The following is a 115343-nucleotide window of genomic DNA, read 5'->3' on the forward strand; positions in this document are numbered from 1 at the left end:
GCCCCAGATCAGGCCGGTGAGCGCATAGCTGGCCAGCGAGGTGTGCAGCGTGGTGTAGTGGCGCCCGGCCGTGAGCTGGCCCCAGCTGCCGCCCAGGCCCACGAAGACCTGGCGCCCAAAGGCGAGGCCGCCCTGGCCGCTGGCACCCGTGTCGCCGTTGAAGCCGGCCTCCACCACGTAGAGCGCGCGCTGGCCGCCGCCCAGGTCCTCCGTGCCGCGCAGGCCCCAGCGCGACCCGGCGATCACGCCGCTTTCCAGCCGCTGCAGGCCGCCATTGCCCGTGCGCGCCGACTCCACCGCCATGTCCACGACGCCGTACAGCGTCACGCTGCTGCTGGGGATCGCGGGCGGGGCCGATGTCTTCGTCTGTGTTTGCGCCTGTGTCTGTGTCTGCGCATGCACCTGGCTTGCCAGGGCCAGGGCTGCGGCGCCCACGGCCCAGCCTCCTCGTTGCAAGGTCTTCATGATGTTTCCTCTATGGGGTATGGAAAAAATGGGGCGCTGGCCGTTGCTTGCTGCCTGGTGCTGTCCCGGGCCGCCTCGGCTGGCGTTGTCCGCTCAGTCGAGCCGGATGTTCTTCTTGGCGATCAGCGCGCCGTAGGTGCGGTTGTCCTGCGCCATGCGTGCGGACAGGGCGGCGGGGCCGACATCGTCCACGCGCCAGCCCTGGGCCAGCAGCTTGTCGCGCACTTCGGGCGAATGCAGGATGCGCTCCAGCGCCTGCGACAGCCGGGCGCGGTGGGCTGCGGGCATGGAGGCCGGCGCCATCACGGCATTCCACACCTCGATGTCCACCGCGCCCGCGCCGATCTCGCGCATGGACGGCACGCCGGGCGCCAGCGGGCTGCGTTCGCTGGAGGTCACGGCCAGCGCCGCCAGCTTGCCCGACTGCACCAGCGGCATCACGGTGGAGGCCGGCAGCAGCGCCATCTGTACCTGGTCGCCCAGCAGGGCGTTCACTACGGCCGGGCCGCCGTTGTAGGGCACATGGGCCAGGTGCAGGCCCATGGATTCCTTGATCAGCTCGGCCCCCAGGTGCGTGCCCGGGCCTTTGCCGACCGAGCCGAAGTTGAACTGGCCGTTCTCGGAACGCAGGGACTGCAGGTAGGCCGCCGTATCGGTGGCGGCGGCGCGCGGCGCCACCCAGACCAGCGGCGCCGATCCGATCATGGCGATGGGCGCAAAGTCCCCCCCCGGGTCGTAGGGCAGCCGGGCGTAGAGGTATTTGGAACTGGTCAGCGGGCCATTGCCGATCACGCCCAGCGTATGGCCGTCGCCGGCCTTGGCCACGGCATCGGCGCCGATGTTGCCGCTGGCGCCGCCCTTGTTCTCCACCACCACGGGCTGGCCCAGGGCGCGGCCCAGCGGCTCGGCCAGCAGGCGCGCCTGCACGTCGGGCGAGGAGCCGCTGGCATAGCCCACGATCAAGCGCAGCGGGCGCGTGGGCCACGCATCCTTGTCGCCTGCGGCACGGGCGGGGAAGACCGGCGAGAGCGCGGCAGCGCACCACAGCAGGGCGGCGCGGCGCGTTGACGACTGCAGCAGCGGCTGCCTGCTTGTCTGGGGCTTGTTCATGTTCTTGTCTCCTGGAATGTTCATCTGCAATCTGGTTTCAGCGCGAAAAATACCGGTTCATGGGCCCCAGGCGCGGCGGCAATCGGGAGTGCGGGCGCTGTGACACATCCGCAGGCAGGTCGCCGCGCACCACCTGGCTTTGCAGCACAAAGGATTCGGCCTGCACGCCCGGCAGGCCCCAGGGCGCAAGCCGCTCCAGCAGCCACTGCGCACCCTGGCGCGCGCCCTCGGCCGTGCAATGCTCGGCCAGCAGCACCACCGTGGTCTGGCCGGCCACGGCCTGGGCAATGCGTTCGCCGCCCACCGGGTAGGCCAGGTCCAGCGCGGGCGGCACGGCGCCCGCGCTGGCGCGCACCAGCAGGGCGCTGTCCTCGGCCTCGGCCAGCGCCTGCGTGGCTGCGGCGGACCAGCCGGGCAGGTCGGCGGTGGTGGCGCGTACCGCCACCAGGTGCGCGGCGGTGGAGGCGCCTGCCGTGGCCAACAGCGCGCAGGGCCGGCGCACAAATGCGCTCAGCCGGGGCCGCATGCGGGCGGACCAGGGCGTGGGATGGGCGATCACATCGGCATACTGCGCCGTCTGCAGCGCATCCAGCCCCTGCAATCCATAGACCGTGAAGTAGCTGCTGCCTGCGGCAGATGGCGCACCGCCTGCATCCGAGCTGCCTGCATCCAAGCCGCGTACATAGCGGCGCCCCCACAGAAATCCCGGCAGGCCCACGCGCTCGGGCACATGTTCCATGGCGTGCCAGGCCTCGTATTCCTCGCGCGCATCGCTGCGGTCAAGTCCGTTCCACAGTGCAAGAAAGGCGTTGCTGCCACTCATGCCTGGTGCTCCGGCTGCACCAGCACCTTGCTGGCATGGCGCGCGCGCGCCAGCGCAAAGCCTTCCTCGGCACGCGACAGCGGCACGCGGTGCGTGATCATCTGGCGCAGCAGGGGCTGGTGCTCCTGCATGAAGCGCACCACCTCGGGCCAGGCGCTCTCGGGCGCGCGGTAGGAGCCGCGCAGCTCCTGGTGGTTGCGCACCAGCGCCGTCAGGTCGATGGGCACGGGCGCCGCATGGATGCCCGTGATCACCAGCACGCCATGCACCTTGAGCGCGCGCAGCGCCGGCGCAATCACGGCGGCCGCGCCCGTGGCCTCGATCACGGCATCGAACCGGCCCCGGGCCAGATAGGGGGCAAGGGCCGCATCCATATCGCTGCCCTCGAAGTCCAGCACATCGTCAAAGCCCATGGCGCGCAATACCGCCAGGCGCGGCGCATCGCCATGCCCGGCCACCACCACCTGGGCGGCGCCTGCGGCCCGCGCAAACAGCGCAATGCCCTGGCCGATGTTGCCCGGCCCCAGCACCAGCACGCGGTGGCCGGGGCGCACGCCGGCCGTGCGCACGGCCTCATGGCTCACGGTCAGCGGTTCGGCCAGCGCGGCCACATCGCCCTGCACACCGGCCGGGACCGGCACGCAGTTGCGCAGCGGCACGGCGGCCCAGGGTGCAAAGCCGCCATTGCGCAGCACGCCAATGCCGCGCCGCGTGGTACAGCCATCGAAGTTGCCGCTGGTGCAGGCCGCGCAGCGGCCGCAGGTGACCGAGGGCCGCACGGCCACCATCTGGCCCACGGTCAGGCCCGGGGCCAGGTTCCCGGCACCTTCGCCCAGCGCGGCAATCTCGCCGCTGAACTCGTGGCCGATCGTCACGGGCAGGGCTGGGGTTAGGAAGTGGTAGCTGCGGGTCCATTCGGCAATGTGCAGATCGGTGCCGCACACACCGGCCGAATGCACGCGCAGCAGCACTTCGCCAGGGCCGGGCGCGGGCATGTCCGCTTGGGTCAGTGTCAGGCCGTGGCTCGGCTCGGTCTTGCGCAGTGCTTGCATGGCGTGGGGGCCGCTGGCCCGTTGGAAATTGGCGATGGCGGCAGTGTCTCCATACGTCAGAGGTATGTCCAAGACTGAATTAGTATCTGAAGCATACGAAGCAAGTATGTTTTCAAAGGGTGAACACCTATGGAATTGCGCCACCTGCGCTATTTCGTCGCCGTGGCCGAGCAGGGCAACGTCAGCCGCGCCGCTCGCAAGCTTTTCATTGCCCAGCCGCCGCTGTCGGCCCAGCTCAAACAGTTGGAGGAAGAGGTGGGCGCAGCCCTGTTCACACGGCTGCCGCGCGGCGTGCGGCTCACGCCTGCGGGAGAGTCCCTGCTGGAGGACGCGCGCGCCATTCTTGCGCGCGCCCAGCAGGCCCCGCTGCGCGCCCGCGAACGCCAGCAAAGCCGCCAGGGCGTGGTTCGCCTGGGCCTGGTTCCGTCGGCAATGCACTCGGTGCTGCCCGGCCTGCTGCGCCGCATTGCCGACGCCGGCTGGAACCTGCGCGTGGAAGCCCGCGAGATGATCACCTCGCAGCAACTGCGCGCCCTGCGCGCCGGAGAGCTGGACCTGGGCTTCGGGCGCCCCGGCAAGGGCGAGCCACTGGCCGAGGAAGTGGCCGGCATGGACGATCCCTACTGCCTGGCCATGGCGCCGTCCCATCCGCTGGCGGCTGGCGAAGGCGCGCTACCGCTGCAGTCGGCAGCGCATGAGCCCTTCGTGGGCTTTGCACGCTACGAAGACGCCGACTACTTCGACCGCACCGTGGCCCTGTGCCTGGACGCGGGCTTCACCCCCTCCATACGCCACGAGGCCGGCCAGTTCGTCAACGTGCTCGCCCTGGTGGCCTGCGGCCTGGGCGTGGCCATCGTCCCCTCGTCCTTTGCCTCGCTGTACCGGGGCAAGCTGGTATTCAGGCCGCTGCAGGAATCGCGCTACCAGAGCCGGCTGGCGGTGCTGGCCGTGGCCGGGTCGGCTGACGGCGAAAGCGATGCAGGACGCGTGGCGCAGGCTGCTGCGCTGGAGTTGAAGCAGTTCGGGCGGAGATTGGCGCGGCTGCGATAGCAGGGTGCAGATGTCTTGATGGGCATGCTGTGCGCAGTCTGATGCTTTCACTGAGGAGACAGGGCGGGGCGGTAAAAAGCGGCACGGTGGCTCTGTTCGACCTTGCTGCAATAAAGATAGCTGTCGGGCCAGTTCGGCAAACCCCAGCGAGTCCATTGCACTGGATAAACAATCAATGAGCCACCGGATTTTTGATGAATGTGGTCACTTCGCCTGAGCTGCTCAAGCCAATGGCCTGAAGATTGTTCTGGTGGAATTGCATAACTCGATGGTATGCTTGCATACAAAGCGTTACGAAAGACGCGCTTTGTGCTTCCAATACAAGATTTTCGTAAACCCATGGATTGAGCCCTTGAGGCGATTTCCATGGGTTTGCGCGTTTCAGACTTATGTACATCGCCACAGGCATGCCAGGGATGGGGGCTTGCCGATCTTGGCGGATGGCCTGATGTAAGCGTCCTTTTGACGTGTATGCGCCTCCAGTGAGAGGGATGGCGCTGCATGCGCGTAAATGGGTCCGGTCATGTGCATGGGCTGTTGGGATTTATCGAAGGGTTTCGAGGGATGGATTCTTGAGCCAAGGGCTCAAGTGGTGCGCTGCTGTGCAAGAAGCTTTGACAGCGCACATCAAAGAAATTTAACGACTGTCAGGTTTTTTGATTAGCAAGCTAGCCAAAAACAAGGGCGCCGGGGAGGAGAGGATGGGAAATATCAAGAGAGGCATTCCAGCCATTTTTTCGCTGGCAATGCCTGGGCCATCGTGGGCCCGTGGAGATGTGTGGCCAGGCATGGCTGCAGTAGTCAGGGGTATTGCAGTCACGGCTGCGCAGATGCTGATCGCGCTCGCAGTATTTGCCCTGCCGCTGATCTCCACGGCCCAGACTGGGCAGCAAGATGGGTCTGCCGCCGCCCGGGATCGTTGGCGCTGGGCGACAGCAGATCAGGCCGAGTTGCAGGTGGTTGCGCTGGATGCGCGGCGCCAGCAGGTCGTGGTCAAGGCAGCTGGAGCGGAACTGGCCATACTCCGGCAAGGCGCCCAGGTTCCCCGTCTGTCTGTGTCGCTGGAGTCCGTATCCGGCAACACTGCCGTGTTCCGTCCCATGAACGTGCCCGGGCGTGAGTCTGTCGAGCGTATCGAGATCACTTCGACCGATGGCCGCCAGATGACCCGGAAAATCCAATCGGCGGCCCCTGCGCGGTCCATGACAAGTGGATGGATGGTTGTGTCGCCATGATGCGGGCGGCAGTGGAGAGCCTCCTGGCTGCAAGTGCCCCCTGCGGGCAAATGAACCAACGGGTGATGCAGTGGCTGCGCAATGCAGCGGCACTGCTCCTTCTGGTACTGCTGGCAGGCTTTTTACAGACCGCCGCCGCGTCGTCGCAGCATCAGCAGGCTTCTGCCACTGTCCGGAAATCTTCGACCGATGAGCCGGGCATTGCGCGCTTCCTGCGCGATGACAAGGGTGTCAGCATCATCGAATTTTCCGGCAAATACGGTATTGACCTGCCTGCACCCGCCGAAACGGTGGGAAAGGAATTCTTTCGCACGCATGCCGATGTCTATGACTTCCTTGTGGTGTTTTCGAGCTTCGAATACCCCACTGCCTCAGCCGACGGAGAGAACGCGTTGGCTTTTCACCGGGGCGTGCGCAACGACACCGCTGGCATAGGCATCAAGCAATTTGACAACTCACAGGCGTATGGCAGCAAGGGCGTGTTGCAAAGCTATATCGACATGGCAGCGACCTCCCGCTGGACAAGCGCAACGTCCAGTGCCGACTATGAATCCATGTTGTCCACATTCGCGCACGAGATGCAGCACCGATGGGCAAGCCATGTCAAATTCCGGGACTGGAATGGGCAGATCAGCTCTGCCTTGGTAGGGAAGGATGGCTCCCACTGGAGCTATCTGCTGGACAGCCAGGGCTCGGTGCTTTATGGCGCGAGCTGGCGTGACAACGGCGAGGGCTCCTTCACAGCGATTGACACCCAGAGCAGGTACAGCCCGCTGGACTTGTACCTGGCTGGATTGATCGGCAAGGACAAGGTTCCTCCCTTCTTCCTCATCGAAGCGCCCGACGTCGATGGCAACGCCCTGCCTGCCCCGTTGGGAACCACCATTCGGGGCACCAAGCGAATCGTCACGATAGACGACGTCATTGCCGCTGAAGGCCCGCGCATCCCTTCTGCCGACGTATCTCAGAAGACGTTCCGATTCGGCTTCATCTATCTGGTACGGCCTGGGGAAACCATCGATCCCGCAGACCTGGATGTGGTGGCTCAGGCTCGCCGGCAGGTCGGCCTGCGTTACAACGCTCTGACCCATGGCCTGGGCGTGGCCAATGTCTTTGCCGAGCCGCCGCAGACCACCTCTCCGGGTGTCCCCGGCACCACCTTGCCTCCCGATGTGCCGGGCCCCGCCAACCCCGGCAACAATGCAGCCGGACTTTCCTGGCTGAAAGCGCAGCAACGGTCCGACGGCTCCTTCATGGATGCAGCTGGACTTGCGCCGCGTGACACGCTGCTGGCCCGTTCGTTTTTGCGTGCCTCAGACCCCGTCTACAGGGGGCTGGGGCCGGCCGGCGCCTGGATAGCGGCCCGGCCACCGGGCAACACCGATTTTCTGGCCCGCAGGCTGATCGAGAGCACGGCCGGCGAGCGCCGGGCCGAAGATATCTCGGCCCTGCTGGGCACCCGCAACCAAGACGGCGGGTGGGGCCTGGGCGAACGCCTGCGCAGCAATCCGCTGGACACTGCACTGGCGGTCCAGGCCCTGCGCTTGGTCAACGCCGATGAGAGCGTGCTCAGGCCTGCCGTGCAATTGCTGGTGTCTTGGCAGAACCCGGACGGCGGATGGGGCAACGCGGCCGCCAGTCCCAGCCGTGTCCATGTTTCGGCCCAGGTGCTCAAGGCCCTGGCGGGCTTGGCCAGTGCCCAGGCGCCGATCGCCAGCGTGCGGCCTTTTCTCAAGAGCCGGCAAAACACCGACGGCGGCTTTGGCGACGGTGCCAGCTCCATTCACGACACGGCCCATGCGTCCATGGCCATGGCCGCTGCAGGCTTCGGCTCCGAGATCAATCTGTCTGCAGCGCAGCGCTTCGTTGCCGAGAGCCAGCGGATGGACGGGAGCTGGCAGGGCAGCGTCTACAACACCGTGCTGGCGCTGCAAATGCTGCGCAGCGCCGCCAGTGCCAACCTCGCGATCGGCAATCTGCAGGCCTCTTCGCTCCCGATTTTCGATGGGCAGCGGGTGACCCTGTCTGCCAGGGTCGTCAACGCAGGTTCCCTCCAGTCAGAGGCCAGCACGGTCCGCTTCTTTGATGGGGACCCCGCCGCAGGAGGTATCGCCATCGGCGCTCCCATTCCCATCGCGGCCCTGGTAGGTGGAGACGGCACCACTGTTCAAGCCACCTGGAACACGACGTCGCGCGCCGGCCCGCGCACGGTCTTCGCAGTCGTGGATTTCGAACAGGCGACCGCCGACCTGAGCCGGCAGGACAACGTCACCTCGCTGTCGCTGGTGGTGGAGAGCGCCAATCCGCTGGCGGACCTGCTGCTGGGCGATGGCGATGTGCTGGCAACGCCCTCGACGGTGAAGAACCTGCCGGCGACCCTCCAGATCGACGCACTCGTCAGCAATGCCGGCTTGGCCGCCGTGAAACAGGCCAAGGCCGTGCTGTGGAGCGGCACCGGAGCCGACCGCGTGCGCCTTGCAGAGACCGCCTTCGACCTGGCCGCGCGCGCCACGACGGCGTTGCAGTTCAAACCCACGCTGTCCGAGCCGGGGGTAACGGTCTATACCGTGGAGCTGGACCCTGATGGCCTTGTCAAGGAAGCCACGCGCGCCAACAACAGCAGTTCCGTGACGGTCAGGACGGCCGGCGGAGTTTCCCTGGCGGTGAGCAAGGCCGATATCTCCTTGAACCCCAACGCGCCACGGCCCGGTGCGGACGTGGTGTTCACCGCGCGCCTGCGCAACTCCGGCACGCAGGACTCGTCGTCCTTCAATGTGCGCTACGGCATCCAATCGGGCGCGGGCACCACGGTGTTGCTGACCAATGTGGTGCAGATCGCAGCGGGCAGCACCGTGGAGCAGCAGATTCCCTGGCGCGCGGGACCGGGCGGCGACTACAGCTTCATCGTCGAGATGGATCCGGAGAAGGCGAGCGGTGACGGCGACACTTCGGACAACGCTGCGGCGCTGGCCTTCAAGGTGGCTGCGAAGGCAGGCCTGAACCTGGCGGTCAGCTACAGGGATCTGGCGTTCTCACCCAGCCCTGCGCTCGAAGGCTCGGTCATGACGCTGAGTGCGCTCGTGCGCAATGTGGGCGATGTGGACGCCACCGGCCTTGATGTGGAGTTCTTCGACGGCGACCCGGCTGCCGGAGGTATCTCCCTCGGCGCCACGCGCGTGGCTTCCCTGGTTGCAGGCTCCAGCACCACGGCGACCGTGAACTGGGAAGTTCCCAATGCCAGCGAACGCCTGATTTTTGCCGTGGTCGATCCGAAGCGCTCGCAGCCCGAGGAGATCACGCTCGAAGACAACGTGGCCTTCGCGTCGCTGAAGGTGTTGACGCTGCCGGACTTTGCAGTTTCGCAGGGCGCGTTGAGCCTGGCGCCGCCATTGCCCAAGCCGGGCGAGGCCGCCACCCTTGCCGTCACGGTCGCCAATCTGGGCGACCAGGGCGCCCGAAATCTGGTAGTGAGTGCCTTCAACGGAAGCCCTGTCGCAGGTATCCGGCTGGCACCCGATGTGACCGTGCCCACATTGGCTGGAAAGGCTGGCGCCACGGTGCATTTCTCCTTCGACGCCCCGGCCGATGCGGGCCTGGCCTCGATCACGGTGGTCGTGAACTCCGACGCGGCCATCAAGGAACGTGTGAAGGACAACAATACGGCGACCATTTCTCTGGCCACCCAGGTTGGCGACTATGCAGTGTCGGAGGCGTTCATCTCGCCCAATGGGGATGGCGTCAAGGACAGCACGGTGTTCAGCTACCGCCTGCCAGAGGCTATGCCCGTGACCATCCAGGTATCGGACGAACAGTCCCGGTTGTTACGCACTGGCCGACCGGCCGGCACTGCAGCCTCGGGTGCATGGTCCTGGGATGGGCTCGACGATGAGGGCCGGCTGGTACCGGATGGTCGATACGAATTGGTGGTGCGCAATGCAGACGGCCTGGTCCTGGGAGGCGCCACGGTCGAAATCGACACCAACCGAAGTTCCCTGCTTTCGGCCATGGGGACACCGTTGGGCATCAACGCCGGCCTGACCTGCTCCCTGCCCAGAAATGTTCCCGTGGAGTCGATACGCGAAGGCGCGGGTTTCTATCTGAATGTGCCCACCGCGCAGGATGTCGCCATCGACCTGCCTGCCGGCATTTACCGCCAGGACGACTGGGGCCGGGGAATGCACCTGGTGCTTGGTGGCCTGTCCCGGCCGGGCGATGTTTCCAGCGTTCCTTCCGGGTGGCGCTCCTTTGTCGCGGACGAGCAGGGTACGCGCCTTGTGGCATACAACTCGGACTTGGATCATTTGGTTGCGTCCGGCGGGGAGGGGGAGGGGCGCAAACTCATTTCCACCCAGGCTCTGCGCTCCCTGATCGGTCTGTCCCATGACAGCAGCGAGGTGTTCGTCCATTTGGGCGACGGCAACCTGGGCGCAATCCACATCGGCACGGGAGCCGTGCGTGCACTGGGGGCGGAATCTGTTTACGACGTACGACTTTCGCCCGACAGGACACGATTGCTTGCCGAGGCCAGCGCTATCGGCACGCTGTTGGTCAACCTGGTGAACGGCCATGTGAGGGCATTGCCGAATGACCACCGATACTATTGGTCGCCCGATGGGCGCCTGGTGGTGGGCCAGACGCCGACCGAACTGCTGGTGCTGAATGCCGACGGCAACGAATTGCGTCAGGTCAGCCTGGAAAACGTGGTTGGGCAGGAGGCATGGTCCGAGGATTCTGCAGAGCTCTACCTTCCCGTCGCGCCGGACTGCACTGTCTCGGAAGATGGCGCTTCCAGGCGCTGTGCCATCACGATCCGCCGCATTGAAATCGTGTCCGGCCGCGTGACCGATATCCCGCCGTTCGTCGAAACCTTTGACACGGCCAATGGCCGCCCGGGCTCGCTGATCGTGCATTTGGTGGCTGTACCGGGTCGCCATGAAGTGCTTGCCAGCGTGAGCATGGGGGGTGAAATCGGCGTGTCTCGAAGTGTTGTACCAGTCACCGCCAGTGGGGCCGTCGTGCGTGCGCAAAGCGGCCAGGACGCTCCCCGTTACCGCCTGATCGATCTGCGAAGCCCCCATGCGGTTTCCTCCCTGGCTTTCGGCGAAGCGCCGCCCTTCGTCCAGCCTGGATATGAGGGACTCGACCGCAGTGGCGTGAGCCGATTCATCGAATATGGCCGCGGGATACAGTACGAAGCTTGGGACAACCCGGGGCAGTTGTCCTCGTGTGTTCCCTTTGGTGATCGCCAGCCGCGGGACACCTATGTTTTCCGTACCCTTGCCAACCTGCAGACCGACCTCGTTTTGTCGCGGCGCGCCGATGGTGTGTCTGTCAAGGTGCACGGGGGCGTGGCGGACAGGAACTTCGCTCGCTATTGGCTTGACTATGCCAGCGATGATGCGCCTGAGACTTGGCATCCCATCGCCCCGCCCAGCTCCACGCCCCTGTGGGACAAGGATCTCGCCATGTGGGTTTCGCCAGGCGTGGGCCGCTATACCGTGCGGCTGATGGCGGAGGACCGTGCCGGCAACCGCCGACAGAAGCTGCGCCGTGTTGCCATTGCCCAGGCAGGTCCGCCGATTACCAATGTGGTGCGCGAGCCGTCCCATTTCTCGCCCAATGGCGATGGCACCAAGGACGTGATGAGTCTCAGCTACCGGGTCCTGGAGCCCGTGAACCTGGAGTTCAGTGTCTTCAATCGACAGGGTGGCCTGGTTCGGACGTTTTCACGCAACCATCCGGCCGGTAATGTGGATGCCTCCATTGTCTGGGATGGCCGCGACGACAACGGGCAGATTGTGGTGGATGGCGAATACAGAATCCACGTGGTGGGCTTTGATTTTTTTGTCCATCTGGACAACTCGGCACCTGTCATCAATGAATTGAAGAACGAGACACCGTTCTCTGACTGTCTTGGAAGCCGCTGTCGGAGGACGCAATTGAGTTGGGACGTATCTGACGCCTATTTCGACTCGGTGCAGTTGGAGGTGAGTGATAGCATCAATCCCGGACGCTGGAGTCCCTATGTATTGGGCGGCGATAAGCACAAGAAGCAACGCTATGTGCACCTTCTGGCGCTGGCGGAATATGTAGGAAAGCGTTATCGGCTGACCGTCGCCGATCTGGCTGGCAATCGTACGGTTGCGCAGTTTGCGCCTGCCCAGCAGGAATTGCGGTTGATTCTGGCCGGACAGATCCTTGAGCGGGACTTGCAGGAGGGGGAGGTGCCTGCGCCCCCGAATATCCACGGACCAATGTTTGGCGAGCGGGAGTTGACGTTGCGCCCTGCTGCGGGCATTGCACTGATTTTTGCGGAAACACTTGATGATCCGGTGGTGTCCGTGTCTTTGCAGTTCAATGAGGTACAGCTCGCGCAAAAGGGAGAGTGGCTTGAGCAGCCCCATCTGCAGGTGTATCCCATAAAGGATGGTCAGAATGTGCTGGTGGAGACGCGGGGCCCGGAAAACCAAGTCAATCCGATACTGATGCAAGAACGCTCGTCCCTCGAGTCTGACGGGCCCATTCCTCAGAATTATGGTCTTGTAGGTTTCTACAACTCCAGCATCGCTGTGGACAACGGGATGAGCATGCGTCTGAAACTCACCGGAAAAAGCGGGACGCAGTACATCACGAATGAGATCGTTACGAAATCCGGCAACAAGCTTTCAATCAAGGCCACCGGTCTGGATGAGAACATGCTGGGTGGGATTGTCGATCTGACAACAAGCCGGGCGGCCAAAAGGCTGGAGGTCTTTGTCTCCAGCCCGACTGACGCCTATCACGCCATCGAGCGGCGCATCCTGCTGCAGGAACTCAACTCCATTGTTCCGCCCGATACCATCTTTGGATTCCAGCAAAGCGGCCGTTACCTGTCCTGTACTGTTTATAGGGTGCGGGCGCTTGTCACCTTTGACAATGGCAGCACGATGCAGAAGGAAGACCGCATCCAGAATTGTGGTGGTGTCGACTTCCAGATCAGACCGAATTTCGCCTCCTCCTGCGAGGCTGATGCCTCGCACCAGCTGCATGGTGTGGTAAGACCAGTTCCGGCGGGAATTGTCATGACCCCGCTGCTGTCACTGGAGGTCTTTGCCGAAGTTCCCAATGGCGGGCGGCGACTGGTTTTCAATGTGGTCAATCCACGGTACCAGGACTATGAATTCACCTTTGACCACGGCGGCCTGCCGGAGGGGCCGGCGGTCTTTACGGGAATCACGACGGACCGCGATGGTGTGAAACGGTCTGGTTCGTTCAGAGCCCCCGTGGACCACTCCCCCGCTGCATTGCGCATTACCTATCCGCAGGAAAACCAGCGTGTCTGCGCGGTTCCTGAATTGCACCCAGCCGGCCAGGACAGGGAAGACAAGATAGTCAACGCCCTGCGGCCCCAAGTGGAAATCGATGATGCCGCCGGTTTTGACTACCTGCAGGAGTTCCGCCTGGGTGATGATGAAAATGCACCCTGGCAGCCTGTTGACGGAGCATTGCCCAGCATTTATGGGCCGGACCCCCGTGATTGGAAAGGGGAGGGGGCAAAAATGCCGTATGTCTCGCAGGAATTTGCCACTTCATCCAAGAAATCGCGTCCATACATGAGCGGCAAGCGCCTTGCCGGCGCACTGGGGCCGATCGTGAATATTTCCGGTCAGGTGACAAGCCGAGTGACGGTCTTTGACTGGTCTGGCGCACAGTCTTGCCGGCAGGTCAGGTTCTATCTGGACGGAACGCTGGAGGCCGGTCCGGCATCCGTGGACAAGCGGCTGTTTGCGCCAGGCACGGCCAGCACTCTCGATTCGATGATCCTGACCATCCAGCCTCTGGAGCCCATGGCTGTGACTGTCGTGGTGCGCCGTGTGGTGCAGGGCAAGCTGGTGCCCATGGGGAGCGGCGGGCTGGTACGGCACCTGACCAACAGGCTGTCGGTGTCCGCCGGTGCCCGTGACATTGTCTGGGATGGGCGCAACGATGCGGGCCAGTACGTGGAAGATGGCTACTACACCTTCGACGTCACTTACGAGGATGGCTGTGGCAACCTGAAAGCACCGAATCCCGACAACGAATTGAATCCGGTGCGCCGCAGCCTGCAGGTCGAGGTGGACAGGACAGCGCCCGCGCTGCTGCTGGACAAGCCATTGGCCGGGGAGGTCACGCAGTCGTTCCTGGACATTGTCGGCAGTGCCACTGACAAGAACCTGCAGCAGTGGATTCTGGACTACAGCCAGGGCGACGTGTGGACCGCGCTGGCCTCGCAGACCTCGGGAGTCGATCTGCGCAAGCTCGCAGCGCTGGATGCCAGTTCGCTGGAGGGCGTGGTCACGCTGCGCCTGCGGGCTTTCGACCGGGCGGAACTGAGCTCTGAACTCACCCGAGACCTGAGGCTCAAGGCCCCCGTGGCACTGATCCGCAAGTTCTCAGTGACACCCAGCACTTTCTCCCCCAATGGAGATGGCCGGCTGGACAGCGTGCGCGTGACCTATGACGTGCTGCAGCCGGCGTTTGTCGATCTGACAATCCGGCGAGGTGCTTTGGTCGTGCGCCGTCTGGTGTCCCAGTCCCTGGCATCTCCCGGCGAAACCGTGGTGATCTGGGATGGTCTCAATGACGCGCTCGCACCCGCTCCCGACGCGGAGTACACGGTGGAGATCCGGGCCACTTCCCGCGCCGACCAGACCAACGTCCAGAAGGAGGAAAGTGCGGTGCTGCTGGACGCCACGCCACCGCTGTTCACGCTGGATTCGGTACTGGGCGAATTCATGCCTGGAAATGCTGGACTTGTGGGCTCCGTGTCCGACAGGATGCTGCGTGACTATCAGATCTTCGTCGAGGGCCCGCTGCCATCGACCAAGCGGGCATTGATGGCCGAGGGGTCCGAGGTCCTGGTCAAGTCTGCGCTGGGCAGCCTTCAGCAACTGGGCCTGGATGACGCCCGCTATCGCCTCAAGGTCATCGCCAGCGACGAGGCAGAGAATGCCTCCAGCTACCAGTCTGCAGAATTCGAGCTGGACTCGAAGCTCCCCGAGGTCTCGTTTTCCAGTCCGGCACCGGGCACCTTTGTCAGCCGGGTGCGGCCGGCAGATGTGGCCGGCCTGGTGGCCGACCACAATCTGGCGAGTGCGCAACTGATGATCAATGGACACGCCGTTCAAGCCGTGCCCGTCGTGTCCTCGCCGGCAGCCCTGTCCCTGGCCTTCGATGGTGCTGCCCTGCAGGACGGCCGCTACAGCATGCAGCTGGTAGGCACCGACAAGGCCGGCAATGTGGGCCAGGCCACCGTCAGTATCAATGTCGACCAAACGCCGCCTGTGGCGCAGATCACCGCGCCCGTGGCCCATGCCGCCATCGGCACGATGGTGCCGGTGGTGGGTACGGCCAGCGATGAGCATATGGACTCGTGGACGCTGGAGCTGGGCAGCGGTGTTGGCGAGACGCTGGACGCTCTTACAGTCATAGGCCGCGGGACGGCCAATGTGGTCAATGGGGAACTCGCCAGATTGGTGGGCCTGCCGCCCGACGGACCGGCCACTTTGCGTCTGACGGTGCTGGACAAGGCCGGCAATGCCTCCAGGTTCGATGTGCCGCTGCAGATTGATGCCATGCCGCCCCGGCCGCCGATATTGTCGGGGCGGCGCGAGCAGCGCAGCGATGTCCGTCTGGGCTGGCTGCCGAACAACGATGTGGCGCGCATCGTGGGCTACCGCATCTATCGCAACGGCCAGAAGCTCAATGAGCAACCCTGGACGGGCACCGAGTATCTGGATGCCGGCCTGATCGACGGAGACCATGCCTACACCGTGACCGCGCTTTCCCGCAGCGGCGTGGAAAGCGCGCACTCCAATGTGGTCCAGGTCCGCATCAAGGCTTCGGGCCCCTGGGCGCATATCAGCAAGCCTGCGACCGAATCGGCAGTGGGTGGTCTGCTGTCCATCGAGGGCAGCGCCTATGCGCTGACCAACTTCCTGGCATACCAGGTCTCAGTCGGAGAGGGGGCATCGCCCAAGGAATGGAAAGTACTGCGCACCTCCGCACTGCCGGTGCAAGGCGATGTGCTGGCCAACTGGCCCACTGCCGGCTTGCCGGAGGGCGCCGTCTACACCATCCGGCTCGAGGCCCAGGACACCGAAGGCGGCCTGTCAAGCGCCCAGGTGCGGGTGCTCGTGGACAACCTGCCGCCGGCCAAGCCCTTGGGGCTGCGCGCGCAGCTGTCCGGCACGCAGGATGTAAGCCTGACCTGGACGGCCAGCACGGAGCCCGATCTTGCAGGCTACCTGCTGTACCGCAACGGGCAGCTGGTGAATCAGTCCGACCCTGGCGACAACGCCATCCGTCCCTATCTGATCAATGCAACGAGCTATCTGGACAAGGCCTTGCCCGATGGCACCTTCGTCTACACCGTGGTGGCCGCCGACAAGGCGGACAACCTGAGCAGCCGCTCCGATCCGGCCAGCGTGACGGTGGACAACCGGCCGCCCAAGGCAGTCATCGTTCAGCCTTCCAATGGCGCAAACGTCGATGGTGTGACCTATGTGCGCGCAGAAAGCCCGGATTCGGACATCGCCTCCGTGCGGTTCGAGTACAAGGCCGACGCCGATGCCAGCTGGACATTGATTGGCACCTCCAGCACAAAGGCCCCCTACAGCCTGAATTGGGACACCAAGGCGCTGAAGCCTGGCCGCTACCAGTTGCGTGCCGTGGCCACGGACCTTGGCGGCCGCACCGATCCCGCGCCTGCAGCCATCAGCGTGGTCCGCAAGAATCTGCAAAGACCCATGCCGGCCACCGACCTCATCGCGCAAGTGGATGGTGGCGAGGTGTCCTTGCACTGGACAGCCAGCCCGAGCAGCAGCGTGCGGGGCTACCATGTCCAGCGCATCGATGCGGCAGGTGACGTCACCCGTGTGACGACCGCTCCCGTCGTAGCCACGCAGCTGGTGGACGCAGGCCGACCCGATGGCCGCCATGGCTACCAGGTGTTGACCGTGGATCAGGACGACAACGAGTCCGATCCCTCGTCCGAAGCGAAGGCCTGGGTCTATACCACCGCGCTCAAGCAGCCATACACCCCCCTGGCATTGGCGGCGACCCCTCTGCGGGGCCAGGGACCTGATGCCGTGCGCGCCGTCGCGGTGACAAGCATGCCGGAGACCGGCACACCCGCGACGCTGTCTCTTTCCCCGGATGCCGGGGGCGCATTCCAGGCGGATGCCGTGTCATTGGCCATGGGCGCCAACATCATCACGGCGCGCCAGACCGACGAAGCCGGCAATCGCAGCCGGGCTGGCCAGGTGCGTGTGGCGCGAGGAGAACTGCCGGCAGCCCCCGGACAGTTGCAGGCCGTGGCGTCCGGCGGCGTGCTGCGCGCCACCTGGTCCGCCAGCAGCAGCGCTGACGTGACGGGCTATGTGGTTCGTGTGGACGGCAAGCCCGATCCCAGGCCGTTTGATTTCGTTGCCGCTGTGGCCAGTACCGAGGAAGGCAGCTACGCCCGGGCCGGCCGGGCCATCGATGGCAATGACGACACGGCCTGGCTGCCCGACGAGCAAGACCCGGCACCCTGGATTGAGCTTTCGGCGGCACGCAAGGAGCTTGTGCACGAGCTGTCCATTGTGTGGAGTACCTACATGGCGCCTCCGGCCAGCTATGCCGTCGAGGCCTGGGATGGATTTGTCTGGGTGCCGCTCAAGCAGGACAACACCAATCAAGAGAAAAGTCTGCAGCTCGTGCTGGATCCGCCCTATCTCACGGAGCGCATTCGCATATCTCTGGGTGCGGCTGCCGATGGCGTTGCGGCGCGGCGGGTCGGCGAGGTGCGAGGCAGGTCGCTGGCCGTGCTGGGCGGCACCGAGGCCGATGTCGCGGTGCCAGGCGGTCGCCACACGGTTTCCGTGCAGGCATTGAGCCAGCTGGGCCTGCTGGGGATGGCGGCCAACGCCAGCCCTGCAGGTATCGGCGACGTCACGCCACCGCCTCCCGTGCAAGCCCGTGTCGAAGTGGACGGGGCCATGGCCACGGTGGGCTGGACCGAAAGCGCCGCGGATGACCTGGCCTCCTATGAGGTGCTGCGCGACGGCGTGGTGATTGCCACTGTGGCCGCCACCAAGCCAAGGTTGCATGTGGATGGCCCTCTGGCCAATGGCTCCTATGCCTATGCCGTGCGTCCGGTGGATGTCGTCGGCAATGTGGGCGATCTGTCCAATGAGGCCGTGGCGCAGATTGCTTCCGTGCGTCCAGGCGCACCCCTGCAACTAGCGCTGGTGGCGCCTGCTGCCGGTGCTGAACTGCGGCTGTCCTGGCAGGCGCCAGCGCCTGCGGGCGGCACGGCATCCTATGTGCTGTACCGCGCCGCTGTAGCGGGAGGACCCTACAGCGAGATCGCCAGGACGGATGCCCGGACCCTGGCCTATTCCGACCATGAGGTGGTCAACGGAGTGCGGTACTACTACGTGGTCCGATCGCGGGATGCGGCTGGCAACGAGGGGGATTCTTCCAACGAAGTGGATGGCGTGGCGCTTGATCGCATGGGGCCTTCTGCTTCCCTGATCTTTCATCCCACCGACAGCGCCCATCCTCTTGTGGTGTCGCAGTCGAGCACGGCCGTGCGTGTCTTCAGCGAGCCTGGGGCAAGGGTGCAACTGAGCCGCGATAGTGTCGTCCTGGCATCGGCCAGTGCCCTCGCAGGCCTGCGCAAGACACGGGTGTTCGATCGCCCGCAGTCCATGGCGCTGGCTTCCAGTGCGGACCTTGTGGCAAAGACATCCTTCGACGGACTGAGCATCCTCCATGTACAGCCATTGCTTGATGGCAGTGCAACACCAGCCACCCTGTACAAGTTGCCGGGCGTTGGCATGGGAGGCATCCCCGTGTGGTCACCTGATGCCTCCCAGTTGCTTGTACAGGGCGCTGGCGGCACGGTCCATCTTGTGCAAGTGGCTGATGGCAGTGTTTCGGACCCAGGGCTGGATGGCTCTGTCCGCATGCTGGACTGGCATCCTGATGGCAAGCGCTGGCTTGGTATGACGAACGGTGGTGGAGAACTGGTGGAGGTGCCGATGGGCGCTGGAGCCAGCCGTACCGTGGCGCGTGCATCCCGATGGTTCAGCAACTTCGCGATTGCTCCCGACGGGCTGCATGTGGCGGCCGTCGATGGCGGGCAACTCGTCCTGCTGTCACTGCCGGACGGGCATGTCCTTGCGCAGTCCCAGCCGGGAGCAGACGACTACGAGCCGCTGCAATGGTCGTCGGATGGGCAGTCTGTCTATTTCCTTGCCAGGCAAGGCGATGCGCAGGCCTACCAGGTGCATCTCCAGCAGGTGGGCCAGGCGGCGCCTGTCGTGGTGACGGCCCATGAAGAGGGTGTGGACCACTTCTCCTTGTCTCCCACCGATGTGCTTGCCTTTGTGCGTGGCACTCAGCTTCATATCGTGGACGCCGCCGGTGCGGCACCGCGGTCCATCGACATGGGCATCTATCCCGAAAGCATGGCGTGGGCCCGCTCGGGGCTGCTGTTCGTCACGGACTCGGATGGCGTCACATCCCTGGCATTGCCTGGAACGGCACTGTTCCCGCCCATCGCACTGCGAGCCGGCAGGAATCTGCTGGTCGCGCAGGCCACGGACCTTGAGGGAAATGCCGGAGCGCAGTCCGCTGCCATCAGCGTGACCTATGACGCCCAGGCAGCCGCCTTGCCCGATTTTTCCGTGCAGGTCGCCGATGTCACGGTGCTGCCCCAGATCCCCAGGGCGGGCGAGGCAAGCCGTGTCACTGTGGTGGTGAACAACGTGGGCATCGCCGACGCGCCTGGTGCCCGTGTGCGCATGCTGGCCACCTCGCCTGGCGGAGCGCGCGTCGAGCTGCTGAGCACCCGCACCACGGCCATGGCGGCGGGCGGCAGCCAGATACTGCGAACCGATGCCGTTTTCGACACGGCAGGCAATTGGTCGCTGAGCATCGCAGTTGACGCTGATGACGAGGTGCAGGAAGTCTCCGAGGACAACAACGTGCTGGTGCTGCCAGTGCGCGTCGTGGGTGCGGCTGCCGCACGTACCGTAGCGGTGGGTGTCTTCAGTCCTGCCTATTCCGTGGGGGCTGTGCTGAACGGCAGCGTCACACTCTTCAACGGCGGTGCGGACATCTCGGGACAACTTCAGCTGGGCATCGAAGACGCCCAGGGGCATGCCGTTGCCACGCTGCCGGCGCAAGCCCAGTCCCTGCTGCCTTACGGACAAGGCCGGAGCGTGGACTTCAACTGGAGCGTTCCAGCCATCTTCGACGGCCCGTACAAGGTGCGCGCATCCTGGATGGATGGCCCGGTCGTGCTGGCCCAGGCAACAGCGCCTTTCCTGGTCAAGCCCCATGTTCGGATCGAGGCCAAAGTCCGCAGTGACAGCGTCACCTATACGCCCGGCACCGTGGCGCGCATCATGGCGCAGGTCGATCCTGCGGGTTCCTCCCCGACCCTTGGCAAGGCGCAGTCCTTCGTCCGCGTGCTCGACCCTGCTGGCAAGGCCGTGTTGGAGACCTCGGACGAAGTCGGTCTTGTCGCGGTCACCCAGATGGCCAGTACGCTGGATACGGCCGGCCTTGCCCAAGGCGCCTACACGGCCGATCTGTGGGTCGTGTTCGAGGGGCGGGAAGTCGCGCGCAGCAACACCACATTCGACATCGTGGCGGTCACCCATCCGGTGGCCTCGCTGACTGGCAACATCGTGCTGGACCGTGACAGGCTGCCGTACACGGGCAGCATTGCCGGCACGGCCATCCTGACCAACAGCGGGCAGACCGATCTGGGCGACCTGCAGTACGAGGTGGTTGTGCTGGAGCCCCGCTCGAACACGGTGCTTGCGCGCTCGTCGCACGGCGTTGCCTCCTTGGCGCGTGGTGCCGAAACGCGCTCGGCTTTCAGCTTTTCCGCGCAGGGCATGCCTATCGGCGCGCTGTGGATCCAGTTGCGCACCTCGTTGGCACCTGCGCCTGGAGCGGGGCGGATGTCCCTTGCCAGCGCATCGGAGCCGCATTTGCTCAGGCAGCGTGAAGTGGCGGTGTTCGAGCTCGATCCACCGACGGTCCTGATCAGGCAGCCTGTGCAGGGCGCCCATCTGCGCGCGGCGCAATCGGTGCAGGTTGCGGCAACGGATCTGCTGTCCGGTGTGCGCACGGTCGAGTTCCAGGTCGATGGTGGCGGCTGGCAGGCAACGACACTGTCGGACCCGGTCAGCTCTAGCTATGTGGGGGTATTGCCATCCCTGGCAGACGGAGCACACCAGCTCGCAGCGCGTGCCACCGACCATTCCGGCAACGTATCGCAGCCCGTGCAGCGCAGCTTTGTTCTGGACAGCCAGCCTCCGGTGATCGCCATCTCAGGTGTCGCCGAAAACGTGTACGCGAACCCCGTGACGCCCACCATCGTGGTGACAGATCCGAATCTGTCCGTGGCGCAGATCCGACTCGATGGTTCGACCTTTGCATCGGGCACGCGCATCAGCGACACGGGCTCCCATGTGCTCCAGGTGGATGCCATCGACCTGGCGGGCAACACCGCCAGCCGGACGGTGCGCTTCAGCATCCAGTCCACTGCCGGTGACACCACGGCACCTGTGATCGACATCAGGACACCGCTGGCCGGCGCCTACCTGCGCCGCGCCACTACCGGCCTAACCGTAGCCATCGTGGACGCGGAATCCGCTGTGGCAGAGGCGCAGTTCAGCATCGATGGCGAAGCCTTCGCGCCCCTGGCCGTCGATACCAGCCAGAACGATGCCAACCTGTATGCGGCCTCGCTGGACGTGCTGGCCGATGGCGTGCACAGCGTCGTCGTCCGTGCCCGGGATACGCAGGGCAACGAGGCCACCACCGATGCGCGCAGCTTCACCGTGGACAACACGCCTCCCGTGATCACCATCTCCGGTGTCGCCGCAGGGCAGTACGCTGCAGCGGTGACGCCTGTGATCGGCATCACCGATCTGGCACTGCTGGGCAGCTCCATCACCCTCAATGGTTCTGCGTACGCCAGCGGCACGCCTGTGGCCGCCAATGGCGACTACACCCTGAGTGTCGAGGCCGTGGACAAGGCGGGCAACGGCGCCACGGCCTCGCTGCAGTTCTCCATCCGCCTGCCCGTGGCCGACACCACGCCGCCTGCCGTCTTCATCGAAAAGCCGGCCGAGGGTGCGCACGTGCGCCGTGCAGGGTTACTGAGCGTTGCGGCCACGGACAGCGGCTCCGGCGTGTCTTCGGTGGAGTACAGGTTGGACGGACAGCAACAATGGAGCAGCCTGGCCCTGTCGCCCACCACCGGCAAGCACACGCTGGACGTGGGCGGACAGCCCGATGGCGCACACGCCGCATCGGTGCGTGCCACCGACAACGCCGGCAACGTTTCGGACGTGCAGGTGCGCCGCTTCACCGTGGACAACACGGCGCCCCAGGTGGTTGTCACGGGCGTGGCTGAGGATGGCCGGTATATCGGCTCCGCCAGCGCCGCTATCGCGATCAGCGACACCCACCTGGCCAACAGCTCCATCATGCTCAATGGGCAGCCCTACGTATCCGGCAGCCCCGTCGGCACGCCCGGCACCTATGTCCTGACCGCCGCAGCGCGCGATATCGCGGGGAATGAAACCGTCGTGACGGTCAGGTTCCAGGTGACAGCAGGCAGTGGGGTCACGCCTGCTGTCACCATCACGGCGCCAGCGGCCAATGCCGTGGTCCGATCCGGCGTGCCTGTGCTGGCCACGGTCGTGCCTGCCGCGAATATCAGCCGCCTGGAGATGGCCGTTGCTGCCGGTGCTTCCTACACCGCCATGGCATCGCGTGGCGGTGGCGCCCATGAAACGGTTCTTGCCCAACTGGCCGATGGCCCTGTCCTGCTGCGCGTGCGGGCTGTCGACAGCCAGGGCGTCAGCCATCCCGACGTGGTCCGCACGGTGACGGTGGACAACACGCCGCCTGCCATCGAGCAACTCAGCGTGGCCGATGGCGGCCGCTATCCCGCCGGCCAGACCATCTCGTTCAAGGTCGTGGACGCGCACCTGGAAAGCGTTGCCAGCACCCTGGACGGGCAGCCGTTCAGCCAGGGCCAGCGCGTGGGCCGTCCGGGCTCCCATGTGCTGCAGATCACCGCCCGCGACCGTGCAGGCAACCAGGCACAGCGCACCGTCGTTTTCACGGTCCTCGGCACCGCAGTGCAGGAGCCTGTTGCGGTGCCTGCTTGGCCCTCCGACCGGGCCATGCTGGTCCTGATGTGCCTGGCCATGACATTCGTTGCCCATCGCGCTCTCGGAAAAATACGAAAAAAATGATGTCTTCAGCTTCCTTCTGCACCCGTGTCAAGACCTCGGCCTGGCTGCGCCACCTGTGTGTCGTCATGGCTCTGGCCACTTTGTTCCCGGAGAGCGCGCCGGCCCGGGCTGCGGAGCCATCGACCCCTGCGCCCGTGACGCAGGAGGACGTGATCAACGCCATCTCGGCAGGCCGCGATGCCTGGGCCCTGCTGCGCAGCGTGGACAACCGGTCTGGTGGCGGCATTGCCGCGCGCAACACCACGGGAAAGCAACTGGCCCAGGCCTTGGGGGGCATGGCCGATGCCGTGGCCACCGGGGATGTCGCCCGCATCCGGCAGGCCCATGAGCGCGTTCGTGCGAGTGCCATGCTGGCTCAGGAAGACAGCCTGGACCTCAAGGGCCGGCTTGCCGATCCGTCGCTGCCCGCAGCCTTTGAAGCGCGCCGTGCTTCCGTGCAGGCGCAGATCGACCAACTGCTGCAGAAACTGGCCGCCGCCATGCTAGGGCTGGATGGCGACAAGCAGCAAAAAGCACAGGCCATGGGGGCGCTGCGCGAGGCGCTTCAGGCGACCAGCCACGCTCAAGTCAATGCTCCGGTACTTCGCGCTGCGATGCTGCCCGTGCGGCCGCTGGGCCTGGCTGTGCGCGCGCCGGTGAGTGCCCCGGCCATCCTGCCCAGCTACGAGGCAGGGCAGGAGATTGCCGCCGTGCCGGAGGACGTGGCCGATGCACCGGAAGCACCGCTGAGCGAGGAAATACTCGCCAAGGCCAAGGAACTCGGCTACGACTATGTCCGCATCTACGAGTACGTGCGCAACGGCATTCGCAGCGAGTGGTACAGCGGCAGCACCAAGGGTGCCCTGGGTACCTTGCGCACGGGCGCGGGCAATGCAGTGGACCAGGCCTCGCTGCTGATCGCCATGCTGCGTGCCGCAGGTGCGCCCGCCCGCTATGTGCAGGGCGTGGCCGAGATCGGCGTGGACGGCATTGCCAGCGCCGCCGGCCTGGGCGATCCCGGCCAGGTGCCTGAAATGCTGGCCAAGGCCGGCATTGCCTACTCGCCCGTTGTGCAGGGTGGGCGCGTTGCGATGGTTCGCATCGAACATACCTGGGTGGCCGTGCAGGTCCCCTACACCAACTATCGCGGCATCGTGCTCGATGCCTCCGGCAAGACCTGGTTGCCGCTGGATGTGTTCCACAAGGCCCTGCAGCCCAAATCCGCCAGCGTGGGCCTGGCAGGTCTGGGCCTGGATCTCCAGGAGCTTGCCAGCCAGTACCGCTCCAAGGTGCAGGCGGTGGACTTCGGCACCTTCATGCGCGAGCGCGTCGATGCGGCACTGCAACTGAAATCCTCCAGCTACGAGGCCGCCGTGGCGCCTGCGCCCATCAGGCTCCAGACGCTGGGCTTGCTGCCCAACACCTTGGCCTTCACGGTGGTGGCCACCACGGCGGAATCCTCTGCGTTGCCAAGCGCGGTTCGTTCCACGGCCCGCCTGCGCCTGTTCAATGACGCTGCGGGAGCCGGGGAGGCCGGCCTGGATATCAGCCTGCCCGTACACGACCTGTTCAACCAGCGTGCCACCATCAACTACATCCCGGCAGAGCTGGCTGACCATCGCGCCATTTTGTTGGCAGGCGGCCTGGACCTGGCGCCGGTCTACCTCTATCAGCTGCGCCCGGAACTGCGTCTGGACGGCTACCAGCACAAGGTGGGCCTGACCCCCCTGGCGGGCGGCAGCCAGGTCAAGTTCCGCCTGGATATCCAGACACCGGCGAACACGCAGACCGTGGAGCAGAACTTCCTCGTCGGTGCCTATCACGCCATCGGCGTGGGGCAGTCCGGAGTGGCCCGCAGATCCGCACCTTCGGCGCGCGATGGCGAATATGACGCTGCCCGCCTGCTGGATGGCATCATCCAGCGCTACGAATCGCAATGGAGCGTCTTCGAGGCGGGCGGCGCTGCGCTGAGCGGCGCCGCCGTCGTGCACCCGGCGCCGTCGGTGACCATTGTCAGCAATGCCCTGAACGCCTACAGCATCAATGGCGTGCCGTACACGCTGGAGTGGAAGGGCGTCACCATGGACGCCGCAGCACACCCCACCGAGGTCATCGCCGCCGATGCGGCCGGTGCGCGCAGGCTGCAGGCCGCCATAGGACTGGCTGGTTCTTCGCTGGAGCACAGCGTGTTCCAGTCGCAGTTCGGCGCCGAGTCCGTGTCCGCGGACAAGCTCATCGCCCTGGCACGGGCCCAGAACGCCACCGTGCTCACGCTCACATCGCCCAATGCGCCTGAACTGGCCACGCTGCCGTTGGCGCAGGCCACCCAAGCTGAACTGCGCTCCTGGCTGCAGTCGGGCTACAGCGTGGAGATTCCCGCGCAGAGCATCGCCCATGCCGCATGGCGCGGCATGGGCTGGATCGTCAGCGACCCTGCCACGGGAGCCAGCGGCTACTTCCTCTCGGGCGGCATTGCCGGCGGGGCCACGGCGCAGAGCCCCTGGACGCTCCAGTTCCTGGCCGATGCCCTGGCAGGCGCCCATACCGATGCGGCCAACAACGACCCGTCTTCGGGTGCCAGCGTCGAGATGCTCAATGCCGGAACGGACCTTGAAGGCACGGTCGGTCAGTCGCTGGCGGGGCAGTCGATGAGCGTGCGCGTACGTGACCGCGACGGGCGGCCAGTGAAGGGGGCCAGCGTCAGCTTCATGGCTGTTCGCGGCGGCGGAAGTGTCAGCCCGGCGACCGGCACGACGAACGCATTGGGCGTTGCCAGCACCACGGTCACGCTTGGCCAGTCCACCCTCACGTCGTCGGTCTATGTTCTGGTCAAGCCTGGAGACAAGCATGTCACGCAGGCCGGCCTGAACATCTTCGATGCCTCCGTAGCCTCTGCGGCGGGAACTCTCAAGCCCCCGCAGCCTTTGCGGGTGCTGGCGCTTCCGGGCGTTGCGGCCACCCTCACCACCAAGCGGCTTGGTCAAGGCAGTCCAGTGCCTGGACTGGCCAGTTTGCAAAGCAGCTTTTCCGTCGAGGTCCTGGACAAATTCGCCAATCCTGTGGCCAACGTCCGCGTCACGGGCACGGGCCTCGCACCCTCCGCAAATTGCGACCCTGCTGTCAGACCTGTACCCGCCACGGCGGATGGTCCCCATGACACCAACACCGACGGAGTGGCGTTCCTGGAAATCACTCCAGGACCGACCAATGCCACCCGGTCACCGGTACAGATATCCGCAGGCGGCCTGTTCACCACGGTCGAGGTCCAGGTGGAAACGAGCTGTTCGGCATGGCCCAGATTGCTCAGTCTGGCAAAGGCCTACTGGGACAAGGATGGCCGGCCCAGTGCCGCGACGGGTGCGGGCAAGCGCTTTGCAAGGCCCTTCGGACTGACGCTTTTTCAGGAGCGCGCCAGCACGGGTACGGACTCCAGCGGCCGTTGTGTCTTCACCGGAACACGCACATTCGAGCCCACCGTGGGCGCAACGGCCTCACTGCAAGTGTCCGCCGGTGGTCGGGCGGTGAATTTTTCACAGGTGGGCGCTGCCGAGTGGCAAAGCCATGTCATCACGGGTGCCAGTCCCGCCAGCAACGATTTGCTCTGGAATCTGGGGGGAACTTACACCCTTGATGTGATGGGGACGGGCTGCAACCCCGTGCCGAGGAGCGAGCCATTGACCATGGCCTCGGCAGGCGGGGCCGTATTTGGCGTACGGGCCGCCATCAGCGTGATTACGTCTGCCAATACCGATCAAGGTGTGGACCCCGGGCGCCTTTATCTGTCGGATGCGGGCCTGAACGTCTACCCCATACAGGTCGGCTTCCAGGTGGAGCCTGACGACTATGTTGCCCCAGCGGTTCAGGTGCGCGTGTTCGAGGACGGGCAGCTTGTGGCTGTTCGCCCTTCCGAGAGCCGGCAGAAACAAGGCAATGCACAGATCGAGCGCGGCAACCGCTTCGACATCGCCAAAACCTACCAGGCCGACGCCTACATCGATGACGACATCATCTCCGAGAAGATGGAGCTGCCCTTCAGGCAGCGCATCGTCACCAGCTACGACCGCGTGCTGCGCCTGATGCGCGACGTGGATATTGCCAATGACCGCTTCTGCGCCCAGGGCAGTGCGCTCAACTTCATCCTGAGCCAGAACGCCAGGATCACGCTGGAGGCCACCCGCCTCAGCGATGACGACAATCCGGTGTCTACGGGCAGCCCCGTGCGCCTGATCGATGGCCAGGCATTTGCCATGGGTGCCAACAGCATCACGCTGGCGCCCGATGCCCTGCTGCCGGCCAGGAACGGCTACGCCTTCACCCTCACGGCCGTCAGCGACAAGGATGGATCGGTCGAGCCCAACCAGGGCCTGGTCATCTCCAAACTGATGCTCAACGATGCCTTGCCGGTGGGCAACATCCTCATTCAGGGCGTCAATGTCAAATCCGGCCGCATCAACCTGTCCGGCATGGGAATGGGCGTGGCCGCACGCGGGCCGCAGCTGGCGCTGCGCCCGTCCTACTCTTCCGGGGGATCGGGCAGCGTCGGCGTGCTGGGCGTGAACTGGGGGCACAACTTCGATGCCTCACTGTCCACCACGGCCTGCGGCGACATCCTGGTCAATGCCGGAGACGGCGGCTTCATCCGCTTCCTGCCCCAGGGCAACGGCACGCTCACACCGGCCAAGGGCTACCACGGCACTCTGATCGCCAACAACGGCGACCGCAGCTACGACTTCTATTCCAAGGATGGCACGCGCTATCACTTCGGCTTCATCGGCGGCAAGCGCCAGTGGGCCCTGCAGTCCATCACCGACACCAACGGCAACGCGCTGACCCTCACCTATGACATCGGCGTGGATGCGCCCTTGTTGCAGGTGCAGAACGCCTATGGGCAGTCCCTGCAATTCTTCTACCAGACCCGGGCCTTCGTGGGCTCGGGCGCAGCGGTGAACGTGCTGCAGAAAGTGCAGGGCCCCGAGGACATGGGGCTGGCGTTCGAGTACGACGCCGCAGGCAACCTTGTCAAGATCACCCGCACCGACGCGCCGGAGGCCACCGAGAGCTATAGCTACAGCGACCACACCGGCCCGCTGGGCATGTCCAACCTGCTGCTCAGCCACACCAACGCGCTGGGCCAGGTCACGCAGTTCAAATACCACTCCGGTCCGGTCCTGCGCCAATTCGGCAATGGCCAGATCCCTTCGTTCGAATCCACCGTCATCGGCGTCACCGCCGCCGATGGAGGGCACACCGCCTTCGCCTACAACGCCAAGCCGGAGGAACCGGCCACCGATGTCACCGACGCCCGTGGCAAGCTGACGCGCTACGCCTTCAACAAATACGGCAACCCGCTCAGCATTGCCGGCCCAGCGGGTACCACGTCCATGACCTGGGCCGTGAACGACGTGCTCATGCTGAGCAAGACCGATGCCAACGGCGTCGTCACCAGCTACACCTATGACGCCAACGGCAACCAGACCAGCGAGCAGGTGAGCGGTGGCGGCGGCACCCAGGCCGTCTCCACATCGCAGACCTGGCTGGCTCAGACCGCGCCGCCCTTCATCAAGAACAAGCGCCTGAGTTTCACGGACCGCCGTGGACTGACCTCCACAGCCAGCTTCGATGCGCGCGGCAACCTGACCGGCGAGCAAATGCCCGATGGCAGCCGCATCAGCCACAGCGTAGCCGCCAACGGGGACCGCCAAAGCACCACCGATGTGCGCGGCAATGTCACCCACATGCGCTACGACGCACGCGGCATGCGCAGCGCCGTCGTCGATGCACTGGGCGGCACCACCGCCGTGCGCCATGACAACCGGGGCCGGCAGATCGCCGTGGTCGATGCCGAAGGCCGCGCCAGCGAAATGCAATACAACACCCTGGACCAGCTGACCCGGATCACGCTGGCCGCAGGCACGGCCGACGCAGGCCAGCGCACCCAGACCTGGGATGCGCTGGGCAACAAGCTCAGCGAAACCGATGAAGAAGGTCGCACCACCAGCTACCAGTACGACGCCATGGGCCGCGTGCTGCGCAAGAGCCTGCCCTCGGGCGCCATCGTCATCACCTATGACCTGCTGGGCAACAAAACCAGCGAGACCAATCTGCGTGGCGACAAGACCACCTACGCCTACGACGACGCCAACCGCCTGGTCCTGCGCACCGAACCCGCCACCCCGCCCAAGACCACCGGCTACGCCTATGACGGCGTGGGCAACATCACCACGGAAACCGACGCGCTCGGCCGGCAGACCACGCATACCTACAACCATCTCAACCAGCGCACGGCAACCAAATTTGCCGACGGCACCACCAGCACTGCCGTCCATGACGGCAACGGCAACAAGACCAGCGAGACCGATGCGCTGGGCCGCGTCACCACCTATGTCCATGACGCGCTGAACCGGCTGCTCAGCCAGACCATCGCGGGCCGCAGCAAGCGCAGCATGGTCTATGACGCAAGCGGCAACCTCCTCAGCCGCACTGATGCCAACGGCAACACCAGTGCCTTCGCCTACGACGCCCTCAACCGTGTGGTGGCGGAGACCGATGCCCTGGGCCGTGTCACCCACACCGACTACGACAAGCTCGGCAACAAGCTGCAGGTCACCAACCCGCTGCGCCAGACACAGAAATGGCAGTACAACGCGCGCAACTGGATCGTGGCGCAGCAGGACGGCGAAGGCCACCAGACCCGGTACGGCCACGACAAGGTCGGCAACCGCGTGACGGAAACCTGGCCCAACGGCAACATCGTCAACTTCGAGTACGACGCGCTCAACCGGCTCATCCGCAGCGAGGACTCCATCGGCCTGCTCGGTACCACGGCCTATGACGCCGACGGCCACATCACCAGCCAGAGCGATGCGCGCGGCAACGCCACCAGCTTCACCTGGGACGCCATCGGCCGGCAGCTCAGCCGCAGCCAGCCCACGGCAGCGGGCAATGCCGTCACCTCCACCGTTTATGACGCAGCCGGCAACATCGTCAGCGTGACTGCGCCCGGCGGCAACGTCATCACTACGAAATACGACAGCCGAAACCGCCCCATCGAAGTCCGCGACAACCTGGGCATCGCCAGCGCCACCACCTATGACGCGGTCGGCAACCCCCTGACCCAGACCGACGGACGGGGCAGGGTGCTGACCCACCAGTACAACGACTTCAACCTGCGCACGGCCACCAGCGACGGGCTGGGCCAGGTCGGCTCGGTCGAATATGACCTGCACGGCAACAAGACCAGCGAAACCGACGCCAACGGCCACGCCACCAGCTACCAGTACGACGCGCTCCACCGCGTCATCGCCACCACCCGCGCCGGCATCCAGCTGCAAAAGACCGAATACGACGAAGCCGGTCGCATCCAGTTTGAAACCGATGCGCGTGGCAACAAGGTCGGCTACGAATACGACAAGCGCGGCCTGCTCGTCAAAACCAACCGCAGCCTGGGCGCCATCGACCTGTTGCAGCGCGGCAGCATGGGCGACGTCACCCTGGCCACCGACTCCGAAGGCCGTACCACAACCACCGGCTACGACAAGCGCCGCCGCGCCATCAGCGTGGCAGACGGCCTGGGCAACACCACCCACAGCACGTTCGACCTGGCAGGCAACCTCACCGAGGCCAAGGCACCCAACGGTGCCACCGTCAGCTACGCCTACGACCCGGCCAACCGCCTGGCCACCATCACCCAGGCCCTGGACAGCGGCCAGGCGCAGGCCACCATCACCTACGACACCAGCGGCAACCTGCTTGAACAACGCGATCTCAACGGCCAAAGCACACGCCATGCCTACGACGCGCGCAACCGCCGCATCCGCACCACACTGCCCGCTACCCAGGCCGGCGAAGCCGTGCAAACCAACGGCTACGACAACGCAGACGGCCTGACCGAACACACCGACGCCAACGGCAACCGCTTCGTCCACACCCTGGACATCCGCGGGCGGCGCACGCAGACCGTCACCACCGTCAGCCAGGGCAACGGCCCGGGCAGCGTGCTGCAGACCACCTTCGGCTATGACGCCAACGGCAACCTGACCAGCACCGCCCAGACCGACAGCCAGGGCACGCGTACCGAAACCACCACCTACGACGCCTTCAACCGGCCCGTCAAGGCCACTGACGCCTGGGGCAACAGCCTCACGCACAGCTACGACCCCCAGGGCAACCGCATCGGCACCACGGCCGCCACGGCAGCCGCCCCGGGCGGCAGCGTCACCACCATCGAGTACGACGCCCTCAACCGCCGCACCAGCCAGAGCGGGGCAGGCGGCACCACCCGCATCAGCTACGACAGAACCAGCCGCGTCACCCAACTGCTGCACCCCGATGGCAGCAGCACCGGCACCCGCTACGACAAGGCCGGCCGCGTGGCTGGCGAAACCAGCAGCACCCAGGCCACGGCAGGCGCAGGCAACACCCTGCTGGACGTTGCCTACACCTACGACGTCAACGGCAACCGCATCGGCAGCAGCAGAACGGAATCCCTGTCTGCCGCCAACCGCAGCGCGGCCCTCAGCGCCCATCTGCCCGGTGGCAGCAACAGCGCCAGCCACAACCGCACCCGCGTGGAAAGCTGGACCTACGACGCCCAGGACCGCCTGACCAGCCACACCACGCCCGAGCGCCGCACCACTTGGCAGCTGGATGCGGGAGGCCGGCGCATCCAGCAGAACGTGGTCGCCACCGTCGGTGCCACGGGTCCGCCTGTCGGCAGCCCCAACGGCCTGGAAACTGGTGCCTCGGCACCCGAAGGCACGCTGGACTACCACTACAACGGCCGTGACCAGCTCGTGCAGATCAGCGGCGCGGCCAGCGCCAGCTACACCTACGACGCCAACGGCAACCGCCTCACGCAGGCGCAGACCAAGGGTGCCGCCACCTCCACCACCAGCTACCACTGGAACGCCCAGGACCAGCTCGTCCGCGTGGACCAGGACCAAGGCAGCGGCGCACAGACCCTGGCCCAGTACCGCTACAACGCAGGCAACCTGCGCGCAGAAAAATTCCTCAGCAACGCGGGCCTGAACAAAGCCACGCAAGGCAGCGCGGCTACCTACAGCCCGCTGGCCTACGAACGCATCCAGTGGGATGGCCTGCACGCCCGCCGCAGCTTCGAGATTCGCGGGACAGACAACACCCAGACCCTGCACAGCGACACCGACGCAGCCGTGCTGGCTGGCAACACTGCCCCCTGGCTGTTCAACCGCACGCAATACGCCAACGGCCTGGGCAGCACCAGCAGCACCACGCAACTGCATGCCGACAGCAACGGCAACCTGGTGGCCACTGTCGCCAGCGAAGGCGGCACGGCCAAGGCAGACAGCCTGCTGCTGTATAGCGCCTACGGCAGCGTGGACAGCGAAGCCAGCGGCAACGCGGGTACTGGAATCCGCAGCAACGGCCACAGCTTCGGCAGCTACTACGCAGACCCGGAGACGGGCCTGCTGTACGCCAGGGCACGCTACTACGACCCGGCCAGCGGCCAGTTCATCAGCCGTGACCCGGTGGAGGGAGAGGCGAGGCTGCCGATTACCTGGGGTGCTTACCAGTACGGCAGGTACAACCCGTATCGGTATGTGGATCCGAATGGGGAGCAGTCGACCTCCACCATGATCGACAACGCTGCAGAAGGATGTGGCCGCTTCACCTGCGCCCTCTACGCCCTGGGCAAAGGCCTATACGTGGCCTCCACGCTGGGCTTTGCCAGCGTGCACGACCCCATGCGAGATGCCTACGACGAAGGCAAGATCAGCCAAGGCCAGTATTGGGGTGCAGGCGTGGGCGGCGGCCTGGCCGTAGCGGGACTGAACGTGGCTACTGGAGCTGCTGGAGGTGCCTTGGTGGGCGCAGCCAGCAGCACCGCAGGACGTGTAGCAGTGGCTGCCGTTGTAGGAGCCAGCAGCGGCGCGGCAGGCGATGCCGCCACGCAGGCGGCGCACATGGGTGGTGGCATCCAGAGCGGCTATGACCTGCAGCAAACGGCCACGTCAGCGGGCGTGGGTGGTGCGTTGGGGGCCGGATCGGTACCTCTGGCAAATGCCATCAAAAGCAGCCTGGATCGGAGGACCGTAGCAAGAGCACTGGCAAAGGAGCTCCAAACCACGGAGCCTGTGCTGGCGGCGAAGACGCCGACCATAGAAGCGGCAAGAGTCCGGCCAGAGGTGAGCGACACAACGCCGACACTGGTAGCCGAAGGGCCCAGGCTTCGGGCGGCTGGGGAATGGAAGTCGGTGAGCAAGACTGCTCAGGCTGTGAGGAATGATGCTCGGACACACAGCTCAGCAAGCGAAGTGCCCTCAAACACAGAGGTTCCAACAGTCAGCCTTTTTGGCTTTCGAGGTGCAGGCTCTGCTAGAGATTTGATGGCTCTAGATGCGCCTCATCCTTATGTTGTAACCGGGCATGTTGGTTATTCATTTGATGGAGGAAAAACCATTTATGGATTTGGGCCAAAAATGCCTGATGGCATCTCTGCTTTTGAAGCGGTGCAGTCGCTAAGAAATGGTGCAAGTTATCCCGGAGTTATCACGGATGACACGGCTATTTTCCGATCAATTGCTAACAGCAGCGCTGCTAGCCGAGGTGGTGTTCCTCAGGCGGTAATAGAACATAGGATTTCTATGTCTCATGAGCAATTTGATATGATAAAATTAGCGCATAATGCAATCGGAATAAATAGTCCGATGAATAATACTATGTATGGTTTCCCCGGGAAAAATTCATGCACATTCAATTGTGCGACATTTCCAATGAGTATTGGTATACCTATACCAGAGGCGACGGGTAATATGAGAAACTACATGCCATTATTGGAGAAATTGGGTATGCCATGGAAGCCAGAATGAGAAAACAGGATTTTTTGGTAAGTAAGGTAAAAAAGCATGATGTCATAGTGGCTCGTGTTATCAGTTCCCCAGAGCCTCAAGTATTGAAGGCGATAGTGGTGGAGATATTATCGACGCAGAAAGGAATTGATTTATCTGCTTTAGGAAGGGAAATTGATTTTGTCTGCTCTCCTGGGACGTGGGGGGATGCCCAATTGTCTATTGGGGATGAGGCTATTATATTCATCTCTCTGATTTCAAATAGGCTATATGAGGATGCTTGGCGTGGCCACATGTTAATTGAGGATATTGAAGGGGAAAAATATGCTATATATCCACATCGAGAACTCTGGCTTAACGAGGAGATTCCCTCTTTAATTAGAGAAAACTCAAAACAGGATCCAAAGCGACCTTTTGCAACAGCCATACATTTCGTTGCTATGGAAAAATATTTGAAGGAATTAATTGAAATTCATGGCTAGGATGCACTGATATTCAGTGAACGAGATGCGGCGATACCGCAGTCACTGCCTGTGCCCCGGGTGGCAGCACCACCACCGTCCAGTACGACGCCCTCAATCGCCGCACCAGCCAGAGCGGGGCAGTCGAAACCAGCAGCACCGAGATCAGCGGCGCAGCCAGCGCCAGCTACACCTACGACGCCAACGGCAACCGTCTCACGCAGGCGCAGACCAAGGGTGCCGCCACCTCCACCACCAGCTACCACTGGAACGCCCAGGACCAGCTCGTCCGCGTGGACCAGGACCAAGGCAGCGGCGCACAGACCCTGGCCCAGTACCGCTACAACGCAGGCAACCTGCGCGCAGAAAAATTCCTCAGCAACGCGGGCCTGAACAAAGCCACGCAAGGCAGCGCGGCTACCTACAGCCCGCTGGCCTACGAACGCATCCAGTGGGATGGCCTGCACGCCCGCCGCAGCTTCGAGATTCGCGGGACAGACAACACCCAGACCCTGCACAGCGACACCGACGCAGCCGTGCTGGCTGGCAACCCGGCTCCCTGGCTGTTCAACCGCACGCAATACGCCAACGGCCTTCAAGTGGCGTGTATTAGGAGGGCTTCTCAGCTGCCAATTACCTGCTTTCAGGGATATGCGCTGCGCAGGCCGTCGTCTAGAGTAAGAAATTGTCAGCAGCGCAGTCATTTGTGGCCTGCCTGAAGGCAGTGGCGGGGACCGCTCCCCGCCTGTTCGGATCTTCGGATCTTTTCTTCCAGGCCAGACCCATGCTGCAACTTATCCAATTCCTTGCCCGTGGCACGGGGCTCGCACAGGCGTTGGGCGCCTTGGCCGTGGCCTGTGCCGTGCCGGCAGCCCAGGCGCAGAGCATCACGGTGGCACCGCTGGCAGCCGTGGCGCCGGCGGCGATTCCTGTGGACCACCCTGGCGCTCTTGCGCTGCTGGCGTTGGCCTTGGGGGCCTGCCTTGTGCGGGGTGTGCAAAAAGGGCGGATCTCCCTGGTCGGCCTGCGTGCCTGGGCCATGGGCGGTGCTGTTGTCGTGACCGCAGCCACGGCGGTCTGGGGCGAGCGGGTGCAGGCCCAGATTCAGGAATTGCAGGAAGCCTTCAACCAGGCTGCAGGCGAGACGCTCACCGTTCCCGTGCAGGCGACAGCGCTGGGTGCCGATGGCGCACCGCAGGGATTCCTGCCCGTGGTCTATCGCAACCAGACGTCGGTGCGGCTGAAAATCACCGGCATCACGGACCCTGTGTGGAACACCTGCTTTCCGCTGGGCGTGCCGGGCGCGATTCCATCGACGGCCCCACGTCCCGGCAGCGCCTGCGCAGTCGGCGCCGCGCTGGAGGCGGGCGGCTCCTGCTGGGTGGATGTGGCGCAGCTGTGCGCCAACGCGGCGGCCACCGCGCACGGCAGCCATGCCAGCGTGCTTGCGCCCGACAGCGTGCAGGTGGACACGGCCGGGCAGCGCACGGGCAATGTGCTGTCCAATGATTCCGATGCCGATGGGGCGCTCGTGGTCGCCAGCTTCACCTATGAAGGCCAGACCGTGGCGGCCGGCAGCTCCCGGAACGTGGCGGGGCGCGGGATCTTCGCGCTGCAGGCAGACGGCAGCTTCACTTTCCAGGCGGATGCGAACTACAGCGGCGGCCATCCGCTGGCCATCGGCTACACCGTGCAGACCGGCGCGTCCAGCACGCTGAGTGTTTTCGTGAACCGGGTGCCCGTAGCCGGCAACGATACGGCCACCACCGATGCCGATACATCCGTCACCATCGCCGTGCGCGGGAACGACAGCGATGCGGATGGGGACAGCCTGACCGTTTCCGGCATCACCCAGGGCACCCACGGTTCCGTGGTCGTGGATGCCGTCACGGGCAATCCGGTCTACACGCCGAACGCCAACTTCACCGGCAGCGACAGCTTCACCTACACCATTGGCGACGGCAGGGGCGGTTCTGCCACGGCCAGTGTGTCGGTGACGGTTGCTGCTGCGCCCTCCGGCAATCAACCGCCAGTGTCTGTCTCCGATGCGATAGTGGTGGCCGAGGGCGCTGTGGCCACGGTCCTTGCCAGCGGTGCAATCAGCGTGCTGGCCAACGACACGGACCCTGACGGCAATCCGCTCGTCGCGGTGCTGGTGACGGGTCCGGCGAACGGGTCCTTGACGCTGAACGGCAATGGCACCTTCACCTATATCCACAACGGCAGCGAGACGACTTCCGATAGCTTCACCTACCGTGCCAGCGACGGGCAGGCCATGGGGAACATCGTCACCGTTTCCATCACGGTCACTCCCGTGAACGATGCACCGGTTGCCGTGGCAGATCAATTGATGGTTGCCACGGACATCCCGCTGAGCATCAGCTTTGCCACGCTGCTGGCCAATGACACGGATGCCGACGGCGACAGCCTGACCATCACCTTGGCTCATTCGCCGATCAATGGCAGCCTTGCATTGCAGGCGGGCGGGGTGCTGTTCACGCCCGCTGCAGGCTACGAAGGACCGGCCAGCTTTCTCTACGACGTCAGCGATGGGCGCGGCGGCACCAGTATCGGCACGGTCAATCTGTCGGTTGGAACGGCCAGCGCTCCTTCGGTCGTTGTCCTGAAGTCCCTGCTGGCCATCGCACACGGCACAGGCGGGACCAGCGTCAGGTTTCCGATAACCACGAAGCTGGTGGATACGGATGGCTCGGAAACCCTGTCGATCAGGATCAGTGGACTGCCCACCAATCTGTCCTTCAATGCGGGTACGAACCTGGGTGGTGGTGTCTGGCAATTCACCGAGGCCGACCTGCCCAATCTCATCCTGAATCTGCCTGGCAGCTACACCACGAACGCCACGTATCTCACGGTCCAGGTCACGGCGACGGAGGTCAGCGGCGGCTTCACGGCATCGACATCCACCGTGGTCACGCTCAAGGCCTCATATACGACCGTGGATATCACCACGACCGAGAGCGGCAACCATACGGGCAGCTCGGCCAACGAATACATCACCGGTGGCAACGGCGCCAACACCATCAACGCCGGCAGCGGAAACAACATCGTTTTCGGGGGCGCTGGCGACGACAACCTGTCGGCGGGCTCGGGCTCCGATGTGCTGATCGGCGGCAGCGGCAACGACACCCTCAACGCGGGATCGGGCACGGACCGGCTGATCGGAGGCTCCGGCGACGACCTGTTGATTGGCGGCGATGCGGGCGAGAACTTTGCGGATGTCTTTGTCTGGTTGCTGGGAGATCAGGGGGCAGCGGGAACGCCGGCCTTGGACCGAATCCAGAACTTCTCCACGGCGGCAGCGGGAACCAACGGCGCAGGCGGTGATGTACTGGACCTGCGCGACCTGCTGCAGGGTGAATCCGCAGGCCCCCCCAGTAATGCCGCAGGCAACCTGGCCAACTATCTGCACTTCGAGATCACGGGAGGCGATACCTGGGTCCATGTCAGCCACACGGGCGGCTTCGGTGCAGACTCCCATGCGGTGGGTGCAGGCTATTCGGCATCGGCCGAGACCCAGCAGATCATCCTGGAAGGCGTGAATCTGCAGACGCTGTATTTCGGTGCCGCCACGGATCAGCAGATCATCACGCAGCTGCTGAACAGCAATAAATTGATCGTGGATTGAGGCTGCCGTTCGGGCCTCGCCGTGCGAGAAATGCTCCCGCAGCTCAACGCCGCTCTTGCGCAGGCGCAGACTGCTCCTGGCCCGCCTTGGTCGCGCGGGGCGGCGCCACCGGCATGGGAAACCCGACAAGCGCGAGCGCCACTGCGAAAGGCAGCAGGCAGTAGAAGAGCACGCGCTTGAGCTTCATTCGCCGGAATTGAGGGTGCTTGCGCAGCCTTCAAGTGGACTGTTCCCCGTCTACATGAAATTCCTCGTATGCAATGAAGCCAGCCGCTCGGCATGCCCACGCTCGAACCCCAGCCGCAGCAGCTTGGAAAACCGGCCGTCGGCCATGTCGCGCATGAGCTGCTGCACGCGGGCGGCGCCGCGGGCCAGGGCTTCGGGGGTGAGGGTGCCGGCGGCGATGAGGATCAGGGCGTCGAAGACTTCCTCGTTCAGACCCGAGGTGCCGGCCAGGTTGTCGAAGCGCTGCTCCACGGCCTGGGCCAGCTGATGCTGGAAGCCGGGCTCGTGCTGCAGGCGGTACAGCAGGTGGGACATGCCCAGGGCCACATGGCGTGCCTCGTCGCGTGCGGCCAGGCGGCAGATCTGGCGTGTGAGGGGGTCGGGCGCCTCGGTCTGCAGGAACTGCAGCAGGTGCACGAAGGTGCCTTCGCCCAGCACCGACAGCAAAAAGCCCGCTACGGAAAAATCCGTCTCGTCCAGCAGGCTCTTGAGCGAGGCCTGGCCGCCCGCCGTGGACAGGGCGGGCTCGCGGCCGTGGCGGCGGATGCGGCGCGTGAAGACATCGATGTGCCGCGCCTCGTCGGCCACCTGGATGGCCAGCGCCGCCTGCAGCTCGCGGTAGTGCGGGTGCAGCTGGCCCAGGAAGCGCGCGGGCACCAGCAGGGCCGCGTTCTCGTTCTCCACCATGTAGGTCATGAGCTGCACGATGGCGTCCTCCACGGGCGCGGGCAGCTCGGGCGCATCGCACCAGTCGATGTCGGTGTCGGCATTCCACTGCGCGGCCACGGCCTGGGCGTAGAGGTCGGCGGCGCTGTCGGTCCAGACCTGCAGCTTGTCGCTGAGCCGGAAATGGAAGGCCGGCGCCCCGGCTTCCACCTGCGCGCCACGCGCGGCCAGGCCCCAGAAAGGCTGGGCCTGCGCGGCCACGGCATCGCCGCCCGAGCGCGCATCGCTGCGGCCCGTCTGCGCCGCGCCACGCCAGCGCCCGGCCTGGGCGCCGCCGCGCGCCACGATGGCCATGGCCTGTGCAACACCCGCGCCGTCCTCCCAGCGCAGGCCGTGGCCCTGGTCGCTGCACCAGCCCGACAGCTGGGCCTGCCAGCCCGGCGCGCTGCCGGTCACGCGCAGCTGCCCGCCCACGGGCAGGGCGGCCAGCGCGTGCTTGACCAGAAGATGGGCACCGGCATCGAAGCCCAGACCCTGCAGGTCGATGACAGGCAGGGTGGAGGCGGGCAGGGTGGAGGCGGGCAGGGTGGAGGCGTGCAGGGCGCCGCTGTCGGAATCAGGCATGGCCATGGCGCGTATCAGTAACGGTAGTCCTGCACGGTGATGCGGCCTTCGGCGTCGTAGAAGGCCTCGTCCGTCACCGCGCGCTCCAGCAGGCCGTAGCCCGTGCCGCGGCCTGGGTGCCAGACCTTCAGGCCTTCCAGCTCCAGCAGCGGGCGCACGGCCGCGTCGTCCCAGGACATGGCCAGCAGGATGTCGCGGAAGGCGCCGGCGCGTTCGGCATCGATGTGCGGGCCGGCCGTCATGTTGCAGTGGTCGAAGGCGCCCGAGGTGGCCAGCACACGGGTGCCACCGGCCGGCAGCGTGCCTTCGCGCGCAAAGGCCTGGTAGTTCTTGCCCACCATCCATGAAGCCTGTATCTCGCCGGCCACCATGGCGGCGGCGGCCAGGCGCTCGCCGCCGATGTGGTCGCCGTGCTTGCCGCCCAGCACGTCAAAGCGGCGTGCCGTGTAGTCGCGCCCGGCCACCAGCCCTTCCTGGCGCAGATGGTCCAGCGGGATCAGCGTGGCCTGGGGCGAATCCACGGCACCGAAGCCCACGGTCTTGCCGCGCAGGTCCTGCACGCTCTGGATGGGGCTGTCGGCGGGCACGACCAGCAGCGAATGCAGGTCCAGGTCGGTGTCGCGCATGGCGATGGATTCCACGCGCAGGCCGCGCGCGCGGGCCATGCGGTCGGCGCGCACAAAGGCCAGCGGCGAGTTCCAGGCCAGGTGCACATCGCCTGCGATCAGCGCCTCGGTCAGCGACTCGTAGTTGGAATAGAGCACGTAGTCGAAGTAGTAGCCGCGCTCGATGAAATACGCCTTGAAGCCTTCCCAGATGGTGATCACCTTGGGGGCGTAGGCCACGGCGCCGAGCTTGATCACGGGGGCGGTTGTCGTCATTCGGAAGTCCTTTGCTGGATGGGGAAGGGGATTGAGGCTATCGACAGGATCTGCGGCGCAGGTTCAGGCAGCGGCTTCGCACATGGCCTTGCCCAGCATGTCGTAGATCACGTCGGTGGTGGGCGCCATGACCGATGCGGCACGCGCATCGCGGAACAGGCGCTCTATGCCCAGCTCCTTGCGGAAGGCGGCGCCGCCGCACACGCGCATGGCAATGTCGGTCACCTCCAGCGCGGCTTCGGCGGCGGCGGCCTTGGTCTGCAGCAGGCGCGTGCGCGTGTCGGGGCGGGCGGCCTGCACGGCGGCCACGGTGTCGTCGCGCAGCAGGCGCGCCTGCTCCAGGCGCAGCTGGGCGCGGGCCAGGTAGGCACGGATGGTGGGCAGGTCGGCCAGCGAGCTGCCGCTTTCCGCAAAGCGCGTGCCCGCCACATGGGCCACGGCGCGGCGCAGTGCGCCCTGCATCAGGCCGATGGAGGTGGTGGCGATCAGCGTGGGGAAAAACGGCATCAGGTGGCGGCCCTTCACGGCCTCGCCCTCGCCATCGGCGCCCAGCATGCGGGCGCGCGGCACGCCCACATCGCGCGCCTCGATGGGCGACGACGCATTGCCGCGCAGCCCCATGCCGTTGAAGCGCCCGGGAATGGACAGCCCCGGCAGGCGGCTGTCCACCAGCCACAGCGTATTGCCCTCGCCCTGCGTAGCGCGCGAGATCCAGACATAGGAATCGGCCTCGCCGGCCGAGGTGATCATGCTCTTGAGCGCATTCAGGTGGATGACATCTTCAGCGGCGGTGGCCGTGCCCGTGGGTGCCCAGATATGGCTGCGCGAGCCGGCCTCGGACACGGCCAGCGTGGTGATGTGGCGGCCGGCGGCAATGTCGCGGCGCACCGCGTCATCGGCAAAGGGCTCGATCAGCGCAACGCCGCAGTAGTGCATGGTCAGCACCATGGCCGTGCAGGGGCAGTCCTGGGCAATGCGCTCGATCACCTGCACCGCCTCGGCCAGGCCCTTGCCCCGGCCGCCCACCTCGCTGGCGCTGATCAGGCCCAGCAGGCCGGCTGCGGCCAGCGCATCCAGCGCAGCGCGCGGGTAGCGTGCCTGCTCGTCAATCTGCGCGGCCTGGGGCGCGATGATCTCGCGCATGAGGGGTTCGAGTTGCTGCAAAACTTCCATCTGGGTTCACCGTAGGCATGCCCATGGCCGCCTGCCGAGAGGCACTTGCTGGAAGTCTGGGGAAATGCTGGAGCGCCGCGATGGCCGCTGGGCGCGCCTGCCGCATGCAGACCTGCAATGGCGGATGGGCTGGGGGAAAGAATGCGAAAGATTATGCGCCGGGTGCGCGGCGGCCGGGCGCAATTGCCGGTGGCGCTTGATTTCGGTCAATTGGTGGCTGGGTACTGCCTTCGGCGGTTTCGGCCAACAGGCGGCCGGCAGCCAGACGAGGATGCCTGCAGGAAGATCGTGGCCTATATTGCAGCGCCCATTGCCAGCGCCTCTTGCGGCCCTATCGGCTTGGCAAAAAAGTAGCCCTGGGCCAAATCAACGCCCAGGCTCGCCAGAGTGTTGAATTCCTCGGCTGTCTCCACACCCTCGGCAACCACCACGCTTCCTATCTCGTGCGCGAAGCTCGTGAGGCCCTTGGCCAGCGCACGGCGGCTGCGGTCGGTATCGACATCGTGCGTGATGCTCATGTCCAGCTTGATCATGTCTGGTTGCAGATGCAGGATGTGCCGCATGCTGGAGTAGCCGGCCCCCGCATCGTCGACTGCCAAAGTCGCGCCCCGGCGCCGCAGCGGCGCCAGTGCATCGGCCAAAGCCCTGTAGTCATCCACGGCGGCATGCTCCGTGATTTCCAGCGTCACGCGCGAGAGATCCCGGTCCGAACCCAGAAGCCTGGGCAACTGCCCCGACTGGATCAGCTGCGGCGAGCAGTTGACGGCGAGCAGCCAGTCGGTGGGCAGGCTGCCAAGTGCGCCAAGCGCTGTATCGATCGCATGGCGCTCCAGCTCCAGCCCCAGCCCCACCTCGTGCGCTGCCTTGAACCACTGGTCGGGCGGGCGACGTGGCTCCAGGTCAAAGCGTGACAGACATTCGAAACCATGCAGCTTGCCGGTCGCGATGGTGTATACGGGCTGAAATACGGGGCGCAGCGCATTGCCTTGCATTGCAAGCCGAATTTCGTGGGTCACTTTGTCTCTTGCATGCCGGACGGCAGAAGTCGCACTGAAATGAAGTCCCAATAAATCGGAGAATGCCCGCAGCAGTGACATATCGTGCGCATTCAGCGCAGGATTGGGCTGGTGGCTGAAGCAGCACAAGGTGCCGAACAATTGGTTGTCATCCAGGCGGATGGGAACGCTCAGGTGCGAGCCGATAGGAATCGTGTGCGTTTCCGGTATCTCCTGGGCCGCGGCCAACAGGGAGGTGTCGGGAATCAACTCCGGCAACTCGCCATTGACCACTTTCTGGCAATAGCCCTCGCTCAATGGAATCTTCTGATGCTGAAAAATCACTCCGGCAGTGCTCTCGTCCACATGCTCCAGCACCCGATCCTCTTCCCGGAATCGGGCCACAAAGGCGACATCCATGCCGAGATGCCGACGAACGACAGACAGAACACGGTCGACTCCATCCAGTTCAATGGCAAAAGCGAAAATTCTGCTCAAAGGTGCGAATGTGGATTTACGAAGGGTCATTTCGTTGATCTGCTCTATCAGATGTGTACGCACATTGAATTCACACGCTGCCTGCGGGCTGGCTATCCTCGGCTCCGAGTGCGATGACCAAGCGGTGCGATATGAGTTGATAAAAGGAATGAATTATCATTAACCCGCTCCATTGACCGATACGCGGCAAATCGTGGTTGCCGCGCGATAGAAAATCCCAATCGAACCCCCAGTTGCAACCTCAGTGGCAACCCCGTTTGCAACCCAAAGCAGTAGTGAGAAAAACAGACTTAAGTATGCGCGGTTGAAGTGCGCAGGTCGAGTCCGTCTGTTCGGATTGACAATAGTTATGAAAATCCAACACGGGCAGCTGAAAGGGCCCGGCACTCCCTGGAAAGCCCTTCAAGCCCTATGTCCTGGCTGTGGCTGTCTCAGGTGCTCCATCGGTCATTGCTTGCCAGTGTGATGAATGCGGGCCAGGTACTGGCGGGGAGTCAGTCCCAGAGTCTTGCGGAAAGCGGCGCCCATGTGCGACTGATGGCTGAAGCCGCAATCGTGGGCGATACCCGCCAGGGAATGGGTGTCTGCCCGCATCATGGAGCGGGCCGCCTGTACGCGGGTTTCCACAAGAAAGGCATGCGGCGTCATGCCCAGCAGCTGGGAAAACTCGCGCAGAAACTGCAGCGGCGTGCGCTGGATCATCCGGGCCAGCTGGGCAATGCTCAACGGCTGCGCAAACTCGGCCGCCATGCGCTCCAGGACAGGGCGGTACACCGGGCGCAAGGCCTCGACGCGGGCGGTGGGCGCATGGCATTGCCCGGCCATGAAGCACAGCGCAGCCTGCTCAATGGCCAGCGTGTCCGGTTCGGTGCTCAGCAGCAGCTGGCGCAGTTGGTGGGCCATCTGCAAGGCGCTGCGCTGCCCGGGCGTCACAACGCGCCGTGCCTGGGTTGCAGACGCGCCGTCGCTGAGCCATTGTTCCCAATGCGCCTGGGTGCAGCGAACCACCAGGTACTCGCCGCCCGTGGCCGATTCGGAAAACACGTCGACGCCCGGCGGCGTGCATGCCACCGTCCCGGGCCAGGTATCGAAGTCGACGCGGCGATCGCTGGCAATGGCATGCACGCCTTGCTGGCGCTCCAGCGCGATGCCCAGCGAATGCAGGCGGGTCGGGTCATGGCTGCTGTAGGGCGTGCGGCCCAGCAACTGCACCTCGAATCCCGGTGGTTCGTGATCTGTCATCGCTGTATTGCCTTGTATGGCCCTTGCCTTGCCTTGCCTTGCCTTGCCTTGCGTTCCTGAACTGAAATTTCCTGATAGACGCGAAATCGGCCGCTGCCCACACTGCGGGCATGAACTCAAACCACACGGAAATTCACCGCGTCATCGGTCTCATCGGTGGCATGAGCTGGGAGTCCAGCGCCGAGTACTACCGGCTCATCAATCAGGGTGTGCGTGACAGGCTGGGCCCGCTGCGCTCCGCAAAACTGCTCATGTACAGCGTGGATTTTGGCCCCATCGAGCAGGCCCAGCATGAAGGCCGATGGGACGACGCCGCCGCCTTGCTGGAGGATGCCGCGCGGCGGCTGCAGCAGGGCGGGGCGGACGGCGTGCTGCTGTGCACCAACACCATGCACAAGCTGGCAGACCGCATTGCGGCGGCGGTGCGCATCCCTTTTCTTCACATTGCCGACCCGGTAGCCGACGCAGCCCGCACACGCGGCTACCGGAAGCTGGGGCTGCTGGGCACACGCTTCACCATGGAGCAGCCCTTCATGCGCGAGCGGCTGCAGCAGCAGGGTCTGGAGGTGCTGGTGCCGCAGGAGGCAGACCGCGCCGAGGTGCACCGCATCATCTACGAGGAACTGTGCACGGGCCGGATTCTTGAAGAGTCGCGGCGCACCTATCAGCGCATCATGGCGCAGCTGGCCGGGCAGGGTGCGCAGGCCATGGTGCTGGGCTGCACGGAAATCAGCCTGCTGGTGCAGCAGGAGCATTGCCCTGTGCCCGTGCTGGATACCACCGCCCTGCATGCGCAGGCGGCGGTGGACTTCGCTCTGGAGCCTTGAACGGCCAGCGAGCCATGCCCAGGTCTGCTTTCAAAGGCGTGCACCCCCCGGGTTGCCGGGGCGCCTTGAGCCGTTGTGGCAACGCATCGGCGCAACGCCTCACGCCTCACGCCTCACGCCTCACGCCTCACGCCTCACGCCTCGATGCGCGCTGAACCGCTAAACCACGGCGGCGCTGAACGACTCGGGCAGGCGCGCAAGCAGATGCGACAGCCGTTGAAGGCCCGCCTGCAGGCGTCCACGGTCCTTGATGCTGCCCAGGGAGATGCGGATGGCATTCACGGATTCGCCGCCGGTGGCGAAGGCCTGTGCCGGCGTGACGGCGATGCCCTCGCTGTCGGCGGCACGCGCAAGCTGCCAGGGGCTCCAGTAACTCGGCAGCTCCAGCCATACATGCAGGCCGTCTCCCGCGCCGCTGTACCGGCCGGCCAGCACATCCCTGGCCATCCGGTGGCGCAGGCGCGCCTCCTTGCGCACACCTTCCATCAATTTTCCGGCCGAACCGTCGAGGATCCACTGCGTGGCCAGGGCGGCCGTCAGCGGCGTGGCCATCAGCGCAAACGATCTCAGCGCGACCAGGAAACGCTGGCGCTCGTGCGGGTCAGGCAGGAGCACAAAAGCCACCCGCAAACCGGGCGTCAGGCATTTCGAGAGGGTGGAGATGTAGTACACCTGCTCCGGGGCCAACCTGGCGATCGGCGGCGGCGGGGCATCGGCCAGCAGCCAGTAGGGATCGTCCTCGACGATGCGCACATGGCAGCGCTTTGCGATGCTGGCGATCTCTTGGCGCCGGTCCTCGGCAAGCGTGATGGCGGTCGGGTTCTGCAGGGTCGGGTTCAGGTAGACCAGCCCGGGCCTGTGCTGGCGGCATGCCTGCTCAAGCCGCTCGGGAATGATCCCCTGGCTGTCCGCTTGCACCGCAATGATGCGACGGCCGAACTGGGCCGCTGCGGCACGCAGGCCGGGATAGCTGGTGGGCTCGGTCAGGATCACATCGCCCGGCTCCGTCAGCGCAAGCACCAGGGCGGCAATCGCCGCCTGCGCGCCCGGGCAGACCACCAGCTGCCGGGCATCCACATCTCCGAACATGGGCTGCAGCCACCTGGCGCCCGCCTTGCGGTCGGAGTCGCTTCCCCCGCCCAGGTGGTAGGTCATCAGCAACTGGGCATCCGCACCCATCAGCACTTGCGACAGGCCCTGCTTCAACATGTCGTCCAGGTCCACGCCAGCCGGCGGTGGCGGGGTGTTCATGCTCAGGTCCAGCACGGCGTTCAGCTCCACCTTGGGCGCCGCGACATAGGTGCCTCTGGCGCCGCGTCCCTCCAGCAGCTGGCGGCGCCTGGCTTCGTCGTAGGCGCGCGTGACCGTCGTCAGGTCCACATCCAGCTGGGCCGCCAGCCGGCGTTGCGGGGGCAGGCGGTCACCGGGCTTCAGCGATCCGTCTGCCACCGCTGCCTGCAAGGCATCGGCGATCTGCAGGAATCGGGGGCCGCCCTGCACGGCCAGTTGCGGCAACCAGAGGGGCAAAGGCTCATCTTGCATGGATTTAAGCGGCGACGTATGGGCTCATGTATGGAAATTGCTTTTGGGTAGTATGCGCTACAAGGTGTGGCAGCACCGTGCTTGCATGGCCGTCGCTGACGCTCTCGCCTCCCATGTCCGGGAGGGAGGCTCCCCACCATGGACAGTGCCAAGTCATTGGCTGGAAGCTCTCAAAATGATCGATTGGGTCCCCATAGTCTTCGTCACCTTCAAGGTGCTCGTGTTCGGCACGGCCATGTTCTTCGCCATCAAGTGGCACTACGACCAGGGCAAGAAGAAGGGGGCGAGCAGGCGCGAGTTGCTCATTGCCAGTGGCAAGATCGTTGCCGTCTTCACGCTGCTACTGCTGTGCGTGCTGCTCTTCACCTTCGGCCTGGCCACCATGCTGGGCATGGACCTGAGCCTTTGATGGCAGGTGGCGCTGCCAGCGCCAGGCCTGTGCCCGCAGGCCTTGCCCAGCGCGGCAACCATCCTCCAGCTGCCTACTTCGGTGTGAGCCGATACAGACCGCCCTTGCGGTCGTCCTCGATCAGCCACAGCGCACCATCCGGCGCCTGCGCCACGTCGCGGACGCGAAAGCCTACCGTCCAATGCTCGGCAGGCGTGGCGCTCGCGCCGTTCACCTCGATCCGGTGCAGGGCGCGGGTCAGCAGGCCGGACGCGAAGGCTGAGCCCTTCCACTGCGGAAACATCTCGCCGCTGTAGAACATCAGGCTGCCCGGCGCGAAGACAGGCGTCCAGTAGATCACGGGCTTGGTGAGGTCCGTTCGCGTATCCGGGCTGGCAATGGGCACGCCGTTGTAGTTCACCGCATAGGAGACCAGCGGCCAGCCATAGTTCTTGCCCGGCTCGATCAGGTTGAGCTCATCGCCGCCGCGCGGCCCATGCTCAAGCTCCCAAAGACGCCCATCCGGCGCGAACGCCAGGCCGTAGGGCGTGCGATGCCCCGTGGACCAGGTCTCGGACGGCGTCAGATTCGGACCGTCAAAGACAAACGTGCGCAACACCGGCGCGGTCTTGGCGGCTTCGGTGTCCTTGGGCGGATCGATCACAGGAACCGACGTTGCGCCGGTCTGCCCCTGCATCGGATTGCCGGGCGCGGGCTTGCCGTCCAAGGTCAGCCGCAGGATCTTGCCGGCCGGCTGATTCGGGTCCTGGGCAGGCGTGAAGCGCTGCCGGTCCCCGGCCGTGAGGAACAGAAACTTCTGGTCCGGCGAAAAAGCCACGGCGGCACCCACCTGCCCGCCCTTGCCCTTGACGGGGTCGCGCCAGATGACCTTGAGGTCTTCCAGCGCAGCGGTGCCGGCACCGATCCTGAGCGTGGCGCGCGCGAGCGCCAGGCTCGACGTGCCGCGGATCTCTCCGGGCTCCGAATAGGTCAGGTAGATGGCCCCGTCGCTCGCATACGAAGGGGCCAGGTAGACGCCCAGCAGGCCGTTCTGGTTTTCATGCAGCACGGGCGGCACGCCGGTGACTTCGAGCTTTTGCCCGTCCTGGGCCGCGAGAAACAGCTTGCCAACCTTCTCGGTGACCAGCATGCGCCCGTCCGGCAGGAAGGCAATGCGCCAGGGCAGATCGAATTGCGCGACCTTGCTGACCTTGAACGGAGGCGATGCAGTGGCAGGCAGGGTTCCCGCATTGATCTGCGCCAACACAGGGGTTGCAGCCATGAGCAACCAGGGTATGAGTCCAGACTTCGGCAATCGCATGCTTTGCTCCGCAGTGGGGGACGGGACAGTATCCGCGTATCGCCGCCGCACCGCAGAATGCACCGCCGAATTCCGGGCTATCTGCGCGGCAAGCCTGAAGTTGCGTTCAGCCGCGTTCAGCCTCGCTCAACCAGCGGATGCAGGCCTGGCCGCCGGGTCCATCCACAGTGCCGCCCACATGTGTCCATCAGGATCGGCCAGATCGCGCGTGTACATGAAGCCGTGGTCCTCCATCGGATTCACGTCGGCCTGCCCGCCATGGGCCGCGGCGGCCTCGTTCATCGCATCCACGGCGGCGCGGCTCTCACGGGCCAGTGACAGCATCAACCCGCAGGAGCCGGCCGGCGGCAACGGGCGCTGGGTGAAGGTGCGCCACTTGGCATGCGTGACCAGCATGACCTGGATCGCCTCGCTCCAGATCATGGCGGAACCATCCTCACTGCTGAACTGCGGGTTCTGGCTGAAGCCCAGCGCCTTGTAGAAGGCGGTGGAGGCGCCGAGGTCGGTCACGGGGAGACTGATGAAGAGGGACTTGGTCATGCTTGGCTCCGTGGGGTGGGCTGCAGTCCTGGTGGGTGCAGGACTGCTCGGTCAGAACATCCATCATGCAGCACTTGCACTCCGGATGCTGCCCCGTTAACTGGAAGAGCCATTGAGTCGCTGAAGCTCAAGTTGCCTGGCCGCACTGGCTTCAAGGTTTGCGCGCTCCGCATCCAAATACCGATAAATGCTCTTGAGGTCAGTGATTTTCTTTTTGATTTCCGCCATCTTCCTTTCAATCAGTCTTGCACCCCCGGAGCAATCTATTGACTTGTTTCTCTGAGCATTCAGAATTTCGCCTATTTCCCCAAGAGAAAATCCCATGCTTTGTGCCCGCTGGATAAAGTCCAGGTCTTGCAGGGTTTGCGGTGTGTAAACGCGATAATTGTTGGTTCGCCGCAAGGGTGAAATAAGACCGATCTTTTCGTAATAGCGCAAGGTATAGCGCGTGGCACCGCTGCGGACCTCAAGTTCCCCGATATTCATGGAAAAAAATCGCTTGACTGTAGAGTTGAGTCGACAGTCTACACTTGGTTTTTTCATCGTGCCAAGGAGCAGAAAAATGAGCGTGGAGTGCTTTGTTACGGGAGGGACGGGCTTCATCGGCCAGCATTTGCTGTCATACCTTAGCGCGAAAGGTCACACCATTCGGGTGCTGATGCGTCGCCCGGAGCGCCTCGCTGAACTGCGCCAGCAGGTCGATGGTTTGGGGGGCGTTGCAGCCCGCGTCTTTGCCGTAGCCGGCGATCTGGCGCAAGAAAACCTCGGTCTGAGCCTTGCGGATAGAGAGGTCCTTCGGCAGGCCAAGGTCGTAGTCCATCTGGGAGCCCACTTCGCCTGGGGCCTTTCGATGGAGCATGCACGTGCAGTGAATGTGGAAGGGGCAAGGCGCGTGGCGCAGTTGGCGGCCGAGCAAGAGAGCCGGTTGGTGATGATCGGTGGCTACATGCTGAAAAACAATGAACATCTGCAACGCATAGGGATTGATCCCGGCCATCCGGAGCTGACGGATTGGCCTGCCATCTATCGCCAAGTCGGTGCTTACGAGGCGAGCAAACTGGAGGCGCATTTCGCGACCCTCAGCTTCATGAATGCCAAGGGTGGAGAGATGACCGTTGTACACCCCGCCACAGTCTGCGGTCATAGCCGCACGGGGCATATGGCGGACGGCCAGCCGCTGGTGGATCTGATACACAATCTGGTGCAGGGAAGGCTGGCTGCAGTACCCGGTACTGCCGCGCACTGGTTGCCACTGGTCACTGTGGATTATCTGGTCGAGTTGGTGGCGGCTTGCGCCTTTGATCCTTCCATGGTGGGCCAGGAACTGCTGGCCCTCGATGCCCAGAGCCCCGGCTTGCAGGAGCTCCTCACGCAGGTGGCACAACCTCTTGGGCTGAAGGCGCCCGGGCATCATATTCCGCTGCGATTGCTGAAATGGCTTTTGGGTATTCGTCCCATTGCGAGATTTTTGGATACCAGCGCCGAGGCCCTGGATTTTATCCAGACAACCCGTTTTGACACGAAGGAAGTGGAGCAATTTGCCCAAAGGCACGGAATCACAAAGCCGGATATGCGCCAGTCGTTGAGGAATACTGCAATATATGTCAACTCATATTGCATTCCAAAAGGCAAGGCCCGTCGACTTGCCCCTCCACTGCACAGAACATCATAATCACCGCTTTCAATGGTGCCCGGGTTGCCGCTGCGCACCAATATCAAGGAGCTCGTTTCAGTGAATCAACCAACCCATCCACGCATCGCGGTGCTGGGGCCCGGGGCAATCGGGACAACGGTTGCTGCTGCGCTGCATGAAGTCGGTCGCACGCCGTTGCTGTGCGGTCGTACGCCGCGCGACAGCCTGACGCTGCACGGCAGCGGTCTTCGCATCGTGGTTCCCGGCCCGGTCAGAACGGATCCGGCCCAGGTCGAAGGTCCGGCTGACCTTGTTTTTCTCGCGGTCAAGGCGACTCAAACTGCTGCGGTTGCGCATTGGCTGGCGGCGTTGAGCGGTCCGCAAACCGTCGTGTGTGTCCTGCAAAACGGGGTTGAGCAGGTGGAGAGTGTCACCCCGCTGTGCCCGCAGGGGCGAATCGTTCCCGCAGTCGTGTGGTTCCCTGCACAGGCGCAGCCCGACGGGTCGGTGCTCCTGCGCAGCGACGCCCGGATCAGCCTGCCTGACGAGGCCGCTGCCCTCGTGGTTGCGCAGGCACTGCAAGGCACCCGATGCTCGGTAGACCTGGTTTCGAATTTCAAATCCCTGGCGTGGCAAAAGCTGCTGCAGAACGCAGCGGCCGGGCTCATGGCACTCACGCATCGCCGCTCAGGCATGTTCGGCCGGCACGACATTTCGAAGCTCACTCTGGACTATTTGAGGGAGTGCCTGGCCGTGGCACGCGCCGAAGGTGCTGAACTGGGCGATGAGGTCCCGCAGGCGATCCTCGACAAGTTCCAGGCATTTCCGGCCGACCTGGGCACGTCCATACTGGCGGATCGCGAAGCAGGCCGGCCGCTCGAATGGGATATCCGCAACGGTGTCATCGCGCGCCGAGGCCGGGCGCGCGGAGTTCCGACACCGATTGGTGATGTCCTGGTGCCGCTTCTCGCCGCAGCGAGCGACGGCCCCGGCTGACATTCCTGCCTTGACCACAAAGCCCGCGATCGCAAAAGCAAGGCTTCAGCCCATGAACCCCAGATCGATGGGATACGCCGAGCCGCCGAAGTTGCCGATGTGCGGCAGCACCCCCGCCAGCTCGGTATTGGCCACGCCGAACCAGCGCGCCAGGGTGGCGGCGTACTGGTCCACGGCGGTGCTGGGCAACAGGCGCCCCTGGCCGACATGCCACTGGTCTTCGCTGCCGCTGCCGTTGCCCACGCTGATGGGCGGTGGCGCGCCATAGAAGGACGCGCCACGCACCGCGCCGCCCACCACGAAGTGGTGGCTGCCCCAGCCATGGTCAGAGCCGTCGCCGTTGGAAGTCAGCGTGCGGCCGAAGTCCGACGCGGTGAAGGCCGTGACCTTGTCGGCCACGCCGAGCTCGGCCGTGGCGTTGTAGAAGGCCGTCATGGCGCTGCTCACCTTGTCGAGCAGCTGCGGCTGGTTGGCGATCAGGTTGTCGTGCAGGTCGAACCCGCCCAGCGAGACGAAGAACACCTGCCGGCGCGTGCCCAGCGCGTTGCGTCCGGCGATGAGCCGGGCCACCACCTTGAGCTGGTCGGCCAGCGGGTTGCTGGCAGGGAAGGCGGTGGACAGGCTGCCGCTGGAGAGGGCCGAAGAGATCTGCCCCTCGGCGCTGATGGAGCGCTGCGTGACGCGGGCGTACTCGGCCTCCATCGCGTGGCTGCCGGCCGTCTGCACCAGCTCGCTCAGCAGGCCGCGCACGGCGGTCGATCCATAGACATTGGCGCCCTTGACGGCGTTGATGGGCACGGCGCCGCCCGGGCTGATCTGGTACTGCAGCGCCTGGTCGCCCGAGAGAAACACGGCGTTGCCCGTGGCCGAGATGCAGGTGAAGAGCGACGTGGCGTTGGACGACAGCGCCAGGTCGCCCAGGTTGCCGCCCCAGCCCACGGTGGAGCCTTCGGCGCCCTGCGACTGCCAGACCGACTGCTGGTCGTTGTGCGAGAAAAGCTTGGGCGGCAGCGGGTAGCTGCGCCGGTCGCCGGTGGCATATTGGGCCCGCGTAAGCGGCACCAGCAGCGGGCCGACGTTCAGCTGCACCGCCGCGCGGCCCGCGTTGAAGAGGCCGGCCAGGCCCGTCATGGACGGGTGCAGCGCGTACTGCATGCCACCGGCCAGCGCCGTGCGGGGTTGCAGCAGCGTATTGCCCAGCGCTGCGCGGGCCAGGGCAATGCCACCGGCCGTGCCATCGCTGTTGCCGCCGCGGATGGCGGAGTACTGCCCGTAGCGGGTGCTGTCGTAGGGCACGACGGTGTTGGCGTAGTCGCAGCCGCCGTAGAGGAAGACGCAGACCAGCGCCTTGTAGTCGTTCGCCTCGAAGGCGGCGGCCTCGCCCAGCGCGGCAAGATTCAGGGCGAAGGGCAGGGCGGTACCGGCGGCGGCCAGTTGCGTGCTGCGGCGCAGGAATGCGCGGCGCGTGTGGCGGGCGGGGTCGATGAAATTCATGGCGATATCGCTTTGCTTTGCAGACGTTCGGTCACCTGTTCGGTCACCTGTTCGGTCACTTGCTCGGTCACTTCTGCACCAGATATTCGGGGCTGGCCATCACCAGCAGCACGGCGGCTGCCACGCGGTTGAGCTGGGTGGCGGCGTTGCTGGTGGCCGTCACCGGCGTGGCATTGAGCGCTGCCACGATGCGCGCCTGTGTGGCGGCCGATACCTGCCCTGCCGACAGCAGCAGCGCCACCTTGCGCACCAGCGCGGCGGCGTCGGCCACCAGGGGCAGCAGGTTGGCGTAGCTGCAGGTGATGTCGAAGCCGTTGGCTGCGCTGCTGCCGCCCTGGGGCAGGTCAGGCGCGTTCACGTAGTAGCCGAAGCGGATCACGTTCTGCATGAAGTTCAGGTAGCCGCTCACGCTGGTCTCGGTGACGATCTGGAACTCCGGCGCCACCTGGCCCGTCGTGGCCAGGGGGGTGGAGGGCGGCACATAGCCCGGGCGGAAGAAGTTGAACACCGAGCCCGAGCGCAGCGGGCTCTGGCCCAGGCGGGTGGCCGGGTCGCTCAGGTTGTCGATCTTCCAGGTGCCGCGTGCCGACCGCAGCCCGAAGGTGCGACCCCACTGCACGAAGCGCACCATGGGCTCGCGCAGGCGGCCGTACTGGGGGCTGGCAAGCCCTGCAGCGCCGCGCGCCTCCGGGTCCAGCAGCACGGTGGCGATCACGGCGCGCAGGTCGCCCCGCGTGCCGCTGCCGTTGTCGGCGAAGGCGGCGGCCACGCGCCCCACATAGGCGGGGCTGGGGTTGCTGGTGACCAGGCGCTGGATCAGCTGGCGCCCGATGAAGGGCCCGACGTTGGGGTGGTTGAACAGCGTGTCCAGCGCCGCCTTCAGCGCCGCTGGCCCTGACGTGCCCGCAGCCACGGTGGTGCCCAGGAAAGTGGCGGCCAGCGTGGAATGGCGCGCGGCGTTGAAGGCCATGGGCAGCAGCGCCTGCTGCAGCCCCGTCACCGTGCTGCCGCTCAGGTTGGTGGGCTGGTTCTTGCTGGTGTCGTAGTCGTAGCCGGTGAAGACGCGCGCCAGATTGCTCACATCGGCCGCCGAATAGGTGTCGATGCGGTTGCCGCTGCCGTCGCGCTGCTCGGTGCCGTCGGGGTTGAGGCGGTAGAGGCCGATGGTGAACAGCTGCATCACCTCGCGGGCGTAGTTCTCGTCGGGCTGGCGGCCGCTGCGGGCGTCTTCCTTCTGGTTGCCGCGCGTGCTCAGGTAGATGCCCATGGCCGGGCTGAGCGTGACGGCCTCCAGCAGCGTGCGGAAGTTGCCGAAGGCGTGCTGGTTCAGCAGATCCCAGTAGCCGGAGGCCAGGAAGATGCTCCACGGCTGCTCCAGCCCGGTGGTGGAGACCACCATGATCTCCGACAGCGCCAATGCCACACGCTTGCGCACCGCGTCGCGCTCCGTGAAAAGCTGGCTCCAGAGCATGAAGTCGGAGGGATACGAGACGTTGTCGTAGCGTGTGCCGGCCTCTGCCACGCCGTAGCCGCGCTGCATCAGCCAGGCCGTGCCCGTGGTGTCCACGGGCAGCGCGAACTGCTCGGCCAGCCAGGGACCGTAGCCCTTGGCGCGCAGCGCTGCGATCTCCTCGTCGGTGGCCGAGAACTGCGCCTGCAGCAGGAAACGCGCGGCTTCCTCGTCGCTGGCGGGGGTGGCCGTGGTGCCCGTACCGGTACCGGTTCCGCCGCCAGGGCCGGTGCCCGTGCCGCCGTTGCCTCCATTTCCGGTACCGGGTGCCGTATCGCCCCCACCGCCCCCGCAGGCCACCAGCAGCGCGGCCGCCAGGGAGGCGGCCATGGCGGGGGGCATCAAGGAACTCCTGGCTTCGTGGCCGAGGTGGTTTGGCTCTGCGCAGGCCGGGTAGGAGTCCGCGGGTGCGCGGTCGGGCGGCTGCAACATGGAGGCTGCAGCCTGTGGTGTGGGGTGCATTGCGGGGCTTTCAGGCAGTGGCCGGGGCGGGGTGACGGACTGCCCCGCTCCTCGGCGCGTGGCGCAGAGTGTTCCAAGGTTTTCGGATGTGAGCGGACACTTTTCAGCCCTAAAGCGTGTCAAGATGTTATGCGTTGCAGGGGCGGCATGCAGAAACACGGCGTTGGGCCAAGACGCATGGGTCTCGCCCGGGGCCGTCGCCGGTTGACGCGTCTTTTGCCATCCATGGCTTCAACACCCCGCTGGCCGTCCTCTCGCGCATGCTGGCAATTGCCCAGCATGCCTCCTGTTCTTTTTCAGTGACCAACGTGTGCGCTTCGGTCTTGAAATCGCCAACTTTAAAATGCCCCCATGACTCCTCCCTCGGCTTCCCCCAATTCCTTCGACAAACTTGCGCTTTCGCCGGCAACGCTCGCCAATCTTGAGCGGCTCGGCTACCTTGAAATGACGGCGATTCAGCTCGCCAGCCTGCCCCCTGCGCTTGAAGGCAAGGATGTGATCGCTCAGGCGAAGACCGGCAGCGGCAAGACCGCGGCCTTTGCCCTGGCGCTGCTGGCGAAGCTGGATACGCGCAATTTCTCGGTGCAAGGCCTGGTGCTCTGCCCCACCCGCGAGCTGGCCGATCAGGTGACGACCGAGATTCGCCGTCTGGCGCGTGCGGAAGACAACGTCAAGGTGGTGACCCTGTCCGGCGGCGTTCCGCTGCGCGGCCAGAACGCGAGCCTGGAGAACGGCGCGCACGTGATCATCGGCACGCCCGGCCGTGTGATCGATCACCTGGATCGGGGCAATCTGAACCTTGATTCGCTGAACACCTTGGTGCTCGACGAAGCGGATCGCATGCTCGACATGGGTTTCGTCGATGACATCGCCAAAGTCGCCAAGCAGTGCCCCCCGCAGCGCCAGACTTTGCTGTTCTCCGCCACCTACCCTGAAGGCATCGCCAAGCTGGCCGCGCGCTTCATGCGTGACCCGGTCACGGTCAAAGTTGCCGCACAGCACAGCGGCGAGCAGATCGAGCAGCGCTGGTATGAGGTGGACAAGGAAGAGCGCTTGCCCTCGGTGGCTCGCCTGCTGGAGCACTTCCGGCCCGAGAGCACGCTGGCCTTCTGCAATACCAAGGCGCGCTGCCGGGCCCTCGCCGAGCTGCTGCAGGCCCAGGGCTACAGCGCGCTGGAGCTGCACGGCGATCTGGAGCAGCGTGATCGTGACCAGGTGCTGGTGCGCTTCGTGAACGGCAGTTGCTCCGTGCTGGTCGCCACCGATGTGGCGGCTCGCGGGCTGGATGTGACCAATCTGGGCGCCGTCATCAACGTGGACATCACGCCCGACCCTGAAGTGCACGTGCACCGCATCGGCCGCACAGGCCGCGCCGGCCAGAAAGGTTTGGCTCTGAGTCTTGCGACGATGGACGAAATGGGCTCGGTCGGAAACATCGAGCAGATGCAGGGCAGCCCATCCGTCTGGTACCCGCTGGACGAGCTGACGCCGGCTCCCGGCGGCCGGCTCCTGCCATCCAAGGCCACCATCCACATCAATGCCAGCCGCAAGGACAAGATCCGCCCGGGCGACGTGCTGGGTGCGCTCACCGCAGACCTGGGCTACACCCGCGAGCAAGTGGGCAAGATCGACATCAACGAGTTCGCAACCTATGTGGCCGTGGACCGCAAGATTGCGCATGACGTGGTTGCCCGGCTCAATAGCGGGAAGATCAAGGGGCGAACGGTGAAGGCGCGCTTGCTCAAGGATTGAGGGGTTTCAGGCGCATCAGTCGGCGTGCGAGTGTCTGCACTTGGCTGAACGCGCTCCGCCCCTTCAAGCGGCCCTGCCTAACCCGCAGGCCCCCTCATGACCTCCCGGGCCTGCACCGCCTCAACAGCCCCCTGCAGCGCCTCCCGCTGTGCAATCAGGAAGCTCAACAACGCTTCAGTCCCGACCGTGGTTTGCACGGCAGAAATCCCGCAGCCCAGGTCCACAAGCAGCGATATCTGCTGCATGCAGTCCTGAACCACTTGCAGCTCTTCCTCGGCAATCGGGTAGTACATGCCTGTCCCTTTCAGCGATGAGTCAGCACGGCCTGCTGGTGTCTTGAGACAGGAATGAGAACTGGCGCGCCAGCATGCGCTGTGCGAAGGAGGGTGGTGTCGGTCAATGGCGGCTCCTGTGTATGGATGTTTCGCATGGCTGCATTGAAATGAAGCCATGTCCAGCGCAGCACTGGGAAAACTGAAAGCCGCACACCATCAAGAGGGGGCGGCTGCTGCGCCTGTGTCCGGGCCGCCAAGCCCGCGTCCGCTGAGGGACGGCGAAATGTTATCGCAAATACGTTGCCTACCCGGCCGGCAGCCCCCCCAATCCGAGCCCGTCCGGCCGATTTTTCCGAAGCCGGGGACAATACCGGGTTCGCGGGTTTTTCCGGCTTGACTTGGGTCAAGGTCGGAAACGCCCGCGCAAAGATGCTGCCCAGGTGCTGAGCCGGACGCAGAAAACCCAAGATCGGACGGCAGCAGGACTGCCGAGATGGCGCAGGTGCATGTGATGGAGAGGGATTGGTGGACAAAGGCCTGGTGCGGGGGCAGAGGCCGGCCCGTGAAGCGTGATGCCCGCCTGGTGGCCTGGTTGCTGGCGGTGGTGTTCGTGTCGGTTTCTGCGGCCACGGTCTGGCAATTGGTGGCGGCGCGCCAGCGCACGCTGGCTGAGGTCGATACCAGCAACCGCAACCTGGCCCAGACACTGAACACCTATGCCGAGGGCGTGATCACCCAAAGCTCCATGCTGCTGCTGGGCATTGCCGAGCGGCTGGAGGTGGATGGCACCAGCCCCGTGCTCCTGGAGCGGGTGCTGTATCTGGTCAATCGGCAGGAGCATCTGCTGAACCAGCTCAACGAGCTGCTGATCGTGGATGCGCAGGGCCATTGGCTGATGTCGTCCAAGGGGGCGTTCCCCGAAGGATCGGAAAGCTCCGGCCGGGACTACTTCACGCACCACCGTGACGACGCATCGTCAGGCATCTACATCGGGCCGCCGATCCGCAGCCGCTCCACGGGCGAATGGGTGATCACCATCAGCCGGCGCTATACGGACGCCGAGGGCCAGTTTGCAGGCGCGGTGGTGGTGGCGCTGGGTGTGGAGAATTTCCTGCGGCTGTTCGGCAAGATCGATATCGGCGAGAAGGGGGCCATTGCGCTGAGCACGCCGGGCGGGCAGTTGCTGGTGCGCCACCCGTTCCGCGAGCAGGACCTGGGGCGGGACTTCTCGCAGTCGCCCAATTTCCTGCGCCACTACGTGGGGGCGATGTCGGGCACGGCGTCGTTCCGCTCGGCCCTGGACGGCACGGAAAGAATCTACGCCTTTCTGCGCAGCGAGCGCTATCCGCTGGTGACCACGGTGGCCCTGGGCCGCGATGAGGCGTTGAGTTCCTGGCGGCGCCAGGCGCTGCTGACGCTGGCTGTGGTGCTGGGGCTGTTTCTGGCGATTGCGTTGATCGGCTGGCGCCTGACGGCCGCGATGCGGCTGCGTTCGCGCGCCGAGTGCTCCCTGGTCAGCGCGCGCGAGGAATTGCTGGACGCCAATCGCCGGCTGGAGGTGCTGGCCGCCCAGGACCAGTTGACGGGCCTGGCCAACCGCCGCCGCTTTGACGAGGTGCTGGAGCGCGAGGCCCGTCGCGCTGCGCGCGAGGGCACGCCGCTGTCGCTGCTGCTGATCGACCTGGACTACTTCAAGGGCTACAACGATGCCTACGGCCATGTGGCGGGCGATGCCTGCCTGCAGGCCGTGTGCAGCGCGCTGGCCCAGGCGGTGCAGCGGCCCGGCGACATGGCGGCGCGCTATGGCGGGGAAGAGCTGGCCGTGGTGCTGCCCAATACCGACAAGGCCGGCGCGCAGCAGGTGGCCGAGCGGCTGCGCGCGCGCATCGAGGGCCTGGCCCTGGAGCACCGCATCAGCCGCTTTGGCCATGTGACGGCCAGCATTGGCGTGGCCACGACGCAGGGTGATGAGGCTGGCGTCACCCAAGGCGCGACACAAAGCGCGACACAAAGCGCGACACAAGGCACTACCCCCGGCTCCACCCAAGGTGCCGCCGTGGCGCTGGTGGAAGCGGCCGACCGTGCGTTGTACCGCGCCAAGGCAGCAGGGCGCAACTGCGTGCAGGGCTGAATGGGCTTGGGTCTGCGCGCGCTCAGTCCGTGGGCGAGCGGTGGGCCACCACCTGCTGCTTGAGGTCGCCCAGCGCCTGGTACAGGGCGTTGCGGCTGGCCTGCGGCATGTCGCCGAACATGCCCATGACCCAGGACTCATGCGCCTTGGCCATGCGCGCAAAGGTCTTGCGGCCCAGCGGGGTGAGGTGCAGCACGGAGCTGCGCCGGTCGGACTCCACCTTGGTGCGCACCACCAGGCCTTCTTTCTCCAGCTGGTCGGTGATGCCGGTGATGTTGCCGTTGGTCACCATCATGTGGCGCGACAGCTCGCCCATCTTCATGCCCTCGGGCGCGCGCTGCAGCTGGGCCATGAGGTCGAAGCGGGGCAGGGTGGTGTCGAATTCGCTGCGCAGTCGGTTGCGGATCTCGCCTTCGATGAGGTTGCAGCAGGTGAGCATGCGCAGCCACAGGCGCAGCGCATGGTGGTCGTCGGGCGCGGCGCGCGACTCCAGGTCGGGGGCGTGGGTCATGGCTGGTTCTGCGGTGTGGGGGCGCTCAAGCCCATCTGCGCGAGGATGGCGCGCGTCAGCGGGCTGGCCGGGTCGTTCAGGGTGAGCACGATGTCGAAATGGTTGGTGCCGGGCATGGCCACGTACTGGCCTGACGATGGACCGGGGCCACGGCGCTGGTTCCAGGCGGCCAGGTAGTCGTCGCTCTGGCGCTTGAATTCATCGGTCTCGCTCTCGCCGTAGCTGACGATGAGCGGGCAGGCCGCGCCGTGCGGCAGGAGGGCGGGGCTGTTGCGAATGGCGTCCTGCTCGCTCAGGCGCATCCATTCGTTGATGTGGGTGTGCACCAGCGGGCGCAGGTCGAACAGGCCCGACAGCGGTGCGGCGCCGCGCACCACGTCTTCGGGCACGCCGTAGTCCGCATGCCAGCCACCGGCCAGCAGCATGCCCGCCAGGTGGCCACCGGCCGAGCTGCCGCAGACATGGATGCGGCCCGGGTCGCCGCCGTAGCGGGCGATGTGGGCATGCACCCAGGCCAGGGCGCGGCGTGTCTGGTCCACGATGCGGTCCAGCGTGACGGCGGGCGCCAGCGAGTAGTTCAGGGCCACCACCACGGCGCCGGCGCGCGTGAAGGTGGGCGCCATGCTGCTGGAGTCGTCCTTGGACAGCAGCCGCCAGTAGCCGCCGTGGATGAAGAAGAGAACAGGGGCGCCTGCCGCCCCGGTTGCTGCCGGGAAAATGTCCAGCAGCTCGTCGGCATGATCGCCATAGGCCACGTTCAGCGCGCAGGGCAGGCTTTGGCGCGCGGCCCGGCTGTCGTCGGCATAGGCCTTGATGATGGGGGTGATGTCAGGTACCGTCGCGCGGGCGTTGTACTGGACATCGAGTCCGGCGCGGTCGTAGTGACGGTAGAGTGCGGGCATTGGAACGGAGATGGCGCGAAATGGTTTGTATGGCAGGTATTGGTACAAGTCCCAGACTTGTTCTGCAAAATACTTTAAACCTAAACTAAGACCTGCGCCAACCGTTCCAGCCCTTACAGAGTTTCCCGTCCAGCGTGACGGAAGACTGCCTCACCACCGATTGCCATCCGCGCGGCCCGCGCAAGGAGCACAGCAGCATGCGTTTCCTCACCCCCTTCCTGGCCGCAGCGGCCCTGGCCCCTGCCTTTGTTCCCGCGCTCGCGCAGGCGGACACCATCAAGGTCGGTATCGCCAACGATATTTCCGGGCCGTTTGCCGCGCTGGGCGCCGAGGCGCGTGATGGCTTCAACCTCGCCATCAAGCAGCTGGGCAGCAAGCTGGGCGGCCAGCCGGCCGAGTTCCTGCAGACCGACATGGGCGGCAACCCCGACCAGGCGCGCCAGCTGGTCACGCGCTACATACAGCGCGACAAGGTGGATTTCTTCACCGGCCCCATCGGCTCCAACGTGGCCCTGGCCGTGGGCCCGGCGCTGTTCGGCGCCAAGGTGCCCTACCTGTCCAACAACCCCGGCCCCAGCCAGTTCGCGGGCGCGCAGTGCAATGCGTTCTGGTTCGGCACGTCCTACCAGAACGATGCCTTCCACGAGGCAGCCGGCAAGCTGGCGGCCGACCGTGGCTTCAAGAAGATGTTCATCATGGCGCCCGACTATCCGGCGGGCAAGGATGCGCTGGTCGGCTTCAAGCGCGGCTACAAGACCGCGCCCGGCGAGGAGGTCTACACCAAGCTGGGCCAGATCGACTACGCGGCCGAGCTGGCCCAGATCCGCGCGGCCAAGCCCGATGCGGTCTACATCTTCCTGCCGGGCGGCATGGGCATCAACTTCGTCAAGCAGTTCGTGTCCACGGGGCTGTCGCAAAGCGTCAAGCTGATCGGCCCGGGCTTCTCGGCCGACGAGGACGTGATCCAGGCCGTGGGCGAGCCAATGCTGGGCATGGTCAACACCGCGCAGTGGGCGCATGACCTGGACGTGCCGCAGAACAAGGCCTTCGTCGAGGCCTTCCGCAAGGAGTACAAGGGCCGCAACCCCTCGGTCTACGCGGCCCAGGCCTATGACGTGATCATGGCCATGGATGCGGCGGTCAAGCAGGCCGGCGGCAAGGCCTCGGACCGCCAGGCCATTGTCAAGGCGCTGGAGAAGGCCGACTACGCCTCGGTGCGCGGCCCCTTCACGTACGGCAAGAACCACTATCCCATCCAGGCCTACTACCAGCGCGTGATCGAGAAGGACGGCAGCGGCCGCATCACCAACAAGCTGGTGGGCAAGGTGTTCGACAAGTACCAGGACGTCTACGTCAACGACTGCAAGATGTGACCCCGCCGCCGCGCCCCCGTCGGGCGCGGCGTGCCTTGATCTTGATTTTCAAAGCCGGATGATTTGTTGACCGCGCGCGGGCCACTGCGCCTGCGGCAGGGGGCGTGTGGATGACGTGGACGCTGCTCTTGGAGCAATTGTTGAATGGCCTGCAGTTCGGGCTGATGCTGTTTCTGATCGCGGCCGGGCTGACCCTGGTGTTCGGCATCATGGACATCATGAACCTGGCCCATGGCTCGCTGTACATGGCGGGCGCCTATGTGGCGGCCGAGACCATGCAGCGCACGGGCTCGTTCACCGCGGCCGTGCTGGTGGCGGCCGTGGCCACGGGCGTGGCGGGTGTGGTGCTGGAGCTGGTGCTGATACGGCGCCTTGCCGTGCGCGACCATCTGGCCCAGGTGCTGGGCAGCTATGCCGTCATCCTCATTGCCAATGACCTGGTCAAGATGGTCTGGGGCCCGGCGCCGGTGATGCTCAACATGCCGGCCGCGCTGTCCGGCCCGGTGCAGTTGCTGCCCGATCTCATGTACCCGGCCTACCGGCTGATGATCATCGTCTTCGGCCTGGCCGCCGCGCTGGGCCTGTACTGGTTCGTGACGCGCACGCGCGCCGGCGTGCTGGTGCGGGCAGGCGCCTCCAACCGCCAGATGGCCACGCTGATGGGCGTGCGCGTGCCGCTGCTGTTCCTGGGCGTGTTCACGCTGGGCGCCATGCTGGCGGCGGTGGCGGGCGCGCTGCTGGGGCCCATCACTTCGGTTCAGGTCGGCATGGGGGAAGAGATCCTCATCCTGGTGCTGGTGTGCATCGTCATCGGCGGCATAGGCTCCATACGCGGCGCCCTGGTTGGCGCCTTGCTGGTGGGCATGGTGGACACGGCGGGGCGGGCCTTTTTGCCCATGCTGCTGCGCCAGGTGTTCTCCCCGGCCGTGGCATCCAGCGTGGGGCCCACGCTGGCGGCGATTTCCATCTACGTGCTGATGGCGGTGGTGCTGGTGTACCGGCCTTCCGGCCTTTTCCCCGCGCGAGGCTGAGCATGGAAAACAGCACATTGCAAGGCAGGTTCCAGGCCCGGTTCTTCTGGACCGTACTCGCGCTGCTGGCGCTGGCGGTGTTCCCGCTGGTGGCTCCGGCGCTGGGGCTGGACTTCTACATCTCCTTCGTGCGCCGCGTGCTGATCTACGCGCTGGCCGCCACCAGCCTGAACCTCATCCTGGGCTATGGCGGCATGGTGGCGCTGGGGCATGCGGCCTTCTTCGGTGCGGGGGCCTATGCGGTGGGCATTCTGGCGATGAATGGCGTCACCTCGGCCCTGGTCGCCTGGCCTGCCGCCGCGCTGCTGGCCGGGCTGCTGGCCGCCGCCACGGGCGCCGTGTCGCTGCGCACGCGCGGCGTGTACTTCATCATGATCACGCTGGCCTTTGCGCAGATGCTGTTCTACATCTTCATCTCGCTGCGCCAGTACGGCGGCGAGGACGGGCTCAACCTGCCCGGCCATTCCGTGCTGCCCGGGCTGGACCTGGGCCACGATGTCTCCTTCTATTACGTGGTGCTGGCGCTGTTCGCGGTGCTGATGGCGGTGTTCGGGCGGCTGGTGGATTCGCGCTTCGGAAAGGCGCTGCAGGGCGTGCGCGAGAACGAGTCGCGCATGGAGTCGCTGGGCTACCCGGTCTATCGCATCAAGCTGGCAGCCTTTGTGCTCAGCGGCGCCGTGGCCGGGCTGGCGGGCGCGCTGCTGGCCAACCACAACCTGTTCATCTCCCCCAGCCTCATGCACTGGACCCAGTCGGCCAACCTGCTGATCATGGTGCTGGTGGGGGGCGTGGGCCTGCGCTGGGGCGGCGTGGCCGGCGCCGTCGTCATGCTGACGCTGGAGGAAGTGCTGCGCATGTGGACCGAGTACTGGCATCTGCCGCTGGGCCTGCTGCTGCTGTGCGTGGTGTTCGGTGCGCCGCGCGGCCTGATGGGCCTGTGGCCCGCACGCGGGAGGCAGGCATGAGCGGCGCGGCCACACCTATCTCCATTCCCACTCCGGCCCTGGAAGCCAAGGGCCTGGTGCGCCGCTTTGGCGCGCTGCTGGCCACCGACCATGTCTCGTTGTCGCTGGCGCCTGGCGAGATTCATGCGCTGATCGGCCCCAATGGCGCGGGCAAGTCCACGCTCATCCATCTGCTGTCCGGCACGCTGGCGGCCGATGCGGGCACGCTGGTGCTGGCGGGGCGCGATGTGAGCGCGCTCAACGCCCACCAGCGCGTGGCGGCGGGGCTGTCGCGGTCTTTCCAGATCACCAACATCTTCAAGCAGTCCAGCGTGCTGGACAACCTGGTGCTGGCCGTGCAGGCGCATGCGGGCAGCAGCTTCAGCTTCTGGCGCCCGCGCGCGGCCGAGACCGCGCTCTACGAGCAGGCCCGCGAGCTGGCGCGCGAATGCGCCATTGACGCCAGCCTGCTGCAGCGCCCCGCAGGCACGCTGCCGCATGGCGAGCAGCGCAAGCTGGAATTCGCGCTGGCCCTGGCCGCGCGCCCTGGCGTGCTGCTGCTGGACGAGCCCATGGCCGGCATGGGGCCTGATGAAACACTGCGCCTGACCGAACTGATCGAATCGCTGCGCGGCCGTGCCGCCATGCTGCTGGTGGAGCACGACATGCAGGCCGTGTTCCGCCTGGCCGACCGCATCTCCGTGCTGGTCTACGGCCGCATCATCGCCACCGGCACGCCCGACGAGATACGTGGCAACGCCGACGTGCGCCAGGCCTACCTGGGCGACGAAGAAGTGAAGGAGGGCGCGTGATGCTCGAAATGCAGGCCGTGCAAAGCGGCTACGGACCCAGCCAGGTGCTGTTCGGCGTGGACCTCCGCATCGAGGCCGGCCAGGTCGTCACCCTGCTGGGCCGCAACGGCATGGGCAAGACCACGCTGCTTCGCACGCTGCTGGGCCAACTGCCCCTGCGCGCCGGCCGCATGGTGTTTGCCGGGCAGGACATTGCCGGCTGGGCCACCGACCGCATCGCCCGCGCCGGCGTGGCCATCGTGCCCGAAGGCCGCCAGTGCTTTCCCAATCTCACGGTGCGCGAGCACCTGACGGCCTTTGTGGCCCATCGCAATTCGGGCAGCCCCGGCGCAGCCGAGCCCTGGACGCCCGAGCGCGTGTTCGCGCTGTTTCCCCGCCTGGGCGAGCGCGCCTCCAACATGGGCAACCAGCTGTCAGGCGGCGAGCAGCAGATGCTGGCCATAGGCCGCGCCCTGGTCACCAACCCGCGCCTGCTCATCCTGGACGAGGCCACCGAGGGCCTGGCCCCCCGCATCCGCGAAGAGATCTGGTCCTGCCTGGCCCAGCTGCGCGCCGCCGGCCAGACCATCCTGGTCATCGACAAATACGTGGAGCGCCTGCTGGGCCTGGCCGACCGCCACCTCATCGTGGAGCGCGGCAAAGTCGTGTGGAGCGGAGACTCGGCCGCGCTGGATGGGGACAGAGCGCTGTGGGAACGGTATTTGGGAGTGTGAGCACGCGCAATGCATTCGCGGTTCAAGGCGAAATTCAAGGCGCGATGGAGGGTTGAATGGCATTGAAGATCAATGGGTGGCATGCCATTCAAATACATGCCTGTATCCAAGATAGGCAATTGCTTACATTTACAGGATGTATCCGGCACTGCATTTGATTGCCCTTTGGCCATCGGCTTGTCTATGATCCCCGCTCACCAAGAGCAGGGAGGCCGCCCCCAGGGCGGCGCGCACTATGACACGCCGAGTCACCATCCATACGCCATTGGGCGATGAATTGCATTTCCGTGAATTGCGCGGCCAGGAAAACATCAGCCAGCTCTTCAGCCTTGATGTGGAAATGCTCAGCGAAAGCGAAAGCATAGATCCCAAGGCCCTATTGGGCAAAAATGCCACCATAGAAATAGAAACCCAGGGCGGCGGCAGGCGCTTCATTGACGGCATCGTCACCCGCTTCGGCATGCAGGGCCAGGACCACCGCCACTACGCCTACAAGGCCCGCCTGAGCCCCTGGCTGTGGCTGGCCACGCGCAAGAGCGACTTTCGCATCTTCCAGAACCAGACCGTGCCCGACATCATCGAGGAGGTATTGGGCGTCTATGGCCATCCCCTGCAAAAGAAACTCACGCGCGCCTACCGCAGTTGGGACTACTGCGTTCAATACAACGAAAGCGATTGCGACTTTGTCTCGCGATTGATGGAGCACGAAGGCATTTACTACTTCTTCGAGCATGCCTCGGGCCAGCACACCCTGGTGCTGTGCGACGACATCATTGCCTCGCACAGCGTATTGCCCGGGGGAGCCTCCATTCCCTTTTATCCCCCTGAAAAAGCGGCCGCAGGCGATCAGGAAAACATCCACGCCTGGCAGCTGGAGCAGGAAATCAAATCGGGCCGCCATTACAGCGACGACTACGACTTCAAGAAACCCCGGGCCGACCTCACCCACCTGCGGCGCGACCCACCGGGCCATGCGCACGACGGCCACGAAATCTACGAATGGCCGGGCGGCTACACCCAGCTGAGCGACGGCGAGGACTACATCCGCGTGCGCCTGAAGGAAAGCCTCACGGGCCAAAGCCGGGTGCGGGGCCAGTCCTGCCACCGGGCGCTGGCCACGGGCTACACCTTCAGCCTCTACAACTACCCGCGCGGCGACCAGAACCAGCAGTACCTGATCACGGGCCTGAGCTACCACTTGAAGGAGAATCCCCGCGTCAGTGCCGTGGCCCCGGGCGCCAAGGGCAGCGCCGCGGAAGACGGCTCCTTCCAGCGCTACGAGTTGCAGGCCCAGCCCACGAGTCTTGCCTACACGCCCGCACGCACCACGCCCAAGCCGCGCACCACGGGCCCGCAGACCGCCGTCGTCGTGGGCCCGGCCGGAGAAGAAATCTGGACCGACGAATACGGCCGCATCAAGGTGCAGTTTCACTGGGACCGGCTGGGCGCCATGAACGAGAACTCCAGCTGCTGGATCCGCGTGGCCACGAACTGGGCAGGCCCGGGGTTCGGGGCCATCTCCATTCCGCGCATAGGCCATGAGGTGGTGGTGGACTTCCTCAACGGCGACCCGGACTACCCGCTGGTCACGGGCTGCGTCTACAACGCGGCCAACATGCCGCCCTGGGCGCTGCCGGCCAACGCCACGCAATCGGGCATCAAGACCAGATCGAGCAAGGGCGGGGCCGCAGGCGCGGGCATGAAGAACGGCCCGGGCGACGCCAACGCCATCCGCTTCGAGGACAAGGCGGGCGCCGAACAGCTGTGGCTGCATGCCCAGAAGGACCAGCTCACCGAGGTCGAGAACGACGAAGACAAATGGGTGGGCAACGACCGGCGCAAGACCGTGGACCGGGACGAGACCAACGTCATCCACCGGGACCGCACGGAGACCGTGGACCGCGACGAGACCATCACCGTGCACAACAACCGCACGGAGCGGGTGGACCACAACGAGAAGATCAGCATCGGCGACAACCGCAACGAGGATGTCGGCATCGACGAGAACATCTCCATCGGCAAGAACCGCAGCAAGACCGTTGGGGTGACTGAGACCGACTCCATTGGCAGCCAATGGAAGATCAGTGTCGGAAAAATAAAGACCGAAACCATCGGCCTGATGAATATGTACAACGTGGGCATAGGCAAGATGGAAAACATCGGCGTGGCTCGCATGACCAACATCGGCATGGCCTACAACCTCAATGTGGGCATGATGATGGTGACCACAGTGGGCATGAGCCAGAGCGCCACCATCGGCCAGAGCAAGGACACCAAGGTCGGCGGCAAGTACACGCTCACCGTTGGTGGTGGTGGGAGCGGCGGTGGCGGTGCAACGCCAGGCATGGCGATGAACATCGTGGGCTCCTCTGATTCCGGCGGCGCGGCGCAGGGCAGCGAGTCCAGCATCGCAATGCAGCCCGACAGCATCACGCTCAAGGTCGGTAAGAGCGTGCTGGAAATGAAAAGCGATGGCACGGTCAACCTCAACGGCAAGCTGATCACGCTCGACGGAAGCGAGCACGTGCAGGTCAGCTCCGAGCGGATTGACCTGAACTGAGTGCCGTCATGCAACTGCAGCAGGTGGACAACTACACGCCCTTCGAATGGTTCGCCTTCGAAAAAATGGGCCCGGGCAAGCGCATGTATGACGTGCTCATCGTCAAGGCAGCCTGCCAACTCGTGCAAGACAAGCGAGGCCTGTGCCTGGCGCCGGCTCCCCAAGGTGAGGTATCGCCCATCCACATGGCGGACCAGCCCCGTGAGTTCAGCCGCGATGCATACGCATCCTTGCAAAAAACGGGCGACGTGCTGCTGCACAAGATCGCCACCGACTTCCTGATCAGCGGAGCGGCACGACCCGCATCAGCTGGGGCCAGTAGCTGGGCAGCAGAAGTCACCATCAAGAGCCATGGCGCAACCCGCAAGCAAACCATGTTTCTGCATGGCGAGCGGCATTGGCAGTGGAGCCTGCTCAAGGGCTGGCATCTTAGTGCTCCCAAGCCTTGCGAACACGTGGAGCTGCGCTATGAGTTGGCCTACGGTGGCAGCTACCAGCAGGGAGATGGCTGGATCAGGCATGACCTCAACCCCGTAGGCCGAGGCCACCTTCCAGTGCACCGCATGGACAAGGAGGTGCACTATCCCGCCGCCCGGATAGAGCTCGCTGCCAATCCCCTGTCCGCTGTAGACAAATCCATTGCCATACCCGCATTGGGACCTATCGCCCGTACCTGGGGCAGCCGCAAACGTCATGCGGGAACCTACGACGCGCAGTGGAAAGAGGACCTGCGGCGCAACCAGACTGCGGACTACCCCGCCGACTTCAACCCCCGCTTCCTGCAGGCTGCGCATCCCGACTGGATCTTCGAGCCCTATTGGACAGGCCATGAATCCATCCAGGTGCTGGGCCTGACCGCAGACAAGCCGCTGCACTGCGATCTGCCCGGTTGGCGCATCGCCGCCAGCGGACAAGGTTCGCAAGGCACCTTCGCGCCGCAGCCCATGAATCTGGACACCGTCGAGCTGGATTTGGATGCGAGGCGCCTTTACATGACATGGCGCCTGACCATGAACCAGGCCATGCAGACGCAGCAGGTGCGGATTGACCTGGCCGTTCAGGACACCGTCACGGCCAAAACGGCCCCGCGCAAATGAAAGGGCATCCATGGCTGACAAACATATAGCCAATCGCGAGTCCCAATGGGTTGCCATCAACAGCGAGCCCGACTGGTGCGAGGTAGGAGATGACGTCATCCCCTTTGACATCAGCCGCACGCTCGACCACGAACTTGCCCTCTACGCCAAGACAGTCTTTGCCAGGGGGGAGCCGGTATTGATGCTGGACAGCATCGTTCAAGGCGTTGAGGGTGATGCTGGCAGCGGTGTGAGCTCCAGTGTTTCCGAAGGCGCGGGACATGTCTGGGTGAAGGAAGGCAGCCCCACTGTGTTTGCAGAAGGGCGTCCCGTCTCGCGGCATCTGGACCGGGTGTTCATGAACTGCAAGCGGTGAGGGCTTGGCATGGCTGATGAAACCGGTAAAAGTGATGTACTGAATCCCTATGGACTCAACCCTAACTCGGGCAAGCCCATGCCCTGGGCCAGAGAGTCCCTGGCGGTCAGCCTTTTGCCCAATGTGACCCAAGCCAGGCTGTACACCTGCTGGGCGCCTGGGCATGAGCCTGACTGGGCCAAACCCAGGCAGCCCGAGATGAGGGCGTGGGACCCTGCGGAGGATGAGCGGCGACGCGCAGCGGCCAACAATTTGGGCATCCTGTTTTTAGGGCCTGTGTTTGGTGCACCTGCTGCGCTGGCCAGGATGGCTGGTGCGCCCGAGCCTGTTGTGGAGAGCATGGGGCAGGTGGGGTTGGATTTGGCGGGCGTTGCTGGCGTGCCTGGAGTCAGAGGCGGTGGGCGGATATATGCAAATAATTCTAGATTGGAGGCTCCTGCCTTAATAATAAAGACCCACCTAGGAAGAAATGGGGTTAGTGTACAAAGAAAAGGTCTTTCGCCTTCTCAGGAGAAATCGATAAGGTCTTACAGAAAACGCATACAAGAGCATGAAAAAAAGATCAAAGATTTTAAAGAAAGCCCAACAATTAGGCCTGGTATGGAAAATCAGCCCGCTGAAGTCATAGCGGCCCAGCATCAAAGAAGAATAATGCATCTTGAGAGAGAAATTAAAGCGTTTGAATCAAATATACAGAAAATTATCAATCAGAGTAACTGAAAATGAATTTCACAATTGAATCAATAAAAGAGTTTGAGGCGGTCAATCTGAAAGCGAAAGGTGTGAAAACTGGTTGCTTTGTGGTGACGGGAAATAGATTGCAACCTAAATTTAGAAATTCTATAAATGCCATCCTAAGCGTCAATTGCGAATTTTTTGCAACTTGGGGCGGATGCGCTGACGAAGCTGAAGAGATTATTGATGACGTGATTCTAGATGCGAGTAATCTTGATATCCCGACCATTTCTATGGATGAAAGCATAGAGGATGCTGTTGAATTTTTTGCACATAGTGCATTTCCCAATGAAAAGGATTTGAGATTTATCGTTCTGTTTTGCAACGATGTGCATGATGAATTTGCATCAAAAGTAATTTCTTTATTTAAGAAAGAGTTGGTTGCTTGATTTTTTAAATTTCTATTATTTTTAATAAACTAAAATAAATGTGACCAGTTAAAAATATATAGGACATAAAATCGTCTGAGGATGTGTAGAAGTATTGGATGCGATCAGAATTTAGAGAATATAGGTGTTGAAAATTGATTCAAAAAGATTCTATTTTTATAGAGTAAAGGGTTGGAGGATACATATTTAAATACTGAAAATTATCATGCCAGATGCAATAAAAACAACCACGTCTTCATGAATCAGGGAGGTGACAACGGTTTTTCTGTTAATTCCGAAAAATTTTCTTGGAAAGCTGTCAAAATAAAACAGAAAAGCAGTATTGGAGAGGTATTGCGCTCATGTCAAAGAGCTTTTCTTTTTAATATAAACAGCAATGTTAAAAGCATATCAATTAAAAAAGCTGATGACATTATTTTTATAAGAGCATTTTTCTATATAACACCTTCTAAAGATGACTGCGAAATGATAACCAATGCGGGGGGTGAGGTATACGGGGATTTTGATGATATGAAAGACTGGGTGGTTGAATGTTTTCCCTCGTCAGATTTCGATGATCATCTGGATAATCTAATATACGCACGGGCAGATTAGAGTGGGTGTGTCAGTAATTTATATATCTAATGGAAATTTGCGGAGTGGGAAGGGTTTTGTGAAAATCACAAGGATTAATAAGTGACTCAGAAAAACCCTTGGCCAAGCGGAGAGTCAAAACCTTTGATTCTTTTGTCTGACACCCCATCCGATCTTTCTAACAAGCACACCCTTATCTTTATCAAAGATGCCGATGATTTGGATGTGTGCTACTACTGCTACAAATCTGACAAAGATGTGGGAGTGGTTCTTTTTCATTATTAAGAGAACTCTCCATCAAAAGGCACAGTGATTTATGTTGATAAAGATGCTGATACGATCTTCGCAATAAATAAACTCATTGAAAACTATGCGCTTTATAAATCTAGAGTGAAATGGTTTCAGTCAGATATATAGAATATTCATGAGCATGATTTGTAAATGCGGAGATAATTCTTTGAGGTATGACTTTCATTTTTGTAATGAAGGATTTAGTAATTTTTAAGATTTTTTGCTAATGGATGAACTCGTGATCTTCGGCTGAATATTGATTGAATAAAACATTGTTTTCCCCAGGTTGCGCCGAACTTGTAATGCAAATGTAAAAGATATTCTTATGAATAGCCAAATCCATCAATTGCCAATATTTCTCATCGAGCAGCTTGGTACCCAGAGTCGCCTGGAATGGCTACTCCTCCTGTCTGATTTGGAAAATGTTCCTTCAGATGTTATTTTTCAACACCTGAGCGAAAGTATTTATCATTTCAGTTCTGCAGAAAATGGATTGACACTTGCCGTGCAATGTCTAAATCCAACGGCTGCTGAAGAGAGTTTGAAATGGGGGCTGCAGAGTTTTACTTTGGATGCATATTCCTGGCAGGGCCCTTGGTTTCAAAACACCAAGCCTAGAGACATTGAACCAGAGAGCTTGATGCAGTTGTTGAGTCCTTCTCCCGACGAAGTGATGCATATGCACCCCATGCTGTGCTTCCCCATCGAAGGAAAGGGAGGGCAGACATGGGGTGTAGTGGCCACCTTCGATCAACAAAACAGGCTGAGTACTTTCAGCCTGGTGCATTCTGGAGACTGGCGGGAAGCGGCGCCTATTCCGCAACCTGAGCAAGCCAGTGCAGTGCCTGTTGAAACGCCTACACGCAGATCATTGACTTGCCGCTCTGGAGCAAGAACACCCGAATCAGGTATCTGGGAAGGGCGGCTACCGGCTGGCCATCCCCAGGCTCAAATGCTGGCAGAAGCACCGCACAGGTTCATATTTAAACGTGCTGGTGATGAAATGGGTATCTTGGGTCTTGCCCCGTTTGATGAGGCAACTGTGGTTTGGACTTGGCTGAGAGACTAGTAACACTGATAACAGCGCAGTCAGGACCCACTGCACAGCCGTTACGACCTCGATCCCCTGTTGCACCGGCACGTCGCCACTATTGCGGCTGGGACGGCGACCGCCTCATCCACACCGAAAGACTGCAGCACGGGAGCGACACGCGCCACATAGAACACACCATCTACGAGCCGAGCAGCTTCACAACCCTGGTGCGCCTGCCAGCGGCGACCCGCAAAGCGAGCCCCACCAGTGGTGCAGGCCATCGCCGCAGGCCTGCCCGACCAGACGACCCCAGCCACACCGAGGGACTGGCCCTCATGCGAAGCATGCTCAGCGCCATGCCGCGCGACATGCAGCAAGACGCCGCCCGCCACCTGCGCCACACCCTGGAGCACGGCCTGCCGCCCATTGCCCAGGCCATGCTGGGCGAACAGGCAGACAGCACTACACGCCTACTCAGCGGCATGCAGGCAAAGCTGCAGGAACAGGAAAAAGAACAGCACGCCCGCATCGCCATCCACCACTACCACTGCGACCACCTGGGCACGTCCATGGCCCTGACGGACCAGACCGGCCAGGTGGCCAGGGCCGCAAAGCTGGACCCCTGGGGCAATGTGCTGCAGGAATATAACCCGCAAGGCATCCACCAGGCGATCCGGCTGCCGGGGCAGCACCATGGCAGGGAAACGGGGCTGTATTACAACCGGCATCGGTATTACGATCCGGTGCTGGGGCCTATATCAATCAGGATCCGATCGGGTTGATGGGTGGGGTAAATTTCTTCACCTAACCCTCAAATCCATTGCTTGGTATTGATCCAACAGGTCTCTCTGGAACAATCCCCAAAAATTTTGTAAAGGACAAACCAATTAACCCTGTTCCAATCCCAGAAAAACGGCCTTATCCATTAGATAAGGTATACGATCAAATAAATCCTAATGACAAGGTATGGAAGAAGTTTAGTCCATTCGATTGCACAATTGAATGCCTGGAGTGGGAGTCGGATAATGAAGGAGGGACATGTCGTCCCTTTGATGAAAAACCCGGAAAGACTATCACGAGAAGCCACGATAGTATTCCTTCCACTCCTAAATCAATGCCTTTGCCAGTTGGCGAAAAATGCAATAAATCCCGACTGAAGAGCGACCCCACCGGGCCAGGCACCGCTCCTACAGCAAATACGGACGATATATTGGAAATGATGCAAAAAATCAGGACTAGAACAAGAGGCACTCGACGATGAAATATTTATTTTATGTATTTGCTATTTGTTTGAGTTTTTCTTCATCGTACGCCAAAGATATTGAAAATCGAGAGCCAGAATGTTTGGTTGGCGTAGATTCAAAGAAATTTGTAGCCAGTTTTCAAATCATTGATAAAGATCAAAAAATATGGATTATTAATGATGGAAGTAATGAAAAAAATGAAATCAACTATTCTTGGATGGTTGAACCTGGGTTAATAAAGAATGGTAATTTTCTTCCTGTAAAATATGCATTTGGTGTCGGAAATAGAAATGAGTATGAATCAAAGGGGAGGCAAGAAAATTCGCTATCGGTTTTGTTGGAAGAAATAAAAAATAGTGGAACGATTTATATAAATAGCCCTGATAAAAAGAGTAGGCAGAAAATATCGAGAAATTTGGAAAATATTCAAATTCATATGATTTTAAACAAAGATGAGATAATTCTCTATTCCAGGGATATTGAAGGGAAAAACGCTATTTTCTCAAGTAAGCCTACACATGCAAGGATGACCATGAGAACTCCATATAAATCGCAATCTTACATCTGCTTAGTAGAAATTGATTATCAATAGAATTCTTGCTAGGAGATCATTGATTAGTTTGTTGCAGATTATTTATATCTCTGAATTCGGTGTATTTATTGCTATTGACGCAAGTAAGGTATTCATTTTAATAATTGACTATGCTTTGGGGCTAGGCTGAGTATTTATTTGGGGAACCTCTGCACAAAGCACGATGTCTACTTTGTAGACATAGGTGGTTCCTTAGGAGCAGGGGCACCATTAAACAGTATTAGGATATCAGTTCGACTAGGAACAAATGAATTAATAACGGCATATCCTGACTGAATTATGAAAATATTCGAAACCATTGAATGTCCAAGCTGCAGGCAAGATAAATTAATTATCTCGAAAAATACAGATACGGGAAAACTTTATTTGTATTGTAGCGAATGCTTTGCTGCGTGGAATTCAATTGAAGAAGTTTCCGAAAAAAATCGCATGTTTATTGATCTGGATGGAAATTCAGAAGATCCTAGTTACGAAGAAATATTGGCTAATGGATGGGATCTATTTGTATCTAGAATAGTTGAGGTTTAATTTTCTAAAAATAACAATTAAGGTGAATATGTTTATTTCTGATTTAAAATCCAATTGCTATTGACCATGACGTGGTTTGTGGTTGTCGGTTAAATAGTATTTAATAAATATTATTGCTTTCTATTTTCTCTAGTTAATAATCCAATGAAAACGGCAATCTCATGAATGGTAAGATAAATGGGCGCTGCAGAGTTTTACTTTGGATGAAAGTTCCTGACAGGGCCCTTGGTTTCAAAACACCAAGCCTAGAGATATTGAACCAGAGAGCTTGATGCAGTTGTTGAGTCCTTCTCCCGACGAAGTGATGCATATGCACCCCATGCTGTGCTTCCCCATCGAAGGAAAGGGGGGCAGACATGGGGTGTAGTGGCCACCTGCGACCAAAAAAACAGGCTGAGTACTTTCAGCCTGGTGCATTCTGGAGACTGGCGGGAAGCGGCGCCTATTCCGCAACTTGAGCAAGCCAGTGCAGTGCCTGTTGAAACGCCTACACGAAGATCATTGACTTGCCGCTCTGGAGCAAGAACACCCGAATCAGGTATCTGGGAAGGGCGGCTACCGGCTGGCCATCCACAGGCTCCAATGCTGGCAGAGGCACCGCACAGGTTTGTGTTCAAGCGTGCTGGTGATGCAATGGCTGACTTGGGTCTTGCCCCGTTTGATGAAGCAACGGTGGTTTGGACTTGGCTACTAGCCTAGTTCTACTCACCATCGACATGGAACAGGACAGGACGATATTGAGATGCCTCGCTTGAAATATCCTGAAATGAGGATGGAATTGCTCGGATATTTGAGGAAACTCAAGGATTTGAAGTATCAAATGAAAGCCTGGGTGAATCAGGACTTTCCTGCAGACATTCAATACGACCATCTTGATTTGGCCATACATTTCATTTTTGACGATACGGATCTTGGCAGTGATGCTCGTATGGCGATCGGTGAGATTCTTCTCGATGAGCAGGAGGCAGCGCTGATGGGGCAGTTGGTGGATGCCATCAATGCCATCTTTGAGGCGTACGGCACGGACATGCCGGACGGCTTCTACATGCAAGTTGGCGAATGGACGAGGGTGGTGGCCTGTGCCGAAAGGGCGTTCGATTGTCTGGAGGGGCGCCACGCCGCTGGCTGCCCCGAGCCGCTGGATTGACACGGGCATGTCTGCCAGCCGACTAGCCGGGGCAAGGCCATGGCTGATCGTGATGTCCAGTCGGTGGTGAAGAGGACCGTAGCGTTGCCAGGTTCGTGGAACAACAAGATGTTTTCCACTGGTAGCCCGCCCCCAAACCTGCCAGACAATCCATAAAAACCGAGGCACCGTTCCATGACAACTTCAACCCCCCTTGCCGAACCCGAATTGAGAGCCTTCGCCGCAGCGGCGGCCGAGCAGCAGCGATGCACGGACTGCGCTGTGCTGTGGAGGCCGGGCTGGGAGTCCTTGTCGGGGGCGGACAAGACTTCGCATCTGCAGCAGGTTGGTGCGCTTGGCACGCCGGAGACACGGGAATTGCTCGATGAATATCACCCAGAGGGCACGAACCAGTGGTCGCCGGATGCTCCCATCGCCCTGGGCTGGCACCCGTACAACCGCTGCACGCTCTGGCGCTGCCACCATTGCAATGCCGCCTTTCTGCGCTACACGGAGTACGGCGGCTATTACCAGGACGATCGCATTCGCCCGCTGCTGGCGCATCTGATCGTCACGCCCGAGCAGGGCCGCGTCTGAGCGGCGCTACTCGGCCGGCTCAGGTCCAGTCGAACGTGAACAGCACCGTGCGGCTTTCCGGCTCGTAGAACAGCAGGATGCTGTCCGCGCCCGTGGCGCACCAGTTGTAGCCGGCCACGTTGGCCACGTGGAAGAAGGGCTTGCCGTCGCGGGTGATGCGGATGCCGTCGTCTTCCAGTTCATCGCCCATGCCGGCGTTTTCCGCTTCGTCCAGCTGGAAGGCCGGGGGAATGGGCGGGTGGCTGGTCCAGTTGCCGTACCAGATGCCGCCGCCCAGGCTGTCCAGGTAGTCGTGCTCCATGGGCTCGCCCGTGCCGTAGCGCGAGTAGCTGGCCAGGCGGCCGTGCTCGGCGTAGTAGGCACTGGCCTTGGCGTGGCTGGCCAGCATTTCGTCGGTGTGCTCGCAGGGGAAGGCATCCTTGGTGAACTGGCCGCCATGCTGCGGCGCGCGCTGGAAGAAGCCTTCGTTGCCCAGGAAGCGGTAGCGGTTGTCGGGCGTCAGCTCCAGCGCAAACCAGTTGGGGGCGGTGAAGGCGTTGTGGTGGGCTTCGGTCTCATCGCCGATGCAGCCCTCGAAGGGCTCGACGGGGCACAGCATGTGGACCACGGTGCCGGCCAGTTCGGGCCGCACCAGGCCCAGGTCGATGGAGATCAGCGGCAGCAGGTGCTCGGCCAGCCAGGGCTGGTCGGCCACGAAGATGTCGGCGGCATCGGGAAAGGGGCTGAGGCCCGGCTTCAGTTCGCGGACTTCGGTTTGCTGGGTCAAGAGGAACTCCTGGGTGAGGGGATGGTGGTGCCGGGGGTGATCTCGAAGATGTCCTGGTCCGATGCGGCCGCGCTCTCGTGGTAGATGTCGTAGAGGTACTGCGCCAGTTCGGCGTGGGTGACATCGCAGGGAATGGCCAGCAGGGCGGGAGCACGCTTGCCGTCGGCGCCGACGTTGAAGCAGCGCCACTGGGCCTGCGCGCGTTCGATGGCGATGATGCGGCCGAAGACATTGAACCGGTATTTTTCCAAGGGAGATCCTCCTGGCGATCCGGCATCGTAGCGGCTGTCGAGGGGCTCATGCGTGTTCTCCCTAGGTTCGTGCCGGCGTTTCGTCTATATATTTCAAACCTAAACTATTCAGGCTTAAAGTTCTTGGGCCTGGATTCTGAACCTGGGGCGTCCTGTGCCGTCGCCCTGCGAGAAAAGGGTTTGCGGTATGAAGATCGTCTGTATCGGTGGAGGTCCCGCCGGCCTGTACTTCGGCCTGCTGATGAAGCTGCAGGACCCCGCCAACGAGGTCACGGTGGTGGAGCGCAACCGGCCCTACGACACCTTTGGCTGGGGCGTGGTGTTCTCGGACGCCACCATGGACAACCTGCGCGAGGCCGATCCCGTGTCGGCCCGCACGATTGGTGACGCCTTCAACCACTGGGACGATATCGACATCCACTTCAAGGGCCGCAGCCTGCGCAGCAGCGGCCATGGCTTCATCGGCATAGGCCGCAAGAAGCTGCTCAACATCCTGCAGGCGCGCTGCGAGGACGTGGGCGTGAAGCTGGTGTTCGAGAACTTCGTGCAGGACGACCAGGCGATTGCGCGCGAGTACGACGCCGACCTGGTCATCGCCTCGGACGGCATCAACAGCCAGGTGCGCACGCGCTATGCCGATACCTTTCGGCCCGATATCGACCAGCGCCGCTGCCGCTTCGTGTGGCTGGGAACGACCAAGGTGTTCGATGCCTTCACCTTCGCCTTCGTGCAGACCGAGCACGGCTGGTTCCAGGCCCATGCCTACCGCTATGAAGACGGCATGTCCACCTTCATCGTGGAGACGCCCGAGGAAACCTGGCAGGCCGCCGGCATAGAGCAGATGAGCCAGGAGGAGGGCATTGCCTATTGCGAGAAGCTGTTCGCCCCCTGGCTGGACGGCCATGCCCTGGTCAGCAATGCCACGCACCTGCGCGGCTCGGCCATCTGGATCCGCTTTCCGCGCGTGATCTGCAATACCTGGGTGCACTGGAACGCGCTGGACACGCCGCGCGGCCCGCGCAGCGTGCCCGTGGTGCTGATGGGCGATGCGGCGCACACGGCGCATTTCTCGATTGGCTCGGGCACCAAGCTGGCGCTGGAGGATGCGATCGAGCTGGCGCGCAGCCTGCGGTCTGCGGCGGGCATCGAGGCCGGCCTGCGCCACTACGAGGAGGTGCGCAGCGTGGAGGTGCTCAAGATCCAGAACGCGGCGCGCAATTCCACGGAATGGTTCGAGAACGTGGAGCGCTATGCGGGACTGGAGCCGGAGCAGTTCGCCTATTCGCTGCTGACGCGCTCGCAGCGCATCTCGCACGAGAACCTGCGCCTGCGCGATGCCGCCTGGCTGCAGGGCTTCGAGCGCTGGATTGCCGAGCATGCGGGCGAGACCGTGCCCGAAGGCCGCCGCCCGCCCATGCCCATGCTCACGCCCTACCAGGCGCGCGGCCTGCGGCTGAAGAACCGCATCGTGGTCTCGCCCATGGCCATGTATTCCTGCACAGACGGCGTGCCCGGCGACTTCCACCTGGTGCACCTGGGCGCGCGCGCCATGGGCGGCGCGGGCCTGGTGATGGTGGAGATGACCTGCACCTCGCCCGACGCGCGCATCACGCCCGGCTGCCCCGGCCTGTGGAACGACGAGCAGGCGCAGGCCTTTGGGCGCATTGTCGATTTCGTGCACGCGCAGGGCGGGGCGCACATTGGCGTGCAGCTGGGGCATGCGGGGCGCAAGGGATCAACCCAGCTGGGCTGGCAGCAGATCGACCATCCGCTGGAGCAGGGCAACTGGCCGCTGCTGTCGGCATCGGCCCTGCCCTATATCGAGGGCCTCTCGCAAGTGCCCGCCGCCATGACCCGCGCCGACATGGACCGCGTGCGCGAGGACTTCGTGGCCGCCACGCGGCGCGCCGCGGCAGCGGGCTTTGACTGGCTGGAGCTGCACTGCGCCCACGGCTATCTGCTGTCCAGCTTCATCTCGCCGCTGACCAACCGGCGCGATGACGAATATGGCAGCAGCCTGGACAACCGCCTGCGCTTTCCGCTGGAGGTGTTCGAGGCGGTGCGCGCAGCCTGGCCGCAGGACAAGCCCATGTCGGTGCGCATCTCGGCCCATGACTGGGTGGAGGGCGGCATTACGCCCGACGATGCGGTGGAGATCGCACGCCGCTTCAAGGCGGCGGGCGCCGACATGATCGATTGCTCCTCGGGCCAGGTCAGCCCCGACCAGAAGCCGGTGTACGGCCGCATGTACCAGACGCCGTTTGCCGACCGTGTCCGCAACGAGGCCGGCATACCGACCATTGCCGTGGGCGCCATCTTCGAGGCCGACCATGCCAACGCCATCATCGCCTCGGGCCGCGCCGACCTGTGCGCGCTGGCGCGTCCGCACCTGGCCGATGCGGCCTGGACGCTGCGCGAGGCTGCGCGCCTCGGTGCGCAGGATGTGGATTGGCCGAACCAGTACCAGCCCGGCAAGCGCCAGTTGGAAACCAACTTCGAACGCGCCGCCGCCATGGCGCAGTTGGACCTCAAATGACTCCAAGTTCACAACCCCTGGAAGGGCGCCATTCCCTGGTGACGGGCGGGGCGCGCGGCATAGGCCTGGCCTGCGCGCGGGCGCTGCTGGCGCGCGGCGCGCGGGTCACGCTGCTGGGACGCGATGGTGCGGCGCTGGAGGCTGCCGTGCGCGAGCTGGGCGGCACGGCCCAGACAGCACAGATGGTGCAGTCCGTGCAGGCGGATATTGCCGACGAGGCCTCGGTGCGCCAGGCCTTCGCGCAGGCCGAGGCGGCCTTCGGTCCCGTGCAGGTGCTGGTCAACAACGCGGGCCAGGCCAGCAGCCAGAAGTTCGAGCGCACCGATGCCGCACTGTGGCAGGCGATGCTGGCCGTCAACCTCACGGGCACCTTCCACTGCATGCAGGCCGCGCTGCCGGGCATGCTGGCTGCGCGCTGGGGCCGCATCATCAATGTGGCCAGCACGGCAGGGCTGATCGGCTATGCCTATGTCAGCGCCTATTGCGCGGCCAAGCATGGCGTGATCGGCCTCACGCGCTCGCTGGCGCTGGAGACCGCAGGCAAGGGCGTGACGGTGAATGCCGTCTGCCCCGGCTATACCGAGACCGACATCGTGCGCGGCGCCGTGGCCAACATCGTGGACAAGACCGGCATGACGGCGGATGAGGCCCGCGCCAGGCTGGCCGAACGCAACCCGCAGGGCCGCCTGGTCCAGCCCGAGGAAGTGGCCGAGACCGTGGCCTGGCTGGCCCTGCCGGCGTCCGCCTCGGTCAACGGCCAGTCCATTGCCGTCGATGGCGGCGAGGTGATGACCGGCTGAACCCGGTCCGCTTCCCCCGTTTTCTGAATTCTTGATGGAGACACCATGAGCACCCAGCCCGAAGAACACAGCATGAAGCACCACAAGCGCCCCCTGGCCGGCTACGAGGCCAGGACCTTTGTGTGGCAGGTATCGGCCGACGGCAAGATCGGCACCATCACCCTGAACCGGCCCGAGCGCAAGAACCCGCTGACCTTCGGCTCCTACGCCGAGCTGCGCGACCTGTTCCGCGCCCTTGTCTATGCCACCGACATCAAGGCCGTGGTGGTCACGGGCGCGGGCGGCAATTTCTGCTCGGGCGGCGATGTGCACGAGATCATCGGCCCGCTCACCAAGATGAGCATGCCCGAGCTGCTGGACTTCACGCGCATGACGGGCGACCTGATCAAGGCCATGCGCGCCTGCCCGCAACCCATCGTGGCGGCGGTGGACGGCATCTGCGCGGGCGCGGGCGCCATGGTCGCGCTGGCGGCCGACATGCGCCTGGGCACGCCCGCGGCGCGCACGGCGTTTCTCTTCACCCGCGTAGGCCTGGCCGGTGCCGACATGGGCGCCTGCACGCTGCTGCCGCGCATGATCGGCCAGGGCCGCGCCTCCGAGCTGCTGTACACGGGCCGCGCCATGACGGCCGAGGAGGGCGCTGCCTGGGGCTTCTTCAATGCCTTGCACGACGCCGAACAGATCGGCGAAGCCGCCCACGCGCTGGCCGCCCAGCTGGCCGCCGGCCCCACCTTTGCCCATGGCGTGACCAAGAAGCTGCTGCACCAGGAATGGAACATGGGCGTGGACGAGGCCATCGAGGCCGAAGCCGAGGCCCAGGCCATCTGCATGCAGACGCGCGACTTCCACCGCGCCTACGAGGCCTTCGTGGCCAAGCAAAAGCCTGTCTTTGAAGGAAACTGAAAATGCGTGATTCCTCCTGGCTGGACTGGCCCTTCTTCGACGACGCCCACCGCACGCTGGCGCATGAGGCCGATGCCTGGTGCGCCCAATCCCTGGGCGACGTGGACCACCACGATGCCGATGCGGCCTGCCGCCAACTGGTGAAGGCCCTGGGCCAGGCCGGCTGGCTGCGCTATGCCGTGCCGTCAGGCCCCGGCGGCGCCTGGGGCGGGGCCTTGCCCGAGGTGGACTCGCGCGCGGTCTGCATCCTGCGCGAGACCCTGGCCCGCCATGAAGGCCTGGCCGACTTCGCCTTTGCCATGCAGGGCCTGGGCAGCGGTGCGATATCGCTCATGGGGTCGGATGCGCTGCGCCAGCGCTACCTGCCGCGCGTGGCGCGCGGCGAGGCCATTGCGGCCTTTGCGCTGTCCGAGCCCGATGCCGGCTCCGACGTGGCCGCCATGGCCTGCGAGGCGCGGCTCGAAGGCGACCACTATGTGCTCAACGGCGCCAAGACCTGGATCTCCAACGGCGGCATTGCCGACTTCTACTGCGTGTTCGCCCGCACGGGCGAGGCACCCGGGGCGCGCGGCATCAGCGCCTTCGTGGTCGATGCGGACACGCCGGGCTTTTCGATCGGCGAGCGCATCGAGCTGATCGCGCCGCACCCGCTGGCCACCATCCGCTTCGACAACTGCCGCATACCCGTGTCGCAGCGCCTGGGCGAGCCGGGGCAGGGCTTCAAGCTGGCCATGATGACGCTGGACATCTTCCGCGCCTCGGTGGCCGCCGCCGCACTGGGCTTTGCGCGCCGCGCGCTGGACGAAGGCCTGGCACGCGCCAAGTCGCGCCGCATGTTCGGCCAGACCCTGGGCGACCTGCAGCTGACCCAGGCCGCGCTGGGCGACATGGACACTGCCATCGACGCATCGGCCCTGCTGACCTACCGCGCCGCCTGGATGCGCGATGTGAAGAAGACGCGCACCACGCGCGAGGCGGCCATGGCCAAGATGACAGCCACCGAATCGGCCCAGGCCGTGATCGACCGCGCGCTGCAGATGTTCGGCGGGGCGGGCGTGGTCTCGGGCATGCCGGTGGAGACGCTGTACCGCGAGATCCGCGCGCTGCGCATCTACGAGGGCGCGACCGAGGTGCAGAAACTCATCATCGCGCGCGAGCTGCTCAAGGCCTGAGCGGCAGGCTGCCCATTCAACGCAAAGCCAGGGAACATCGCATGCAAGCCTCCGCCCACATCGATACTTTCGCCCGGGACAACCTGCCGCCGCCCGACCAATGGCCCGAGTTCCTGCTCGAAGGGCCGGACGTGGCCTATCCCGAACGCCTGAACTGCGCGGCCGAACTGGTCGATGCCATGGTGGCGCGCGGCCAGGGCGGCCGGGTGGCCCTGCGCTGGAGGCAGGGCGCGGACCAGGCCGCCATGACCTATGCCGAACTGCAGGCGCTGACCAACCGCATCGCCCATGTGCTGGTGGAAGACCTGCAGCTGGTGCCCGGCAACCGGCTGCTGCTGCGCGGCCCCAACAACGCCATGATGGCCGCTTCCTGGCTGGCCGCCATCAAGGCCGGGCTGGTGACGGTGCCCACCATGCCGCTGCTGCGCGCCAAGGAGCTGCAGCAGATCATCGCCAAGGCCCAGGTGCAGGCCGTGCTGTGCGATGTGCGCCTCAAGGACGAGGTGCAGCTGTGCCTGCAGCCCGGCCATGAACACCATTGCCCAGGCCTTTCGCGCGTGCTGTATTTCAACGACGGCGCAGCCGATGCGCTGGACGCCCTGGCCGCAGCCAAGCCCGACACCTTCGCCTGCTGCGACACGGCGGCAGACGATGTCTGCCTGATCGCCTTCACCAGCGGCACCACGGGCGCGCCCAAGGGCTGCATGCATTTCCACCGCGACGTGCTGGCCATGTGCGACCTGTTCCCGCGCCATGTGATCCGGCCCGGCCCGGACGACATCTTCTGCGGCACGCCGCCGCTGGCCTTCACCTTTGGCCTGGGCGGGCTGCTGTGCTTTCCGCTGCGCGTGGGCGCCAGCACCGTGCTGGCTGAGAAGCTCACGCCCGAAGGGCTGCTGCAGCTGGTGCAGGATTTCCGCGCCACCATCGTCTTCACCGCACCCACCTTCTACCGGCAGATGGCGGCGCAGGCAGCGCGCTTTGATCTGTCGTCGCTCAGGAAAAGCGTGTCGGCCGGCGAGGCCCTGCCCGACGCCACGCGCCAGCTGTGGAAGCAGGCCACGGGCATCGAGATGATCGACGGCATCGGCGGCACCGAGCTCATCCACGTCTTCGTGTCCAGCCCGCCCGAGGAGGTGCGCGAGGGTGCCATCGGCAAGGTCGTGCCCGGCTACGTGGCCCAGGTGGTGGACGACGACATGCAGCCCGTGCCCGACGGCACGCCCGGCCGCCTGGCCATCAAGGGGCCGACCGGCTGCCGGTATCTTGCCGACGAGCGCCAGAAGCGCTTTGTGCAAAACGGCTGGAATCTGCCCGGCGACACCTTTGTGCGCGACGCCGACGGCTATCTGTTCTATCAGGCGCGCAATGACGACATGATCATCTCGGCCGGCTACAACATCGCCGGCCCCGAGGTGGAGGATGCGCTGCTGCGCCACGAGGCCGTGGCCGAATGCGGCGTGATCGGCGCGGCAGACGACGAGCGCGGCCAGGTGGTCAAGGCCTTTGTGGTGCTCAAGCCCGGCTTTGCGGCCGGCGACGACATGGCCGCCACGCTGCAGGCCTTCGTCAAGGCCAGCATTGCGCCCTACAAGTACCCGCGCGCCATTGTCTTCGTGCCGGCCCTGCCGCGCACCGAGACCGGCAAGCTGCAGCGATTCGTGCTGCGCAAGATGCCGTGAGCGCGCGCCATGGCCTCCGCCTTCGTCAGCCAGGTGCAGGTGCTGTTTCGCCATTGCGATCCGGCCGGCATCGTCTTTTACCCGCGCTATTTCGAGATGGTCAACGACCTGGTCGAGGAATGGTTCGACAGGGGAATGGGCCTGCCATTCCACACCCTGCATGTACAGCGCCAGGTGGGCACGCCCACGGTGTCGGTGCAATGCGATTTCACGGCGCCCAGCCGCTGGCACGACACGCTGCGCCAGGTATTGGAGGTGCGCCGCATCGGCGGGGCATCGTTCCAGTTCGATGTGCGTTTCGAGGGGCCAGATGGCCAACGCCGGCTGTCTGCGCGCATGACCATCGTCACCATGGATTTGCGCAGCATGAAGGCCACGCCACTGCCGGCCGATCTGCGCGAGCGCCTGCAGGCCTATCTGGTGCCGCAGGACGGTTTTACGGATTCAACGAGAACAGGATGAAGCAATGAAGACTCTGCAACCCCCGGACTGGCTGGCGCCCCGAGGCTATGCCAATGGCATCCTGACCGAGATGACGGTCGGCTCCCGGCTGGTGTTCGTCGGCGGCCAGATTGGCTGGAACGGCCAGCAGCAATTCGAGTCGGACGACTTTGCGGAACAGGTGCGGCAGGCGCTGGCCAATATCGTCGCCATCCTCGCCGAAGGCGGCGCCAGGCCCGAGCACATCGTGCGCATGACCTGGTATGTGACCGACAAGCAGGAATACGTGGCTGCCTATCCCGCCATTGGAAAGCACTACCGCGAACTGATCGGGCGGCATTTCCCGGCCATGACGGCGGTGGAAGTGGCGGATCTGGTGGAAGACCGGGCCAAGGTGGAGATCGAGGTCACGGCGGTGGTGCCGGCCTGATGTCCCTCCGTGCGCCATTCGCGCCCCAACCGGGCAATGCCCGCGCATGCGTGCCGCCGAGCGGGCGGGCACATGCGCGGCACGGACTCACTTGATTTCGAACAGGGTGCGGTCCTTGCCCAGGATCCAGTTCGGCGGCTTGCCGCGGCCGGTCCAGGTCTTGCCGGACTCGGGGTCCTGGTATTTGGCGGGAGCGCTCTTTTTGCCATCGGGCTTCCAGGGGAAGACCTGTTGCGCCGTGAAGCCGAACTCACGGACCAGCTCCTGCACCGATGCCAGGGCCGCTTTGGACTCCAGCTTGCGGGCGTCGTCGATTTGCTGGTCGAGCAATTTTTTCTGGGCAATCAGCTCTTGGTATGTAGTCATCTTGATGGAAGAATTTCTAAGTGCGGCTATTTGTGTGAAAACTGCGCAGCAAGAGCCTGGACCCAGGACTCTTTGCAGAATGGTCAATTCTGGTGCATGTGCAGTGGGGATGAAGAACTCACCGTAAGTACAAATACTGATGATGTTGGCGCTCTATGGAGGGTAGGGCGCTTCTTCTCATGCCCGGGCATATTCCAAGGCGATCCGCATTATATCCAGGGCAATCTGGATAACCGGCACTTTACAAAAGCTGTTGTGCCGTTGTTACATTTGCAGAGCACTGTGGTTGGCGCTTCCTCCTCTGGAGACGACGTGCTGTCATGGCTTTTTCAGAGGAGTGCGCAGCGTTGGCCGCGAAAGTTCCGCCTTGGTTATGGAAAACAATCAACATTTGCATTTTAACAATCAAATCATAAAATCGATTTATAAAATATATTACATGTGATTTGATCGAGTTATTCAATGCATTGATTGATGCATGTGGTTTCATTTGAATAATCGATTTGCAGGATAGGTTTTTTTTATTGTCAAAGACCGCTTGTTCGAATGGTGAATGGCGGCGCCTTCTGTCTATACAGGACAAGCGCATCGGCTTCCCGATTGCCGGAGTCATTGCAGCCTGCAGTTGTTTCAAGGGTGATTCTTGAATCGGATTTCGCGGCCCGGCCATGCGGCAGTCGGCGGGCGGGCGGCACCGAACGCTTGATTGGCGCGCTACCAACAGCCTGTTAGGATCGCCGCACTACAACGATCCACCACCTGGCAGACATGGCAAGAAGGCAGACCAGCGCCCACGACGGCAACGAGACCCGCGAGACCCTTCTCAAGCTGGCCGCCCGTACCTTCGGTGAGCAGGGCTACTCTGCCACCACCATGCGCAACATTGCCGAGCAGTCCGGGATCGAGGCCGCCAGCATCTACTACCACTTCGCCTCCAAGGAGGAACTGGTGGACGAGGTCATGGAGCAGGGCGGCAACCGCATCATCAGCCAACAGCAGGAGCGCCTTGCCGCCCTGGGTGCCGACGCCACGGCCGAGCAGCGCTTTCGCGCAGCCGTGCTGGGCCAGATGGCGGGGCTGGTAAAGCATGGCGACTTCGCCCTGGCCCACGGTCGGCTGCTGGGCCAGCTGCCCGACAAGGTGCGCGAGCGCCAGATCAAGCGCCGCGAGCGCCACCAGAAATTCTGGAGCGGCCTGCTGGAAGACCTGCGTGCCGAAGGCCGCCTGCGGGCCGACGCCGACATCCACCTGGCGCGCATCATGATCCTGGGCAGCATCAACTCCATACAGTCCTGGTTCAACCCCCGCAAGGGCTCGCTGGAGAAGGTGGCGGACCAGATCTGCGACATGTTCTTCCGGGGCGTGGGGCCGGCAGATAAATAGGCGCAAGGCTGAAAATCGCCAATCGGCCTGTCACATGCCGGTGGCATATTCCCGCGCTGCTGTCCCGGCCCTGTGCAGAAAATGGCGGCGGGTTGTTAATGATATTTAACTGTCAATAGTAAGATCGCCGTCTTATGCGTCTGCTTGTTTTGCGCCTGCTATTGCTGGCCGTGTTCTTCAACACGGCCATTGGCATGCCCCTGCACGGCGCAACGCATATCCGGCAGGCGGTGGCCGGGCCTGCACAGGCTTTTGTAGGCCTCAACGGCTGCGAAGATGATGCGCTGACCGGCCAGGCCGGCCAACGCGGCCAGGCTGGCGAAAAGGCTGAAGTCGTCGAAGCCGCCGAAGCCGTTTGCGCATGGTGCATGGGCCATGCACCGCATGCGGCGGCCTGGCTGCCGCACTTCGGCCTGCCGCTGGCCGTGGCCGCGCCGCCTGAGAGGGTGCCGCCGCGCACCGTGGGCGGCGCCATCCCCTCGCAGAACCGCTGGGCCTTTGCATCGCGCGACCCGCCGCGCTGAACCCGCAAGCACTTTTCTCCTTCTCTGCCGCCAGCACCCGTTGGTGCCGGCGGCATGTCCGTGTTTGCGCGCGCCGGCTGTGGATGCCGGCGGCATGCGCCTGTGCCCGTTTTCAACATGACTGCCTTCTTCTTCCCCGCGAAGCCGCTTCCCCGCCTTCGCCCGCTGCCGCTTGCCCTGAGCGCTGCCGCCTTCCTGTCCATGCCTGCGCTGGCCCAAGGCCAGGATCCGTCCTCCGGCCCCGGCCCCGCCCCCGCTGCCTCCGCTTCCCCGCAGGAGCAGACCCTGCTGCCTGCCGTGGAAGTCGTGGGCCGAACGGCCTCGGGCGCCTATCACACCGACGAGGCGGCAGGCGCCAAGACCGACCTGCCGCTGCGCGAGCTGCCGCAGTCGGTGCGCGTGATCACGCGCCAGGCCATGGACGACCTGGGCGCCACCAAGCTTGACGACGTGCTGGACTACGTGGGCGGCGTCTCGCGCCAGAACAACTTTGGCGGGCTGTGGGACAACATCGTCATCCGCGGCCTGCCCGGCGACCAGAACGTGGGCATGGCCACCCTGTTCAACGGTTTTTCCTCGGGGCGCGGCTTCAATGCGCCGCGTGACCTGGCCGGCGTGGAGCGCATCGAGTTCCTCAAGGGCACGGCCGCTGCGCTCTACGGCAGCAGCGAGCCGGGCGGCACGCTGAACGTGGTCTCCAAGCGCCCGCTGTGGACGCCTTCGCATTCCGTGGAAGCCTATGCAGGCAGCTACGGCCTGCGGCGTGGCGCGCTGGACACCACGGGACCGGTGGGCGAGAACTTTGCCTACCGGCTCAACATCGCCGTGGAGGACCGCGACAGCTTCCGCGATTTCGTGGGCGCCAGCCGCCAGGTGATCGCGCCGGCCTTCACCTGGAAGCTGGGGCGCGATACGGTGCTGGAATACTCGGGCGAGCTGCTGCGCCACAAGACGCCGCTGGACCGCGGCGTGGTGGCCGTGGGCGACCGGCTGGGCGCCATCTCGCGCAGCCGCTTCCTGGGCGAGCCGGGCGACGGCGATGTGACGGTGGAAAACCGCACCCACCAGTTCATCCTCTCGCACGAGTGGAACGCGCAGTGGCGCAGCCGCCTGGGCCTGTCCTATCGCGAAACCTCGATCAACGGCTTTTCCACCGAACCCCACGCGCTGCTGGCCAATGGCGACCTCACGCGCCAGCGGCGTTTCCGCGACTACCAGTCCGACGATATCGCCGTGCAGGCCGAGCTGCAGGGCACGGTGAAAACGGGCACCGTCGAACACGAGCTGCTGCTGGGCCTGGAGAGCTTTCGTTTCGAGATGGACACGCTGATGCTGCGCGCCAACCCGACGGCGGCCAATCCCTACGCCATCAACATCTACAACCCCATCTACGGCGGCGCGCGCCCTGTGCCCACGGCCAATACCGACACCTTCGAGCGGCAGCGCAACACGGCGTTCTACCTGCAGGACGCCATCAAGCTCTCGCCCCAATGGCGCGTGGTGGCCGGCCTGCGCATGGACCGCTACGACCAGTCGCTGCACAACCGCCGCACGGGGGCGACCACGCAGCAGGACCCGACCTCGACCTCGCCGCGCCTGGGCCTGAGCTGGCTGCCGCTGCCGCAATGGACCTTCTATGCCAACGCGGGCCGCTCGTTCCGGCCCAACGTGGGCATCGATGTGGCCGGTGCGGGCTTCAGCCCCGAATCCGGTCGTTCCATGGAGCTGGGCGCCAAGTGGGAAAGCGCCGACCAGCGCATGGGTGCCACGGCCGCGCTGTTCGACATCCGCAAGCGCAATGTGCTGACGGCCGACCCGGGCAACGCCGGCTATTCGGTCTCGGCCGGCGAGATCCGCAGCCGGGGCCTGGAATTCGACTTCGCCGGCCAGGTCACGCAGCGCTGGCGCCTGAATGCGAGCCTGGTGCTCAACGATGTGGAGATCTCCCGCGACAACACGCTGGAGGTGGGCGGGCGCCTGCTCAACGTGCCCAAGGTCAACGGCAGCGTGCTGGCGGTCTACGAGAACGCCTTCTCCAACGGCCAGCGCTACGGCATCGGCGGCGGCGTCACCCACATGGGCAAGCGCCTGGGCCAGGCCCGCACGCAGGCCGAGGCCGATGCCGGCAAGGCCGCCTTCGAGCTGCCCAGCTACACCACGGCCAAGCTGGTTGCCTACTGGCGCATCAGCCCCACGCTGCGCCTGACGCTGGACGTGGACAACCTCTTTGACAAGACCTACTACACCAGCTCGTACAGCCGGCTGTGGGTGACGCCGGGCACGGCCCGCACCGTCACCGTAGGCCTTCAAGCAAAGTTCTGAGCCCCGCCATGCATCCATCCCTTCCTGTTTCTTCCAACCCCACTTCTGCCCCTACGCCCGTGCTCCAAGCGCTGGGCGCCGTGGTGGACTACGGCGAGCGCACCATCCTCCAGGGCCTGGACCTGGCCGTGCACGCGGGCGAGATCTATGCGCTGCTGGGCGCCAATGGCGCGGGCAAGACCACCACGCTGAGCCTGCTGCTGGGCTTTGTGCGGCCGCGCAGCGGACAGGTGCGCGTGCAGGGCGTGGACCCGGTGACGGCGCCTGCGCAGGCGCGTGCCCTGATCGCCTATATCCCCGAGAACGTGGCGCTGTACGAGCACCTGAGTGCGCGCGAGAACGTGGCCTATCTGCTGGAGCTGGCGGGTCAGCCGGCTGCGGCCGGCGCCATCGGCCAGGCGCTGTCTGCCGCAGGGCTGGACGCCGCCGCGCACGACCGGCGCGTCTCCGGCTTTTCCAAGGGCATGCGCCAGAAAGTGGCGATTGCGCTGGCGCTGGCGCGCAGGGTGCCGGCACTGCTGCTGGACGAACCCACCTCGGGCCTGGACCCGCAGGCCACGGCCGAGTTCAGCCGGCTGCTCATGCAGTTGCGCGGGCAGGGCGTGGCCATTCTCATGGTCACGCACGACCTGCTGGGCGCCGCCGACGTGGCCGACCGCATGGGCTTCATCGCAGGCGGGCGCCTGGTCGAGGAAGTGGCGGCCAGCGGCGAGGAGCGCTTCGATGTGCGCGCACTGCACCGCCACTATGCAGGGGTGGGCACGGACACGGGCACGGACACGCACATGCAAACGCACATTGAAGCCGACACGCAGGGAGCGGCGGCATGAGCGCGGCCTGGACCATTGCGCGCGAGGAATGGCGCCTGCTGCTGCGCGACCGCGTGGCCGTGCTGGGGATGGCCCTGTGGCTGCTGCTCAGCGCCGCTGCCGCCTTCACCGCCTGGGACCAGCGCAGCGCGGCCCAGGCCCAGCGCGAGCGCCACCAGTCCCAGGTGGACAGCGAGTTCGAAGCCCAGCCCGACCGCCATCCGCACCGCATGGTGCATTACGGCCATTTCGTGTTCCGCCCGCTCAATCCGCTGGCGGCCTTCGATGCGGGCATCGACGCCTACACCGGCCACACGCTGTTTCTGGAGGGCCACCGCCAAAACAGCGCCAACTTCGGCGATGTGCGCCAGTCCTCTCTGCTGCTGCGGTTCGGCCAGCTCACGCCGGCCTTTGTGCTGCAGGTGCTGGCGCCGCTGCTGTTGATCTTCATGGGCCATGCCTGCATTGCGCGCGAGCGCGAGGCCGGCACCCTGCGCGTGCTGCTGGCCCAGGGCGTGGGCACGCGGCAGTTCGTGGCCGGCAAGCTGCTGGCGCTGGCGGGCGTGGCGGCCCTGGTGCTGCTGCCGGCCCTGCTGGCCCTGGCCTGGATGGCCGTGGCCACGCCGGTGCCCATCAGCCTGGTGGCCACGCTGGCGGCAGGCCATGTGCTGTGGCTGATGCTCTGGGCGGTGGGCATCGTCGCTGTCTCGGCCGTCATGCGGCGCGGGCGCGATGCCTTGCTGGCCCTGCTGGCGGCCTGGGCCGTCGCCGTGGTGCTGCTGCCCCGTCTGGTGCCGGAGCTGGTGGGATCTGCCCTGGCGCTGCCCACGCGCTTCGAGACCGACATCGCCACCGCGCGCGAGCTGGCGGCGCTGGGCGACAGCCACAATCCCGACGATCCCTATTTCGCCGCTTTCCGCGCCAGGGTGCTGGCGCAGTACAGTGTCTCGCGCGTCGAGGACCTGCCCGTCAACTACAAGGGCCTGGTCGGCATGGAAGGCGAGCGGCTGACCAGCGAACTCTTCAGGCGCCATGCCGAGGCCAGCTTCGATCTGCAGGCCGAGCAACTGCGCCGGGCTGACGCATTTGCCCTGATCAGCCCCGTGATCGCGCTGCGCCGCCTGTCCATGGCCGTGGCCGGGACCGACCTGCAAGGCTACCGGCGCTTTCTGGAGCAGGCCGAGCAGCATCGCTACCGCATGGTGCAGGCCCTCAACCGCCTGCAGGTGGACAAGCTCAGCTATGCGGGAGACCGATCGAGCCGCGACAACCGCATCGGCCACGAGCACTGGCGCGGCGTCTCCGATTTCCACCACGAGCCCGATCCACCGCTGGCGGCCCTGCGTCGCGCGGCGCCTGCCGCCTATGTGCTGCTGGCATGGCTGGCTGTATTGACGGTGGCCTTGCTGCTGGCCACGCAACGGCTGGGGAGGGTGGCGCGATGAGCTGGCTCCTGCATGAATGGCGTCTTCTGACGCGCTCGCGCCTGGCGCTGTGCGCCCTGGCCTTGCTGTTGCTGCTGTCCACGCTGGCCGTGCTGTCGGGCCTGCGCGAGATCGCCTCGCAACGCCTGACCCTGGACCGCCTTGCGCAACTGCAGCAGCAGGACATGGCGGCACAGGCAAGCCGGCATGCCCAGTTCGGCGACGCAGGCTCGGTGGCCTATTACGGTTTTCACGCCACCTGGGATGCGCCATCGTCCACGGCCTTTCTGGCCCTGGGCCTGCGCGATGCCGCGCCCTATGTGCTGCGTGTGCGCGCGCTGGCGCTGCAGGCACAGCTGCATGAAGGCGAAAGCTTCAACCCGGAACTGGCGCTGGCGGGCCGCTTCGACTTCGCCTTTGTGCTGGTCTACCTGGTGCCGCTGTTCCTGATCGCGCTGCTCTACGATCTGGTCTCGGGCGAGCGCGAATCGGGCCGCCTGGGCATGGTGCAGGCCATGCCTGGCACCGGGCGGCGGCTGTGGCTGCGCCGCGCGGCACTGCGTTCCGTGCTGGTGCTGGCCTGCGTGGCGCTGCCTGCCCTGGCAGGCGCACTGGCCGGCGGGACAGCGGCGGGTGCCCTTGCCACGGTGCTGCTGTCCGCCACAGCCTATGTGGTTTTCTGGAGCGGCCTGTGCCTGGTGGTTGCCGCGCTGGGCGGCAGCTCGGTCGCCAATGCCATGGCCCTCATGGGCTGCTGGGCCGTGCTGACCCTGGTGCTGCCCACGCTGGCCAATGCCGCGCTGTCGCGCGCCATCCCTGTGAGCCAGGGCGTGGAGCTGATGCTGGCCCAGCGCCAGACCGTGCATGGCGCCTGGGACCTGCCGCGCGAGCAGACCATGGAGCGCTTTTTCCGCAACCACCCCGAATGGCGTGACACCGCACCGCTGCCGGCAGGCTTTCACTGGAAGTGGTACTACGCCTTCCAGCAGCTCGGCGACGAAAGTGTCGCATCCCAGTTCGCCGCCTACCGCGCAGGCCTGCAGGCACGCCAGGCCTGGACCGGGCGCCTGGGCTGGCTGCTGCCCGGCGTGGGCGTGCAGGCTGCGCTGCACCGCCAGGCCGGCACCGACCTGCTGGCGCAACTGGCCTATCAGGACGACATCGCCGCCTTTCACGCGCGCCTGCGCGCCTTCCTCTATCCCTATCTGTTTGAGGACCGCACATTCGGTGCGCAGGATTTTGCAGCCCAGCCCGTCTTCACGGCCAGCCCACGGCCTGCGCGGCAGGCCTGGGGGCAGACGGCAATGCTGTGGTTGGTGGCTGCGCTGGCCTTGCTGGCCGGCGGTGTTGCCGCAGGCCGCGTGCGGCCGGGCAGGCGCTGAGGCCAAGGGCGAGCGAAAAAGGAACAGCCATGGTTCAGGCAGGGCCTGCACCATGGCTGTCATCTTCCTGATCCGTGGGCCCGAGGCTGAGCCTGAGGCGGACGGCTCCCTGTTATTGCACGTTCTGGTGGCAGTCGCTGCAGACGCCGTACAGCGTCATCTCATGGCGCTCCACCACAAAGCCTTCGGGGGCGATGCGCTGCATGTCGCCCGGACAGCCGGGCACGTTGAACACGCGGTTGCAGCTCATGCAGCGGAAATGGTGATGGTGGGCGCGGCCGCTGAGTTCGTAGCGCGTGGCCTCGCCGGGCAGGTCCACGGCCTGCACTTCGCCCGCTTCCATCAGCTGCTTGATGTTGCGGTACACCGTGGCCAGCCCGATGGCTGGCACCTCGCGCTGCGCTGCGCCGAGGATCTCGGCCGGCAGCAAGGGGCGTCCAGCCTCTTCCATGACCGTGCGTATCGAGCTGCGTTGACGGGTCGAGCGTTCCATAGGCCTGAACAAGCGCTCCACGATGGGCTGAGTGTGTCTAGTCATGGTGATTCCGTTATTTACTATAACAATCTCGACGCGATTAATCAGTGCTCACGAGCGCTCACAGCTGAAATTTACACTGTGTTTACCTGCGGGTCCCACAAGCATGGAGATGCAGTGTGTGCAATGGATCTCTGCCCCAAGGGGAAGAAATTCCATTTGACAGACACCAGATGCTCCATTCCTGCCAGTTTTCGCGAGTATATGTGGTGAGCATTCGATGGACCTTATGCGCTGGTTAAATGCCATAGCCGTCAACAATGCTGTAATGGGATGTAATTGATCTATTGATTGAAGAGTGCTTGAAATGAGAGTGTGTGGGGTGCTTGCCGTCAGGGCTGCAAGAGGCGGTGCTGGCCCAAGGTGAGATGCAATTACTTACATGGACAGTGTATTGCCAATACGGGTAGATTGCCTCAATGCGCTTCGTTTGTCCATGATCCGTTCCCTTGAAAGGGGAAAGGACGCCGCCCCGGAACTGGCGCCCAGGGTGGTTTGCGCAATGAAATTCCCAGTCGCGATCCACAGGCCATTGGGCCATGAAGTGCATTTTCTCGAATTGCGCGCTCGGAAAAAGATCAGCCGGCCTTTCAGCCTCGATTGGGAAGTGCTCACCGAAAGCATCTTCGCCAAGGCCCTATTGGGTAAAGCACCACCATGGAAATACAAATCCAGGGCGGCGGCAGGCGCTTCATCGACGGCATCGTCACCCGCCTGGGCATGCAGGGTCAGAACCACCGCGGCTACGCCTGCAAGGCCCGCCTGAGCCCCTGGCTGTGGCTGGCCAAGCGCAGGAGCGACGTTCGCATCCTCCAGAACCAAACCGTGCCCGTCATCATCGAGCATGTATTGGGCGTCTATGGCTATCCCCTGCAAAAGAAACTCACGCGTGGCAAACGAAGCGGGTACTGCTGCGTTCAATTCAACGAAAGCGATTGCGACCTTGTCCCTCGGTGGATGCTGCACGAAGGCATCTACTTCTTCTTCGAGCATGCCTCGCACAGCGCATTGCCCGGGGATGAATCCATTCCTTTCTATCCTCCTGAAAAGGCCGGCGCAGGCGATCCGCAAAACATCCACGCCCGGCAGCTGGAGCAGTAAATCAAGCCGGACCGCCATTGCAGCGAGGCCCTGAAGTTGCACGGGCAGGCATGGCCAGGACGGGGACAGATGCGGTCCAGGCGCTGCGGCCCCTGGCCCGGGGCATGCCGGCCAGGGATCTCGTTCAAGTCCGGTTGATGGACACGCCACCATCGACCACCATGGCCGTCCCCGTAATGAAGCTGGATGCGTCCGACGCCAGAAACAGCGCCGCCGCCGCGATTTCTGCGGGCGTGGCGAGGCGCTTGAGCGCGTGCAGGTTTTCGACGAAGGCGCGCGCCTCGGGCGTGGGGGTGCTGGCGCGGCCCATGGGAGTGTCGGTGCCCCCGGGCAGCAGGGCGTTGGCGCGCAGGCCGCGGGGGCCGTATTCGGCGGCGATGACCTGGGTGAGGCCGACGAGGCCGGCCTTGCTGGCGGCATAGGCTCCCATGCCGGGCAGGCCCGCCGTATGGCCCACGAAGGTGGAGGTGAAGATCAGCGAGCCGCCGCCGCGTGCCAGCAGGGCCGGTATCTGGTGCCTGGCGCCCAGAAAGGCACTGGTGAGGTTGGTGGCGATGGCGTCCTGCCAGGCCTGCAGCGAGAGATCGGGGAGGGCGCAGGGATCGCCGGTCATGCCGGCATTGTTGAAGGCGATGTCCAGGCCGCCAAAGCGCTCCGTGGCGGTCTCGACCAGGGCCTGTGCCAGCGGCTCGTCCCGCACGTCGCCGGCCAGCGCGATGGCCTGGCCGCCGTCCTGCTCGATCTCTGCCACCAGCGTCTGCAGTTGCGCCTGGCGGCGGGCCGTGAGGACCAGCCTGGCGCCGTGGCGGGCAAACAGCCTGGCGGCTTCGCGGCCTATGCCTGAGCTGGCGCCCGTGATGAGGGCGACTTTTCCGTGGAGTTGCTGTGGCGATGGCTGCATCTCGCACCTTTTCTTTCCGTGAATGAGGGAAAGCGGTTTGTAGTGCCGCGCAGGCGGACGCGCATCCCGCTTCTTGCACGGGCGCCGGGCCGCCCTTGGTGGTGCCGGGCCGTGCCGCGCTGCACATGGTCGCAGCGGGCTAGGGAGAGCTCAGTCTTCGCCCAGCTCCAGGTGCGCGAACAGGTCGGCCAGCGTGGGCGTGGAGCGTGCGGGCCAGATGGCGCTGAGGTCCAGGCTGGGCAGGGCCTGGCCGTCACGCACCTCGCAAAAGCGCACGCCGAGAAAGTCCATGGAGCGTATCCAGCTGGGCAGCAGGGCCACGCCGCAGCCGCCGGCCACGCAAGCCAGCACGGTGAGGGTGCGGTTGGCTTCCTGCGCCACATGGGCCTCGTGCCCGGCCTTGCGCAGCGCGTCGAGGATGCCGGCATGCAGCACGGGCAATTGCGCCTGCGGGTACATCACCAGCCCGGCCTCGGCGATCTGGGCCAGGCTGACCTGGCCGTCCTCGCCGATCTGGAATTCATCGGGCACGGCGGCCACCAGGCGCTCGCGCAGCAGCTGGCGCTCGCGCATGCGCCCGCCCACGGCCACGGGCGTGTGCATGAGGCCGATATCGATGGCGCCGGTCTGCAGGGCCTCGGCCTGCTCGGCATTGCTCATCTCGCGCAGGATGACTCGCACGCCGGGCGCCTGCTGCCGCAACGCGCGCAGGGCGCGGGGCAGGGTGCCGAACAGCGCCGAGGACACTAGGCCCACGGTCAACTGGCCCGCACTGCCCCTGGCGATCTCGCGCGCGCGGCTGGCGGCGGCATCTATGCGGGCCACGCTGGTGCGCACATCGTCCAGCATGGCCAGGGCGGCCGGGGTGGGCAGGGCGCCCTGGCGTGAGCGCTGGAACAGCTGCACGCCCAGGTCTTTTTCCATGCGGGCCAGGGTCTGGCTCAGGGCCGGCTGTGCAATGCCCAGCCAGTCGGCTGCGCGGCTGACGCTGCCCTGGTCCACCACCGCGAGAAAGTAGCGCAGATGCCGGGTTTCCATATTGATCCGGTATGAATAAATCCATTTTGAAGAATGGAAATATATACCCCCCGTTCCTAGAATCCGGCCCCATGCCCCCAGCGCCGCGCCTTGCGTGGCGCAACCCACAAGGAGTTCTTCCCGTGTCTGCCGTGCCCCGGTTCGCCATTGCGTCCAGCGTCGATACCCACGCCCATGTCTTCGAGCGTGGCCTGCCCATGCCGGATGCGCGCCGCTATGCGCCCGATGAGGACGCGCCCCTGGGCACCTATCTGCACCACCTGGACACGCACGGCCTGGCCCATGGCGTGCTGGTGCAGCCCAGCTTTCTGGGCACGGACAACAGCTACCTGCTCCAGGCGCTGCGCGCCCAGCCGCAGCGCCTGCGCGGCGTGGCCGTGGTGGATGAGAGCACGGGCGATGAACAACTGCAGGCCCTGGCCGATGCCGGCGTGGTGGGCATGCGCCTGAACCTGATCGGCCTGCCTTTGCCCGATCTGAATGCGCCCGGTTGGCGCCGCGTGCTGGAGCAGGCCAACACCCTGGGCTGGCATGTGGAGCTGCACCTGCAGGCCGGGCGCTTGCCGGACCTGCTGCCCGCCTTGCTGGCGGCCGGCTGCCGCGTGGTGGTTGACCACTTCGGGCGTCCTGACCCGGCCCTGGGCGTGCGCGACCCGGGCTTTGGCTATCTGCTGCAGCAGGCCGACAGCGGCCGTGTGTGGGTCAAGCTGTCCGCGCCCTACCGCACCTGGTGGGCCGCCGACTGCGCCGCCTCGGGCCGGCAGGCCACCGTGCAATTGCTGCAGGCCTTCACGGCCGGGCGGTTGCTCTGGGGCAGCGACTGGCCGCACACGCAGCACGCCGGCCAGGCCAGCTATCCGGCGGCCGTGCGCTGGCTGCAGGACTGGCTGGACGATGCCGGCCCCCTGCAGGCCGTGCTGGGCCGCACCGCCTTCGAGCTGTTCCGATTCCAAAACGACATGCCAAACCAAGGAGACACACCATGAATTCCCTGTCCAGACGCACCGCCAGCCTGTGGGCGGCCGCAGGCCTGCTTTCGGCTGTTGCCGGCATGGCCGCGCCGGCCGCAGCGGCTGCAGCGGTTGCAGCGGTTGCAGTGGCCAACTACCCCGAGCGCCCCGTCACCCTGGTCGTGACCTATCCGCCGGGCGGCACCGTCGATGTGGTGGCGCGCCTGATCGGCCCCAGGCTGTCTGCCGAGCTGGGCCAGCCCGTGGTGATCGAGAACCGGGGCGGGGCAGGCGGCATGATCGGCGGTGCCCAGGTGGCCAAGGCCCAGCCCGACGGCTACACGCTGATGCTCGATGCCTCCAACCACGCGCAGAACCCCGCCATCCACGCGCGCATGCAGTTCGACACGCTCAAGGCCTTCGCGCCGGTCTCGCTGCTGCTGCGCGTGCCCAATGTGCTGGTGGTTGCGCCTTCGTCGCCCATCAAGAGCGTGCAGGACCTGATCCAGGCCGGCCGCTCCGAAGGGGGCGGGCATCTGTACTTTGCGTCCGCAGGCCCGGGCTCGGCCCAGCACCTGGCGGGCGAGCTGTTCAACCTGCTGGCCAGGACGCAGCTGCACCATGTGGCCTACAAGGGCGGCGGCCCGGCCATGATGGATGTGATGTCGGGCCAGGTGCCGCTGATGTTTGCCAGCATGGGCTCGGCCTGGCAGCACGTGAAGACCGGCAAGCTGCGCGCGGTGGCCGTGGGCGGGCTGGAGCGCTCCAAGGCCGCGCCCGAGCTGCCGACCATTGCCGAGTCGGGCGTGCCCGGCTACGAGACCTATGAATGGAACGCCATCTTTGCGCCGGCCGGCACGCCGCCCGCCATCGTGAACCGGCTGTCCACGGTGCTGGCCAAGGTGCTGCGCGAACCCGCCATCGTGGAGCGGCTCGCTGGCATAGGCGCCGAGCCCATAGGCTCCACGCCAGCCGAACTGGAGACATTCCGCCGCGCCGAGATCGCCAAATGGCAGAAGGTGGTGAAGGATTCCCGGCTCAAGCTGGATTGAGCGCGTGCAGGCCAGAAAGCGGACCATTGCGGTCTGCTGTGCACCGCAGGCAGCCCTGGCGCGTTGAACAGGAACGGGCACTGGCTTGAACGGGTTCTTACACCTTTTCAGGCGCAGCGGCCCACGCGGCCCCGCGCGCTTGGTAGAAACGGGGCCTTTCCTGTTTCACCCACTTCAAAAGAACATGGCCCTGCTCACCTTGCGAACCACCTTGCGCGCCGCAGCCGCCTTTGCGCTGGCCTGCTCGGCCCTTGCTGCCCAGGCGCAGACCTACATCAGCGGCTCGGTCTCGGGCCAGCTGGCACCGGGCGTCTACGGCACCGTGGACATCGGCAACGCGCCGCCGCCAGCGCTGCTGTACCAGCGCCCCGTGATCATTGCGCCGGCCCCCATGGCTCCGCCGCCTGTCTACATGTGGGTGCCCCCGGGCCACGCCAAGCACTGGGGCAAGCACTGCGCCCGCTACGGCGCCTGCGGCCGCCCGGTGTACTTCCTGCGCAACCCGCCGCCGCACTGGCATGCCGGGCCGCCGCGTCCCGATCCGCGCTGGCGCGAGGAGCGCCGCCACCGCGAATGGGAACACCGCCGCGATGACCGCCGCTGGGACCGTGACGACCGCCACGATCGCCATGGCGGGCGTGGTGATGATCACCGTGGCCCCGGGCATGGCCATGATCGCGGCCGAGGCCATGGCCGCGATTGAGCGGCACCGCACAAAAATAAGTTGTATCAAGCAGTTGCGGCGCACGGGCGCCGCAACCCGCAGCGCAAGCCTGGCACTGAGCTATGCCGGTTTGCTATAGCTGCTAGCGGGCTTGCTCAGTGGTGCCTGGCCCGCGCCATGCTCACAATAGCTGTCATACCCATACTGATAGAGACAGCCATGCAAACGGCCATTCCCTGCCTGCTGATGCGGGGCGGTACTTCCAAGGGCCCTTTCTTCCGGGCCACCGATCTTCCCTCCGACCTGCCCACGCGTGACCGCGTGCTGCTCGCGGCCATGGGCTCGCCCGACAAGCGGCAGATCGACGGCGTGGGTGGCGCGCATCCGCTGACCAGCAAGGTCGGCATCGTCAGCCTCTCCGACAAGGAAGGCATCGACCTCGAATTCCTCTTCGCCCAGCTGCAGCCCGACAAGGACACGGTGGACACCACGCCCAACTGCGGCAACATGCTGGCCGGCGTGGTTCCCTTTGCGCTGGAGACCGGCATGGTCTCCTCGCGCGGCGAGACCAGCACCTTCCGGGTGCTGACGCTGAACACCGGCATGGCGGCCGACATCACCGTGCAGACGCCCGGCGGCCAGGTGGAGTACGAAGGCTCGGCCCGCATCGATGGCGCGCCCGGCAGCTCGGCACCCATCGAGATCAGCTTTCTGGACACGGCCGGCTCGGTCTGCTCGGGCCTGCTGCCCACGGGCAAGCCCCGGGACACGGTCACGGTGACGGGCGAGTGTTTCGAAGACTTCACGCTCGACGTCACCTGCATAGACAACGGCATGCCGCTGGTGATCTTCAAGGCCGCCGACGTGGGCGCCACCGGCCTGGAGACCGTGGCCGAGCTCAACGCCGACACCGATCTCAAGCGCCGCATCGAGGCGCTGCGCCTGCAGATCTCCCGGACCATGGGCCTGGGCGATGTCTCGGCCAAGAACTACCCCAAGATGACGCTGATCGCGCCGCCCCAGCATGGCGGCGCGCTGACCACGCGCAGCTTCATCCCCCACGTCTGCCATGACGCCATCGGCGTGCTGGCAGCCGTCACCGTCGGCACGGCCGTGAAGATGCCGGGCACCGTGTGCGACGGCGTGGCGCAGCTCACGCAGGGCGCGGGCCCGCTCACGGTGTCGGTGGAGCATCCCACGGGCGAATTCAGCGTGACGCTGGACAGCGACCCGGCCCATCCCGAAGTGGTGACCAAGGCCGCCTTGCTGCGCACGGCGCGCCTGCTGATGCGCGGCGAGGTCATGGTGCCGCGCTCGGTCTGGGACGGCCGCAGGCAGGACTGAAGAAACAGCGCAGGGGCTTGCCGGCCCCTGCAGTGCAAGGGGCGGGTCGCGCGCGCAGATGCGGTATCCGCCAGGCCGAGAGACAGTGGAAGAGACAAGTCATGACATCCGTCCAGAAGGACGCCGGCCAGCCCGGCGTCAATGTGCAGACCCTGCTCAACGAGCACCCGTTCTCGGGATTCCAGTGGGTGATCTTTGCGCTGTGTTTCCTGATCGTTCTGCTCGATGGCTTTGACACGGCGGCCATCGGCTACATCGCGCCCTCGCTGATCGGCGAGTGGGGCGTGAGCAAGCCTGCGCTGGCGCCCGTGCTCAGCGCGGCGCTGTTCGGCCTGGCCGCAGGCGCCCTGTTCTCTGGTCCGCTGGCTGACCGGCTGGGCCGCAAGTCCGTGCTGGTGGGTTCGGTGGCGGTGTTTGCCGTGTCCTGCCTGGCTTCGGGCTTTTCGCCCGACATCTGGACGCTGGCCGTGCTGCGCTTCGTCACCGGCCTGGGCCTGGGCGCCGCCATGCCCAATGCCGTCACGCTGATGAGCGAGTACTGCCCTGATTCGCGCCGTGCCACGCTGACCAACGCCATGTTCTGCGGCTTTCCGCTGGGCGCGGCCTTCGGCGGCTTTCTGGCGGCCTGGATGATTCCGCATTTCGGCTGGCGCAGCGTGCTCATCCTGGGCGGTGCCGCGCCGCTGCTGCTGCTGGCGGCCCTGATCGTGCTGCTGCCTGAATCCGTGCGCCACATGGTGGCCAACAACTACCCGGCCGAACGCATCCGCAAGGTGCTGGCGCGCATTGCCGGGGATGCCGTGCAGGGCGTGCAGCGCTTCGTGATGACCGAGTCCAAGCCCCAGCCCGAATCCCAGGCCAGCAGCGGCATGGGCGTGGTGCTGTCGCGCGAGTACCGGGTGGGCTCGATCATGCTGTGGATCGCCTACTTCATGGGACTGGTCATCTTCTACGCGCTGATGAACTGGATGCCCGTGCTGTTCAAGGAAGCGGGCCTGGACCCCAAGACCGGCACCCTGGTGGCCGCGCTGTTCCCGCTGGGCGGCGTGGGCGCCGTGCTGTTCGGCTGGCTCATGGACCGCTTCAATGCCAACCGCATCATCGCCATCGGCTATGCGCTGACGGCGGCCTCCATCTGGTGGATAGGCCAGACGGCCGGCCACCTGGGCTGGCTGGTGGTGGCCGTCTTCCTGGCCGGCACCATCATGAACACCGCGCAATCGTCCATGCCGGCGCTGGCCGCCGCCTACTACCCCACGCGGGGCCGTGCCACGGGCGTGGCCTGGATGCTGGGCATTGGCCGCTTTGGCGGCATTGCGGGCTCCTTCCTGGTGGCCGAGCTGTCGGCGCGCCAGCTGGGTTTCAGCGAGATCTTTGCCGTGGTGGCCATTCCGGGCGTGATCGCCATGGCCGCCCTCATCATCAAGCAGTACAGCAGTCCCGAGCCGCAGGGCGGCGCGGCGCCTGCCGCACCCCTCCACTGACCCCTCCACTGACACATTCCCACCCCATAAAGACGCAGGAGACCATCCGATGATCATCGACGTACACGGCCACTACACCACCGCGCCCGCGGCCCTGGGCGCCTGGCGCGACCTGCAGATCGCAGGCCTCAAGGACCCGTCCAAGGCCCCCAGGGCCAGCGACCTGAAGATCAGCGACGACGAGATCCGCGAGACCATCGAGACCAACCAGCTCAAGCTGATGAAGCAGCGCGGCTCCGATCTCACCATCTTCAGCCCGCGCGCCAGCTTCATGGCCCACCACATCGGCGACTTCCAGACATCGAGCACCTGGGCCGCCATCTGCAACGAGCTGTGCTACCGCGTCAGCGAGCTGTTCCCCGAGCATTTCATCCCGGCCGCCATGCTGCCGCAGTCGCCGGGCGTGGACCCCGCCACCTGCATTCCCGAACTGGTCAAGTGCGTGGAGCAGTACGGCAACGTGGGCATCAACCTGAACCCCGATCCTTCAGGCGGCCACTGGACCTCGCCCCCGCTGTCGGACCGCTCCTGGTATCCCATCTACGAAAAGATGGTGGAGTACGACATCCCCGCGATGGTCCACGTCTCCACCAGCTGCAACGCGTGCTTCCACACCACGGGCGCCCACTACCTGAATGCCGACACCACGGCCTTCATGCAGTGCCTGACCAGCGACCTGTTCAAGGACTTCCCCACGCTCAAGTTCCTGATCCCCCATGGCGGCGGCGCCGTGCCCTACCACTGGGGCCGTTTCCGCGGCCTGGCGCAGGAGCTCAAGAAGCCGCTGCTGGACGAGCACCTGCTCAACAACATCTTCTTCGACACCTGTGTCTACCACCAGCCCGGCATCGACCTGCTGACCAAGGTGATCCCCGTCAAGAACATCCTGTTCGCCAGCGAGATGATCGGCGCCGTGCGCGGCATCGACCCGACCACGGGCCACTACTACGACGACACCAAGCGCTACATCGAGGCCACGGCCAATCTCACCGAAGAGGAGCGCTACCAGGTCTACGAGGGCAACGCGCGCCGCGTGTTCCCGCGCATGGACGCCGCCCTCAAGCAAAAGGGCCTGTAAGCAGGCCGCCACCACAGATCCAAGGAGAACACCATGTACGAACTCGGTGTGGTTTACCGCAACATCCAGCGCGCCGACCGCGCAGCCGCCGATGGCCTGGCCGCCCTGGGCTCGGCCACCGTCCACGAGGCCATGGGCCGCGTGGGCCTGCTCAAGCCCTATATGCGTCCCATCTATGCAGGCCAGCAGGTCTCGGGCACGGCCGTCACCGTGCTGCTGCAGCCCGGCGACAACTGGATGATGCATGTGGCCGCAGAGCAGATCCAGCCCGGCGATATCGTGGTCGCGGCCGTGACCTCGGAATGCACGGACGGCTACTTCGGCGACCTGCTGGCCACGAGCTTTCAGGCGCGCGGCGCACGGGCGCTGATCATCGATGCCGGCGTGCGCGACGTGAAGACGCTGCAGGAAATGAACTTTCCCGTGTGGAGCCGCGCCATCTCCTCCAAGGGCACGATCAAGGCCACGCTGGGCTCGGTCAACATCCCCGTGGTCTGCGCGGGCATGTGGGTCACGCCTGGCGACGTGATCGTGGCCGACGATGACGGCGTGGTCTGCGTGCCCGCCGCCAAGGCCGCCGAAACCCTGGCTGCCGCGCAAAAGCGCGAGAGCTTCGAGGGCGAAAAGCGCGCCAAGCTGGCTTCCGGCGTGCTGGGCCTGGACATGTACAAGATGCGCGAGCCGCTCGAAAAGGCCGGCCTTCGTTACATCGATTGAAGGAGGGAATATGAGCGCTTTTGAAAAAACCCCCGGCTGGCTGGACTGGTACGCCGGCCCCTCCAAGCCCAAGTTCCAGGTGCCCGCAGGCGCTGTGGATGCCCACTGCCACGTCTTTGGCCCCGGCGATGAATTCCCCTTCGCGCCCGAGCGCAAGTACACGCCCTGCGACGCCAGCAAGCAGCAGCTGTTCGCGCTGCGCGACCACCTGGGCTTTGCGCGCAACGTCATCGTGCAGGCCACCTGCCACGGCGCCGACAACCGCGCCATGGTCGATGCCTGCAAGGCCGCCAACGGCAAGGCACGCGGCGTGGCCACGGTGCGCCGCAGCGTGACTGATGAGGAGCTGCAGGAGCTGCACGCCGCCGGCGTGCGCGGCGTGCGCTTCAACTTCGTCAAGCGCCTGGTGGACTTCACGCCCAAGGATGAGCTGATGGAGATCGCGGGCCGTATCGCCAAGCTCGGCTGGCATGTGGTCATCTACTTCGAGGCCGTGGACCTGCCCGAGCTGTGGGACTTCTTCACCAGCCTGCCCACCACCGTAGTCGTGGACCACATGGGCCGCCCCGATGTGAACAAGCCCGTGGACGGCCCCGAGTTCGAGCTGTTTCTCAAGTTCATGCGCGAGCACCAGAACGTCTGGAGCAAGGTCAGCTGCCCAGAGCGCCTGTCCGTCACCGGCCCCAAGGCGCTGGACGGCGAGCAAAATGCCTACAGTGACGTGGTGCCCTTCGCCCGCCGCGTGGTCGAGGAATTCCCCGACCGCGTGCTGTGGGGAACCGACTGGCCCCACCCCAACCTCAAGGACCACATGCCCGATGACGGCCTGCTGGTCGATTTCATCCCGCACATCGCCCCCACGGCCGAACTGCAGCGCAAGCTGCTGGTGGACAACCCCATGCGCCTTTACTGGCCCGAAGAGGCCTGAAGGCGACCATGTCCGGCCTGGGTGCCGGACATATTCAAGGAGATATCCATGGCATTGGACAAACCCTATCTGGACGTGCCCGGCACCATCATTTTTGATGCCGAGCAGTCCCGCAAAGGCTACTGGCTCAACCAGTTCTGCATGTCGCTGATGAAGGCCGAGAACCGCGAGCGCTTCAAGGCCGACGAGCGTGCCTACCTGGACGAGTGGGCCATGAGCGAGGAACAGAAGCAGGCCGTGCTGGCCCGCGACCTCAACTGGTGCATGCGCACGGGCGGCAACATCTACTTCCTGGCCAAGATCGGCGCCACGGACGGCAAGAGCTTCCAGCAGATGGCAGGCTCCATGACCGGCATGTCCGAAGAGGAATACCGCAACATGATGGTGGGCGGAGGCCGTTCGGCCGAAGGTAACCGCCGCGTGGGCGAGGAGGGCGATGCCCAGGCCCACCGCCAGCCGCAAGGCCTCGCCGGCGCAGCGAACAAGAACAAGGAAGGCATCTGACATGGCGCGCATCACCGCATCCGTCTACACCTCGCATGTGCCCGCCATCGGCGCGGCCATGGACCTGGGCAAGGCCGACGAGCCCTATTGGCAGCCGCTGTTCAAGGGCTTCGAGCACTCGCGCCAATGGCTCAAGGACAACAAGCCCGACGTGATCTTCCTGGTCTACAACGACCACGCGACCGCGTTCAGCCTGGACTTCATCCCGACGTTTGCCATCGGCACGGCCGCTGAATACCAGCCCGCCGACGAAGGCTGGGGCCCGCGCCCCGTGCCCAAGGTCGTCGGCCATCCGGAGCTGGCCAGCCACATCGCGCAGTCGGTGATCCAGCAGGACTTCGACCTGACCATCGTCAACAAGATGGACGTGGACCACGGCCTGACCGTGCCGCTGTCGCTGATGTGCGGCGAGCAGGACGCGCGCACTGGCGCCTGGCCCTGCCCGGTGATTCCGTTTGCCGTCAACGTGGTGCAGTACCCGGTGCCGTCGGGCCAGCGCTGCTTCAATCTGGGCCGGGCCATCCGCCGCGCCGTGGAAAGCTTCGATGAAGACCTGAACGTGCAGATCTGGGGCACGGGTGGCATGAGCCACCAGCTGCAGGGCGCGCGCGCGGGCCTGATCAACAAGGAGTGGGACAACCGCTTCCTGGACCTGCTGATCGAGAACCCGGCCGGCCTGGCGAAGATGCCGCATATCGACTACGTGCGCGAGGCTGGCTCCGAAGGCATCGAGCTGGTGATGTGGCTGATCGCGCGCGGTGCCATGGCCGATGTGGATGGCCCCGCGCCGCTGCCCAAGGTCAACCACCGCTTCTACCATGTGCCGGCATCGAACACCGCTGTCGGACACCTCATCCTGGAGAACCCCCAATGAGCAACAAGACCATCAAAGTCGCCCTGGCGGGCGCCGGTGCCTTCGGCATCAAGCACCTGGACGGCATCAAGAACATCGACGGCGTTGAAGTCGTCTCCCTGGTGGGTCGCGAGCTGGCCAAGACCCAGGAAGTGGCCGACAAGTACGGCATCAAGCATGTGACCACCGAGCTGGCTGACAGCCTGGCTCTGCCCGAGGTGGACGCCATCATCCTGTGCACGCCCACGCAGATGCATGCCGCCCAGGCCATCGAATGCCTGAAGGCCGGCAAGCATGTGCAGGTGGAGATCCCGCTGGCCGACAGCCTCAAGGACGCGCAGGCCGTGGCCGATCTGCAAAAGCAGACCGGCCTGGTGGCCATGTGCGGCCACACGCGCCGCTTCAACCCCAGCCACCAGTGGGTGCACAAGAAGATCGCGGCCGGCGAGTTCAACATCCAGCAGATGGATGTGCAGACCTACTTCTTCCGCCGCACCAACATGAACGCGCTGGGCCAGGCCCGCAGCTGGACCGATCACCTGCTGTGGCACCACGCTGCCCACACCGTGGACCTGTTCGCCTACCAGGCCGGCAGCCCCATCGTGAAGGCCAACGCCGTGCAAGGCCCCATCCACCCGGAACTGGGCATTGCCATGGACATGAGCATCCAGCTCAAGGCCGCCAATGGCGCCATCTGCACGCTGAGCCTGTCGTTCAACAACGACGGCCCGCTGGGCACCTTCTTCCGCTACATCGGCGACACCGGTACCTACATCGCGCGCTATGACGATCTGGTCAACGGCAAGGAAGAGAAGATCGACGTTTCCAAGGTTGATGTCTCCATGAACGGCATCGAGCTGCAGGACCGCGAGTTCTTCGCCGCCATCCGCGAAGGCCGCGAGCCCAATTCCAGCGTGGCCCAGGTGCTGCCCTGCTATCAGGTCCTGCACGACCTCGAGCAGCAACTGCAGGCCTGACCCGCCCGGCGAGCCGTCGCAGCGCACCATGTTTCCATCCGGAGTACCGCAATGACCGATTCCTCCTCCAGCAGCCGGGAAGACGTGCCCGAGGCGTCCAATCGCCTCGGGATCGACGGCATAGAGTTCATCGAGTACACGACCAGCCAGCCCCAGGCCCTGGGCCAGGTGCTGGAGGGGCTGGGTTTTCGCCCCGTGGCGCGGCACCGCTCGCGCGAGGTGACGCTGTACCGGCAGGGGGACATGAACCTGGTGGTCAATGCGGGCGCTGCCGATGCGCTGGCCAATGCCGCCTCGGACGGGCAGCCCGTCATCTCGGCCGTGGCGCTGCGCGTGCAGGATGCCCTGCAGGCGCATACGCGCTGCATCGAACTGGGAGCCTGGGCGGCGCCCAGCCAGGCCCAGGCGATGGAGCTGCACATCCCGGCCATCCACGGCCCGGGTGGCAGCCGCTTCTACTTTGTCGATCGATGGCAGGAGTTCTCCATCTACGACATCGATTTCAAGCCCATCGCCGGGGCCGATCCCCATCCGCCGGCGCTGGCCGGCCTGGGCTATTTCGGCGTGGTCCAGTACATAGGGCGTGGCCGCAGCGCCGACTGGATCACCTACTTCGAACGCATGTTCGACTTCCACCTGCTGCCCGATGCGCAGCGCTTCGGCATCCTGCCCAAGGGCAAGCTCATGCGCAGCCCCTGCAAGCGCTTCCTGTGGCAGCTCATCGAGCCCGATCCGGGCCTGGAGTGGGACGACATGCCCGAGCGCCTGCAGCGCATCGGCCTGGGCACCACCGACGTGCCTGGCGCCGTGCAGGCGCTGCGCCAGCGCGGCGTGGAGTTCGTGGAATCGAGCCGCCTGCACCCCGATGACCGCGGCGCGCTCACGCGCAACGCCATGGGCACCGTGGTGTTCGAGCTTGTGCACCGCGACGCCTAGCGCAAAGCCTGGCGCGCCGCCGTCCGATTCAACCGCCGATACACACAACGATCCTGGAGGGCAACATGGGCTTGCTGGACAGCTATGGCATGGACACCATCACTCTGAATGGCTCGCTGGAGGCCAAGCTCGACGCCATCCGGCGCGCGGGCTTCACCCAGGTCATGCTCAGTGCGCGCGACCTGGCCGGCCACCCGGGCGGCGTCAAGGCGGCAGCGGCGGCCGTGCGCGCCAGCGGCCTGCGGCCCACGGGCTTTCAGGTGCTGCGCGACTTCGAGGGCCTGTCCGATCACCTGCACCACTACAAGGTGGACATCGCCAAATCCATGCTGGAGATGTGCGCCGAGATCGGCAGCCCCGTGCTGCTGGCCTGCTCGTCCACCTCGCGCCATGCCACGGGCGATCTCGACGTGATTGCGCGCGACCTGCGCAAGCTGGCCATGCTCGGCATTCCGCTGGGCGTGAAGATCGCCTACGAGGGCCTGTCCTGGGGCCGCTCCGTCAATGAGTTCACCACCAGCTGGGACGTGGTCTGCCGAGCCGACACGTCCAACCTGGGCATCGGGCTGGACTCCTTCCACATCCTTGCCGCCAAGACGCCGCTGGACGCGCTGGAGCTGATCGACCGCGACAAGATCTTCCTGGTGCAACTGTCCGACTTCATGTGGCACGACGCTCCCACCTTCGAAGAGCGCATGGCCACGGCGCGCACCTTCCGCGTGTTCCCGGGCGAGGGCGTGCACAGCGAGCGCCTGGCCGACCTGGTGCTGCGCCTGGACCGCCTGGGCTACCGGGGCGACTACAGCTTCGAGGTCTTCAACGACGACTACCAGCAACTGCCGCTGGACACCGTGGCCGAGCGTGCGCGCCGCAGCGCCCTGTGGCTCAACGACGACGTGCTGCACCGGCCCGTGCCGCTGCCGGCCTGGGCGCGCACGGGCGTGAGGGGCTCGTCGGTTTGACGGCAAAATGGGCCTTCGACATTGCAAGGGAGCGCTGGCCGCTCCCTTGCTTCTTTTCCCTGTGAGAAAACCATGACCAACCTGTCCACACGCCACCTGGGTCCCTTCTCCGTCAGCGCCGTCGGCCTGGGCTGCATGAACCTCAGCCACGCCTATGGCCATCCGCCGTCGCCCGAGCAGGGCAGGGCCGTGCTGCATGCGGCGCTGGATGCCGGTGTCACCCTGTTCGACACGGCGGCGCTGTATGGCTTCGGTGCCAACGAATCCCTGGTCGGCCCCGTGCTCAAGTCCCACCGCAACCACATCACGCTGGCCAGCAAATGCGGCATGGCCGGCGTGCGTGGCGATGACGGCGTGGTGCGCCGCGTGATCGATGGCCACCCCAAGACCCTGCGCCGCAATTGCGAAGACAGCCTGCAGCGCCTGGGCACCGATGTCATCGATCTCTACTACCTGCACCGCTGGGACCGCCGCGTGCCCATCGAGGAATCGGTGGGCGAGATGTCGCGCCTGGTGGAAGAGGGCAAGGTGCGCGCCCTGGGCCTGTCCGAGATCGGCGCCGACGCGCTGCGCCGCGCCCATGCCACCTTCCCCATCGCCGCGCTGCAAAGCGAGTATTCGCTGTGGTCGCGCAATGCCGAACTGGGCACGCTGCAGGCCTGCAAGGAACTGGGCATTGCCTACGTGGCCTTCAGCCCGCTGGGCCGCGCCTTCCTCACGGGCAAGCTCCAGGAGGTCGATGGCCTGGTCAAGGGCGATATCCGCGCCGCCATGCCGCGCTTCGCGCCCGAGGCCTATGCGAAGAACCTGCAACTGCTCGCGCCCATGCAGTCCATTGCCGAGCGCGCCGACTGCACGCTGGCCGAGCTGGCCATCGCCTGGGTGCTGCACCAAGGCGAGCATGTGATTGCCCTGCCGGGCACCACCAGCGTGGACCACCTGCACGAAGACCTGCGCGGCGGCGCCGTGCGCCTGGATGCGGCCCTGCTGGCCGAACTGGACGACCTCTTCAAGCCCGAGCGCATCCAGGGCGACCGCTATGCCGTGGCCTCGCAACGTGAGGTGGATACGGAAAAGTACGCGTTCGAAACCGTCTGAACACGCCGCAGGCCGCTCATGTCATGGATGCGGCCAGGTCGAATGGCGCCGTGGGCGTGCCCTGGTGGAAGCGCATCTGCCAGCCCAGGGCCGTGCGCAGCCAGACCGAGGAGCGCAGCGTATGCCGGCCGGCCGTTCCATCCTCGGCCACGCTGGCCGAGCGGTAGGTCAGCAGCGCGCTGTCCGGTCCCAGGCGGGCCAGCGCAAAGCCGCCTGACACCAGCCGGGCAGGGACCCCTGCTGGCAAGGCGGCCGCCAGGCTGTCCACGGTGGCGGCCCGGTCGTGCACGCCGCCCGATCGGCCGAATTCCAGGAAGTCTTCATGCAGCAGCGCCTGCAGCTGGCCTGCGTCCGCGCGCACCTGCGGATCGTGCAGCCGCACTTCCAGTGCGTGCAGATGCTGCAGCAGATGGTCGTCGCCGCCATGCATGTCCAGGTCAGGAAGTTGCGCTATGGCCATGTTGTTCACCATCAGATCAGATCCCGCATGGCCTGCGCCGTCTCGCGCAGCATGGGCAGCACGCGCGCCACGGCGTCCTTGCCGGTCTCGCGGCCCATGGGCATGGTGATGTTGAGGGCGCCGGCCAGCGCGCCGTGGCGGTCGCGCAGCGGCACGGCAATGCCGCGCGAGTCCAGGTTGAGCTGCTGCTCGCACAGCGCCCAGTCCTGGGTGCGGATCAGGGCCAGCTCGCGGCGCATTTCGGCGGGGCAGGTGATGGTGTGCGAGGTGAAGACCGTCAGCGCGCGGTTGTCCAGCCAGTGCTCCAGCTCGGCGTCGCTGCGCATGGACAGCATCAGCATGCCGGCCGCCGTGACCTGGGCCGGCACGCGCGCGCCCAGCACGTAGCCGGTATTCATGTTGCGGTTGGGTCCGTTGCGCGCGATATAGACCACCTCGTCGTCGTCCAGCACCGCCAGGTAGGCGGTTTCATGGGTGCCGGCCGCCACGCGCTGCAGGAACGGCTGGACGATGCGCGGCAGCCGCGCCGACTCCAGGTACGACTGCCCCAGCCGCAGCACGCGCGGCGTGAGCCAGAACAGCTTGCCGTCCCCCGCCACGTAGCCCATGTGCTGCAGCGTCAGCAGGTAGCGCCGCGCGGCGGTGCGCGTCATGCCCGTGCGCTGGCCGGCCTCGGCGGCCGTCATGCGCGGGTGGGCGTCGTCAAAGGCTTCGATGATCGATACGCCGCGTTCCAGTCCGGCAATCCAGTCGCGCTCGGCGAGGGTGGAAGGTGTTGTCATGACGGTTTTGATTTTTCCGTATTAACCCTGGGTGCGTGCGATTATCGAACAGCGCGGTGCGATCAGCGCACATGCCCCTGGAAATTGGCTTGGGCAGATCCATAGGCGGGAACTACATTTTTTACATCCCGCTGGCCTGGCCGCAAGCATCCATCACTTGCCGCAGCGGGGATCTTTTGCCTGGAGGAGACAACACATGAGCGCAACACCGGTACATACGCAGTCAACGCAGCACCAACCCAGGAAGGCCGCAACCAGCGGCTGGATAGGCTCGGCCCTGGAGTACTACGATTTCTTCATCTACGCCACGGCTGCGGCGCTGATCTTTCCGCAGATCTTCTTTCCGCAGGGTGATCCGGCGATTGCCATCATCGCCTCGCTGGCCACCTATGGCGTGGGCTATGTGGCGCGGCCCATCGGCGCCTTCGTGCTGGGCCACCTGGGCGATACGCACGGGCGCAAGCAGGTGCTGGTGTGGTGCATGTTCCTGATGGGCTTTTCCACCATCGCCGTGGGGCTGCTGCCCACCTATGACCAGGTCGGCCTGTGGGCGCCCGCGCTGCTGGTGCTGATGCGGCTGATCCAGGGCTTTGCGGTGGCCGGCGAGATCTCGGGCGCCAGCTCGATGATCCTGGAGCATGCCCCGTTCGGGCGGCGCGGCTTCTTCGCCAGCTTCACGCTGCAGGGCGTGCAGGCCGGCCAGATCCTGGCAGCGGCCGTGTTCCTGCCGCTGGCGCACTACATGCCCACCGAGCAGTTCAACAGCTGGGGCTGGCGCATTCCCTTCATCCTGAGCTTCGTGGTCATCATCGCGGGCTGGATCATCCGCCGCGAGGTCAACGAGACCCCGGCCTTCACGGCAGCAGGCCGCAGCGAGTCACGTCCGCGTTCGCCCGTGGTCGAGGCCTTCCGCCACCATTCGCCCGACATGCTGCGCGTGGTCTGCATGGCGCTGATGAACGTGATCCCCGTGGTGGCCACCATCTTCGGCGCGGCCTATGCGGTGCAGCCCGCCTACGGCATCGGCTTCGCCAAGGACATGTACCTGTGGATTCCCGTGGTGGGCAACATCGTCGCGGTGCTGGTGATCCCCCTGGTGGGCAACCTGTCCGACCGCATCGGCCGGCGCCCGCCCATCATTTTCGGCGCGCTGCTGTCGGGGCTGCTGGCCATCGGCTACCTCTACGCCATCAGCACGCGCAACATGCCGCTGGCCTTCGCCATGTCCATCCTGATGTGGGGCGTGGTCTACCAGGGCTACAACGCGGTGTTCCCCAGCTTCTACCCCGAGCTGTTCCCGACGCGCACACGCGTCTCGGCCATGGCCATCTCGCAGAACGTGGGCACGGCCATCACCGCCATGCTGCCCGCGCTGTTCACGGCCGTGGCGCCTCCGGGTTCCCAGAACATCTGGCTGACGGTGGGGCTGATCGCCTTCGGCATCACCGTGGTCGCAGCGCTGGCCGCCTGGAGCGCCCGCGAGACCTACCGCGTGCGCATGGAAGACCTGGGCGAGGCCGGTGCGCAGCCTGTGGACCCAGCCGAGTACGAGCGCCTGCGCACCCAGGCCCTGGCCCAGTCCGGCCGCTGAATTGCACACGCCACATTCCGCCAACCCAAGCATCCGAAAGCCCAGGGAATGATTTCCGGAAAAACCACCCTCATCGCGCACATCGGCGATCCCACCGAGACCTTCAAGTCGCCCATGATCTACAACCCGTGGTTCGACGGCCGGGGCATAGACGCCTGCGTCGTGCCCATGGGCGTGAAGGCGGCGCATTTCGCGCCGGACTTCGCGGCCATCATGCGTTTCACCAACCTGCGCGGCGCGCTGATCACCATGCCGCACAAGGTGTCCGTGGTGGACCTGGTGCACGAGGTCACGCCCGCCGTGCACATTGCAGGCGCCTGCAATGCCGTGCTGCGGCGCGAGGATGGCTCGCTGCTGGGCGACCAGTTCGACGGCGCGGGCTTTGTGCGCGGCGTGCTGCGCAAGGGCCGGCAGCTGCAGGGCGCGCGGGTGCTGATTTCCGGGGCGGGTGGCGTAGGGTCGGCGATTGCCGCCTCGCTGGCGGCAGCCGGCGTGGGCGAGCTGATGCTGTTCGACACGCGGGCTGAGAGCGCGCAGGCCCTGGCCGGGCGGCTCGCTGCCTACTACCCGAGGATGAAGGTGGGCACGGGCTCCAGGGACCCGCAGGGCTTCGACGTGGTCGTCAACGCCACGCCGCTGGGCATGAAGGCCGATGACCCGCTGCCTTTCGATGTGCAGCGTATCGCGCCCACCACCTTTGTGGGCGAGGTGGTGATGAAGTCCGAGTTCACGCCCCTGCTGCGCGCCGTGCGCGACAAGGGCTGCGACTTCCAGGTGGGCACGGACATGCTGTTCGAGATGATTCCCGCCTACCTCGAATTCTTCGGCTTCGGCAGCGCCACCCCCGACGAGCTGCGCGCCACCGCCCACATCTCCTACTGATCCAGCCGACAGACAACCGGCCCTGAATGCGTCCAGGGCAGGGCGCAGCCACGCCCGAAAAAGCATTTTTCACAGAGAAGGAGACAAGACCATGCAACAGCAAATGCACCAGACACCGCGAGTGCCGCAGCGCGGGGCCCTTCGCATCCTGGCCCTCGCCACCGTGCTGGGCGCCTGGGGCGCGGGCGCCCACGCCCAGTCCTCGGTCACCATCTACGGCAGCGTGGACCAGTACATCAACCACATGCGCAGCAGCTCGGGCGCATCCATGACCACGCTGGAGGACGGTGCCCTGCTGCGCAGCCGCCTGGGCTTTCGCGGGCAGGAAGACCTGGGTGGTGGCCTGTACGCGAAGTTCCAGCTGGAGATGGGCATCAACGCCGACAACGGCACGCAGGCCGACAGCACGCGCGGCTTCGACCGCCAAAGCTGGGTGGGCCTGGGCGGCGGCTGGGGCGAGGTGCGGCTGGGCCGGCAGAACACCGTGATCTTCGGGCGCGGCGACTACATCGACTTCACCTCGCGCACGTTGGGATCGATGGTCAACAACTTCGGTGTGCCCTCGCGCTTCGACAACGACATCTCCTACACCTCGCCGCGCATGGCCGGCTTCCTGTTCGAGGCCCACTACGCCATGGCCGAGACCGGTGCTCCAGCGCGCCAGGCCATCTACCAGCTGGGCCTGGACTACCTGAACGGCCCCTACCGCGTGGGATATGCCGGGCTGTATGCGCGTGCGCCGCAGAACGCGGCCTATACCGACGCGGTCCGCTACGACAACCTCTACGCCAAC

The 115343-nt window shown here is 64.6% G+C and carries 89 protein-coding genes and 1 pseudogene (2 of these 90 running past the window's edge); 61 read left to right on the forward strand and 29 right to left on the reverse strand.

The annotated features are described in order from the left end of the window. From IB269_RS04985 to IB269_RS05000, 4 genes are all read right to left on the reverse strand, one after another. Nucleotides 1-465 carry the 5' end (the start) of a porin gene (locus IB269_RS04985; RefSeq protein ID WP_192366531.1) on the reverse strand. It extends 621 nt beyond the left edge of the window, so 465 of the gene's 1086 nt are visible here — the first part of the coding sequence; the start codon lies at nucleotides 463-465; its stop codon lies beyond the left edge, outside the window. A gap of 93 nt (nucleotides 466-558) precedes the next feature. Beyond that, complete coding sequence (locus tag IB269_RS04990; RefSeq protein WP_192366532.1) at nucleotides 559-1575, reverse strand: Bug family tripartite tricarboxylate transporter substrate binding protein; 1017 nt, start codon at nucleotides 1573-1575, stop codon at nucleotides 559-561. Between the two features lie 37 nt (nucleotides 1576-1612). Beyond that, nucleotides 1613-2398 carry a hypothetical protein gene (locus IB269_RS04995; RefSeq protein WP_192366533.1) on the reverse strand — a complete coding sequence of 262 codons (786 nt, stop codon included), beginning with the start codon at nucleotides 2396-2398 and terminating at the stop codon, nucleotides 1613-1615. Then, nucleotides 2395-3450: a zinc-dependent alcohol dehydrogenase gene (locus IB269_RS05000; protein ID WP_156897996.1), complete on the reverse strand. Its 1056-nt coding sequence runs from the start codon at nucleotides 3448-3450 to the stop codon at nucleotides 2395-2397. The genes IB269_RS04995 and IB269_RS05000 overlap by 4 nt, the downstream gene beginning before the upstream one ends. Before the next feature lie 129 nt (nucleotides 3451-3579). On the opposite strand from IB269_RS05000, the gene IB269_RS05005 reads away from it, so the two are divergent. Further along, nucleotides 3580-4500, forward strand: coding sequence for a LysR substrate-binding domain-containing protein (locus IB269_RS05005; protein WP_192366534.1), 921 nt, complete (start codon nucleotides 3580-3582; stop codon nucleotides 4498-4500). A gap of 47 nt (nucleotides 4501-4547) precedes the next feature. On the opposite strand, the gene IB269_RS05010 is transcribed toward IB269_RS05005, so the two are convergent. Continuing rightward, nucleotides 4548-4868, reverse strand: a complete 321-nt coding sequence (locus IB269_RS05010; RefSeq protein ID WP_192366535.1) for a hypothetical protein — start codon at nucleotides 4866-4868, stop codon at nucleotides 4548-4550. 420 nt (nucleotides 4869-5288) lie between these two features. On the opposite strand from IB269_RS05010, the gene IB269_RS05015 reads away from it, so the two are divergent. The 6 genes from IB269_RS05015 to IB269_RS05040 all read left to right on the forward strand — a co-directional run bounded on the left by IB269_RS05015 (nucleotide 5289) and on the right by IB269_RS05040 (nucleotide 37941). After that, nucleotides 5289-5735, forward strand: a complete 447-nt coding sequence (locus IB269_RS05015; protein WP_157059697.1) for a hypothetical protein — start codon at nucleotides 5289-5291, stop codon at nucleotides 5733-5735. Nucleotides 5736-5800: 65 nt separating this feature from the next. After that, on the forward strand, nucleotides 5801-23029 hold the full coding sequence (locus IB269_RS05020) for a CARDB domain-containing protein (RefSeq protein WP_225613957.1): 17229 nt from the start codon (nucleotides 5801-5803) through the stop codon (nucleotides 23027-23029). After that, nucleotides 23029-33855, forward strand: coding sequence for an RHS repeat-associated core domain-containing protein (locus IB269_RS05025; RefSeq protein ID WP_192366537.1), 10827 nt, complete (start codon nucleotides 23029-23031; stop codon nucleotides 33853-33855). Before IB269_RS05020 ends, IB269_RS05025 begins: the two co-directional genes overlap by 1 nt. Further along, the gene (locus IB269_RS05030; protein ID WP_192366538.1) at nucleotides 33840-34316 is read left to right on the forward strand and encodes a hypothetical protein; all 477 of its coding nucleotides are present in this window, start codon (nucleotides 33840-33842) and stop codon (nucleotides 34314-34316) included. The genes IB269_RS05025 and IB269_RS05030 overlap by 16 nt, the downstream gene beginning before the upstream one ends. 272 nt (nucleotides 34317-34588) lie before the next feature. Next, complete coding sequence (locus tag IB269_RS05035) at nucleotides 34589-35014, forward strand: hypothetical protein (RefSeq protein ID WP_192366539.1); 426 nt, start codon at nucleotides 34589-34591, stop codon at nucleotides 35012-35014. 65 nt (nucleotides 35015-35079) lie between these two features. Next, nucleotides 35080-37941: a midcut-by-XrtH protein gene (locus IB269_RS05040; protein WP_192366540.1), complete on the forward strand. Its 2862-nt coding sequence runs from the start codon at nucleotides 35080-35082 to the stop codon at nucleotides 37939-37941. A gap of 43 nt (nucleotides 37942-37984) precedes the next feature. Here IB269_RS05040 and IB269_RS05045 read toward each other — a convergent pair whose 3' ends face one another. The 6 genes from IB269_RS05045 to IB269_RS05070 form a co-directional block, all read right to left on the reverse strand. Next, on the reverse strand, nucleotides 37985-38128 hold the full coding sequence (locus IB269_RS05045; protein WP_183021820.1) for a hypothetical protein: 144 nt from the start codon (nucleotides 38126-38128) through the stop codon (nucleotides 37985-37987). 50 nt (nucleotides 38129-38178) lie between these two features. Then, a complete protein-coding gene (locus IB269_RS05050) occupies nucleotides 38179-39462 on the reverse strand; it encodes a ferritin-like domain-containing protein (RefSeq protein WP_192366541.1) in 1284 nt (427 codons plus the stop codon). 8 nt (nucleotides 39463-39470) lie between these two features. Further along, the gene (locus tag IB269_RS05055) at nucleotides 39471-40337 is read right to left on the reverse strand and encodes a phosphate/phosphite/phosphonate ABC transporter substrate-binding protein (protein WP_192366542.1); all 867 of its coding nucleotides are present in this window, start codon (nucleotides 40335-40337) and stop codon (nucleotides 39471-39473) included. Between the two features lie 63 nt (nucleotides 40338-40400). Next, nucleotides 40401-41510, reverse strand: a complete 1110-nt coding sequence (locus IB269_RS05060; protein WP_097201966.1) for an acyl-CoA dehydrogenase family protein — start codon at nucleotides 41508-41510, stop codon at nucleotides 40401-40403. A 293-nt stretch (nucleotides 41511-41803) separates the two neighbouring features. Continuing rightward, entirely contained in the window at nucleotides 41804-43033 is a 1230-nt protein-coding gene (locus IB269_RS05065) for an EAL domain-containing protein (RefSeq protein ID WP_013801771.1), read from the reverse strand. 417 nt (nucleotides 43034-43450) lie between these two features. Next, a complete protein-coding gene (locus IB269_RS05070) occupies nucleotides 43451-44245 on the reverse strand; it encodes an AraC family transcriptional regulator (protein ID WP_192366543.1) in 795 nt (264 codons plus the stop codon). A 110-nt stretch (nucleotides 44246-44355) separates the two neighbouring features. Between IB269_RS05070 and IB269_RS05075 the strand changes: the two genes are divergently transcribed. After that, a complete protein-coding gene (locus IB269_RS05075; protein ID WP_012206302.1) occupies nucleotides 44356-45072 on the forward strand; it encodes an aspartate/glutamate racemase family protein in 717 nt (238 codons plus the stop codon). Nucleotides 45073-45231: 159 nt separating this feature from the next. Here IB269_RS05075 and IB269_RS05080 read toward each other — a convergent pair whose 3' ends face one another. After that, the gene (locus IB269_RS05080) at nucleotides 45232-46614 is read right to left on the reverse strand and encodes a PLP-dependent aminotransferase family protein (RefSeq protein WP_192366544.1); all 1383 of its coding nucleotides are present in this window, start codon (nucleotides 46612-46614) and stop codon (nucleotides 45232-45234) included. A gap of 175 nt (nucleotides 46615-46789) precedes the next feature. Between IB269_RS05080 and IB269_RS05085 the strand changes: the two genes are divergently transcribed. After that, a complete protein-coding gene (locus tag IB269_RS05085; RefSeq protein WP_012206300.1) occupies nucleotides 46790-47023 on the forward strand; it encodes a hypothetical protein in 234 nt (77 codons plus the stop codon). A gap of 73 nt (nucleotides 47024-47096) precedes the next feature. Here IB269_RS05085 and IB269_RS05090 read toward each other — a convergent pair whose 3' ends face one another. From IB269_RS05090 to IB269_RS05100, 3 genes are all read right to left on the reverse strand, one after another. Next, nucleotides 47097-48269 carry a PQQ-dependent sugar dehydrogenase gene (locus IB269_RS05090; RefSeq protein WP_318652147.1) on the reverse strand — a complete coding sequence of 391 codons (1173 nt, stop codon included), beginning with the start codon at nucleotides 48267-48269 and terminating at the stop codon, nucleotides 47097-47099. A 180-nt stretch (nucleotides 48270-48449) separates the two neighbouring features. Then, the gene (locus IB269_RS05095) at nucleotides 48450-48863 is read right to left on the reverse strand and encodes a VOC family protein (protein WP_192366545.1); all 414 of its coding nucleotides are present in this window, start codon (nucleotides 48861-48863) and stop codon (nucleotides 48450-48452) included. A gap of 96 nt (nucleotides 48864-48959) precedes the next feature. Next, a complete protein-coding gene (locus IB269_RS05100) occupies nucleotides 48960-49349 on the reverse strand; it encodes a MerR family transcriptional regulator (protein ID WP_192366546.1) in 390 nt (129 codons plus the stop codon). A 76-nt stretch (nucleotides 49350-49425) separates the two neighbouring features. On the opposite strand from IB269_RS05100, the gene IB269_RS05105 reads away from it, so the two are divergent. Beyond that, a complete protein-coding gene (locus IB269_RS05105) occupies nucleotides 49426-50535 on the forward strand; it encodes an SDR family oxidoreductase (RefSeq protein WP_192366913.1) in 1110 nt (369 codons plus the stop codon). A 12-nt stretch (nucleotides 50536-50547) separates the two neighbouring features. Next, nucleotides 50548-51492: an oxidoreductase gene (locus IB269_RS05110; RefSeq protein ID WP_225613960.1), complete on the forward strand. Its 945-nt coding sequence runs from the start codon at nucleotides 50548-50550 to the stop codon at nucleotides 51490-51492. A 45-nt stretch (nucleotides 51493-51537) separates the two neighbouring features. Here IB269_RS05110 and IB269_RS05115 read toward each other — a convergent pair whose 3' ends face one another. Next, a complete protein-coding gene (locus IB269_RS05115; RefSeq protein ID WP_063325694.1) occupies nucleotides 51538-52986 on the reverse strand; it encodes a DUF1501 domain-containing protein in 1449 nt (482 codons plus the stop codon). A gap of 67 nt (nucleotides 52987-53053) precedes the next feature. Next, a complete protein-coding gene (locus tag IB269_RS05120) occupies nucleotides 53054-54958 on the reverse strand; it encodes a DUF1800 domain-containing protein (RefSeq protein WP_192366547.1) in 1905 nt (634 codons plus the stop codon). A gap of 351 nt (nucleotides 54959-55309) precedes the next feature. Between IB269_RS05120 and dbpA the strand changes: the two genes are divergently transcribed. Continuing rightward, a complete protein-coding gene (gene dbpA, locus IB269_RS05125; protein ID WP_192366548.1) occupies nucleotides 55310-56710 on the forward strand; it encodes an ATP-dependent RNA helicase DbpA in 1401 nt (466 codons plus the stop codon). A gap of 77 nt (nucleotides 56711-56787) precedes the next feature. On the opposite strand, the gene IB269_RS05130 is transcribed toward dbpA, so the two are convergent. After that, on the reverse strand, nucleotides 56788-57003 hold the full coding sequence (locus IB269_RS05130) for a hypothetical protein (RefSeq protein ID WP_034395578.1): 216 nt from the start codon (nucleotides 57001-57003) through the stop codon (nucleotides 56788-56790). 475 nt (nucleotides 57004-57478) lie between these two features. On the opposite strand from IB269_RS05130, the gene IB269_RS05135 reads away from it, so the two are divergent. Beyond that, entirely contained in the window at nucleotides 57479-59116 is a 1638-nt protein-coding gene (locus IB269_RS05135; RefSeq protein WP_192366549.1) for a sensor domain-containing diguanylate cyclase, read from the forward strand. 22 nt (nucleotides 59117-59138) lie between these two features. Here the strand turns inward: IB269_RS05135 and IB269_RS05140 are convergent, their stop codons facing one another. Together IB269_RS05140 and IB269_RS05145 are read right to left on the reverse strand one after the other, a co-directional pair. Next, nucleotides 59139-59627 carry a MarR family winged helix-turn-helix transcriptional regulator gene (locus IB269_RS05140; protein WP_063325691.1) on the reverse strand — a complete coding sequence of 163 codons (489 nt, stop codon included), beginning with the start codon at nucleotides 59625-59627 and terminating at the stop codon, nucleotides 59139-59141. After that, a complete protein-coding gene (locus tag IB269_RS05145) occupies nucleotides 59624-60529 on the reverse strand; it encodes an alpha/beta hydrolase (RefSeq protein WP_097201976.1) in 906 nt (301 codons plus the stop codon). The genes IB269_RS05140 and IB269_RS05145 overlap by 4 nt, the downstream gene beginning before the upstream one ends. Before the next feature lie 197 nt (nucleotides 60530-60726). Between IB269_RS05145 and IB269_RS05150 the strand changes: the two genes are divergently transcribed. From IB269_RS05150 to IB269_RS05235, 17 genes and pseudogenes are all read left to right on the forward strand, one after another. Further along, entirely contained in the window at nucleotides 60727-61902 is a 1176-nt protein-coding gene (locus IB269_RS05150) for an ABC transporter substrate-binding protein (protein ID WP_013801786.1), read from the forward strand. Between the two features lie 110 nt (nucleotides 61903-62012). Next, nucleotides 62013-62933 carry a branched-chain amino acid ABC transporter permease gene (locus tag IB269_RS05155; RefSeq protein WP_013801787.1) on the forward strand — a complete coding sequence of 307 codons (921 nt, stop codon included), beginning with the start codon at nucleotides 62013-62015 and terminating at the stop codon, nucleotides 62931-62933. Nucleotides 62934-62935: 2 nt separating this feature from the next. Beyond that, nucleotides 62936-63898 (forward strand): branched-chain amino acid ABC transporter permease, encoded by a 963-nt coding sequence (locus IB269_RS05160; protein ID WP_225613961.1) that lies wholly within the window; start codon nucleotides 62936-62938, stop codon nucleotides 63896-63898. Next, nucleotides 63895-64689: an ABC transporter ATP-binding protein gene (locus IB269_RS05165; RefSeq protein WP_013801789.1), complete on the forward strand. Its 795-nt coding sequence runs from the start codon at nucleotides 63895-63897 to the stop codon at nucleotides 64687-64689. Before IB269_RS05160 ends, IB269_RS05165 begins: the two co-directional genes overlap by 4 nt. Further along, nucleotides 64689-65402 carry an ABC transporter ATP-binding protein gene (locus IB269_RS05170; RefSeq protein WP_192366550.1) on the forward strand — a complete coding sequence of 238 codons (714 nt, stop codon included), beginning with the start codon at nucleotides 64689-64691 and terminating at the stop codon, nucleotides 65400-65402. Before IB269_RS05165 ends, IB269_RS05170 begins: the two co-directional genes overlap by 1 nt. Before the next feature lie 235 nt (nucleotides 65403-65637). Next, nucleotides 65638-67962 (forward strand): type VI secretion system Vgr family protein, encoded by a 2325-nt coding sequence (locus IB269_RS05175; RefSeq protein WP_192366551.1) that lies wholly within the window; start codon nucleotides 65638-65640, stop codon nucleotides 67960-67962. Between the two features lie 83 nt (nucleotides 67963-68045). Continuing rightward, entirely contained in the window at nucleotides 68046-69059 is a 1014-nt protein-coding gene (locus tag IB269_RS05180) for a DUF2169 domain-containing protein (protein ID WP_192366552.1), read from the forward strand. 10 nt (nucleotides 69060-69069) lie between these two features. Beyond that, on the forward strand, nucleotides 69070-69414 hold the full coding sequence (locus tag IB269_RS05185; protein ID WP_192366553.1) for a PAAR-like domain-containing protein: 345 nt from the start codon (nucleotides 69070-69072) through the stop codon (nucleotides 69412-69414). A 9-nt stretch (nucleotides 69415-69423) separates the two neighbouring features. After that, nucleotides 69424-70134 (forward strand): hypothetical protein, encoded by a 711-nt coding sequence (locus IB269_RS05190; RefSeq protein WP_192366554.1) that lies wholly within the window; start codon nucleotides 69424-69426, stop codon nucleotides 70132-70134. A 2-nt stretch (nucleotides 70135-70136) separates the two neighbouring features. Then, nucleotides 70137-70538 carry a hypothetical protein gene (locus IB269_RS05195; protein WP_192366555.1) on the forward strand — a complete coding sequence of 134 codons (402 nt, stop codon included), beginning with the start codon at nucleotides 70137-70139 and terminating at the stop codon, nucleotides 70536-70538. 237 nt (nucleotides 70539-70775) lie between these two features. Further along, complete coding sequence (locus IB269_RS05200; RefSeq protein ID WP_192366556.1) at nucleotides 70776-71132, forward strand: hypothetical protein; 357 nt, start codon at nucleotides 70776-70778, stop codon at nucleotides 71130-71132. Nucleotides 71133-71727: 595 nt separating this feature from the next. Next, nucleotides 71728-72471 carry a hypothetical protein gene (locus tag IB269_RS05205; RefSeq protein ID WP_192366557.1) on the forward strand — a complete coding sequence of 248 codons (744 nt, stop codon included), beginning with the start codon at nucleotides 71728-71730 and terminating at the stop codon, nucleotides 72469-72471. Nucleotides 72472-72536: 65 nt separating this feature from the next. After that, nucleotides 72537-73240, forward strand: a pseudogene (locus IB269_RS05210) (RHS repeat-associated core domain-containing protein); the annotation flags it as partial. A gap of 452 nt (nucleotides 73241-73692) precedes the next feature. Then, nucleotides 73693-74271: a hypothetical protein gene (locus IB269_RS05220; protein ID WP_192366559.1), complete on the forward strand. Its 579-nt coding sequence runs from the start codon at nucleotides 73693-73695 to the stop codon at nucleotides 74269-74271. Between the two features lie 279 nt (nucleotides 74272-74550). Continuing rightward, nucleotides 74551-74799, forward strand: a complete 249-nt coding sequence (locus IB269_RS05225) for a hypothetical protein (protein ID WP_192366560.1) — start codon at nucleotides 74551-74553, stop codon at nucleotides 74797-74799. A gap of 742 nt (nucleotides 74800-75541) precedes the next feature. Beyond that, complete coding sequence (locus tag IB269_RS05230; protein WP_192366561.1) at nucleotides 75542-75946, forward strand: SCO4402 family protein; 405 nt, start codon at nucleotides 75542-75544, stop codon at nucleotides 75944-75946. Between the two features lie 174 nt (nucleotides 75947-76120). Further along, nucleotides 76121-76522, forward strand: coding sequence for a hypothetical protein (locus IB269_RS05235; RefSeq protein ID WP_192366562.1), 402 nt, complete (start codon nucleotides 76121-76123; stop codon nucleotides 76520-76522). Between the two features lie 19 nt (nucleotides 76523-76541). Here IB269_RS05235 and IB269_RS05240 read toward each other — a convergent pair whose 3' ends face one another. Then, entirely contained in the window at nucleotides 76542-77288 is a 747-nt protein-coding gene (locus IB269_RS05240; RefSeq protein ID WP_192366563.1) for an enolase, read from the reverse strand. Continuing rightward, nucleotides 77285-77539, reverse strand: a complete 255-nt coding sequence (locus IB269_RS05245; RefSeq protein WP_017407498.1) for a hypothetical protein — start codon at nucleotides 77537-77539, stop codon at nucleotides 77285-77287. The genes IB269_RS05240 and IB269_RS05245 overlap by 4 nt, the downstream gene beginning before the upstream one ends. A gap of 187 nt (nucleotides 77540-77726) precedes the next feature. On the opposite strand from IB269_RS05245, the gene IB269_RS05250 reads away from it, so the two are divergent. Genes IB269_RS05250 through IB269_RS05280 form a run of 7 tightly spaced genes read left to right on the forward strand, consistent with a single transcriptional unit; the run spans nucleotide 77727 to nucleotide 85503 of the window. Next, entirely contained in the window at nucleotides 77727-80075 is a 2349-nt protein-coding gene (locus IB269_RS05250) for a bifunctional salicylyl-CoA 5-hydroxylase/oxidoreductase (RefSeq protein WP_192366564.1), read from the forward strand. Then, nucleotides 80072-80875, forward strand: coding sequence for an SDR family NAD(P)-dependent oxidoreductase (locus IB269_RS05255; protein WP_192366565.1), 804 nt, complete (start codon nucleotides 80072-80074; stop codon nucleotides 80873-80875). Before IB269_RS05250 ends, IB269_RS05255 begins: the two co-directional genes overlap by 4 nt. Nucleotides 80876-80920: 45 nt before the next feature. Then, nucleotides 80921-81778, forward strand: a complete 858-nt coding sequence (locus IB269_RS05260) for an enoyl-CoA hydratase family protein (RefSeq protein ID WP_097201990.1) — start codon at nucleotides 80921-80923, stop codon at nucleotides 81776-81778. Nucleotides 81779-81780: 2 nt separating this feature from the next. After that, entirely contained in the window at nucleotides 81781-82950 is a 1170-nt protein-coding gene (locus tag IB269_RS05265) for an acyl-CoA dehydrogenase family protein (RefSeq protein ID WP_013801799.1), read from the forward strand. A 41-nt stretch (nucleotides 82951-82991) separates the two neighbouring features. Continuing rightward, nucleotides 82992-84632 carry an AMP-binding protein gene (locus IB269_RS05270; RefSeq protein WP_192366566.1) on the forward strand — a complete coding sequence of 547 codons (1641 nt, stop codon included), beginning with the start codon at nucleotides 82992-82994 and terminating at the stop codon, nucleotides 84630-84632. Nucleotides 84633-84641: 9 nt separating this feature from the next. Further along, complete coding sequence (locus tag IB269_RS05275; protein ID WP_016450635.1) at nucleotides 84642-85094, forward strand: acyl-CoA thioesterase; 453 nt, start codon at nucleotides 84642-84644, stop codon at nucleotides 85092-85094. Nucleotides 85095-85098: 4 nt separating this feature from the next. Further along, the gene (locus IB269_RS05280; RefSeq protein ID WP_012206268.1) at nucleotides 85099-85503 is read left to right on the forward strand and encodes a RidA family protein; all 405 of its coding nucleotides are present in this window, start codon (nucleotides 85099-85101) and stop codon (nucleotides 85501-85503) included. 87 nt (nucleotides 85504-85590) lie between these two features. Here the strand turns inward: IB269_RS05280 and IB269_RS05285 are convergent, their stop codons facing one another. Then, entirely contained in the window at nucleotides 85591-85869 is a 279-nt protein-coding gene (locus IB269_RS05285; protein WP_012206267.1) for an H-NS family nucleoid-associated regulatory protein, read from the reverse strand. 241 nt (nucleotides 85870-86110) lie between these two features. Beyond that, nucleotides 86111-86503 (reverse strand): hypothetical protein, encoded by a 393-nt coding sequence (locus tag IB269_RS05290; protein WP_192366567.1) that lies wholly within the window; start codon nucleotides 86501-86503, stop codon nucleotides 86111-86113. A gap of 134 nt (nucleotides 86504-86637) precedes the next feature. Here IB269_RS05290 and IB269_RS05295 point away from each other — a divergent pair, with 134 nt between their 5' ends. The 6 genes from IB269_RS05295 to IB269_RS05320 all read left to right on the forward strand — a co-directional run bounded on the left by IB269_RS05295 (nucleotide 86638) and on the right by IB269_RS05320 (nucleotide 93713). After that, entirely contained in the window at nucleotides 86638-87252 is a 615-nt protein-coding gene (locus tag IB269_RS05295; protein ID WP_012206266.1) for a TetR/AcrR family transcriptional regulator, read from the forward strand. A gap of 134 nt (nucleotides 87253-87386) precedes the next feature. Next, on the forward strand, nucleotides 87387-87776 hold the full coding sequence (locus tag IB269_RS05300; protein WP_043821265.1) for a DUF2946 family protein: 390 nt from the start codon (nucleotides 87387-87389) through the stop codon (nucleotides 87774-87776). A 117-nt stretch (nucleotides 87777-87893) separates the two neighbouring features. Further along, on the forward strand, nucleotides 87894-90098 hold the full coding sequence (locus IB269_RS05305; protein ID WP_192366568.1) for a TonB-dependent siderophore receptor: 2205 nt from the start codon (nucleotides 87894-87896) through the stop codon (nucleotides 90096-90098). An 8-nt stretch (nucleotides 90099-90106) separates the two neighbouring features. Beyond that, nucleotides 90107-90928, forward strand: a complete 822-nt coding sequence (locus IB269_RS05310) for an ABC transporter ATP-binding protein (protein WP_192366569.1) — start codon at nucleotides 90107-90109, stop codon at nucleotides 90926-90928. After that, nucleotides 90925-92352, forward strand: coding sequence for an ABC transporter permease (locus IB269_RS05315; RefSeq protein ID WP_192366570.1), 1428 nt, complete (start codon nucleotides 90925-90927; stop codon nucleotides 92350-92352). Before IB269_RS05310 ends, IB269_RS05315 begins: the two co-directional genes overlap by 4 nt. After that, nucleotides 92349-93713, forward strand: a complete 1365-nt coding sequence (locus tag IB269_RS05320; protein WP_192366571.1) for a DUF3526 domain-containing protein — start codon at nucleotides 92349-92351, stop codon at nucleotides 93711-93713. Before IB269_RS05315 ends, IB269_RS05320 begins: the two co-directional genes overlap by 4 nt. A 112-nt stretch (nucleotides 93714-93825) precedes the next feature. Here IB269_RS05320 and IB269_RS05325 read toward each other — a convergent pair whose 3' ends face one another. After that, nucleotides 93826-94251, reverse strand: coding sequence for a Fur family transcriptional regulator (locus tag IB269_RS05325; RefSeq protein ID WP_012206260.1), 426 nt, complete (start codon nucleotides 94249-94251; stop codon nucleotides 93826-93828). A 654-nt stretch (nucleotides 94252-94905) separates the two neighbouring features. Between IB269_RS05325 and IB269_RS05330 the strand changes: the two genes are divergently transcribed. Then, nucleotides 94906-95349: a phage late control D family protein gene (locus IB269_RS05330; RefSeq protein WP_225613962.1), complete on the forward strand. Its 444-nt coding sequence runs from the start codon at nucleotides 94906-94908 to the stop codon at nucleotides 95347-95349. Nucleotides 95350-95473: 124 nt separating this feature from the next. Here the strand turns inward: IB269_RS05330 and IB269_RS05335 are convergent, their stop codons facing one another. Beyond that, complete coding sequence (locus tag IB269_RS05335) at nucleotides 95474-96250, reverse strand: SDR family oxidoreductase (protein ID WP_192366572.1); 777 nt, start codon at nucleotides 96248-96250, stop codon at nucleotides 95474-95476. Nucleotides 96251-96400: 150 nt separating this feature from the next. Next, entirely contained in the window at nucleotides 96401-97288 is an 888-nt protein-coding gene (locus IB269_RS05340; protein ID WP_192366573.1) for a LysR family transcriptional regulator, read from the reverse strand. Nucleotides 97289-97410: 122 nt separating this feature from the next. Between IB269_RS05340 and IB269_RS05345 the strand changes: the two genes are divergently transcribed. The 14 genes from IB269_RS05345 to IB269_RS05410 all read left to right on the forward strand — a co-directional run bounded on the left by IB269_RS05345 (nucleotide 97411) and on the right by IB269_RS05410 (nucleotide 110835). Then, nucleotides 97411-98274 carry an amidohydrolase family protein gene (locus tag IB269_RS05345; RefSeq protein WP_192366574.1) on the forward strand — a complete coding sequence of 288 codons (864 nt, stop codon included), beginning with the start codon at nucleotides 97411-97413 and terminating at the stop codon, nucleotides 98272-98274. After that, nucleotides 98271-99290, forward strand: a complete 1020-nt coding sequence (locus IB269_RS05350; RefSeq protein WP_192366575.1) for a tripartite tricarboxylate transporter substrate binding protein — start codon at nucleotides 98271-98273, stop codon at nucleotides 99288-99290. The genes IB269_RS05345 and IB269_RS05350 overlap by 4 nt, the downstream gene beginning before the upstream one ends. A 184-nt stretch (nucleotides 99291-99474) precedes the next feature. Continuing rightward, nucleotides 99475-99993: a hypothetical protein gene (locus IB269_RS05355; protein ID WP_034395652.1), complete on the forward strand. Its 519-nt coding sequence runs from the start codon at nucleotides 99475-99477 to the stop codon at nucleotides 99991-99993. Nucleotides 99994-100173: 180 nt separating this feature from the next. Further along, nucleotides 100174-101298 (forward strand): 4-oxalomesaconate tautomerase, encoded by a 1125-nt coding sequence (locus tag IB269_RS05360; protein WP_192366576.1) that lies wholly within the window; start codon nucleotides 100174-100176, stop codon nucleotides 101296-101298. 101 nt (nucleotides 101299-101399) lie between these two features. Continuing rightward, nucleotides 101400-102782, forward strand: a complete 1383-nt coding sequence (locus tag IB269_RS05365) for an MFS transporter (RefSeq protein ID WP_192366577.1) — start codon at nucleotides 101400-101402, stop codon at nucleotides 102780-102782. 49 nt (nucleotides 102783-102831) lie between these two features. After that, nucleotides 102832-103860, forward strand: a complete 1029-nt coding sequence (locus IB269_RS05370; RefSeq protein WP_012206251.1) for an amidohydrolase family protein — start codon at nucleotides 102832-102834, stop codon at nucleotides 103858-103860. A gap of 33 nt (nucleotides 103861-103893) precedes the next feature. Beyond that, entirely contained in the window at nucleotides 103894-104577 is a 684-nt protein-coding gene (gene ligK / locus IB269_RS05375; RefSeq protein WP_012206250.1) for a 4-carboxy-4-hydroxy-2-oxoadipate aldolase/oxaloacetate decarboxylase, read from the forward strand. Between the two features lie 10 nt (nucleotides 104578-104587). Further along, a complete protein-coding gene (locus tag IB269_RS05380) occupies nucleotides 104588-105505 on the forward strand; it encodes an amidohydrolase family protein (RefSeq protein WP_192366578.1) in 918 nt (305 codons plus the stop codon). Nucleotides 105506-105553: 48 nt separating this feature from the next. Next, nucleotides 105554-106009 carry a protocatechuate 4,5-dioxygenase subunit alpha gene (ligA, locus tag IB269_RS05385; RefSeq protein WP_141831397.1) on the forward strand — a complete coding sequence of 152 codons (456 nt, stop codon included), beginning with the start codon at nucleotides 105554-105556 and terminating at the stop codon, nucleotides 106007-106009. A 1-nt stretch (nucleotide 106010) separates the two neighbouring features. Then, nucleotides 106011-106883 (forward strand): class III extradiol dioxygenase subunit beta, encoded by an 873-nt coding sequence (locus IB269_RS05390; protein ID WP_192366579.1) that lies wholly within the window; start codon nucleotides 106011-106013, stop codon nucleotides 106881-106883. Further along, nucleotides 106880-107839, forward strand: coding sequence for a Gfo/Idh/MocA family oxidoreductase (locus IB269_RS05395; protein ID WP_192366580.1), 960 nt, complete (start codon nucleotides 106880-106882; stop codon nucleotides 107837-107839). The genes IB269_RS05390 and IB269_RS05395 overlap by 4 nt, the downstream gene beginning before the upstream one ends. 51 nt (nucleotides 107840-107890) lie before the next feature. After that, nucleotides 107891-108775, forward strand: a complete 885-nt coding sequence (locus IB269_RS05400; protein WP_012206245.1) for a 4-hydroxyphenylpyruvate dioxygenase — start codon at nucleotides 107891-107893, stop codon at nucleotides 108773-108775. A gap of 65 nt (nucleotides 108776-108840) precedes the next feature. Continuing rightward, nucleotides 108841-109737, forward strand: coding sequence for a sugar phosphate isomerase/epimerase family protein (locus IB269_RS05405; RefSeq protein ID WP_192366581.1), 897 nt, complete (start codon nucleotides 108841-108843; stop codon nucleotides 109735-109737). 72 nt (nucleotides 109738-109809) lie between these two features. After that, nucleotides 109810-110835 (forward strand): aldo/keto reductase, encoded by a 1026-nt coding sequence (locus IB269_RS05410; RefSeq protein WP_192366582.1) that lies wholly within the window; start codon nucleotides 109810-109812, stop codon nucleotides 110833-110835. A gap of 16 nt (nucleotides 110836-110851) precedes the next feature. On the opposite strand, the gene IB269_RS05415 is transcribed toward IB269_RS05410, so the two are convergent. Continuing rightward, a complete protein-coding gene (locus IB269_RS05415) occupies nucleotides 110852-111295 on the reverse strand; it encodes a DUF4440 domain-containing protein (RefSeq protein WP_225613964.1) in 444 nt (147 codons plus the stop codon). Between the two features lie 11 nt (nucleotides 111296-111306). Beyond that, nucleotides 111307-112077, reverse strand: a complete 771-nt coding sequence (locus tag IB269_RS05420) for an IclR family transcriptional regulator C-terminal domain-containing protein (protein WP_192366584.1) — start codon at nucleotides 112075-112077, stop codon at nucleotides 111307-111309. Nucleotides 112078-112273: 196 nt separating this feature from the next. On the opposite strand from IB269_RS05420, the gene IB269_RS05425 reads away from it, so the two are divergent. The 3 genes from IB269_RS05425 to IB269_RS05435 all read left to right on the forward strand — a co-directional run. Next, nucleotides 112274-113668, forward strand: a complete 1395-nt coding sequence (locus tag IB269_RS05425) for an MFS transporter (protein ID WP_192366585.1) — start codon at nucleotides 112274-112276, stop codon at nucleotides 113666-113668. Nucleotides 113669-113716: 48 nt separating this feature from the next. Then, nucleotides 113717-114550 (forward strand): shikimate dehydrogenase family protein, encoded by an 834-nt coding sequence (locus IB269_RS05430; protein ID WP_013801827.1) that lies wholly within the window; start codon nucleotides 113717-113719, stop codon nucleotides 114548-114550. A gap of 91 nt (nucleotides 114551-114641) precedes the next feature. Beyond that, a protein-coding gene (locus tag IB269_RS05435) for a porin (protein ID WP_192366586.1) crosses the window boundary here: on the forward strand, nucleotides 114642-115343 show its 5' portion. Its footprint extends 450 nt past the window's final position; the window shows 702 of its 1152 coding nt (coding positions 1-702); the start codon lies at nucleotides 114642-114644; the stop codon falls past the right edge of the window.

Source organism: Delftia sp. DLF01 (assembly GCF_014852125.1).
Classification (GTDB): Bacteria; Pseudomonadota; Gammaproteobacteria; order Burkholderiales; family Burkholderiaceae_C; genus Comamonas; species Comamonas acidovorans.

Coding starts and splice junctions, on each gene's coding strand:
- IB269_RS04990 (WP_192366532.1), bottom strand. CDS start 1,575: ATGAACAAGCCCCAGACAAGCAGGCAGCCGCTGCTGCAGTCGTCAACG.
- IB269_RS04995 (WP_192366533.1), bottom strand. CDS start 2,398: ATGAGTGGCAGCAACGCCTTTCTTGCACTGTGGAACGGACTTGACCGC.
- IB269_RS05000 (WP_156897996.1), bottom strand. CDS start 3,450: ATGCAAGCACTGCGCAAGACCGAGCCGAGCCACGGCCTGACACTGACC.
- IB269_RS05005 (WP_192366534.1), top strand. CDS start 3,580: ATGGAATTGCGCCACCTGCGCTATTTCGTCGCCGTGGCCGAGCAGGGC.
- IB269_RS05010 (WP_192366535.1), bottom strand. CDS start 4,868: ATGGAAATCGCCTCAAGGGCTCAATCCATGGGTTTACGAAAATCTTGT.
- IB269_RS05015 (WP_157059697.1), top strand. CDS start 5,289: ATGGCTGCAGTAGTCAGGGGTATTGCAGTCACGGCTGCGCAGATGCTG.
- IB269_RS05020 (WP_225613957.1), top strand. CDS start 5,801: ATGCAGTGGCTGCGCAATGCAGCGGCACTGCTCCTTCTGGTACTGCTG.
- IB269_RS05025 (WP_192366537.1), top strand. CDS start 23,029: ATGTCTTCAGCTTCCTTCTGCACCCGTGTCAAGACCTCGGCCTGGCTG.
- IB269_RS05030 (WP_192366538.1), top strand. CDS start 33,840: ATGGAAGCCAGAATGAGAAAACAGGATTTTTTGGTAAGTAAGGTAAAA.
- IB269_RS05040 (WP_192366540.1), top strand. CDS start 35,080: ATGCTGCAACTTATCCAATTCCTTGCCCGTGGCACGGGGCTCGCACAG.
- IB269_RS05045 (WP_183021820.1), bottom strand. CDS start 38,128: ATGAAGCTCAAGCGCGTGCTCTTCTACTGCCTGCTGCCTTTCGCAGTG.
- IB269_RS05050 (WP_192366541.1), bottom strand. CDS start 39,462: ATGGCCATGCCTGATTCCGACAGCGGCGCCCTGCACGCCTCCACCCTG.
- IB269_RS05055 (WP_192366542.1), bottom strand. CDS start 40,337: ATGACGACAACCGCCCCCGTGATCAAGCTCGGCGCCGTGGCCTACGCC.
- IB269_RS05060 (WP_097201966.1), bottom strand. CDS start 41,510: ATGGAAGTTTTGCAGCAACTCGAACCCCTCATGCGCGAGATCATCGCG.
- IB269_RS05065 (WP_013801771.1), bottom strand. CDS start 43,033: ATGACCCTTCGTAAATCCACATTCGCACCTTTGAGCAGAATTTTCGCT.
- IB269_RS05070 (WP_192366543.1), bottom strand. CDS start 44,245: ATGACAGATCACGAACCACCGGGATTCGAGGTGCAGTTGCTGGGCCGC.
- IB269_RS05075 (WP_012206302.1), top strand. CDS start 44,356: ATGAACTCAAACCACACGGAAATTCACCGCGTCATCGGTCTCATCGGT.
- IB269_RS05080 (WP_192366544.1), bottom strand. CDS start 46,614: ATGCAAGATGAGCCTTTGCCCCTCTGGTTGCCGCAACTGGCCGTGCAG.
- IB269_RS05085 (WP_012206300.1), top strand. CDS start 46,790: ATGATCGATTGGGTCCCCATAGTCTTCGTCACCTTCAAGGTGCTCGTG.
- IB269_RS05095 (WP_192366545.1), bottom strand. CDS start 48,863: ATGACCAAGTCCCTCTTCATCAGTCTCCCCGTGACCGACCTCGGCGCC.
- IB269_RS05100 (WP_192366546.1), bottom strand. CDS start 49,349: ATGAATATCGGGGAACTTGAGGTCCGCAGCGGTGCCACGCGCTATACC.
- IB269_RS05105 (WP_192366913.1), top strand. CDS start 49,426: ATGAGCGTGGAGTGCTTTGTTACGGGAGGGACGGGCTTCATCGGCCAG.
- IB269_RS05110 (WP_225613960.1), top strand. CDS start 50,548: ATGGTGCCCGGGTTGCCGCTGCGCACCAATATCAAGGAGCTCGTTTCA.
- IB269_RS05115 (WP_063325694.1), bottom strand. CDS start 52,986: ATGAATTTCATCGACCCCGCCCGCCACACGCGCCGCGCATTCCTGCGC.
- IB269_RS05120 (WP_192366547.1), bottom strand. CDS start 54,958: ATGCACCCCACACCACAGGCTGCAGCCTCCATGTTGCAGCCGCCCGAC.
- dbpA (WP_192366548.1), top strand. CDS start 55,310: ATGACTCCTCCCTCGGCTTCCCCCAATTCCTTCGACAAACTTGCGCTT.
- IB269_RS05130 (WP_034395578.1), bottom strand. CDS start 57,003: ATGTACTACCCGATTGCCGAGGAAGAGCTGCAAGTGGTTCAGGACTGC.
- IB269_RS05135 (WP_192366549.1), top strand. CDS start 57,479: ATGGCGCAGGTGCATGTGATGGAGAGGGATTGGTGGACAAAGGCCTGG.
- IB269_RS05140 (WP_063325691.1), bottom strand. CDS start 59,627: ATGACCCACGCCCCCGACCTGGAGTCGCGCGCCGCGCCCGACGACCAC.
- IB269_RS05145 (WP_097201976.1), bottom strand. CDS start 60,529: ATGCCCGCACTCTACCGTCACTACGACCGCGCCGGACTCGATGTCCAG.
- IB269_RS05150 (WP_013801786.1), top strand. CDS start 60,727: ATGCGTTTCCTCACCCCCTTCCTGGCCGCAGCGGCCCTGGCCCCTGCC.
- IB269_RS05155 (WP_013801787.1), top strand. CDS start 62,013: ATGACGTGGACGCTGCTCTTGGAGCAATTGTTGAATGGCCTGCAGTTC.
- IB269_RS05160 (WP_225613961.1), top strand. CDS start 62,936: ATGGAAAACAGCACATTGCAAGGCAGGTTCCAGGCCCGGTTCTTCTGG.
- IB269_RS05165 (WP_013801789.1), top strand. CDS start 63,895: ATGAGCGGCGCGGCCACACCTATCTCCATTCCCACTCCGGCCCTGGAA.
- IB269_RS05170 (WP_192366550.1), top strand. CDS start 64,689: ATGCTCGAAATGCAGGCCGTGCAAAGCGGCTACGGACCCAGCCAGGTG.
- IB269_RS05175 (WP_192366551.1), top strand. CDS start 65,638: ATGACACGCCGAGTCACCATCCATACGCCATTGGGCGATGAATTGCAT.
- IB269_RS05180 (WP_192366552.1), top strand. CDS start 68,046: ATGTATGACGTGCTCATCGTCAAGGCAGCCTGCCAACTCGTGCAAGAC.
- IB269_RS05185 (WP_192366553.1), top strand. CDS start 69,070: ATGGCTGACAAACATATAGCCAATCGCGAGTCCCAATGGGTTGCCATC.
- IB269_RS05190 (WP_192366554.1), top strand. CDS start 69,424: ATGGCTGATGAAACCGGTAAAAGTGATGTACTGAATCCCTATGGACTC.
- IB269_RS05195 (WP_192366555.1), top strand. CDS start 70,137: ATGAATTTCACAATTGAATCAATAAAAGAGTTTGAGGCGGTCAATCTG.
- IB269_RS05200 (WP_192366556.1), top strand. CDS start 70,776: ATGAATCAGGGAGGTGACAACGGTTTTTCTGTTAATTCCGAAAAATTT.
- IB269_RS05205 (WP_192366557.1), top strand. CDS start 71,728: ATGAATAGCCAAATCCATCAATTGCCAATATTTCTCATCGAGCAGCTT.
- IB269_RS05220 (WP_192366559.1), top strand. CDS start 73,693: ATGAAATATTTATTTTATGTATTTGCTATTTGTTTGAGTTTTTCTTCA.
- IB269_RS05225 (WP_192366560.1), top strand. CDS start 74,551: ATGAAAATATTCGAAACCATTGAATGTCCAAGCTGCAGGCAAGATAAA.
- IB269_RS05230 (WP_192366561.1), top strand. CDS start 75,542: ATGCCTCGCTTGAAATATCCTGAAATGAGGATGGAATTGCTCGGATAT.
- IB269_RS05235 (WP_192366562.1), top strand. CDS start 76,121: ATGACAACTTCAACCCCCCTTGCCGAACCCGAATTGAGAGCCTTCGCC.
- IB269_RS05250 (WP_192366564.1), top strand. CDS start 77,727: ATGAAGATCGTCTGTATCGGTGGAGGTCCCGCCGGCCTGTACTTCGGC.
- IB269_RS05255 (WP_192366565.1), top strand. CDS start 80,072: ATGACTCCAAGTTCACAACCCCTGGAAGGGCGCCATTCCCTGGTGACG.
- IB269_RS05260 (WP_097201990.1), top strand. CDS start 80,921: ATGAGCACCCAGCCCGAAGAACACAGCATGAAGCACCACAAGCGCCCC.
- IB269_RS05265 (WP_013801799.1), top strand. CDS start 81,781: ATGCGTGATTCCTCCTGGCTGGACTGGCCCTTCTTCGACGACGCCCAC.
- IB269_RS05270 (WP_192366566.1), top strand. CDS start 82,992: ATGCAAGCCTCCGCCCACATCGATACTTTCGCCCGGGACAACCTGCCG.
- IB269_RS05275 (WP_016450635.1), top strand. CDS start 84,642: ATGGCCTCCGCCTTCGTCAGCCAGGTGCAGGTGCTGTTTCGCCATTGC.
- IB269_RS05280 (WP_012206268.1), top strand. CDS start 85,099: ATGAAGACTCTGCAACCCCCGGACTGGCTGGCGCCCCGAGGCTATGCC.
- IB269_RS05285 (WP_012206267.1), bottom strand. CDS start 85,869: ATGACTACATACCAAGAGCTGATTGCCCAGAAAAAATTGCTCGACCAG.
- IB269_RS05295 (WP_012206266.1), top strand. CDS start 86,638: ATGGCAAGAAGGCAGACCAGCGCCCACGACGGCAACGAGACCCGCGAG.
- IB269_RS05300 (WP_043821265.1), top strand. CDS start 87,387: ATGCGTCTGCTTGTTTTGCGCCTGCTATTGCTGGCCGTGTTCTTCAAC.
- IB269_RS05305 (WP_192366568.1), top strand. CDS start 87,894: ATGACTGCCTTCTTCTTCCCCGCGAAGCCGCTTCCCCGCCTTCGCCCG.
- IB269_RS05310 (WP_192366569.1), top strand. CDS start 90,107: ATGCATCCATCCCTTCCTGTTTCTTCCAACCCCACTTCTGCCCCTACG.
- IB269_RS05315 (WP_192366570.1), top strand. CDS start 90,925: ATGAGCGCGGCCTGGACCATTGCGCGCGAGGAATGGCGCCTGCTGCTG.
- IB269_RS05320 (WP_192366571.1), top strand. CDS start 92,349: ATGAGCTGGCTCCTGCATGAATGGCGTCTTCTGACGCGCTCGCGCCTG.
- IB269_RS05325 (WP_012206260.1), bottom strand. CDS start 94,251: ATGACTAGACACACTCAGCCCATCGTGGAGCGCTTGTTCAGGCCTATG.
- IB269_RS05330 (WP_225613962.1), top strand. CDS start 94,906: ATGGAAATACAAATCCAGGGCGGCGGCAGGCGCTTCATCGACGGCATC.
- IB269_RS05335 (WP_192366572.1), bottom strand. CDS start 96,250: ATGCAGCCATCGCCACAGCAACTCCACGGAAAAGTCGCCCTCATCACG.
- IB269_RS05340 (WP_192366573.1), bottom strand. CDS start 97,288: ATGGAAACCCGGCATCTGCGCTACTTTCTCGCGGTGGTGGACCAGGGC.
- IB269_RS05350 (WP_192366575.1), top strand. CDS start 98,271: ATGAATTCCCTGTCCAGACGCACCGCCAGCCTGTGGGCGGCCGCAGGC.
- IB269_RS05355 (WP_034395652.1), top strand. CDS start 99,475: ATGGCCCTGCTCACCTTGCGAACCACCTTGCGCGCCGCAGCCGCCTTT.
- IB269_RS05360 (WP_192366576.1), top strand. CDS start 100,174: ATGCAAACGGCCATTCCCTGCCTGCTGATGCGGGGCGGTACTTCCAAG.
- IB269_RS05365 (WP_192366577.1), top strand. CDS start 101,400: ATGACATCCGTCCAGAAGGACGCCGGCCAGCCCGGCGTCAATGTGCAG.
- IB269_RS05370 (WP_012206251.1), top strand. CDS start 102,832: ATGATCATCGACGTACACGGCCACTACACCACCGCGCCCGCGGCCCTG.
- ligK (WP_012206250.1), top strand. CDS start 103,894: ATGTACGAACTCGGTGTGGTTTACCGCAACATCCAGCGCGCCGACCGC.
- IB269_RS05380 (WP_192366578.1), top strand. CDS start 104,588: ATGAGCGCTTTTGAAAAAACCCCCGGCTGGCTGGACTGGTACGCCGGC.
- ligA (WP_141831397.1), top strand. CDS start 105,554: ATGGCATTGGACAAACCCTATCTGGACGTGCCCGGCACCATCATTTTT.
- IB269_RS05390 (WP_192366579.1), top strand. CDS start 106,011: ATGGCGCGCATCACCGCATCCGTCTACACCTCGCATGTGCCCGCCATC.
- IB269_RS05395 (WP_192366580.1), top strand. CDS start 106,880: ATGAGCAACAAGACCATCAAAGTCGCCCTGGCGGGCGCCGGTGCCTTC.
- IB269_RS05400 (WP_012206245.1), top strand. CDS start 107,891: ATGACCGATTCCTCCTCCAGCAGCCGGGAAGACGTGCCCGAGGCGTCC.
- IB269_RS05405 (WP_192366581.1), top strand. CDS start 108,841: ATGGGCTTGCTGGACAGCTATGGCATGGACACCATCACTCTGAATGGC.
- IB269_RS05410 (WP_192366582.1), top strand. CDS start 109,810: ATGACCAACCTGTCCACACGCCACCTGGGTCCCTTCTCCGTCAGCGCC.
- IB269_RS05415 (WP_225613964.1), bottom strand. CDS start 111,295: ATGGCCATAGCGCAACTTCCTGACCTGGACATGCATGGCGGCGACGAC.
- IB269_RS05420 (WP_192366584.1), bottom strand. CDS start 112,077: ATGACAACACCTTCCACCCTCGCCGAGCGCGACTGGATTGCCGGACTG.
- IB269_RS05425 (WP_192366585.1), top strand. CDS start 112,274: ATGAGCGCAACACCGGTACATACGCAGTCAACGCAGCACCAACCCAGG.
- IB269_RS05430 (WP_013801827.1), top strand. CDS start 113,717: ATGATTTCCGGAAAAACCACCCTCATCGCGCACATCGGCGATCCCACC.